Source organism: Enterovirga rhinocerotis (assembly GCF_004363955.1).
Lineage (GTDB): Bacteria > Pseudomonadota > Alphaproteobacteria > Rhizobiales > Beijerinckiaceae > Enterovirga > Enterovirga rhinocerotis.
In genome coordinates, this window is sequence record NZ_SNZR01000018.1 from 1 (window position 1) to 115,343 (window position 115,343).

Annotated in this window: 99 protein-coding genes, 2 tRNA genes and 2 riboswitches (1 of these 103 running past the window's edge); of the genes, 56 read left to right on the forward strand and 45 right to left on the reverse strand. The window is 68.8% G+C overall.

What is annotated here, in order from left to right:
* Positions 1–3: 3 nt before the first annotated feature.
* From EV668_RS23060 to EV668_RS23075, 4 genes are all read left to right on the forward strand, one after another.
* The gene (locus tag EV668_RS23060) at positions 4–156 is read left to right on the forward strand and encodes a TonB family protein (protein ID WP_342636850.1); all 153 of its coding nucleotides are present in this window, start codon (positions 4–6) and stop codon (positions 154–156) included.
* Between the two features lie 687 nt (positions 157–843).
* Positions 844–1,851, forward strand: coding sequence for a SphA family protein (locus EV668_RS23065; protein WP_133774674.1), 1,008 nt, complete (start codon positions 844–846; stop codon positions 1,849–1,851).
* Between the two features lie 147 nt (positions 1,852–1,998).
* Complete coding sequence (locus tag EV668_RS23070) at positions 1,999–3,813, forward strand: arylsulfatase (RefSeq protein ID WP_208111616.1); 1,815 nt, start codon at positions 1,999–2,001, stop codon at positions 3,811–3,813.
* A gap of 66 nt (positions 3,814–3,879) precedes the next feature.
* Positions 3,880–4,884 (forward strand): HAD family hydrolase, encoded by a 1,005-nt coding sequence (locus EV668_RS23075; RefSeq protein WP_133774676.1) that lies wholly within the window; start codon positions 3,880–3,882, stop codon positions 4,882–4,884.
* Positions 4,885–5,145: 261 nt separating this feature from the next.
* On the opposite strand, the gene EV668_RS23080 is transcribed toward EV668_RS23075, so the two are convergent.
* The 7 genes from EV668_RS23080 to EV668_RS23110 all read right to left on the reverse strand — a co-directional run bounded on the left by EV668_RS23080 (position 5,146) and on the right by EV668_RS23110 (position 10,222).
* A tRNA-Lys gene (locus tag EV668_RS23080) sits at positions 5,146–5,222 on the reverse strand.
* Positions 5,223–5,312: 90 nt separating this feature from the next.
* Positions 5,313–6,449, reverse strand: a complete 1,137-nt coding sequence (gene tgt / locus EV668_RS23085) for a tRNA guanosine(34) transglycosylase Tgt (RefSeq protein ID WP_133774678.1) — start codon at positions 6,447–6,449, stop codon at positions 5,313–5,315.
* Entirely contained in the window at positions 6,446–7,528 is a 1,083-nt protein-coding gene (gene queA, locus EV668_RS23090) for a tRNA preQ1(34) S-adenosylmethionine ribosyltransferase-isomerase QueA (RefSeq protein WP_133774680.1), read from the reverse strand. Before queA ends, tgt begins: the two co-directional genes overlap by 4 nt.
* A gap of 174 nt (positions 7,529–7,702) precedes the next feature.
* Positions 7,703–8,167, reverse strand: a complete 465-nt coding sequence (locus EV668_RS23095) for a peptidylprolyl isomerase (protein ID WP_133774682.1) — start codon at positions 8,165–8,167, stop codon at positions 7,703–7,705.
* Positions 8,168–8,209: 42 nt separating this feature from the next.
* A complete protein-coding gene (locus EV668_RS23100; RefSeq protein WP_133774684.1) occupies positions 8,210–8,773 on the reverse strand; it encodes a peptidylprolyl isomerase in 564 nt (187 codons plus the stop codon).
* Positions 8,774–8,815: 42 nt separating this feature from the next.
* Complete coding sequence (coaD, locus tag EV668_RS23105; protein ID WP_133774685.1) at positions 8,816–9,337, reverse strand: pantetheine-phosphate adenylyltransferase; 522 nt, start codon at positions 9,335–9,337, stop codon at positions 8,816–8,818.
* A gap of 90 nt (positions 9,338–9,427) precedes the next feature.
* Positions 9,428–10,222: a MetQ/NlpA family ABC transporter substrate-binding protein gene (locus EV668_RS23110; protein ID WP_245513386.1), complete on the reverse strand. Its 795-nt coding sequence runs from the start codon at positions 10,220–10,222 to the stop codon at positions 9,428–9,430.
* Positions 10,223–10,593: 371 nt separating this feature from the next.
* On the opposite strand from EV668_RS23110, the gene EV668_RS23115 reads away from it, so the two are divergent.
* Complete coding sequence (locus tag EV668_RS23115) at positions 10,594–12,207, forward strand: ABC transporter substrate-binding protein (protein WP_133774687.1); 1,614 nt, start codon at positions 10,594–10,596, stop codon at positions 12,205–12,207.
* A gap of 11 nt (positions 12,208–12,218) precedes the next feature.
* Positions 12,219–13,634, forward strand: a complete 1,416-nt coding sequence (locus EV668_RS23120) for an amidase (protein ID WP_133774689.1) — start codon at positions 12,219–12,221, stop codon at positions 13,632–13,634.
* Positions 13,635–13,792: 158 nt separating this feature from the next.
* Here EV668_RS23120 and gyrA read toward each other — a convergent pair whose 3' ends face one another.
* Entirely contained in the window at positions 13,793–16,558 is a 2,766-nt protein-coding gene (gyrA, locus tag EV668_RS23125; RefSeq protein ID WP_133774691.1) for a DNA gyrase subunit A, read from the reverse strand.
* Positions 16,559–16,884: 326 nt separating this feature from the next.
* On the opposite strand from gyrA, the gene EV668_RS23130 reads away from it, so the two are divergent.
* Positions 16,885–17,835 (forward strand): histone deacetylase family protein, encoded by a 951-nt coding sequence (locus tag EV668_RS23130; protein ID WP_133774693.1) that lies wholly within the window; start codon positions 16,885–16,887, stop codon positions 17,833–17,835.
* A gap of 89 nt (positions 17,836–17,924) precedes the next feature.
* On the opposite strand, the gene greA is transcribed toward EV668_RS23130, so the two are convergent.
* Positions 17,925–18,404, reverse strand: coding sequence for a transcription elongation factor GreA (greA, locus tag EV668_RS23135; protein ID WP_133774695.1), 480 nt, complete (start codon positions 18,402–18,404; stop codon positions 17,925–17,927).
* 197 nt (positions 18,405–18,601) lie between these two features.
* On the opposite strand from greA, the gene EV668_RS23140 reads away from it, so the two are divergent.
* Both EV668_RS23140 and EV668_RS23145 read left to right on the forward strand, forming a co-directional pair.
* Positions 18,602–18,835 (forward strand): hypothetical protein, encoded by a 234-nt coding sequence (locus EV668_RS23140; protein WP_133774697.1) that lies wholly within the window; start codon positions 18,602–18,604, stop codon positions 18,833–18,835.
* A 20-nt stretch (positions 18,836–18,855) separates the two neighbouring features.
* Positions 18,856–19,353 carry a peptide deformylase gene (locus tag EV668_RS23145; protein ID WP_133774699.1) on the forward strand — a complete coding sequence of 166 codons (498 nt, stop codon included), beginning with the start codon at positions 18,856–18,858 and terminating at the stop codon, positions 19,351–19,353.
* Positions 19,354–19,361: 8 nt separating this feature from the next.
* Here EV668_RS23145 and EV668_RS23150 read toward each other — a convergent pair whose 3' ends face one another.
* From EV668_RS23150 to EV668_RS23175, 6 genes are all read right to left on the reverse strand, one after another.
* Complete coding sequence (locus EV668_RS23150; protein WP_133774701.1) at positions 19,362–19,760, reverse strand: hypothetical protein; 399 nt, start codon at positions 19,758–19,760, stop codon at positions 19,362–19,364.
* A gap of 95 nt (positions 19,761–19,855) precedes the next feature.
* Positions 19,856–20,626, reverse strand: a complete 771-nt coding sequence (locus EV668_RS23155; RefSeq protein WP_133774703.1) for a GGDEF domain-containing protein — start codon at positions 20,624–20,626, stop codon at positions 19,856–19,858.
* A gap of 520 nt (positions 20,627–21,146) precedes the next feature.
* Entirely contained in the window at positions 21,147–22,256 is a 1,110-nt protein-coding gene (locus EV668_RS23160; protein ID WP_245513387.1) for an alpha-hydroxy acid oxidase, read from the reverse strand.
* Between the two features lie 14 nt (positions 22,257–22,270).
* Positions 22,271–22,951, reverse strand: coding sequence for a Fe2+-dependent dioxygenase (locus EV668_RS23165; RefSeq protein WP_133774707.1), 681 nt, complete (start codon positions 22,949–22,951; stop codon positions 22,271–22,273).
* A 73-nt stretch (positions 22,952–23,024) separates the two neighbouring features.
* Complete coding sequence (locus EV668_RS23170) at positions 23,025–25,151, reverse strand: TonB-dependent receptor (protein WP_245513388.1); 2,127 nt, start codon at positions 25,149–25,151, stop codon at positions 23,025–23,027.
* An 845-nt stretch (positions 25,152–25,996) separates the two neighbouring features.
* Positions 25,997–26,073, reverse strand: a tRNA-His gene (locus EV668_RS23175).
* A gap of 169 nt (positions 26,074–26,242) precedes the next feature.
* Between EV668_RS23175 and EV668_RS23180 the strand changes: the two genes are divergently transcribed.
* The gene (locus EV668_RS23180) at positions 26,243–27,322 is read left to right on the forward strand and encodes a tartrate dehydrogenase (protein WP_133774709.1); all 1,080 of its coding nucleotides are present in this window, start codon (positions 26,243–26,245) and stop codon (positions 27,320–27,322) included.
* A gap of 145 nt (positions 27,323–27,467) precedes the next feature.
* Here the strand turns inward: EV668_RS23180 and EV668_RS23185 are convergent, their stop codons facing one another.
* A complete protein-coding gene (locus tag EV668_RS23185; RefSeq protein ID WP_133774711.1) occupies positions 27,468–28,049 on the reverse strand; it encodes a CarD family transcriptional regulator in 582 nt (193 codons plus the stop codon).
* 353 nt (positions 28,050–28,402) lie between these two features.
* Here EV668_RS23185 and EV668_RS23190 point away from each other — a divergent pair, with 353 nt between their 5' ends.
* Positions 28,403–29,620, forward strand: coding sequence for an acyl-CoA dehydrogenase (locus tag EV668_RS23190; RefSeq protein WP_133774713.1), 1,218 nt, complete (start codon positions 28,403–28,405; stop codon positions 29,618–29,620).
* A 49-nt stretch (positions 29,621–29,669) separates the two neighbouring features.
* Positions 29,670–30,521 carry an SDR family NAD(P)-dependent oxidoreductase gene (locus tag EV668_RS23195; RefSeq protein WP_133774715.1) on the forward strand — a complete coding sequence of 284 codons (852 nt, stop codon included), beginning with the start codon at positions 29,670–29,672 and terminating at the stop codon, positions 30,519–30,521.
* 23 nt (positions 30,522–30,544) lie between these two features.
* Here EV668_RS23195 and EV668_RS23200 read toward each other — a convergent pair whose 3' ends face one another.
* The gene (locus EV668_RS23200; RefSeq protein ID WP_133774717.1) at positions 30,545–31,891 is read right to left on the reverse strand and encodes a GGDEF domain-containing protein; all 1,347 of its coding nucleotides are present in this window, start codon (positions 31,889–31,891) and stop codon (positions 30,545–30,547) included.
* A 143-nt stretch (positions 31,892–32,034) separates the two neighbouring features.
* Here EV668_RS23200 and EV668_RS23205 point away from each other — a divergent pair, with 143 nt between their 5' ends.
* Positions 32,035–32,502, forward strand: coding sequence for a CVNH domain-containing protein (locus EV668_RS23205; RefSeq protein WP_166652608.1), 468 nt, complete (start codon positions 32,035–32,037; stop codon positions 32,500–32,502).
* 24 nt (positions 32,503–32,526) lie between these two features.
* On the opposite strand, the gene EV668_RS23210 is transcribed toward EV668_RS23205, so the two are convergent.
* On the reverse strand, positions 32,527–33,609 hold the full coding sequence (locus tag EV668_RS23210; RefSeq protein ID WP_133774721.1) for a toll/interleukin-1 receptor domain-containing protein: 1,083 nt from the start codon (positions 33,607–33,609) through the stop codon (positions 32,527–32,529).
* A gap of 272 nt (positions 33,610–33,881) precedes the next feature.
* On the opposite strand from EV668_RS23210, the gene EV668_RS23215 reads away from it, so the two are divergent.
* On the forward strand, positions 33,882–34,805 hold the full coding sequence (locus EV668_RS23215) for a ketopantoate reductase family protein (RefSeq protein WP_133774723.1): 924 nt from the start codon (positions 33,882–33,884) through the stop codon (positions 34,803–34,805).
* A gap of 127 nt (positions 34,806–34,932) precedes the next feature.
* Positions 34,933–35,961, forward strand: a complete 1,029-nt coding sequence (locus EV668_RS23220) for a hypothetical protein (RefSeq protein ID WP_133774725.1) — start codon at positions 34,933–34,935, stop codon at positions 35,959–35,961.
* Positions 35,962–36,023: 62 nt separating this feature from the next.
* Here EV668_RS23220 and EV668_RS23225 read toward each other — a convergent pair whose 3' ends face one another.
* From EV668_RS23225 to EV668_RS23235, 3 genes are all read right to left on the reverse strand, one after another.
* Complete coding sequence (locus tag EV668_RS23225) at positions 36,024–37,316, reverse strand: D-amino acid dehydrogenase (RefSeq protein WP_133775046.1); 1,293 nt, start codon at positions 37,314–37,316, stop codon at positions 36,024–36,026.
* Positions 37,317–37,418: 102 nt separating this feature from the next.
* A riboswitch (glycine riboswitch) is annotated at positions 37,419–37,516 on the reverse strand.
* A 3-nt stretch (positions 37,517–37,519) separates the two neighbouring features.
* Positions 37,520–37,617: riboswitch (glycine riboswitch) on the reverse strand.
* A gap of 88 nt (positions 37,618–37,705) precedes the next feature.
* Positions 37,706–39,328, reverse strand: coding sequence for a GMC family oxidoreductase (locus EV668_RS23230; protein WP_133774727.1), 1,623 nt, complete (start codon positions 39,326–39,328; stop codon positions 37,706–37,708).
* Positions 39,329–39,439: 111 nt separating this feature from the next.
* Entirely contained in the window at positions 39,440–40,159 is a 720-nt protein-coding gene (locus tag EV668_RS23235) for a nitroreductase (RefSeq protein WP_133774729.1), read from the reverse strand.
* 354 nt (positions 40,160–40,513) lie between these two features.
* Between EV668_RS23235 and EV668_RS23240 the strand changes: the two genes are divergently transcribed.
* Together EV668_RS23240 and EV668_RS23245 are read left to right on the forward strand one after the other, a co-directional pair.
* Positions 40,514–41,413: an HpcH/HpaI aldolase/citrate lyase family protein gene (locus tag EV668_RS23240; RefSeq protein WP_133774731.1), complete on the forward strand. Its 900-nt coding sequence runs from the start codon at positions 40,514–40,516 to the stop codon at positions 41,411–41,413.
* A gap of 246 nt (positions 41,414–41,659) precedes the next feature.
* Positions 41,660–42,538 (forward strand): HpcH/HpaI aldolase/citrate lyase family protein, encoded by an 879-nt coding sequence (locus EV668_RS23245; RefSeq protein ID WP_133774733.1) that lies wholly within the window; start codon positions 41,660–41,662, stop codon positions 42,536–42,538.
* Positions 42,539–42,613: 75 nt separating this feature from the next.
* Here the strand turns inward: EV668_RS23245 and EV668_RS23250 are convergent, their stop codons facing one another.
* From EV668_RS23250 to EV668_RS23280, 7 genes are all read right to left on the reverse strand, one after another.
* Positions 42,614–42,841 (reverse strand): transcriptional regulator, encoded by a 228-nt coding sequence (locus EV668_RS23250; protein ID WP_133774735.1) that lies wholly within the window; start codon positions 42,839–42,841, stop codon positions 42,614–42,616.
* Between the two features lie 98 nt (positions 42,842–42,939).
* On the reverse strand, positions 42,940–43,146 hold the full coding sequence (locus tag EV668_RS23255; protein WP_133774737.1) for a cold-shock protein: 207 nt from the start codon (positions 43,144–43,146) through the stop codon (positions 42,940–42,942).
* A 547-nt stretch (positions 43,147–43,693) separates the two neighbouring features.
* Positions 43,694–44,740 (reverse strand): SDR family oxidoreductase, encoded by a 1,047-nt coding sequence (locus EV668_RS23260; protein WP_133774739.1) that lies wholly within the window; start codon positions 44,738–44,740, stop codon positions 43,694–43,696.
* A gap of 6 nt (positions 44,741–44,746) precedes the next feature.
* Complete coding sequence (locus EV668_RS23265; protein WP_133774741.1) at positions 44,747–45,679, reverse strand: SMP-30/gluconolactonase/LRE family protein; 933 nt, start codon at positions 45,677–45,679, stop codon at positions 44,747–44,749.
* Positions 45,680–45,752: 73 nt separating this feature from the next.
* The gene (locus EV668_RS23270; protein WP_133774743.1) at positions 45,753–46,112 is read right to left on the reverse strand and encodes an AtuA-related protein; all 360 of its coding nucleotides are present in this window, start codon (positions 46,110–46,112) and stop codon (positions 45,753–45,755) included.
* A gap of 5 nt (positions 46,113–46,117) precedes the next feature.
* Positions 46,118–47,470, reverse strand: coding sequence for an acyclic terpene utilization AtuA family protein (locus tag EV668_RS23275; RefSeq protein WP_133774745.1), 1,353 nt, complete (start codon positions 47,468–47,470; stop codon positions 46,118–46,120).
* Between the two features lie 91 nt (positions 47,471–47,561).
* The gene (locus tag EV668_RS23280; protein ID WP_133774747.1) at positions 47,562–48,539 is read right to left on the reverse strand and encodes a Bug family tripartite tricarboxylate transporter substrate binding protein; all 978 of its coding nucleotides are present in this window, start codon (positions 48,537–48,539) and stop codon (positions 47,562–47,564) included.
* Between the two features lie 184 nt (positions 48,540–48,723).
* On the opposite strand from EV668_RS23280, the gene EV668_RS23285 reads away from it, so the two are divergent.
* The 18 genes from EV668_RS23285 (at position 48,724) to EV668_RS23370 (ending at position 69,492) form a co-directional block, all read left to right on the forward strand.
* Positions 48,724–49,896 (forward strand): ABC transporter substrate-binding protein, encoded by a 1,173-nt coding sequence (locus EV668_RS23285; protein ID WP_208111617.1) that lies wholly within the window; start codon positions 48,724–48,726, stop codon positions 49,894–49,896.
* Between the two features lie 154 nt (positions 49,897–50,050).
* A complete protein-coding gene (locus EV668_RS23290; RefSeq protein WP_133774749.1) occupies positions 50,051–50,911 on the forward strand; it encodes a branched-chain amino acid ABC transporter permease in 861 nt (286 codons plus the stop codon).
* On the forward strand, positions 50,908–51,918 hold the full coding sequence (locus EV668_RS23295; protein WP_133774751.1) for a branched-chain amino acid ABC transporter permease: 1,011 nt from the start codon (positions 50,908–50,910) through the stop codon (positions 51,916–51,918). Before EV668_RS23290 ends, EV668_RS23295 begins: the two co-directional genes overlap by 4 nt.
* Positions 51,915–52,670, forward strand: coding sequence for an ABC transporter ATP-binding protein (locus EV668_RS23300; RefSeq protein ID WP_133774753.1), 756 nt, complete (start codon positions 51,915–51,917; stop codon positions 52,668–52,670). The genes EV668_RS23295 and EV668_RS23300 overlap by 4 nt, the downstream gene beginning before the upstream one ends.
* A 2-nt stretch (positions 52,671–52,672) precedes the next feature.
* Positions 52,673–53,419, forward strand: coding sequence for an ABC transporter ATP-binding protein (locus tag EV668_RS23305; RefSeq protein ID WP_208111618.1), 747 nt, complete (start codon positions 52,673–52,675; stop codon positions 53,417–53,419).
* Entirely contained in the window at positions 53,416–54,276 is an 861-nt protein-coding gene (locus tag EV668_RS23310) for an IclR family transcriptional regulator (protein ID WP_133774756.1), read from the forward strand. Before EV668_RS23305 ends, EV668_RS23310 begins: the two co-directional genes overlap by 4 nt.
* Entirely contained in the window at positions 54,273–55,409 is a 1,137-nt protein-coding gene (locus EV668_RS23315) for a thiolase family protein (protein WP_133774758.1), read from the forward strand. Before EV668_RS23310 ends, EV668_RS23315 begins: the two co-directional genes overlap by 4 nt.
* The gene (locus tag EV668_RS23320) at positions 55,406–55,768 is read left to right on the forward strand and encodes a Zn-ribbon domain-containing OB-fold protein (protein ID WP_133774760.1); all 363 of its coding nucleotides are present in this window, start codon (positions 55,406–55,408) and stop codon (positions 55,766–55,768) included. The genes EV668_RS23315 and EV668_RS23320 overlap by 4 nt, the downstream gene beginning before the upstream one ends.
* Positions 55,765–57,852: an acetate--CoA ligase family protein gene (locus EV668_RS23325; protein WP_133774762.1), complete on the forward strand. Its 2,088-nt coding sequence runs from the start codon at positions 55,765–55,767 to the stop codon at positions 57,850–57,852. The genes EV668_RS23320 and EV668_RS23325 overlap by 4 nt, the downstream gene beginning before the upstream one ends.
* 78 nt (positions 57,853–57,930) lie before the next feature.
* On the forward strand, positions 57,931–59,643 hold the full coding sequence (locus EV668_RS23330) for an ABC transporter ATP-binding protein (protein ID WP_133774764.1): 1,713 nt from the start codon (positions 57,931–57,933) through the stop codon (positions 59,641–59,643).
* Between the two features lie 152 nt (positions 59,644–59,795).
* Positions 59,796–62,177 (forward strand): TonB-dependent siderophore receptor, encoded by a 2,382-nt coding sequence (locus EV668_RS23335; protein WP_133774766.1) that lies wholly within the window; start codon positions 59,796–59,798, stop codon positions 62,175–62,177.
* Positions 62,174–62,974 carry an ABC transporter ATP-binding protein gene (locus tag EV668_RS23340; RefSeq protein WP_245513391.1) on the forward strand — a complete coding sequence of 267 codons (801 nt, stop codon included), beginning with the start codon at positions 62,174–62,176 and terminating at the stop codon, positions 62,972–62,974. Before EV668_RS23335 ends, EV668_RS23340 begins: the two co-directional genes overlap by 4 nt.
* Entirely contained in the window at positions 62,971–63,840 is an 870-nt protein-coding gene (locus EV668_RS23345) for an ABC transporter substrate-binding protein (protein WP_133774770.1), read from the forward strand. The genes EV668_RS23340 and EV668_RS23345 overlap by 4 nt, the downstream gene beginning before the upstream one ends.
* Positions 63,837–65,828: a Fe(3+)-hydroxamate ABC transporter permease FhuB gene (gene fhuB, locus EV668_RS23350; protein ID WP_133774772.1), complete on the forward strand. Its 1,992-nt coding sequence runs from the start codon at positions 63,837–63,839 to the stop codon at positions 65,826–65,828. Before EV668_RS23345 ends, fhuB begins: the two co-directional genes overlap by 4 nt.
* Before the next feature lie 3 nt (positions 65,829–65,831).
* Entirely contained in the window at positions 65,832–66,581 is a 750-nt protein-coding gene (locus EV668_RS23355) for a siderophore-interacting protein (protein ID WP_133774774.1), read from the forward strand.
* A 72-nt stretch (positions 66,582–66,653) separates the two neighbouring features.
* The gene (gene metB, locus EV668_RS23360; protein WP_133774776.1) at positions 66,654–67,811 is read left to right on the forward strand and encodes a cystathionine gamma-synthase; all 1,158 of its coding nucleotides are present in this window, start codon (positions 66,654–66,656) and stop codon (positions 67,809–67,811) included.
* Between the two features lie 59 nt (positions 67,812–67,870).
* Positions 67,871–68,773: a PhzF family phenazine biosynthesis protein gene (locus tag EV668_RS23365; protein WP_133774778.1), complete on the forward strand. Its 903-nt coding sequence runs from the start codon at positions 67,871–67,873 to the stop codon at positions 68,771–68,773.
* Positions 68,770–69,492: an NUDIX hydrolase gene (locus tag EV668_RS23370; protein WP_133774780.1), complete on the forward strand. Its 723-nt coding sequence runs from the start codon at positions 68,770–68,772 to the stop codon at positions 69,490–69,492. Before EV668_RS23365 ends, EV668_RS23370 begins: the two co-directional genes overlap by 4 nt.
* Here the strand turns inward: EV668_RS23370 and EV668_RS23375 are convergent.
* On the reverse strand, positions 69,480–69,776 hold the full coding sequence (locus tag EV668_RS23375; protein WP_133774783.1) for a hypothetical protein: 297 nt from the start codon (positions 69,774–69,776) through the stop codon (positions 69,480–69,482). The two genes, EV668_RS23370 and EV668_RS23375, sit on opposite strands and share 13 nt — an antisense overlap.
* A 395-nt stretch (positions 69,777–70,171) precedes the next feature.
* Here EV668_RS23375 and EV668_RS23380 point away from each other — a divergent pair, with 395 nt between their 5' ends.
* The gene (locus EV668_RS23380) at positions 70,172–70,846 is read left to right on the forward strand and encodes a GntR family transcriptional regulator (RefSeq protein ID WP_133774785.1); all 675 of its coding nucleotides are present in this window, start codon (positions 70,172–70,174) and stop codon (positions 70,844–70,846) included.
* A 9-nt stretch (positions 70,847–70,855) separates the two neighbouring features.
* Here the strand turns inward: EV668_RS23380 and EV668_RS23385 are convergent, their stop codons facing one another.
* Positions 70,856–71,968 carry a DNA topoisomerase IB gene (locus EV668_RS23385; RefSeq protein WP_133774787.1) on the reverse strand — a complete coding sequence of 371 codons (1,113 nt, stop codon included), beginning with the start codon at positions 71,966–71,968 and terminating at the stop codon, positions 70,856–70,858.
* A gap of 192 nt (positions 71,969–72,160) precedes the next feature.
* Between EV668_RS23385 and EV668_RS23390 the strand changes: the two genes are divergently transcribed.
* Together EV668_RS23390 and gabD are read left to right on the forward strand one after the other, a co-directional pair.
* Positions 72,161–72,556, forward strand: coding sequence for a hypothetical protein (locus EV668_RS23390; protein WP_133774789.1), 396 nt, complete (start codon positions 72,161–72,163; stop codon positions 72,554–72,556).
* 74 nt (positions 72,557–72,630) lie between these two features.
* Positions 72,631–74,112 carry an NADP-dependent succinate-semialdehyde dehydrogenase gene (gene gabD / locus EV668_RS23395; RefSeq protein WP_133774790.1) on the forward strand — a complete coding sequence of 494 codons (1,482 nt, stop codon included), beginning with the start codon at positions 72,631–72,633 and terminating at the stop codon, positions 74,110–74,112.
* Between the two features lie 30 nt (positions 74,113–74,142).
* On the opposite strand, the gene EV668_RS23400 is transcribed toward gabD, so the two are convergent.
* From EV668_RS23400 to EV668_RS23420, 5 genes are all read right to left on the reverse strand, one after another.
* Positions 74,143–74,469, reverse strand: coding sequence for a hypothetical protein (locus tag EV668_RS23400; RefSeq protein ID WP_133774792.1), 327 nt, complete (start codon positions 74,467–74,469; stop codon positions 74,143–74,145).
* A 10-nt stretch (positions 74,470–74,479) separates the two neighbouring features.
* Positions 74,480–76,342, reverse strand: coding sequence for a hypothetical protein (locus EV668_RS23405; RefSeq protein WP_133774794.1), 1,863 nt, complete (start codon positions 76,340–76,342; stop codon positions 74,480–74,482).
* Positions 76,343–76,484: 142 nt separating this feature from the next.
* A complete protein-coding gene (locus EV668_RS23410; protein ID WP_133774796.1) occupies positions 76,485–78,119 on the reverse strand; it encodes a porin in 1,635 nt (544 codons plus the stop codon).
* Between the two features lie 460 nt (positions 78,120–78,579).
* Positions 78,580–80,121, reverse strand: coding sequence for an acetolactate synthase large subunit (locus EV668_RS23415; RefSeq protein ID WP_133775050.1), 1,542 nt, complete (start codon positions 80,119–80,121; stop codon positions 78,580–78,582).
* A 59-nt stretch (positions 80,122–80,180) separates the two neighbouring features.
* On the reverse strand, positions 80,181–80,990 hold the full coding sequence (locus EV668_RS23420) for an exodeoxyribonuclease III (protein ID WP_133774798.1): 810 nt from the start codon (positions 80,988–80,990) through the stop codon (positions 80,181–80,183).
* 146 nt (positions 80,991–81,136) lie between these two features.
* On the opposite strand from EV668_RS23420, the gene EV668_RS23425 reads away from it, so the two are divergent.
* Positions 81,137–82,474 (forward strand): serine hydrolase domain-containing protein, encoded by a 1,338-nt coding sequence (locus EV668_RS23425; RefSeq protein ID WP_245513392.1) that lies wholly within the window; start codon positions 81,137–81,139, stop codon positions 82,472–82,474.
* A gap of 86 nt (positions 82,475–82,560) precedes the next feature.
* Positions 82,561–82,827 (forward strand): hypothetical protein, encoded by a 267-nt coding sequence (locus tag EV668_RS23430; protein ID WP_245513393.1) that lies wholly within the window; start codon positions 82,561–82,563, stop codon positions 82,825–82,827.
* Positions 82,828–83,061: 234 nt separating this feature from the next.
* Here EV668_RS23430 and EV668_RS23435 read toward each other — a convergent pair whose 3' ends face one another.
* Positions 83,062–83,631: a GNAT family N-acetyltransferase gene (locus EV668_RS23435; protein WP_133774802.1), complete on the reverse strand. Its 570-nt coding sequence runs from the start codon at positions 83,629–83,631 to the stop codon at positions 83,062–83,064.
* Between the two features lie 228 nt (positions 83,632–83,859).
* Positions 83,860–85,020 (reverse strand): type III PLP-dependent enzyme, encoded by a 1,161-nt coding sequence (locus EV668_RS23440; protein WP_133774804.1) that lies wholly within the window; start codon positions 85,018–85,020, stop codon positions 83,860–83,862.
* 672 nt (positions 85,021–85,692) lie between these two features.
* Between EV668_RS23440 and EV668_RS23445 the strand changes: the two genes are divergently transcribed.
* Both EV668_RS23445 and EV668_RS23450 read left to right on the forward strand, forming a co-directional pair.
* The gene (locus EV668_RS23445) at positions 85,693–87,252 is read left to right on the forward strand and encodes an OpgD/OpgG family glucan biosynthesis protein (protein WP_133774806.1); all 1,560 of its coding nucleotides are present in this window, start codon (positions 85,693–85,695) and stop codon (positions 87,250–87,252) included.
* A complete protein-coding gene (locus EV668_RS23450) occupies positions 87,249–87,725 on the forward strand; it encodes a GNAT family N-acetyltransferase (protein WP_245513395.1) in 477 nt (158 codons plus the stop codon). Before EV668_RS23445 ends, EV668_RS23450 begins: the two co-directional genes overlap by 4 nt.
* Positions 87,726–87,806: 81 nt before the next feature.
* On the opposite strand, the gene rplS is transcribed toward EV668_RS23450, so the two are convergent.
* Entirely contained in the window at positions 87,807–88,208 is a 402-nt protein-coding gene (rplS, locus tag EV668_RS23455) for a 50S ribosomal protein L19 (protein WP_133774810.1), read from the reverse strand.
* 321 nt (positions 88,209–88,529) lie between these two features.
* Between rplS and EV668_RS23460 the strand changes: the two genes are divergently transcribed.
* The 7 genes from EV668_RS23460 to EV668_RS23490 all read left to right on the forward strand — a co-directional run bounded on the left by EV668_RS23460 (position 88,530) and on the right by EV668_RS23490 (position 94,921).
* Entirely contained in the window at positions 88,530–90,080 is a 1,551-nt protein-coding gene (locus EV668_RS23460; protein WP_425359655.1) for an ABC transporter substrate-binding protein, read from the forward strand.
* Between the two features lie 201 nt (positions 90,081–90,281).
* Positions 90,282–91,262: an ABC transporter permease gene (locus EV668_RS23465; protein WP_133774814.1), complete on the forward strand. Its 981-nt coding sequence runs from the start codon at positions 90,282–90,284 to the stop codon at positions 91,260–91,262.
* Entirely contained in the window at positions 91,259–92,218 is a 960-nt protein-coding gene (locus EV668_RS23470) for an ABC transporter permease (RefSeq protein ID WP_245513397.1), read from the forward strand. The genes EV668_RS23465 and EV668_RS23470 overlap by 4 nt, the downstream gene beginning before the upstream one ends.
* Positions 92,219–92,266: 48 nt before the next feature.
* A complete protein-coding gene (locus EV668_RS23475) occupies positions 92,267–92,494 on the forward strand; it encodes an antitoxin (RefSeq protein ID WP_133774816.1) in 228 nt (75 codons plus the stop codon).
* Positions 92,494–92,904: a type II toxin-antitoxin system VapC family toxin gene (locus EV668_RS23480; protein WP_133774818.1), complete on the forward strand. Its 411-nt coding sequence runs from the start codon at positions 92,494–92,496 to the stop codon at positions 92,902–92,904. The genes EV668_RS23475 and EV668_RS23480 overlap by 1 nt, the downstream gene beginning before the upstream one ends.
* The gene (locus EV668_RS23485) at positions 92,901–93,929 is read left to right on the forward strand and encodes an ABC transporter ATP-binding protein (RefSeq protein ID WP_133774820.1); all 1,029 of its coding nucleotides are present in this window, start codon (positions 92,901–92,903) and stop codon (positions 93,927–93,929) included. Before EV668_RS23480 ends, EV668_RS23485 begins: the two co-directional genes overlap by 4 nt.
* Complete coding sequence (locus EV668_RS23490) at positions 93,926–94,921, forward strand: ABC transporter ATP-binding protein (protein ID WP_166652609.1); 996 nt, start codon at positions 93,926–93,928, stop codon at positions 94,919–94,921. Before EV668_RS23485 ends, EV668_RS23490 begins: the two co-directional genes overlap by 4 nt.
* Positions 94,922–95,250: 329 nt before the next feature.
* On the opposite strand, the gene EV668_RS23495 is transcribed toward EV668_RS23490, so the two are convergent.
* From EV668_RS23495 to EV668_RS23515, 5 genes are all read right to left on the reverse strand, one after another.
* Entirely contained in the window at positions 95,251–95,712 is a 462-nt protein-coding gene (locus tag EV668_RS23495; RefSeq protein ID WP_133774823.1) for a tRNA (cytidine(34)-2'-O)-methyltransferase, read from the reverse strand.
* 7 nt (positions 95,713–95,719) lie between these two features.
* Positions 95,720–96,160, reverse strand: a complete 441-nt coding sequence (locus EV668_RS23500; protein ID WP_133774825.1) for a hypothetical protein — start codon at positions 96,158–96,160, stop codon at positions 95,720–95,722.
* A complete protein-coding gene (locus EV668_RS23505; RefSeq protein WP_133774827.1) occupies positions 96,157–96,627 on the reverse strand; it encodes a DUF4112 domain-containing protein in 471 nt (156 codons plus the stop codon). Before EV668_RS23505 ends, EV668_RS23500 begins: the two co-directional genes overlap by 4 nt.
* 118 nt (positions 96,628–96,745) lie before the next feature.
* Entirely contained in the window at positions 96,746–98,968 is a 2,223-nt protein-coding gene (gene pbpC / locus EV668_RS23510) for a penicillin-binding protein 1C (RefSeq protein WP_133774828.1), read from the reverse strand.
* An 89-nt stretch (positions 98,969–99,057) separates the two neighbouring features.
* Complete coding sequence (locus EV668_RS23515) at positions 99,058–104,328, reverse strand: alpha-2-macroglobulin family protein (RefSeq protein ID WP_133774830.1); 5,271 nt, start codon at positions 104,326–104,328, stop codon at positions 99,058–99,060.
* Positions 104,329–104,533: 205 nt separating this feature from the next.
* Between EV668_RS23515 and EV668_RS23520 the strand changes: the two genes are divergently transcribed.
* The 4 genes from EV668_RS23520 (at position 104,534) to EV668_RS23535 (ending at position 108,721) form a co-directional block, all read left to right on the forward strand.
* Entirely contained in the window at positions 104,534–105,034 is a 501-nt protein-coding gene (locus tag EV668_RS23520; RefSeq protein ID WP_166652610.1) for a SixA phosphatase family protein, read from the forward strand.
* Positions 105,027–106,145: a hypothetical protein gene (locus EV668_RS23525; RefSeq protein ID WP_166652611.1), complete on the forward strand. Its 1,119-nt coding sequence runs from the start codon at positions 105,027–105,029 to the stop codon at positions 106,143–106,145. Before EV668_RS23520 ends, EV668_RS23525 begins: the two co-directional genes overlap by 8 nt.
* 85 nt (positions 106,146–106,230) lie before the next feature.
* Positions 106,231–107,670, forward strand: coding sequence for a YcjX family GTP-binding protein (locus tag EV668_RS23530; protein ID WP_245513432.1), 1,440 nt, complete (start codon positions 106,231–106,233; stop codon positions 107,668–107,670).
* 10 nt (positions 107,671–107,680) lie between these two features.
* The gene (locus EV668_RS23535; protein ID WP_133774837.1) at positions 107,681–108,721 is read left to right on the forward strand and encodes a YcjF family protein; all 1,041 of its coding nucleotides are present in this window, start codon (positions 107,681–107,683) and stop codon (positions 108,719–108,721) included.
* 34 nt (positions 108,722–108,755) lie between these two features.
* Here EV668_RS23535 and EV668_RS23540 read toward each other — a convergent pair whose 3' ends face one another.
* Positions 108,756–109,046, reverse strand: a complete 291-nt coding sequence (locus EV668_RS23540) for a CCDC90 family protein (protein ID WP_245513434.1) — start codon at positions 109,044–109,046, stop codon at positions 108,756–108,758.
* A 246-nt stretch (positions 109,047–109,292) separates the two neighbouring features.
* Here EV668_RS23540 and EV668_RS23545 point away from each other — a divergent pair, with 246 nt between their 5' ends.
* From EV668_RS23545 to EV668_RS23555, 3 genes are read left to right on the forward strand one after another with little or no spacing between them, the layout of a single operon-like run.
* The gene (locus EV668_RS23545; protein ID WP_133774841.1) at positions 109,293–110,621 is read left to right on the forward strand and encodes a flagellar hook protein FlgE; all 1,329 of its coding nucleotides are present in this window, start codon (positions 109,293–109,295) and stop codon (positions 110,619–110,621) included.
* A gap of 25 nt (positions 110,622–110,646) precedes the next feature.
* The gene (gene flgK / locus EV668_RS23550) at positions 110,647–112,476 is read left to right on the forward strand and encodes a flagellar hook-associated protein FlgK (RefSeq protein ID WP_133774843.1); all 1,830 of its coding nucleotides are present in this window, start codon (positions 110,647–110,649) and stop codon (positions 112,474–112,476) included.
* A complete protein-coding gene (locus EV668_RS23555) occupies positions 112,473–113,972 on the forward strand; it encodes a flagellin (RefSeq protein WP_133774845.1) in 1,500 nt (499 codons plus the stop codon). Before flgK ends, EV668_RS23555 begins: the two co-directional genes overlap by 4 nt.
* Before the next feature lie 12 nt (positions 113,973–113,984).
* Here the strand turns inward: EV668_RS23555 and EV668_RS23560 are convergent, their stop codons facing one another.
* Positions 113,985–115,343, reverse strand: the 3' portion of a protein-coding gene (locus tag EV668_RS23560; protein ID WP_133774847.1) for an AMP-binding protein. The gene runs 162 nt beyond the window's last position; the window shows 1,359 of its 1,521 coding nt (coding positions 163–1,521); its start codon lies beyond the right edge, outside the window — the gene reads right to left on this strand; its stop codon occupies positions 113,985–113,987.

The following is a 115,343-nucleotide window of genomic DNA, read 5'->3' on the forward strand; positions in this document are numbered from 1 at the left end:
GTCCTGTCCGCGCGCCTCATCGGCTCCTCCGGAGATCCCCGCCTCGATGCCGAGGCCGCCTCCCTGCCGAGACGCGCAAGCCCCGTCCCCCCGCCACCCGCCGGCATCGGAGGAGGAACCGTCGCCCTCACCGTCCCCATCCGGTTCAACAGGTAGAAACGGGCCTATGCCGATCCCTGAAGGCCATGAGGCTGCCGGCAGGCGGACGAACATGCTTGTCTTCGATCACGAGTGCCGCGGCCCGGGGCTTCGGATCACGGCGTCAGGCAGGAAGAGCTTTCTCGTCCAATGGAGCGATCCTGCCACCGAGCGGAAGGTCCGGGAGCCCCTGGGGGCATGGGATCTGTCACGATAGAGCAAGCTCGCTCGCCGGAGCGGACGCGGCTGGCTGCGAGGCAGACCTCGTAGACACGTCTTGGACAAAGAGCCGCGACGCCGGACGGCCTCCACATCCACATTGAAGCGAGAGCGTCCGCATCCTCGCACGGCGTGTCCACGCACAGACCTGCCCCCGATCGGTCGCATGGAGGCTGATCGAAACGCCGGCATGCTTCGGTCGCCGTATCGATCGACGTTTTAGGTCCTTGGAGGCTCGCGCGAGGTCACCGAGGCGGGTCACCAGCAGCGCCAGCAGGCGGGGCCACGGCTCCCAGCAGCAATGCCGGTGCGGTCGCGAGGCCGATGACCCGCGCGATTTCGCCCATGGGGATGTCGCGCATGACGACTTCCTCGGCGCGATCCCGTCGCCGGCGCCGCCCGAAACCGGACCATCGGGCAGAGTCGACTTGGCAGAACTACTATCATCTGCGAGGATGCTTGAAAATATGGTCTTCCGAGGAGGCCATGACACGCTCAGCGAAGATAATCGCAACAATTTTATTGGCGTTGCCGACGCTGAGCGCGGTGCCTGCTGCTGCGACAGAGGGCGGCGGCAGCCTTTATGTCCCCGGCATTCACGGTCCCATGGCGGGCTTCGTGCCGCCGCCGGCCTTCTATTTGGCCAACAACGTTTTCTACTACTCGGGCGACTTCTCTGCGGGCCGCCGCACGCAGATTGGCGGCGCTCTCGTCGCTGACGTGAAGGCGAACATCGCCCTCAACTTCATCACGCCGACCTGGATCACGCCGGTCGAGGTCTTCGGAGGCAATCTGGGATTCGCCGTCTCCGTCCCGTTCGGGTCCCCACGTGTACAGGCGGGAGCTCTTATCGCTGCTCCTCGACTTGGAAGGACGGCCGCCTTCCAGGCGGACGACAACGTGTTCAACGTGGGCGATCCCGTCGTGTCGAGCCTGATCGGTTGGCACGCGGGCAATCTTCACTGGTCGCTGACCGGCTCGGTCAGCATTCCTTCCGGATCTTATCGAGACGGCGCTCTCTCAAACGTGTCGTTCAATCGGCCGATCGGCGACCTCACCGCCGCCGTGACATGGCTCGATCCCTCTCTCGGCCTCGACGTCTCCGGAGCCGTGGGCTTCGAGGTCAATGGCAGGAACGCCGCGACGGATTACCGGTCCGGGAACGCGGTTCACTTCGATCTGGCCATCACGAAGTCGCTGACGAAAGAGCTGTCGCTCGGTGTGATTGCTGGCCATTACGAACAAGTCTCGGCCGACCGGGGATCGCCCCTGCTCGGCCAATTCAAGGGGCGGACCACGGCCGTCGGGGGCACGCTGAACTACAGCTTCAAGATCGGGGAGACGCCCGTTTCAACGGGCATTCGGATCCTGCGCGAGGTGGAGGTCCGTAATCGTCCGCAGGGCACCATGGGGTTCCTGACGATTTCCTTTCCCCTCGGCGGCCCATTGGCGCCCGCCGCGGCTTCAGGTCGAGCGGTGGCCGCGGCCTACTGAGTGGAGGGGGGCGTGGATCAACCGCCGTCCCCCTCGACCCCAAACGACGGCCGGCATGGCCGGTCCACGCCGGAATGGCGGCACAGCCGATGGACGCCTGGACCAGCCATCCCGGGTCTCGCCGCATCTTGAGGGAGGACGTCAGCCATGGCGGATCACAACGGGCGCGATCACGACGGCATCGAACGCGCGGACGAAACGCGCCTCAGCCGCCGGCACATGCTCCTGGCCGGCACGACGCTGGCTGCAGGCGGTTTGTCCGCCACGGCCGTTGCCGCACAGGCACCGGCACCGGCAGCCCAGCCTCAGCCAATGCCCTCTGCCACCGGCCCCAAGCCCAACATCCTCGTGATCTTCGGAGACGACATCGGCATCGCCAACATCAGCGCCTATTCGAACGGCCTGATGGGGTACGAGACACCGAACATCGACCGGATCGCCCGCGAAGGCCTCAAGTTCCAGCACTATTACGGCGAGCAGTCCTGCACGGCGGGGCGATCCGCCTTCCTGACCGGTCAGCACATCATCCGTACGGGGTTGAGCAAGGTCGGCTTCCCTGGCGCCCCGATGGGCATGAGCCAGCTCGACCCCTCGATCGGCGGGCTCCTTAAGAACCTCGGCTACGCGACCGGGCAGTTCGGCAAGAACCATGTCGGGGACCGCAATGAGTCGCTGCCGACGGTCAACGGCTTCGACGAGTTCTTCGGCAACCTCTACCACCTCAATGCGGAGGAAGAGCCCGAGCATCCGGACTATCCCAAGGACCCGGCCTACCGGGCCAAGTTCGGCCCCCGCGGCGTGCTGCGCTGCCGGGCGAGCGAGCGCGACGATCCAACCGTCGATCCGCGCTTCGGCAGGATCGGACTGCAGACGATCGAGGATACCGGCGCGCTGACGAAGAAGCGCATGGAGACGATCGACGACGAGACCTCGGCCGCCGCGATCGATTACATGGGGCGGCAGGCCCGCGCGGGACGGCCGTTCTTCTGCTGGTACAATTCGACCCGCATGCACTTGCGCACGCACGTTCGGGCCGAGCATCGCGGCCGCTACAAGCATGGCGATAGCGAATATGTCGACGGCATGCAGGAGCACGACGACACGATCGGCACCTTGCTGAAAGCGCTCGACGATCTCGGCATCGCGGGGAACACCATCGTCGTCTACACGACCGATAACGGTCCGCACATGAACACCTGGCCCGATGCCGCCATGACGTGGTTCCGTTCGGAGAAGAACACGAACTGGGAGGGGGCCTTCCGCGTCCCCTGCATGGTGCGCTGGCCGAGTGTCATCCAGCCCGGCACGGTCACCAACGAGCTGATGAGTCATAACGATTGGATACCGACGCTCTGCGCGGTCGCCGGCGAGCCGGATATCGTCGGCAAGCTGAAGCAGGGCTACACGGCGAACGGCAAGACCTACAAAGTCCATCTCGACGGCTACGACCAGTCGCAGTTCCTGCGCGGGGTGCGCGGCAGCGCGGCCAACAACAACGGTGCCAAGAGCAGCCGCGCCAAGTTCTTCTACGGGGACGACGACGGATTGCTCGTCGGCCTGCGGCAGGGCGACTACAAGTTCGTGTTCTCCGAGCAGCGGCGGCAGGGGACGATGGAGGTCTGGGCCGAGCCCTTCACGACGCTCCGAATGCAGAAGGTGTTCAACCTGATGCAGGATCCGTTCGAACGCGCCGACATCACGTCCAACACCTATTGGGACTGGTTCGTGGCCCGCGCTGGCATCGTCTACGGAATGATGGACGACGTCTTCGAATTCGTGGCCTCCTTCAAGGAGTTCCCGCCACGCTCGTTCCCGCCGAGCTTCAACCCGGCCAACGTGCTGGAAGGCACCCTCGACGCGATCAAGCAGAGGCGGGAACTTGCCCGCAGCGTCGATCCCGAGCGCATACGCGGTACGCTGAACCGGATGGTCGAAGAACACCTGAATCGCCGGACACCGTAGCGAGCCGCGCCCGCCGAGCCGGAGGCGCGCGTCGGATGAGAGGAACGCCGTCAGGGAGGCTCCGTCATGCATCCGTTGACCCGACGTGCCGCGCTGGCTGTCTCCGCTGCGCCGCTTCTCCTCGCCTCCATCCGGGCCTCGGCCCAATCGGACCCGCTGCCGTCGTGGCACGATGGTGCGGTCAAGCAGGCGATCGTGAGTTTCGTGTCTCGCGTCGCGCGCGAAGGCGGGACGGATTTCGTCCCGCCCGCCGAGCGGATAGCGGTCTTTGACAACGACGGCACGCTCTGGGCCGAACAGCCGCTCTATTTTCAGTTTGCCTTCGCGCTCGACCAGGTAAGGACACTCGCTCCTCAGAATCCGGAATGGAGCGGGAGGCCGCCCATCAAGGCCGTCCTCGACGGCGACCTCGCCGCGTTGGCCGCCTCGGGCGAGCGAGGCGCGGCCGAGATCTTGACCGCCACTCACGCCGGCATGACGACGGACGCCTTCGCGGCTTCCGTCGCCGGCTGGCTCGCCTCGGCCCGCCACCCCCGTTTCGGCCGACCCTACGAGAGGCTCGTCTACCAGCCGCAGCTGGAGCTTCTCAATTTCCTCAGATCCAACGGCTTCAAGACGTTCATCGTGTCGGGCGGAGGCGTCGAGTTCATCCGCGTCTGGGCCGAGAAGGCTTATGGCATCCCGCCCGAGCAGGTCGTCGGCTCATCGGGCTCGGTCCGGTTCAGGCAGGCCGGAAACGGCGCGCCGGAACTCGTCAAGGAGCCCAAGGTCGAGTTCGTGGATGATGGGCCCGGCAAGCCGGTCGGCATCAACCGCTTCATCGGCCGGCGCCCCATCCTGGCCTTTGGCAACTCGGACGGCGACCTCGACATGCTGCAATGGACCGCCGCTGGACCCGGCGCCCGCTTCGCCGCGATCCTGCACCATACGGACGCGGAGCGGGAATGGGCCTACGATCGCCAATCGCATATCGGCCGGCTCGACAAGGCTCTCGACGAGGCCTCCGCCAAGGGCTGGACGGTCGTCGACATGAAGCGCGACTGGCGAAGCGTCTTCCCGTCGGAACCTTGACGCAGCGACGATGGCGTTCATCGACCTCTGCTCCTGGTTCGTCCCGCTCGTCGCCGTCTGATGGCCGTCCTTGCGGGCCGCTACGTCGAAACGCTCGACCGCAGCCTTGATCGTGATCAGGGCAGACATCGCAGCCTTCGAAATCGCCGGTCGTTTCCGAGGTGCAATCGCCGCACCGAACCGAATGTGCTTCTGCGGGGTCCGCAAGGTTCAAAGCGCCCTAGCGGCCCGTATAAATCAGAGCCAAGCACTTGAAATCGTTGGTGAGCGCGCTGGGACTCGAACCCAGGACCTACTGATTAAAAGTCAGTTGCTCTAACCAGCTGAGCTACGCGCCCTCGGGGGTCGGAATAAGGGCTCGGCGGGCGAGGGTCAAACCCCTTCGTCGCGATGATCGCGCTTTCCGTCCCGGTGCGGCGGCGGGGGCGTTACGGGCGGGTGGGCGCGCCGGCCTCGCCGCGGGCCCAGCCTTCGCGGATCTCAGCGAGATGGTCCTCGAGGCGGCCATCCCTGATCGCGGCCCGCAGACCCGCCATCAGGTCCTGGTAATAGGCGAGGTTGCTCCAGGTCAGCAGCATCATGCCGAGAATCTCGCCCGAGCGGACGAGATGGTGGAGATAGGCGCGCGAGTAATCCCGGCTGGCGGCACAGGAGGAGGCCTCGTCGAGCGGGCGGATGTCCTCGGCGAAGCGGGCGTTCTTGAGGTTCACGCGGCCGTGGCGCGTATAGGCCATGCCGTGGCGCCCGGCCCGGGTCGGCATCACGCAGTCGAACATGTCGATGCCGCGCCGGACGGCCTGGGCGATGTCGTCGGGCGTGCCGACGCCCATCAGGTAACGCGGCTTCGCCGTCGGGAGATGCGGCTCCACCGTCTCGATCATGCGCAGCATGTCGGCCTGGGGCTCGCCGACCGCGAGACCGCCGACCGCATAGCCGCCGAGATCGAGCGAGACGAGGTCCTTGGCGCTTTCCACGCGCAGCGCCTCGTCCGTCCCGCCCTGGACGATGCCGAACAGCGCCCGGCCCGGCTGGCTGCCGAAGGCGGTCCGGCAGCGCTCCGCCCAGCGCAGCGAGAGCCGCATCGCCTTCTCGACCTCCTCGCGCGGGGCCGGCAGGCGGACGCATTCGTCGAGCTGCATCTGGATGTCGGCGCCGAGCAGCGTCTGGATCTCGATCGAGCGCTCGGGCGTCATCTCGTGACGCGAGCCGTCGATATGGGACTGGAAGACGACGCCCGTCTCGCTGAGCTTGCGGAGCCCCGCGAGCGACATGACCTGGAAGCCGCCGGAATCGGTCAGGATCGGCCCGTCCCAGCGCATCATCCGGTGCAGCCCGCCGAGGCGCGCGACGCGCTCCGCTCCGGGCCGCAGCATCAGGTGATACGTATTGCCGAGGACGATGTCGGCGCCGAGCGCCTTGACCTGCTCGGGATACATCGCCTTCACGGTGCCCGCCGTCCCGACCGGCATGAAGGCCGGCGTGCGGATCTCGCCGCGAGGCGTCGTGATGGCGCCCGTCCGCGCGGCGCCGTCGCGGGCATGGACCGTGAAGCCGAAGGAACTCATGCCGGGGCGCGCTCCAGAAGGCAGGCATCGCCGTAGGAATAGAAGCGATAGCCCTGCGCGATCGCCTCCGCATAGGCGGCGCGCATCCGGTCGAGGCCGGCGAAGGCGCTGACCAGCATGAACAGGGTCGAGCGCGGCAGGTGGAAATTGGTCATGAGCACGTCGACCGCGCGGAAGCGGTAGCCGGGCGTGATGAAGATCGAGGTCTCGTCCGAGAACGCCCGGATCGTGCCGTCTGGATCGGCCGCGCTTTCGAGGAGGCGGAGCGACGTCGTGCCGATGGCGACGACCCGCCCTCCCCTCGCCCGCGTCTCGTTCAGCGCAGCGGCGGTCTCGGCGGAAACCGTGCCCCATTCCGGATGCATCCGGTGATCGGTCGTGTCGTCCGCGGAGACCGGCAGGAAGGTTCCGGCCCCGACATGGAGCGTGACGCGATGCTGCGCGATGCCGCGCTCGGCCAGGCCCGCCAGCATCCCGGCCGAGAGGTGGAGGCCCGCCGTCGGCGCGGCCACGGCACCGGCTTCCGCGGCATAGACCGTCTGGTAATCGACGAGGTCGCGCTCGTCGGCGGGGCGCTTGCCCGCGATATAGGGCGGCAGGGGCATCTCGCCGTGGGCGGCGATGGCCTCGTCGAGCGCAGGCCCCTGGAAAGCGAAGCGAAGGCGCACCTCGCCGCCCTCCCCTCGCGCCTCGACCTCGGCATCGAGGCTCGCGAGGAGGCAGGCCGTGCTTTCGCGCTCGTCGCCGAAGCGGATCCGATCGCCGGGCGCGAGCTTCTTCGCCGGCCGGGCGAAGGCGAGCCAGGTGTCGGGGGCGAGCCTGCGGTGGAGCATGATCTCGACCCGCGCCGCATTCTCACCGCGGATCCGGAGCCCCCGCAGGCGCGCCGGGATCACGCGGGTATCGTTGAGCACGAGCGCGTCGCCCGCGCGCAGAAGGCCCGGCAGGTCGGCGATGGTTCGATGCCCGAGCGCGCCCGCGGGCGGCACGACGAGCAGCCGCGCCGCCTCGCGCGGCACCGCCGGCCGGAGCGCGATCCGGTCCTCGGGAAGGTCGAAATCGAAAAGGTCGACGCGCAAACTCAGCGCTCCGATACCCTTCTCCCTGGCGGGAGAAGGTGGCCCTTGCATCAACAAAGGTCGGATGAGGGGTAGAAACTCGACGTCGACGGATGTGCTTCACCCCTCATCCGTCAGCGCTTCGCGCTGCCACCTTCTCCCGCAAGGGGAGAAGGACGCAGCGCCGGAAGCTTCTTACGCGTCGGCCGCGATGCGGGCCTTCACGATGCGGTCGGGGTTGGAGACCGGCTCGCCGCGGGCGAACTTGTCGACGTTCTCCATGCCCTCCGTCACCTCGCCCCAGACCGTGTATTGCCGGTCGAGGAAGCTCGCATCGCCGAAGACGATGAAGAACTGCGAGTTGGCCGAGTTCGGGTTCGAGCTGCGGGCCATCGAGCAGACGCCGCGCTGATGCGAATGGGCGCTGAACTCGGCCGGGAGGTTCGGATATTTCGAGCCGCCCGTGCCGGTGCCGGTCGGATCGCCGCCCTGGGCCATGAAGCCGTCGATGACGCGGTGGAACACGACGCCGTCGTAGAAGCCCTCGCGGGCCAGCGTCTTGATGCGCTCGACATGCTTCGGCGCGAGATCGGGCCGCAGCGCGATCGTGACGTTGCCCTTCGACGTCTCGAGGACCAGTGTGTTTTCGGGATCTGCCATCTCAATTCTCCTTGAACGTCGCGTCAAACGTCACGTCGAACGTCACTTGGCGTCCGCTGCGAGCTGCATGCGGACGATCTTGTCGGGCTGGGCGACGGTGCCGTTGCGCCCCTTGTCGCCCTTCTTGATCTTGTCGACGACATCCATCCCCGACGTGACCTCGCCGATGAGGGTGTACTGGCCGTCGAGGAAGCTCGCATCGCCGAAGACGATGAAGAACTGCGAATTCGCCGAGTTCGGCGAGGAGGAGCGGGCCATCCCCACGGTGCCGCGCTGGAAGCTCGCCTTCTTCGTGAACTCGCTCGGGATGTCGGGCAGGTCCGATCCGCCCGTGCCGTTGCCCTTCGGGTCGCCCGTCTGGGCCATGAAGCCGTCGATGACGCGGTGGAAGACGAGGCCGTCATAGAACTTGCGGCGAACGAGCGTCTTGATCTGCGCGGCGTGTTTCGGAGCGAGGTCGGACCGGAGCCGGATCGTGACGCGGCCGTCCTTGGTGTCGAGATAGACCGTGTTCTCGGGATCGGCCTTGCCCTGAGCCAGCGCCGGAAGCGCGCCGGCGGAGGCCATGGCGGCGAGGATGGTCCGGCGGGTCGCCTGTCCTGTCATGCGGTGATCCTTTGATCCTGGGAGAGCCGAGGAGCGGAGCGCTCAGCCCTTCTTCGAGAAGCGCGCCTCGAGCCGCCCGGCGACGGAGCGAGGCACGAAGGGCTTCACGTCCCCGCCCATCTGCGCCACCTGACGCACGAGCGTGGCGGTGATGGGGCGGGTCGCGGGCGAAGCCGGGACGAAGATCGTTGCGATGTCGGGCGCCATGGTCTCGTTCATGGCCGCCATCTGCATCTCGTAATCGAGATCGGTGCCGTCGCGCAGGCCCCGGATGATGCTGGAACAGCCGAGCCGCCGCGCCGCCTCGATGACGAGATCGCCGAAATGGACGACCTCCAGCACGACGCCCGCCTCCTCGGCGATCGGCCCGACGACCTCGCGGATCATGTCGGCGCGATCCTCGGCCGGGAAGACCGGCGTCTTGGAGGAATGGACCCCGATCGCGACGACGAGGCGGTCCGCCAGGGCGCAGGCGCGCCGGCAGACGTCGAGATGGCCGTTCGTCAGCGGATCGAAGGAGCCGCTATAGAGGATGGAGCGCCGTGGCGGCGTCTTCGAGCTCATCCGCGCGGCTTACGCGAGCGCATCCGCCGCCGCAACTCGCGACGGCGGATGACCAGGCTCCGACGATGGGGCGGTGGCGCAGGCCGCCTGTCACCAGGCCGGGATGAAGGCCGGCAGCTTGGTCTCGATGAAGGCCCGGGTCTCGGGCGTCTTGAACTCCTTGATGAAGGCGTGGAGCTTCGGATTGTCCTTCCGGTCCGGCCGGGTGACGAACCGGAACACGAACTTCTCGTCCGTCGTCAGATCGGCGACGAGGGCCGATTTCGGATCGCCGCCGCCCAGGACCAGGCTGGTGAAGTTCACCGAGGCGAGCCCGACATCGTCGAGCGAGCGATAGATCTGCCCGGATTCGAGCTCGACGATCTTCAGCTTCCTCGGATTCTCGACGATGTCCTGGGCGGTGACGGCGATGCCCTTGCCGGGCGTCAGCTTCACGAGGCCCGCCTTCTCGAGGAGGATGAGGCCGCGGGCCCCGTTCACGGGGTCGTTGGGGATCGAGACGGTCTCGCCGCTCTTCACGTCCTCGACCTTCTTGTACTTCTTCGAGAACAGCCCGACCGGCCCGATGATGCCGCCGGGCGCGGCGGGCACGAGGTTCGAGCCGCGCGCCTTGTTCTGCTGCTCCAGGAACGTGACGTGCTGGAAGAAGTTCGCGTCGAGATCGCCCGCGGCGACGGCCGAGTTCGGCGTGACCCAATCGGAAAACTCGACGAGCGTGACCTCGATGCCCTTCGCCTTGGCACGGACGGCCACCTGCTCCAGCAGAAGCGCCACGGGGCCGGCGGTCACGCCGATCGTCAACGGCGCATCGGCCCGGGCGACCGACGCGCCGCCGATCATGATCACCCCCGCCAGAAGTCCGGCCAGGGCCTTGAACATCGTCATCGTCCGCTCTCCACGCTTTTCGAAATGCCGCCCACGGCCAACGCCGCCGACGCCCCACCGAAGAGAGTACGAACTTCTTGTATTTGCAAATAGTTTTTAAGATCATATCCAAGCACTTGCGTAGAACGAATATGCCTTATTTCTTATAATTTCGATCTATATTTTTTGAACTCAAAAATTATGAAAACATATCATCTCCGAAACAGCCACTTCGCAGGGCTAATTCTGCGGCCGACAGAGACCGAAGGGGACATCATGCTTCGGCCCCTGATCGGCGAGGGCCGATTATGGGTACAGATCGCAGCCGGTCTCCGGGAATGGCCCGCAACTTGCGGACGGAGGGTGCCACCGCAACCGATCACGAGGTCCTGATGCCCCGTTCGTTCGTCTTTGCCAGCATCGCCGCCATCGCGGCGGCGGCCGTTCCGCTCGCCACCGCTGCACCTGCACATGCTCAAACCCTGCGCATCGCCATGACCGCGACGGACATCCCGACCACGACGGGGATGCCCAATAACGGCTTCGAAGGGATGCGCTTCCTGGGCTATCCGATCTTCGAGGGCCTGATCCTCTGGGACCTGACGAAAACCGACGCGCTCGCGGGGCTCAAGGCGGGGCTCGCCGAGAGCTGGACTCAGTCACCGGACGACAAGAAGACCTGGATCTTCAAGCTCCGGCCGAACGTCGCCTTCCACGACGGCACGCCCTTCAACGCCGATGCCGTGATCTGGAACCTCGACCGCTACTTCAAGACCGACAGCCCGCAATTCGAGGCGCCGGGCTCCGGCATCACGCGGGCCCGCGTCCCCATCATGGCGGGCTACAAGAAGATCGACGACATGACCGTCTCGATGACGACGACGGTGCCAGCCTCGTACTTCCCCTACATGGTGGTCTACGTGCTCTTCACCTCGCCCGCCTCGTTCGAGAAGGCGGGCAACGACTGGGGCAAGGTCGCGACGCTGCCCGCCGCCGGAACCGGACCGTTCAAGATCACCAAGGTGACACCGCGCGAGGTCGTCGAACTCGCGCGCAACGATGCCTATTGGGACGCCTCTCGGAAGCCCAAGGTCGCGGGCGTGCGGCTGCTGCCGATCCCCGACGCGAACTCCCGGATCGCCGCGCTGCGGTCCGGCCAGGTGGACTGGATCGAAGTGCCGCCGCCGGACGGCATCCCCTCGCTGAAATCGGCCGGCTTCACGATCACGACGGGCTCGTACCCGCATGTCTGGCCGTGGATCTACAATATCGGCGCGACCAACAGCCCGCTGAAGGACGTCAAGGTCCGGCAGGCGCTCAATTACTGCGTCGACCGCGCCGGCCTCGTCGAGATGCTGAACGGCGTGGCCGAGCCTTCCGTCGGCTGGCTGAAGGCGTCCGATCCGCATTTCGGCGCGCCGAAGAACCGCTACACGTTCGACCCCGCGAAGGGGAAGGCGCTTCTCGCGGAGGCCGGCTACACGGCCGCGAAGCCTCTCTCCTTCAAGGTGATGGTCTCGACCTCGGGCTCGGGCCAGATGCTGCCCCTGCCCATGAACGAGTTCGTCCAGTCCAACCTGAAGGAAGCCTGCGGCGTGAATGTCGAGGTGAACGCGGTCGAATGGCAGGTCCTGCTGACGGCCGCCCGGGCGACGCCGGACGCCCCGACCCTCGCGGGGGCGAGCGCGCTCAACGTCAGTTCGCCGTCCTCCGATATCGGCGTGATGGCGCGGTACTTCGCGAAATCGAGCTTCTCGCCGAACGGCTTCAACTTCCCGCAATGGGCCGACGATCAGTTCGAGGCGTCGCTCAAGACCCTCGCCGAGGCGACCGACCCGAAGGAGATCACGGCAGCGACGAAGGCGGTGCACGAAAGGCTGGTCGACAATCCGCCCTGGCTCTACATCGTCCATGACCTCAACCCGCGCGCGATGTCGGGGAAAGTGAAGGGATTCGTCTCGCCCCAATCCTGGTTCGTGGATCTCACCACCGTCAGCCTGCAGTGAAAGCCCGCATCATGAACGACATTGGCCCCATCACCACGGACCCCGCTCTCCTGCCGGCCCATACGTTGGCTCGCGAGATCGCCGCGCGGCGGATCTCGCCCGTCGACGTCGTCGATGCGCATCTCAAGCGCATCGAGGCGTACGATTCGAAGCTGCACGCCTTCACCGAGGTCTATGCCGCCGATGCGCGACTGGCGGCGGAAGGCGCCGACAAGGCGATCCGCTCCGGCCACGCCGTCGGGCCGCTTCACGGCGTCCCGGTCGCGCTGAAGGACCTGATCGATCTCGAGGGACGCATCACGATGGGCGGCTCGGCCGCCAACAGGACCCGGCGCTCGACCGTCACCGCGACGATCGTCCGGCGCATGATCGCGCAGGGGATGATCATGCTCGGCAAGACCCACACGGTCGAGTTCGCCTTCGGCGGCTGGGGCACGAACCAGCATCTGGGGGCGCCCTGGAACCCGTGGGACCTCGCGGTGCAGCGCACCCCCGGCGGCTCGTCCAACGGATCGGGTGTCGCGGTGGCCGCGCATCTGTCTCCCTGGGCCATCGGCACCGATACCGGCGGCTCGGTCCGCCTGCCCTCCTCCTTCTGCGGCCTGACGGGCCTCAAGGTGACGGTCGGACGCGTCAGCACCTACGGCATCATCCCGCTGAGCTCGACGCTCGACACGCCCGGCCCGATGGCCCGCTCGGTCGAGGATGCGGCGCTGCTGTACAACGTGCTGTCAGGACCGGACCCGCTCGATCCGACCACGCGCGGCATTGCGCCGGTCGACCCGCTTCCGACGATGCGCCGCGGCGTGCGGGGTCTCAGGCTGGCGCGGATGCCAGCCGCCGAGCGGGAGGGCTGCTCCGCGGAGATGCTGGCGGCCTACGACCGCTCGCTGGAGACGCTGGCCGAGCTCGGCGCGGAGATCGTCGACGTCAAGCTGCCCTTTGCCTTCTACGATCTGGTGGAGATTTCGGGCGTCCTCCAGTCGGAGGCCTATTTCTTCAACAGGGCGCTGGCGGAGGATCCGGCCAGCCAGCTCGGCGACGCCGTCCGGGCGCGTTTGCTGGGAGGAGCGAAGCTCACGGCCCACGACTATCTCGAGACGAACAAGCTTCGCGCACGGCTGAAGCGCGAGTTCGACCAGGCCATGGAGGGGATCGACGCGATCCTCACTCCGACCACCGAGACGGCCGCCATTCCGATCGCCGAGGTGGATGAAGGCAAGATGCCGTCGCGCTTCACGCGCTTCGGCAACCTGCTCGACCTGTGCGCCCTCTCTCTGCCGAACGGGCACGGCGAGGGCGGCCTGCCGCTCTCCCTCCAGATCGCCTGCCGCGGCTACGACGAGGCGACGGCTCTGCGCATCGGCTGGGCCTTCCAGGACGCGACCGACTGGCACAAGGCCCGCCCCTCCGGGCTCGGCCTCTGAGCGACCGCACAGCGCATCCTCGCCTCTGCCTCACGGGCGAGGCGGGGATGCTTCGGATCGTTTCCGCATGTTTGGAGGAGCGCCATCGGCGCTCCTCGGCATGACGCCCTTGGCGGGCGCCACCAGCGCGATGCCGAGACGCCGCCAGCGGGAGGAGCCTATTCCTCCGCCGCCTCGGCCACGCCCTCGCCGTCATCCTCGCCGGCTTCGCCCTCGCCTTCGAGATGCTCGACCGAGACGACCTTGTCGCCGTTGCTGGTGACGAAGACCGTGACGCCCTGCGTCGCGCGGCCGACGACCCGGATGCCGTCCACGGGAACGCGGATCAGCTGGCCGCCATCGGTGACGAGCATGATCTGGTCCTCGTCCTCGACGGCGAAGGAGGCGACGAGGCGTCCGTTGCGCTCGGTCGTCGCCATCGCGACGATGCCTTTGCCGCCCCGGCCCGTCGTCCGATACTCGTAGGACGAGGTCCGCTTGCCGAAACCGCGCTCGGAGAGCGTCAGCACGAACTGCTCGGCCGCACTCATCTCCGAGTAGCGCTCCTGCGGCAGGGCTCCGGCTTCGGCGCCGGCATCCTCGTCCGGCTCGACGGGCTGATCCTCGGCCTCGTCGGCCTGGCCCTCGACCGCGCGGCGCATCCTGAGATAGCTCGCGCGCTCCTCCGGCGTCGCCTCCATGTGGCGCAGAATCGCCATCGAGATGACGGTGTCGCCCTTCGCGAGGCTGATGCCGCGCACGCCGGTCGAATCGCGGCCCTTGAAGACGCGGACCTCCGGCACCGCGAAGCGGATGCACTGGCCGGCGGCCGTCGTGAGCAGGACGTCGTCGAGTTCGGAGCAGGTGGCGACGCCGACGATATGCCCGCCCTCGTCGAGCTTCATGGCGATCTTGCCGTTGCGGTTCACCTGCACGAAATCGGACAGCTTGTTCCGCCGCACCCCGCCGCTATCGGTCGCGAACATGACGTCCAGCGTCTCCCAGGACGTCTCGTCCTCGGGCAGCGGCATGATGGTGGTGATGCGCTCGTTCGCTTCGAGCGGCAGCATGTTGACGAGCGCCTTGCCGCGGGCATTCGGCGCCGCGAGCGGCAGGCGCCAGACCTTTTCCTTGTAGACCTGGCCGCGCGAGGAGAAGAACAGGATGGGGGTGTGGGTGTTGGCCACGAAGAGCCGCGTGACGAAGTCCTCGTCGCGCGTCTGCATGCCCGAACGCCCCTTCCCGCCCCTGCGCTGGGCGCGATAGGTCGAGAGCGGCACGCGCTTGATGTAGCCGGCATGGGACACGGTGATGACCATGTCCTCGCGCTGGATCAGGTCCTCGTCGTCGACGTCCGACGCCCAGTCGAGGATGGCGGTCTTGCGCGGCGTGGCGAACTGCGCGGAAATCGCCGTGAGCTCGTCCTTGATGATCCCCTGGATGCGCGCCCGCGAGCGCAGGATCTCCAAGTACTCCGAGATTTCGGCCGCGAGCTTCTGCAGCTCGTCACCGATCTCGTCCCGGCCGAGGGCCGTGAGGCGCGCGAGGCGCAGTTCGAGGATGGCGCGGGCCTGAATGTCCGACAGCCGGTAGGTGTTGTCGGCCGAGACCCGGTGACGGGGATCGTCGACCAGCGCGATGAGCGGAGCGATGTCGGCGGCCGGCCAGTCGCGCTCCATCAGCCATTCGCGCGCCGTGTTCGGATCGGGCGCGGTGCGGATGAGGCGGATGACCTCGTCGATATTGGCGACGGCGATGGCGAGGCCGCACAGGACGTGGGCGCGGTCGCGCGCCTTGCCGAGCAGGAACTTGGTGCGCCGGCTGACGACCTCCTCGCGGAACTCGACGAAGACGCGGATCAGGTCGCGCAGCGTCATCGTCTCGGGCCGGCCCCCGTTCAGCGCCACCATGTTGGCGGGGAACGAGGTCTGCATCGGCGTGAAGCGGTAGAGCTGGTTCAGGACGACGTCGGCCATCGCGTCGCGCTTCAGCTCGATCACGATGCGCATGCCGTCGCGGTCGGACTCGTCGCGCATCGCGGCGATGCCCTCGATCCGCTTCTCCTTCACGAGCTCCGAGATCTTCTCGATCAGCGTGACCTTGTTCACCTGATAGGGGATCTCGTTGACGATGATCGCCTCGCGGTCGCGGATCGTCTCCGACGTCGTCTTGGCGCGCATGATGATCGAGCCGCGCCCGGTCTCGTAGGCCGAACGGATGCCGGCCCGGCCGAGGATGAGGCCGGAGGTCGGGAAATCGGGCCCCTTCACGATCTCCATCAGCTCCTCGAGCGTGATGGCCGGATTGTCGATGAGGGCGATGCAGGCCTCGATCACCTCGCCGAGATTGTGCGGCGGGATGTTGGTCGCCATGCCGACCGCGATGCCGCCCGCCCCGTTGACGAGAAGGTTCGGATACTTGGCCGGAAGTACGGTCGGCTCGCGCTGGCTGCCGTCGTAGTTCGGCTGAAAATTGACCGTCTCCTTATCGATATCGTCAAGGAGCGGGATGGCAGCCTTGGTCAGCCGGCTTTCGGTGTACCGGTAGGCTGCGGGAGGATCGCCATCGACGGACCCGAAATTGCCCTGCCCGTCGATGAGCATGAGGCGCATCGAAAAGTCCTGGGCCATGCGGACCAGGGCGTCGTAGATCGATTGATCGCCGTGCGGATGGTACTTACCGATGACATCGCCGACCACGCGGGCGCATTTGACGTAAGGGCGATCCGGATTGTGGTTGTTCTCGCTCATCGAGAACAGGATGCGGCGGTGCACGGGCTTGAGCCCGTCGCGCGCATCCGGCAGCGCCCGGCTCACGATCACGCTCATCGCGTAATCGAGATACGAGCGCTTCATCTCGTCGACGATCGAGATCGGCTTGATGTCGGAAGGGTCGGTCGGGCCGGCCGGGGGTTCGTCCGGCGGCAGGTCGTCGTTATCGGCCAAGGAAAATCACCAGAGAAAGCGTTGCCGGGCTTCTAGCCGATTCCGGCCTGCAACCCAAACGCGGGGATGGGGATGATTCGCGCCGGGCGGGAGACCGAAAGGCCTGCGGCCCGAACGCGTTGGATCGCGACGGCGGCGAGCGCGGCCGGGAGCGGGCTTGCCAGGGACGCCGCCCGGGTGTGTTGTCCCCACCAGACTTGAAACACACCAACTCCAATCCTCGATCCGAACGTCCCGCGGCCTCCGCTCCGATCCTCCTTCCGAGGCGGATGGAAACCGGCGCGGATGCCGGAGCGCGGGGATTGTCAGGGCCGACCGCCGCTCCGATGACCACCATCCTGTACCAGCATTCCTCCTCGCTGCAGCACGAGATGCCTCCGGGCCATCCGGAGCGGCCAGACCGCATCCGGGCGATCCATCACGCTCTGTCGACGGAGGATTTCGCCGATCTCGACCGACAGGCAGCCCCCGAGGCGTCGCTCGAGGCACTCACCCTCGCCCATCCGGCGGAATGGGTCGATGCGATCGTGGCGTCCGCTCCGGCGGCCGGGATGATGCAGGTCGATGCGGACACGATCATGTCGCCGGGCACGCTGGAAGCCGCGCGGCGCGGCGTCGGTGGCGCCATGGCGGCGGTCGACGCCGTCTTCGCGAAGGAGGCCGACAACGCCTTCGTCGCGACGCGGCCGCCCGGCCATCACGCCGAGAAGACCCAGGCCATGGGCTTCTGCTTCTTCAACACCGCCGCCATCGCCGCACGGCACGCCCAGCGCCGTCACGGGGCCGAGCGCGTCGCGATCATGGATTTCGACGTCCATCACGGCAACGGCACCCAGGACATCTTCTGGGACGATGCCAGCGTGCTCTATGCCTCCACCCACGAGATGCCGCTCTATCCGGGCACCGGCCATCTCTCGGAACGCGGCGTGCACGACACGATCGTCAATGCGCCCCTGCCGGCGGATTCGGACGGCGCGGCCTTCCGGGCCGCCATGGAGGCGCGCATCCTGCCCCGGATCGACGCGTTCAAGCCCGACCTGATCGTGATCTCGGCCGGTTTCGACGCCCATGACCGCGACCCGCTGTCGAGTCTCCGCCTACTGGAGCCGGATTTCGCCTGGGCGACGGCTCGGCTGATGGACCTCGCCGACCGCCATGCCGCCGGCCGGCTGATCTCCGTGCTCGAGGGCGGCTACGACCTGCGCGGCCTCTCGAGCTCCGTCGCGGCCCATGTCGCGACGCTGATGGGGCGGAACGCGCTCGCCGCAACGGCCTGAGCGCCGCTGCAGCCGCCATCGGCATCCCTCGAGTTGTCGCGGGTGCTTGCCGTCACCGGAAAGCCGGTTCCACGGCTCCGCAACACGCTCTACGCGATCGCGACGATCTCGACCTCGCCGCCGGCGACCGTCGCCACATCTCCGACCTTTCGGCCGAACAGGGCGCGGGCCAGGGGAGAGACGTACGAGACCGATCCGCGCTTCGCATCGGCCTCGTCCTCGCCGACGATGCGGAAGGTCTGCCGGCGTCCGTCGTCGCGGTCGAAGGTCACGCGGCTGCCGAAGCCGACCACCTCGCTCGTCGCGGGCGGGCCGACTAGCGTCGCACTGGCACGGCGCGCCGTGTAGTAGCGCAGATCGCGGGCCGCGAGCGCCATGGCGGTCTTGTCGACCTGCACGTCGCCTGCGGTGCGGGCCGCCGCATAGGCCGCGCGGGCCGCCGCCAAGGCGGCCTCGAGTTCGGCCAGCCCCTCGGGCGTAACGAGGTTCTGGTGCGGGGAGATCGGCCGGTCCGGCACATGCGCCGCGGCTGCCTCGAGATCCTCCTCGCGCGTGAACGCGACGCTCATCCGCTCCTCCCCGGCGCCAAACGATCCGCGCCGCCATTCCCGCCTGCCCGCATCGGACGGCGGATGTTATCCGCTCGCTAACGCCCGATGGGCGATGGTGAATCATGCCCGCTCCGCGCAAATCCCGCCAGTCCAGGCCATCGTCACCCCGCGGACCGGCGCCACGCGCCCCCGGCCTCGCGTCGCGGCTCCCGTCCTTGTCCCGGCCCGGCCTGGCCCTTTTCGCCGGACGCAGCCTCGTCGCGCTCGCCTGCATCGGCTGCCTGACCGCGGTGGCGACCTGGCATGCCGGAGGTCTCGTCCGGAGCGGCGAGATCGACCGCATGCTGCGGATGGGAGCCCACGCCCCGCCGCCGCCGGTCGACACCAAGCCGCGAGGCAAGCTCGACAAGGGCCGGCTGAACGCCCTCGCCGCGACCGCCGGCCGCTGAGGCCGCTGCCCGCGCAGACCATGGCCGTCCGCCCGCTCCTCCTGTTCCCGGATGCCCGCCTGCGCCAGCCGGCAGCGCCTGTCGTCTCGTTCGACCCGGACCTCGCGGCGCTCGCGGCCGATCTCCGCGACACGCTGGCATCGGTCTCCGCCATCGGCCTCACCGCACCCCATATCGGCGAGCCGTGGCGCGTCGCCGTCATCCGGATGGAACCGGGCGATCCCGTGCGGACCTACGTCAATCCGTCCGTCTCGTGGTCGTCCGACGAGACGCAGACACATGACGAGGGCAGCGTGAGCATGCCGGGCATGAGGGAGCGGATCGAACGCCCCGCCCGCCTGCATCTGCGCTATCGGGACCTGGCCGGAACGCCCTGCGAAGAGGAGGCGTCGGGCTTCGCGGCGGCCGTCATCCAGCACGAGATCGACCAGCTCGACGGCATCTTCTGGATCGATCGCCTGTCGAGGCTCAAGCGCGACCGGCTCGTGAAGCGCTTCGGCAAGCAGCAGCGGGTCTGACCGCAGCCCTATCGTCGCTCCGCCATCCGGGACAGGCAACTCGCGATCAGGGGCTCGCAGATGCCGTTGTCGTTCCGGATGACCAGCGTCGTCGCGCCCGTATAATTCAGTTCGGCCACTCGCCCGTCCTCCATCCGGAAGATGGCCGTGCAGTTCTTCTTGTTCGACATGTTGATCGATCCGACGGGAAGCGACACGCTGATGCCGGGGCTGCCCGCATCGAGATCGTAGGTATAGATTCTCGTCCTCGGGCTCACGACCTCCATCTTGGCCGGGAGGCCGGCGCACATCTTGAGGTCCGTATCCTTCAGACCGATCAATCGGGTCCTGGCCTGCTCGGGTGCGGTCGAGCAGGAAGCGAGTGCGCCGGACAATGCGCCCGTGACGGCGATGACCCATCGTGTCATGCGGATAGGGAATTCTCCAAGGATCGGAGGCAGCAGACTACGTCACGGTGCCCCGGAGGCCTAATGCCCCGCGCTGGACATGCGCGGTTCCGCCCCTATCGCGGCGGAGCAGGCAGGACGTCGAACCCGACCTCGATCTGTCCGTCCCGCCTGGACAGGACATGGCACTGCTTGGACAGGCCATCGGCCTCGATCTGAAGCTTGAAGGCATCCGGGATGCCGGCCGTGCTCGCGACGGTCAGCGTCGCACCGACATCCGACAGCCACCGGACGGTGCAGTCGATCGTCGATCGCCCGGCATTGAACGTGATGTGGCCGCCTTTGAGGACGCGCCGCGCCGCGACCGGGGCCGGTGTCGCCGGATCGTGGAACAGGCAGCGATCGCCCCCCTCCGCCTTCGCCCGCGAGAGAGCTGCCGCGGCTCGTGCGAGCAGCGCGTCCCCTCCCCCTGCGCCCGGATCGAACACCGCGCCGCCGACGCTCGCGGTGATCGTCACCGAGATATCCGCAACGGGGATCGGCCTGTGCGCGATGGCCTCCCGAAGGCGCTTGGCGGCCTCCTGCGCGCCCCTCTGCCCGGCATGCGGAAGGATGACGGCGAGGGTCTGAGCGTCCATTTGACCGAGAAGATCGGATGACCGCAGGCGCGTGGCGAGCGTCTCCGCGCAGGCTCTCAGGATCTCCTCGCCCGACGCCTCGCCGAGACGGTCCCGGACCCTGGCGAAATCGTCGACGCCGACGGCGAGAACCGTCAAGGCGTTCTGATGGCGCCGGGCGAGACTGATCTGGCGCTCGACCTCCTCTCGCAGGTCGTCGCCCGACAGCAGGCTCGCTCGACCTTCGGGGGGCGGATCCTGCATCGGCATCAGCGGCGCGCCTTTCCTTCCATCGGCCGAAACGGTCGCGGCGCCTGCGCTAATCCTCGGCGCCGCATGCGTTCTCGAACGTCACATAACACGCGCGCGGTCGCCGGCCGCTCTCCCCGCGGAGAACCGTCCGGTGCCGCGCACATCTCAGCGGGCCGGGCGCTGCCCGCTCGAACCTCCCGCCGGGCGGCGATCGTCCCGAACCTGCTCGGCCGAGGTACAATGGGTCCGCGGCGGACAGGGCGGACGGGCGCAGCGAACCTGCCGTGTCACGCATTGGACAGCGGCCGGACCGGTGGGCGTGGCATCGGCCGGCGACGCGGAGACGCCGGCAAGAAGTGCGATGCTCAGCACCAGAGGCGATTGTCGAAACATGGCGGGAGCCCTGAACGACGCGATCCGCGAAAGCAAGCGTCTGGCTTCACCCGACCCCATGGCTCCGCGAGAGGCAGAGGCAGAGGCGGTTGTCGGATCGCCCGCTGGGACCGGAGAGCAGGGCTGCGGCGTTCGGCAGCATGTCCTAATCGGCGTGCGAGACCCTGTCGGCACGGATGGCGGCGAGGTCCCGGCACCCCGTCAGCGCCATCGTCATCTCGAGTTCGGCGCGGATGATCCGCAGGACATGGGCGACGCCGACGGCACCCGCGGCGGCCAGACCGAACATGAAGGCCCGGCCGATCAGGACGGCGCTCGCGCCGAGGGCGAGCGCCTTGAAGACGTCGCTGCCCCGGCGGATGCCGCCATCGAGGACGAGAGGCACCCGGCCGTCGACGGCGGCCGCGATCGCCGGCAGGGCCGAGATCGTGGCCGGCTGCGTGTCGAGCGTCCGGCCGCCATGATTCGAGACGACGATGCCGTCGACGCCGCAATCGAGGGCGGCTCGGGCGTCTTCCTCGGTCATGACGCCTTTGACGAGAATCGGAAGCGAGGTCCATTCCCTCAGCCGGACGATGTCGGCCCAGGTCGGTGCGGCGGCCATGAGCGGCCCGCCGAGGAGCATCTGGTCTCCCGGCGGCGGCGACGGGGCGGGACGCCTCATGCCGCGCAGGTTCACCGCCTCCAGCCCCGGCGGCATGGCGAAGCCCGCCCGCTGCTCCCGGTTGCGCAGACCGCCCACCGGCGCATCGACGGTGACGACCAGCGCCCGATAGCCGGCGGCCTCCGCCCGCGCCACCAGCGCCCGGGTGAAGTCTCGATCCGGCTGGATGTAGAGCTGGAACCAGAGCGGAGCCGTCGCCCTTTGCGCGATGGTCTCCAGAGCGACGCCGGCCTGGGTGCTGACGACCATCCCAGTCTGCAGCGCCGATGCCGCGGCGACCGTCGCGAGTTCCCCGTCCGGATGGGCGAGCGCCTGATAGGCGACCGGCGCGAGCAGGATCGGCGAGACGAAGGACTGGCCGAAGAGGTCGAGCCGCGTGTTCCCTCCCGTCAGGTCCTGCAGCACGCGGCTGCGCAGGCGGAGGCGCTGGAACGCGGCGCAATTCTCGCGCAGCGTCACTTCGTCGGCGGCCCCTGCGAACAGATAGGCCCAGGCCGCCTCATCGACGCGGTCCCGGGCCAGGTCCTCGTAATCGGCGACCGATCCCACCCAGGGCGGGATCTGCCCGAGCTTCGGATGGAGCGTGCCCAAGGGGCGCTCCCGCCTCAGGTGTCGCTCCATTCCCGGAGCAGGTTGTGGTAGATTCCCGTGAGCTTCGACACGGTGGCGTGATTGTCGGGAACGCCCGCGAGGCTCTGGATCGTGTCGTCGAGCTCGAGCAGGATGGCGCGCCGGCTGTCTTCGCGGACGAGGCTCTGAATCCAGAAGAACGAGCCGATGCGCGCGCCTCGGGTCACGGGCTTCACCTGATGAAGCGTGCGGGCCGAATAGAGCACCATGTGCCCGGCCGGCAGCTTGAACTGATGACGGGCGAACTCGCCCTGGATCTCCAATTCGCCGCCTTCGTAATCGGCGGGATCGGTCAGGAACAGGGTCGCGGACAGGTCTCCGCGGATCCGCACCGAGGTTCCCGGAACGCCGAAGATGGCGTTGTCGATATGGTCGCCATAGGTGCCCTTGTCGGCATGGCGGTTGAAGCGCGGCGGCATCACGCGCATCGGCAGGGCCGCCGCGACGAACCGGCTGACACCCGCGAGCCGCTCGAGCAGGAAGGACCCGATCTGCTGCCCCACCGGGTCGTCCGGCGGCAGCTGCTGGTTGTCCTTCACGCGGGCGGCGATATGGCCGGCCGTATCGCGTCCGTCCTGCCAGGATGCCTTCTCCAGCATCTCCCGGCACTGGCGCGCCTCGTCGGGCGTCAGGACGTTCGGAATTTCGACCAGCATGGTCCGCTCCTGAAGATGTCCCGGCCGCGGAACGGCCGGGACAAGGTCGTCTCTTTCGTTCGTCGACCGACGATCAGAACCGGAAGCTGGTGCTGATCCGGTAGGTGCGCGAGAGGCCGAGCTGCGCGCGGCTACCGTTCCAGTTGGACGACATGGCGTATTTCTCGTCGAAGAGATTGTCGACGTTCAGCCGGATATGGACGTCCTTCTGGACCTCGTAGGACGCCATCACGTTCGCGAGGAAGTAATCCGGCAGCTTGCCGAACCGGCCGTTCGGAATGATGCGAAGCGCATCGTCCGGCCGTCCGAGCCAGGATTCGCCGACATACTGCACGCCGCCGCCGATCGTGACGTTGTAGGGCAGGCGGTAGGTCGTCCAGAGATTGGCCGTGAACTCGGGCGTGAAGGCCAGCGAATCCCCGCTCGTGCGGACGAAGGGATCGTTCCCGTAATCGCCCGGATTCGCGTTGTAGCGCACGCGGTCGAGATAGGCGCTGTGCCTGCGCTCGCTGTGGATCCAGGACAATCCGCCGAAGACCTTCCAATCCTCCGTGACCTGACCGGCGACGCCGAGTTCGAGGCCCTGGACGATCTGCTCGCCGTAGCCCTTCAGCCCGACCGGACCGCCGATCGAATCGGCGCCGCTGATGGCGACCCGCTTCTCGGTGCGGAAGAGCGCGGCCGTCGTCGTCAGGCGCTTGTCGAAGAAGTCCCACTTGGCGCCGATCTCGTAGTTGATCGCGCGGACGGGATCGGCTCCCTGGATGAAGCCCGGGAAGGCGTTCTCGCCGGTTCGCGAGATATCCGGGTTCGAGAGGTAGGATCCGGGCGGCAGATGCGAGACGCCGAAGCTGGCGTAGAGCGTGCCTTCCTCGACGGGCTTGTAGACCACCCCGACCTTGCCGCTGACGGTGAAGTCGGATTCCTTGTACCCGCTGATGCCCGTCGGCAGCCCCGTGACCAGGCTGTGGCTGCCGATCTTGACGTCGTAGTGCTCCCCGCGGATGCCGCCGACGAGCTGCCACTGCCGGTTCAGCGTGATCGTGTCGTACAGGTAGGCCGCAACCGTGTTGATGCGAACCGAATTATCCTCGGTCGGATTGAACGGCGCCGCGAAGCCGCGATCGGGATTCGGACCGAAGACCCACGTCGCGCCCGGATTGGACGAGCCAAACCGGTTCGCCTTCGACTCCTCGTTCGTGATGTCGATGCCGGTCGAGAGGTTGTGCTTCAGGCCCCAGGTATGGAACTCGGCCGACAGGTTCGTCAGGTTCGAGATCGTCGTCGTGTTACGATCGTAGAACCACGTCTGGGTCGGCACCATCTGCGTCGCAGCGGTATAGCCCGTCGGCGCGGTGAAGCGGGACTTGCGGTCGACATGCGACCAGGTCGTCTGGTTGCTGAGCGTGACGCCCTTGGCGATGTCGTACTCGACCCGGCCCATCGCGGTATCGCTATCGGCGTCGTCGAAGTCCGTGCGCAACCCATAATAGGCATTGCGCTTGGCGCGCCCTGCGACCGGATCGAAGTTGATCATGCCCGGGATGCTTGCGCCCGGCACGCCCCAATCGGGCCGATCGCGGCGGCGCTGCATCTCGTAGGACAGATAGACCCGCAGGTCGGTGCCGAGGCCGAAGGCGAGCGAGGGCGCGAGGCCGGCCGGACGCGTCTCCGCCAGATCGCGGCCGGAGACGGGGCTCGATTCCAGAACGCCGTTGAGGCGGAAGGCCACGCCGGGCGCGATCGTCTGGTTCACGTCGAACGTGCCCCGCGTCTGCATCCCGGACCGGCGGTCCGAAGCGCCGAGGGTGACGTCGCCGGCGACGAAGTTCTCGAGGGTCGGGAGCTTCGTGACGATGTTCACGTAGCCGCCCGGGCCGCCGCGGCCGTTATCGGCGGAGGGCCCCTTGATCACCTCGACGCGGTCGACATTGAACATGTCGCGCCGGAACACGCCGTTCGAGCGGGTGCCGTCGACATACACGCTGCCGCTCGAATCGAAGCCGCGGATCTGGAAGTTGTCGGTTCCGGTGCCGAAGCCGTTCTCGCCCGCGTTGAAGCTGATGCCGGGCGTGTTGCGCAGGACCTCGGTGAGGTCGCGGGCGCCCTGCTCGCGGATGATGGCCTGCGGGATGACCGTCACCGTCTGAGGCGTGTTGAGCAGCGGCGAGGTCTGCTTCGGCGAGGACAGCGTGGGCACGCTGTAGGCGTTACGCCCGCCGGGGGCATCGGGAGACAGCCCGAGACCCGAGGGGAGCGTTGCGCTCGGCGAAACCTGGGCGGCGGGCACCGGAACGGCGCGGGGCGTCGAAGCCCGGCGCACGGGCGCCTGGCGGGGAGCCGCCTGCGGCCGCGAGGTGGCCTGACGCGCGGGCGCCTGCCTTACCGCGGGGGGCGAAACCTCGATGGCCGGAAGCCGAGGCGCCTCACCGGCTTGTTGCGCCCAAGCAGAGGCGGACGCCATCATTCCCGATACGGCAAATCCAGCCGACAACGCGGACAGTGCCGTCGTAGATCGAAGGTTGATCCTAAGCCCCGCAAACATAATCAGTGCCCCCTTTGGCTTTTTCACGCGATATCGCCGCGTGGCTGGCATAGTTCGTGGTGTAGCTGGTTAATGCGCTGACTAACCGTATGCAACCGTTTGCGAACAAGATTATGCCACAAAATAGCCATTACGAATTAGAATTATTATAAGCTGACGTCTTCTGCTTAGCCGCGGAAATCCTGAAAGACCTCTTCAGAGACCATGGTTCCGCCGGCACCGCCTCGGCCGGTCGGACACAGCAACCATCCGTTTCGGAGCCCCGCCCCGTGAGCCAAAAGGCTGCGCGCCCCAGATCGGCTCACCGCCTCGCGACGCGCGATTCGGACATGGGAACTGTCGGAGCGCTGGCTGGCGGCTTCAGCGAGACGCTCGGGTCGTCGCTCGCCTCGGATGCCTGGCCCGCCGACGGCCATCGACGTCAAAGCGTCCGGTCATCGACCGGTCACGGATCCGACACAGGGAATGGTGCAAATCGTCCCGACGAGATCGGGGAGGAATGGTACCGCCACCCCGGCTCGAACGGGGGACCTCTAGATCCACAATCTAGCGCTCTAACCAACTGAGCTATGGCGGCACAAATGGACGTCCGCGCCCGAACCTTTCGGCCGGCGCGTCCGAACTCGCTGCCGTGTATCGCCCCCGCGCGCCGAAAACAAGGCCGATGGTGCAGGAGACCATTCGCCGCCGCGCGGTTGACCGCAGGCTCGCAATCCCCGATGCCCCGGCGGGCATGGGAGGTTCATATGGCCGCTGGAAAAAAGAGTTACCGCATCGCCGTGATTCCGGGCGATGGAATCGGCAAGGAAGTGGTGCCGGAGGGCGTGCGCGTCCTTGAGGCGGCGGCGAAACGCCACGGCATCGACCTCACACTCGACTGGTTCGATTTCTCGTCCTGGGAATATTACGAGAAGCACGGCCGCATGATGCCGGAGGACTGGAAGGACCAGATCAGCAAGCACGACGCCATCTTCTTCGGCGCTGTCGGCCGACCGGACAAGATCGCCGACCACGTCTCGCTCTGGGGCTCGCTTCTGCTTTTCCGGCGTGAATTCGATCAGTACATCAACCTGCGGCCCGTGCGCCTGATGCCGGGTGTCCAGTGCCCGCTCGTCGGCAGGAAGCCGGGCGACATCGACTTCTGGGTCGTCCGCGAGAACACCGAGGGCGAGTATTCCTCGATCGGCGGGCGTGCCTTCCCGGGCACGGAGCGCGAATTCGTGCTGCAGGAATCGGTCTTCACGCGCGTCGGCTGCGACCGGGTGATCGATTTTGCCTTCAAGCTCGCGCAGAGCCGGCCGAAGAAGCACCTCACGGCCGCCACCAAGTCGAACGGCATCTCGATCTCGATGCCCTATTGGGACGAGCGCGTCGAGGCGATGGCCGCGAAGTTCCCCGACGTGAAGTGGGACAAGTACCACATCGACATCCTGACGGCGCATTTCGTGCTGCACCCGGATTGGTTCGACGTCGTGGTGGCCTCGAACCTCTTCGGCGACATCCTGTCGGATCTCGGCCCCGCCTGCACGGGCACGATCGGCATCGCGCCGTCCGGAAACATCAATCCCCCGGGCGACTTCCCCTCGGTCTTCGAGCCCGTCCATGGCTCGGCGCCCGACATCATGGGGCAGGGAATCGCGAATCCCATCGGGCAGATCTGGTCGGGCGCCATGATGCTGGAGCATCTCGGCGAGGCCGAGGCGGCGAAGGACATCGTCGACGCGATCGAGCGCACCATGGCCGAGCGGACCCTCCGCACGCGCGACCTCGGCGGCAATGCCGATACCGAGACCTGCGGGAAGGAAGTCGCAGCGGCGCTCGGTTAGAGCGCCGTGGGATGGCGCGTCCCCGACGCGCCGTCCCGCCCAACGAAAAGCCCGGCGCGAGGCCGGGCTTTTTTGTGTCGCGTGTTCCGCGCTCGCTACCCGCCTCGCAAGGCCGGGTGAGCGCGGGGCCGGATCGGTTCCGCCCTCAGGCGGCCTCGTCCTGGACGTCCTCGTCATCGGACGACGCCTCGGCTTCGGCGCCCTTGCGCTTCGGCGCCTTGGCGAGGCTCGCCTGGATGAGCTTGGTCGCCTCGGTGTCGGTGATCTTGTTGACGTGGGCGAGCTCGCGCATGACGCGGTCGAGCGCGGCCTCGTAGAGCTGGCGCTCGCTGTAGGACTGCTCGGGCTGCGAATCGGCGCGGTGCAGGTCGCGGACGACCTCGGCGACAGCGATCAGGTCGCCCGAATTGATCTTCGCCTCGTATTCCTGGGCGCGCCGGGACCACATCGTGCGCTTGATGCGGGCGCGGCCGGTCAGGACCTCGAGCGCCTTCTGCATGGCGTCCGGCTCGGCGAGCTTGCGCAGGCCGACGCTGGCAGCTTTCGCGGTCGGGACGCGCAGGACCATCTTGTCCTTCTCGAAGGACACCACGAAGAGTTCGAGCTTGAAGCCGGCGATTTCCTGCTCCTCGATCGCGGTGATGCGACCGACGCCGTGGGCCGGGTAGACAACCGCTTCGCCGACCTTGTAACCCACGCGGTGAGCCGTCTTCTTCGGGGTGGTCATCAGGACGCCTTCCTACCGTCGTCCGCCATCGGCGGACGGCTGTTGACGAGATGTCGGTCGGGAGCCCATACCCGTCGCGAAACACCGAGAGCGAGCGGGCAACTCGCCTCCCCTCGCAGACGCGAGCGACGAGGCCGCCCCACTCGCCCGACAGGGCAAGATCGAAAGGCGGCTCGGAATGCTGGACGTCCGGGTCGGGGCTCGATCGCGCCAGATCGAGCAGGGTCTTTGGAGTACCACACTATTGGTTGAAAATCAAAGGGTTTCGACCCTCCATCGGCCGCGCGGCCCGGCACTGTGACTGCCGAACATGGTTAACGAGGTGGCGGGACGACCCGTCGGGAGATTGGGCGATGAGTGACGCAGCGCAGAACACCGTGACCGGCAAGTCCGCCCAATCCTTCGTCTGGGAGGACCCCTTCCTGCTCGAGGATCAGCTCACCGACGACGAGCGCATGATCCGCGACACGGCCCGCGCCTATGCTCAGGAGAAGCTCCTGCCCCGCGCGGTGGACGCCTATGCCAACGAGACCACGGACCGCTCGATCTTCAATGAGATGGGCGAGCTCGGCCTCCTCGGCGTGACGCTGCCCGAGGATTACGGTTGTGCCGGCGCGGGCTACGTCTCCTACGGCCTCGTCGCACGCGAGGTGGAGCGGATCGACAGCGGCTACCGCTCGATGATGAGCGTGCAATCGTCGCTCGTGATGTATCCGATCCATGCCTATGGGAACGAGGCCCAGCGGCGGAAATACTTGCCGAAGCTTGCATCAGGCGAATGGGTGGGCTGCTTCGGCCTCACGGAGCCCGATGCCGGGTCCGATCCCGGCGGCATGAAGACCCGGGCCGAGAAGATCGACGGCGGCTATCGCCTCACCGGCGCGAAGACGTGGATCTCGAACGCGCCGATCGCCGACGTCTTCGTCGTGTGGGCGAAGTCGGCCGCGCATGGCGACCAGATCCGGGGCTTCGTGCTGGAAAAGGGCATGAAGGGCCTCTCCGCCCCGAAGATCGCCGGAAAGCTGTCGCTGCGCGCCTCGATCACCGGCGAGATCGTGATGGACGGGGTCGAGGTGAGCGAGGATCATCTCCTGCCGAACGTCTCCGGCCTCAAGGGACCCTTCGGTTGCCTCAACCGGGCGCGCTACGGCATCTCCTGGGGCGCGCTCGGCGCGGCCGAGGATTGCTGGCACCGCGCGCGCCAGTACACGCTCGACCGCAAGCAGTTCGGACGTCCCCTCGCCCAGACGCAGCTCGTTCAGAAGAAGCTCGCCGACATGATGACCGAGATCACGCTCGGGCTTCAGGGGTCGCTCCGCGTCGGCCGCCTCTTCGACGAGGGCAAGATGGCCCCCGACATGATCTCGATCGTCAAGCGCAACAATTGCGGCAAGGCGCTCGCCATCGCCCGCGAGGCGCGCGACATGCTCGGCGGCAACGGCATCATGGGCGAGTTCCACATCATGCGCCACGCCCAGAACCTCGAGACGGTCAACACCTACGAAGGCACCCACGATGTGCACGCCCTGATCCTCGGACGGGCCATCACCGGGCTGCAAGCCTTCTATTGAGCGGCGGCGGAGGGTAGGACGACCGCGGCAACCTGAAAGGATGCGCGCAGTGCCCCACCCTGCCCTCGTTCCCGGAGCCGTCGCCGTCGTGACCGGCGGCGCCTCCGGCATCGGCCTTGCGGCGGCCGAATCCTTCGCGCGTCTCGGCCTCGCCGTGTGCATCGCGGATCTCGGCGGGGACAGGCTCGCCTCGGCCCGGGAGACGGTCGCAGCCGCCTCGACCGCCGGCCCCGACGCCGTGATGGCAAGCACAGTGGACGTGAGCCGGCCCGAGGACCTCGTCCGGCTCGAACGGGAGGTGCGCGAGCGCTTCGGCGGCACCGACGTCCTGATGAACAATGCCGGGATCCAGCTTCCGAGCGCCGTCTCCGGCCCGGCGGAGGCCTGGGACGCCATCCTCGGTGTGAACCTTCTGGGCGTCGTGCGCGGAACCCAGACCTTCCTGCCCGGCATGCGGGAGCGGGGCCGCCCCGGCCTGATCGTCAATACCGGCTCGAAACAGGGCATCACCACCCCGCCCGGCAATCCGGCCTACAACGTCTCGAAAGCCGGCGTGAAGGTCTTCACCGAGGCGCTCGCGCATGAGCTGCGGCAGGATCCGCAAGGCCGGATCGGCGCCCATCTCCTGATTCCGGGCTTCGTGTTCACGTCCCTCACGGCGAGAGGGCGGACCGAGAAGCCGGCCGGGGCCTGGACCCCGGAGGAGACCGTCGCCTTCATGCTGGAACGCCTGGCCGCCGGGGACTTCTACATTCTCTGCCCCGACAACGACGTTCCTCGCGCGCTCGACGAGCGCCGGATCCTCTGGGCCGCGGGCGACATCGCCGAGAACCGCCCTGCCCTCTCGCGCTGGCACCCGGACTACGCCGAGGCCTTCGCGGATTTCGTCAGCGAGGCGTAGGGCGGATCACGGCCGCGGGCGCCTCAGGCCGCCAGGACGACACGGTCGCGCCCCTCCTTCTTCGCCCGGTAGAGGGCATCGTCGGCAGCCTTGATCAGGTATTCGAAATCCGGGTGGCCGGCATAGGCCGCGACCCCGATCGAGACCGTGACCGACAGGGTGCGGCCGATATTCAGCGGGATCGTGTGATCCAGGAACTGCCGGCGCAAGCGGTCGCAGATCGCGGCGGCCTGTGCCGCACTCCGCTCGCCGAGAACGAGCAGGAACTCCTCCCCGCCATAGCGAAAGACGAAGTCGCTGCTGCGGACGTTGTTCATCACGAGATCGGCGACGTGGCCGAGCACGACATCCCCGATCTGGTGCCCGTATTCGTCGTTGATCCGCTTGAAATGGTCCACGTCGAGCATCGCGACGCTGAGCGGCAGCCCCTCCGCCTTGGCAATCGCCATCTCGCGGCTCAGGACCGAGGGAAGGAAGCGGCGGTTGAGCGCCCGCGTGAGCGGATCGCGGGCCGCCTCCACCGCCGCGGCGTCCTGGAAGAGCGTTCCGATCAGGTATTTGATCTCCTCGACGCGCCGCTGCAATTCGGCGACGGCGTCGAGCTGGTTGCTCCGCCCCGGCAGACCGGGCAGCACCACCTCGTCGACCTGCCTTAGCACCTCCGCCAGGTCCGAGAGCGACGAGGCGTTCTGAAAGAGGATCGGCGCCCGGTGGCGGACCCACAGGCCGAAGGCCGAACCCGACAGGCTCGGCGGGTTGTCGCTCGGAGCCTTGGAGAGCAGGCCGAACAGGACCTCGTGGCTCCACTCCATGAGGGCGGCGCGCTGGGTCTCGCGCTCGAGATTGATGTCCTGCCCGAGCGAGAACAGGCGCAGCGCCTCGTCGGCCTCCGCCCCGCGCTTGGTATCCGAGACATAGGCCTCCGTGACGAGACGCATCGCATAATCGACGAGTTCGTCGAGGAGGATCAGCGTCTCCGCCGTAATCGCGCCGCTCAGCCCGAGTTCGCCGACCTTCCGCCCGATCGCCGATTTCAGGAGCGTCGCACCCTCCAGCACGAGGTGGCTCGGCAGCTTGATCCGCGCGTGGATCTGCCCGATCTGCACTTGGCGCGCGTCGAACGCGTCGAGATCGCCCGAGGGGTCGGTCCTCACAAGATCGAGCAGCCATCGGCGCAGGGAATGGCTCAGCCTCTTCTGGACGGCCGAATGGGTCAGGAAGCCTGACGCCTCCTGATGACTGAGAAACGTGTTGTAGAACAAGCCGACGAACTGATCGACATTGTCGTCGACGATTTTGACGATGAGGTCTCGGCAATGATGTCTTGTCTCGACCGGTTCGAACCGAGAAAATGAACGATTGACACCCATCAAGAACTCCGGCGCCTCGATCCGTTAGCGATATGTCGGATCGGCTCAGCGAGCGATACGCCGATTCGATATGATGGAGACGATCGGCGCACCGGCCGCGACGGTTCGTCCGGGTCGATCGCGGATCGCACGGAGCCGTCATGATGCCTCGTCTGTCGTTTGCCGCAGCCGCCTTGGGGCTGGCCTGCCTCGCCGCCGGTTCCGCCTCCGCGCAGGGCGTTCCCCCCGGCAGCTATCTCGCATCCTGCCGCGAGGCCCGCGATGTCGCCGGCTGGCTGCGGGCATCCTGCCGGGACCGCGCCGGACGCTGGGTCGAGGCGACGATCGCGACCTCCTGGTGCGCAGCCGGCAACGACATCGCGAACGAAGACGGGCGACTTGTCTGCAAGACGCGTTCATCCGGCTTCGGCGGCCCGGCTGCTCCCGGCGGCGAAAGGCCGCCCTCCGGCTCCTACATGCAGAGTTGCCGGGACGTGCGCATGGTCGCGGGCTGGCTGAAGGCGACCTGCAGGGACATGAAAGGACGCTGGGTCGAGGCGACGGTCGCGGCGTCATGGTGCACGGCCGGGCGCGACATCGCCAATATCGACGGCCGCCTCACCTGCCGTTGACCGCGCGGTGTGACGCCGACGCTCTCAGCCGCAGATCTCCAGGCGCTCCGTGTATTTCATGTCCCAGAGGCACGAATAGGGAAGGTCGGCCTTGCAGATCGTGACCCGGGAATTGGGGCTCTCGCAGTCGCAATCCTTGTCCTGGACGGTCCAGCGCGGGTTCCGGAAGCCGCCGTTATGGACGATCGTGTGGCAGAGGTTCTTCGCCATGGCGCGAACGTCGTTCTTCGCCTTGTCGCAGGCCTGGATGGGCGTCATGCCGCCGGACGTGTCGCCGACGCCGCGCAGCATCTGGTTGGCGACGGCCGGCCCTTCCTTCCAGACCTCACTCGTCTCGGTGCGGCAGGTCAGCAGGATGTCCCGGACACGCTGGACATAGGCGCCGTTGGGATAGGCGAGGAGGTAGGACTGGAAGGCCGAGCGCGTCTTCTCGGCCATCGCCTTGTCCCACAGGGCCTGTTCGGAGGGCGAGATCGGCGGCGGAGCCGCGGGCGGTGCCGGCTGGGCCGGGGCCGGCGCGGCAGGACCCGGCGAGGAGGGCTGGCTCGTCGCCGTGCGCTGCCCGATCAAGGTGGGCCCCCACATGGCCGCGAGGCCGATGAGGAGGGCTCCGAACAGAGTCGAGGCGATGGCGAGCCCACGCTTCGGCCCGGTCGCAGGCGGCGCGGCAGGCGGATCGGGCCGCCGCTGCGGCGCATCCATCCGCGGCACGGGCTCGTTCCGGGAGACCGCGCCGACGGCGTTCAGGAAGCCCAGCCATCTCGGATCGGAGCGGTCGCCCTGCCAATCGACGAGATTGGCGGCCTGGATCATCATGAAGCCGAGCGGCGGCTCGACCTCGTCGATCTTGACCGGCACGAGGATGCCCCGGTTCTTGCCGACCAGCGCCTCCTCCTTGACCCAAGGCGCGCCGACCGAGGCCTTCGACCAGACGGCGACGACGACCTTGGCGGCATAGAGCTCCTGATGGATCGAGCGATCCCATTCGGAGCCGGCGGCGATGCCGTGGTCCCACCAGACGACGAAGCCTTCCGCCCGCAGGGCCTCGACGAGGCGCATCACGCGGCCGGCATCTTCCTTCTTGTAGGAGATGAAGACGTCCGTCATCGCCGCCCCGCCTGCTCGCTCGCCCTAAGCCGTTGTGATCGCATGCTGTTGTCTTGGATCCGGTCCCGCGCGGCCTGCTGTAGCATCCATACCGGCCGCGACAAGGGCGGCCGGCTCCACCGTCCTGTTGCCCAAACCATGTTGCGGGGCGATGGCTCCATCGTTTCGCGAGGCCTTTGCGTCGGGCTCCGGCGGGGATATCCGGCGCTCTGCGGGCGCCATCCGCGGATCATGCCGCGGGTCCTGCGACCATCGCACACGGGGAGGAACACATGCGGATTCTGGTGGTGGGGGCCGGTTCGACCGGCGGGTATTTCGGAGGCCGCCTCGCGGAAGCCGGCCGTGACGTGACCTTCCTCGTGCGGCCGGGACGCGCGGCCCAGCTCGCGAAGACGGGGCTCGTCATCCGCAGCCCGCATGGCGACGCGACCCTCGCGCCGAAGCTCGTCGAGGCCGATGGGATCGACGCGCCCTACGACCTCGTCCTCCTGACGGTGAAGGCCTTCGGGCTCGAGGGAGCGCTGCGCGACATCGCACCTGCGATCGGGCCGGACACGATGATCATGCCGGTCCTCAACGGGATGCGCCATGTCGATGCGATCGGGGCGCTCTACGGCGGGGCGCTGATCGGCGGCGTCTGCAAGGTCGCCGCGACGCTCGATCCCGAAGGACGCATCGTCCAGCTCGCGACCTTCCAGGAACTCGCCTATGGCGAACTCGACGGCTCGGCGTCGGACCGCACGAAGAGGCTCGACGAAACGATGCAGGGCGCGGGCTTCTCCGCGCGTCTCTCGCCGGCGATCGCCCGCGAGATGTGGGAGAAATGGACCCTCCTCGCGACGCTCGGCGGCATCTGCTGCCTGATGCGCGGCACGGTCGGCGACATCGAGGCGGCCTCGGGCGGGCGCGACTTCGTGCTGCGCTTCCTCGGCGAGGTCGTGACGATCGTCGAGACCGACGGCGTCGCGCCGAGCGCCGCGTATCTCGACACGATCACGAAGCAGCTCACGCAGAAGGGCTCGCCCATGGCCTCGTCCATGTATCGCGACCTGACCTCGGGCCTGCCGGTCGAGGCCGACCAGATCCTGGGCGATCTCGAGGCGCGCGCGAAGCGCCACGGCATCGACAGCCCGCTCGTCTCGGCCGCCTATACGAACCTGCGCGTCTACTCGGATCGCCTCGCGAAGGGCGCATGAGCGCCGGGTCGCGCCTCGTCGCGGCCCTAAAACCGTCCCATCCGATGCGCTTAAGGCGCGTCGGAATGACAGGAGACGGGATTTGCGGGCATCGATGGGTTGGGTCCTCGCGGGAGCCGCATGGCTCTTGGCATCGGTCACGTCGCCGGCGGCGCTGGCATCGGACCTGCGCTCCGTCCTGAGCGTCGTGCCTGCCCCGATGCTGGCCAGCCGAAGCGGGTTGATCGCCGGCTCCATCGACCTGCGCGCCCTCTCCGCGACGGGCGAGAGCGCGCGGGAGCGGCTCGTCCCCATCGTCACCTCCGATACGGTGCAGGCCTTTTTCTGGAAGGACGGCGCCGATTGGCGCTCGAAATCGGGCGTCGCAGCCTCGGACCTGTCCGGCTTCCTCGTCTTCGGCGACGCGCCCTCCACGGTGACGCTCTGGCGCTTCGCCGCGCCGGGCAAGGCCGCCGCGCTTCTCCGCAGCCTCGCGGGCAAGGGCTTCACGCGCAACGACGACGGCACGCTGAGCAACGGCGAGCCCTTCAAGATCGACCCGGCCCGGCGAGACCCGGCGGACCCGTTCCTCGGGCCGCTCGGCCGGGCCTCGACCTTCGGCGCGGCCGGCGGCGGCGTCGTCCAATCCGCGAGCCCGAAGATCGTCTCGTATCTTCAGCAGCCCGAGCCGGGGGCGTCGCTGGCCGACGAGCCGCCGGTTGCCGCCGCACTGACCGGATTGGAGGCTGCCGCCGGTTCGGCCCGCATCCCCCAAGCTGTCCTTCTCGGCGAGGCCGCCCTCGTCGCGGCGCCGAAGGGGAGCCAGGCCGAGGGCGGCGTCCCTCCGGTCCGGGCGATCGTCATCGCCGATATCGAGGAGCGTGAGGCCGAACGGCGGGGCGCGGTCGTCGCGCTCGGTTATGCGGATTGCGAGGCCGCTCGGATGGCATCGAAGGCCTTCGCCGATGCCTGGAGCACGGCACCCGACAGGAGCGGGAAGCCCGGCGCGGAGCGGACCGGAGCCGAGGCGGCCACCCGCGTCGTGCCGAGCAACGGCGCCTGCGCGGCCGTCATCACCCTCGCCAAACCCGTGGCCGGGCAGCAGGGGAACGCCGTCTACCGCTACATCGTCCAAGCCCTGATGCAGCGCGACTTCCGGGCGCTCCAGGGACGATAGACGCCGCCGATCGGGCGCTGCCCTCCTTCAGGAGAGCCGCGCCCGCCCTGCGGTCCCCTGTCTCAGGCCGCGCGCCGTGCCGCGGATTGCCCGACCGGCATCGCCGCCTGGACCGAGGCGGCCGCCATCTCCGCCGTCGCGGCGCAGAGCGTCCAGCCGAGATGGCCGTGGCCGGTATTGTAGAAGATGCCGGGACGCTTGCCGGGACCGACGCGGGGTAGCATGTCCGGCATCATCGGGCGCAGGCCGCTCCAGGCGATGACGCGGTCGGTCTGGATCTCCGGGAACTGCTCGCGCGTCCAGCGGATCAGCGGCTCGATCCGGTCGTGCCGGATGTCGCGGTTGTAGCCGTTGAACTCGGCCGTCCCCGCGACGCGGAAGCGGTCCCGGCCGAGCCGGCTCGAGACGATCTTCGTCGCATCGTCCAGGATCGAGACGTAGGGCGCCGCCTCCTGGCTGCGGTCGCTGTAGAGCTGGACCGTGATGGAATAGCCCTTCACCGGATAGATGTTGACGCGGTCGCCGAGGGAGGCCGCGATCCTGCGGCTCTCCCCGCCCGCGCAGACGACGACGCCGTCGACATGCACCGGCTCCCAATGGTGGAGATCCGCCTCACCGTCGTCGTGGCCGACGGGCAGCCAGCGGATCTCGTAGCCGCCGGTGCGGCCGGGCTCGATCGCCTCGATGGACGAATCGTAGCGGAACCGGACCCCGCGCCGGGCGCAGGCTTCCGCGAGGCCGCGGGTGAATTTGTGGATGTCGCCGGTGGAATCCGAGGCCGTGAAGAAACCGCCGTAATAATCGCCCTTGAGCGTCGGCTCGATGCGCCGGATATCCTCCGGCGTCAGCGTCTCCCGCTCGAGGCCACCCTCCTTGTAGAGGGCATTCACCTTCGTCGCCTGATCGAAGGAGGCCTTGTCGCGATAGAAGTGCAGGATGCCGCGGCGCTCGAGGTCGAAGTCGATCCCCTCGACCTCGGCCATCCGCACCATGTGCTCCCGCGACGCCAGGGCGAGGCGGACCGTCTCGACCGTCTTCTCGCGATACTTGCCGATATTGGCGACGAACTCGGCCATCCAGGAATATTTGTGCCAGCTCGGCGCCGGGTTCACGAGGAGCGGCGCATCGCGCCGCATCATCCATTTGAGGCCTTTCAGCACCGTGCCGACGCTGTTCCAGACCTCGGCGTTGGAGGCCGAGAGCTGCCCGCCATTGGCGAAGGAGGTCTCCATCCCGGCATAGCGGTTGCGATCGAAGACGGTGACGGCATAGCCGCGCTCGGCGAGCGCGTAGGCCGTGGTGACGCCGGTGACACCGGCCCCGATCACGGCGATGTGGGGAACGTCCTTGGACATGCCGGAGACGGACATGGCGCTCGAGGAAGTGGCGTTTGAAGACATCGGAGGTGCTCCTGCACAGGTTGCGCCAACGAACCGAAAGCTCGGTTCAAGCGCCCCATCTGTCCCGGTACCTGAGAGCTTCTCCGGCCTCCCGAGGGCGGCCGAAATCCCCTTCGGTGGGCGGCCCCAAGCGTCGGTGCCGCCTCTCTCCAGATCGTCCTGACGATGCGGTTTCTGTGCCTGAGAGTTTCCGGGGCGGTTGCTCCGTCGGCGCCGGGCAGGCCGAAGCCCGCCCGATCTCTCCCGCATCATCGTATCGGACGGGACCGAGCCTTACCCGAGTTGGGCCTCAACGGCAATTGCTGCATCGCAGCATCGGCAGCACTTTCGGGGCTGTGCGGCCGTCATGCCGCCCGCGCCGCCCCTCCCCCTTTCGCCGCCGCAAGGATCATGTCGGAGGCCTTCTCCGCAATCATGATGGTCGGTGCGTTGGTGTTGCCGGTGGAGAGGTAAGGCATCACCGAGGCGTCGACGACGCGCAACCCTTCGACGCCCCGCACCCGAAGCTCCGGGTCGACCACCGCGCGATCGTCGACCCCCATCTTGCAGGTGCCAACGGGGTGGTAGAGCGTCGTGCCGTCCCGGCGGGCGAAGCCTTCGAGATCCGCCTCGTCCGTGACCTCCCGCCCCGGCGACTTCTCGTGGACGAGATAGGGCGCGAGGCTCGGCTGGGCGAAGATGCGGCGCGCCATCTCGAACCCCGCCAGCATGACCCGCAGGTCGTCGCGGTCGGTCAGATAGCCGTAGCGGATCTTCGCCTTCGCCCGCGGATCGGCGCTGTCGATCAGGACGGTCCCGCGACTGCGTGGACGGGTCGGGCAGACGGCGATCGTCACGCCCGGCTCCTTCTCGACGATCAGCGCCTTGCCGGTCACGTAGCTCGCGGGGGTGAAGAGGAGCTGGAGGTCCGGGCTCGCGAGCCCCTCGCGGCTGCGGGTGAAGATCATGGCCGCGGTGACGCCGAAGGTCAGCGCGCCGTTGCCGAAGAGGCCGTACTTCACGATCTCCTGCAGCAGCGGCAGCCCGCGGACATATTGGTTGATGGTCTTGAGGTCGCGCAGTTCCGCGACGAGCCGCATCACGTAGTGATCGGACAGGTTGCGCCCGACGCCGGACAGCGCGACGCGCGTCTCGATGCCGATGTTGGACAGGTGCTCCGGATCGCCGATCCCCGACAGTTGCAGCACCTGGGGCGAGCCGAAGGCGCCGGCCGAAAGGATCACCTCGCGCCGTGCCCGCACCTCCCGCTCCGCCCCGCCCCGCAGGATGCGGACGCCCGCGCACCGGCCCTCTTCGAGGATCAGCGAGGCGACGGTCGCCTCCGTCATGATCTCGACGTTCCGACGGGAGGCTGCGCTGCCGAGGAAGGTGCGGTAGGTGGAGCCCCGGAAGCGGCCGATCCGCGTCATCTGCGAATAGCCGACGCCCTCCTGCTCCGCGCCGTTATAGTCGGGGTTGAAGGGGAAGCCGGCTTCCTGCGCCGCCTTCACGAAGAGATGCGTCACCGGCAGGATGGTGCGGTAATCCTCGACCTTCAGCGGTCCGCCCTGCCCGCGAACCTGCGGGTCGCCGCCCTGGACGTAATGTTCCGAGCGCCGGAAGAGAGGCAGCACGTCCTCGAAGCTCCAGCCGCGGCAGCCGAGCTGCGCCCAGCCGTCGTAATCGGCCGGGTTGCCGCGGACATAGAGCATGCCGTTGATCGAGCTCGACCCGCCGAGCACCTTGCCGCGCGGCGAGTGGATGGCGCGGTTGCCGGAGCTCTCCTCGGGCTCGGAGGCGTAGAGCCAGTTGTAGCGCGGATGATAGAGCAGGTGCCCGACGCCGGCCGGGATATGCACGAAGGGGGTGTGATCCTTCGGTCCCGCCTCGATCAGCGCGACCGTATGGCCGGCCGCCGCCAGCCGCGCCGCCACGACGCATCCGGCCGATCCGGCCCCGGCGACAACGAAGTCGAACTCCACGCGCATCCTCCTGCGGGCCTTCGATCAGCCCTGCCGGCAAAGTCACACGATCGGTCGGAGCGTCAATCGCTTTCCAGCGCGTCCAGGGGCCGCGCCGGGCCCGCGGGACGGGCGCGCTCAGGCATCGTGAAAGGCCGTGAACCCGTCCACCGGCTCGCGCTCCGATTCGAGCGCATTCGTCGGCTCCCCGAGATCGGCCCAGCCGAGCGCCATGCCGCAGATCACCATTTCCTCGGCGGGGATGGCGAGGTGGCGCGTGACGATCGCGGGATAGCTCGCGATCGCGGCCTGCGCGCAGGTATCGAGCCCGTGCCCGCGCGCGGCGATCATCAGGCTCTGCAGGAACATCCCGTAATCGAGCCACGACCCCTGTTCGAGATCGCGGTCGATCGTGAAGATCAGGCCGACGGGCGCGCCGAAGAAGACGTAGTTCCTGGCCCGCTGCCGATGCCCGGCCTCCTTGTCGCCCCGCGCGACGCCGGCGAGGCGATAGAGTTCCCAGCCGACCTTGCGGCGCCGGTCGAGATAGGGCGATCGCCAGTTGCGCGGGTAATATTCGTATTCCCGCTGCTCTGGAGCGCCGCTGTCGAAGACGGCGAACAGGTCATCCTTCAGGCGCTGGAGGGCCGCGCCCGTCACGACATGCGACTTCCAGGGCTGAACGTTGCTTCCGCTCGGCGCGCGGCTCGCCAAGGCGAGGAGGTGACGGACCGTCTCCATGGGCACGGGATCGGGCAGGAAGCCGCGGATGCTGCGCCGGGTCGTGATGGCGCCATCCACCGCTTCGGCCCCGACCGCGCTCCGGTCGCGACGCTCCGCTCTCCAACGATCCGCCATGTCACCTCCCGTGCCCCCGCGGCCCTCGACCGTCGGGATGTCGATCATCGAAGCGGTGTCGCGCCGGGCGCCCCTGCATCCGCCGAAGAACGGCAGCGTGCGAAAACCGGCCCGCGATCCGCGGAGGTCACGATGGCCGCGCTGCAGGGGGCACCGTCGGCGCTTGCGCCCGATTGTCTGATTGTCCTACGGACGGCGAGACGCGATCGCAACCGTCCCTCGGGCTCTCCGCCGCGGCGGAGAGCCCCGCCAGGCCGAGCTCGGCGGGCGCGACGTCATGATCGAACGGCCCGGCAAGCGACAGGCCGACACAGAAACGACCCCGGCCTCGGCGCCAGGCGGCGGAGTGAAACGATGACCCTGCACGGCAAGACCGCAATCCGCACCTTCCTCTTCGCGCCCGGCAACCATGCCCGCCGGGTCGAAAAGGCCCTGACGCTCGGAGCGGATGCCGTCATCCTCGACCTCGAGGACGCGTGCCCGGTCGCCGAGAAGATCGCGACGCGTCCCGTCGTCGTCGAGGCGCTGCAGGGCCCGCGCCGCTGCCGCGGCTTCGTGCGGGTGAACCCCCTTTCGACCACCTTCGGCTACGGCGACCTCGTCGCGGTGGTGCGCAAGGGCGTCGACGGCATCGTCCTGCCGAAGGTCGAGACGGCGGACGAGCTGCGCACCGGCGAATGGCTTCTCACCCAGCTCGAACGCGAGAACGGCCTCGCCGAAGGCTCGATCGACCTCATGCCCATCGTCGAGACAGGCAAGGGCCTGCGCAACCTCGATTCCATCGCCCAGGCCGCGACCCGCGTGCGCCGGCTCGCCTTCGGTGCGGGCGACTTCACGCTCGACATGAACCTCACCTGGACCCGCGACGAGGCCGAGCTCCTGCCCTTCCGGAGCGCCTTCACGGTCGCCTCCCGCGCGGCCGGGCTCGAGGCCCCGATCGACACGGTCTGGGTGCGCGTCCAGGACAAGGAGGGGTTCGAGGCCTCGGCCAGGCACGTGCGGGCCCTCGGCTTCCAGGGCAAGATGTGCATCTATCCGGATCAGATCCCGGTCGCGAACGCGGCCTTCAGCCCGAGCCCGGAGCAGATCGCCTGGGCCGAGCGCGTGGTGGCGGCCTTCGAGGCCGCCGAGGCCTCGGGCTCCGCCGCGATCCAGCTGGACGGACAGTTTCTCGACTACCCGATCGTGTACCAGGCCGAGCGCGTGCTCGCCTCGGCCGACAGCTTCGGCCTGCGGCAGAAGGCGGCCAGCTGAGGTCCGCCTCGTCCAGGGACGGAGCCCACGGCTCCGTCTTCGGCAAATTCACCGAAATTTCTCGCGATCGTCTTCGACAAGCCGAAAGACTTTAGCCGCTAGCTCTTCCGCATCGCGACGATGAAGCGCCCCCCTCCCCCGTTCAGGACATCGGCTCCGGACGGGACGGTGCTGCTCGTCGGCGAAAGACCCGGGGCACCCTGCCCACGGGGCCCGTAGAGGCGGAACTGATGGCGGTTAAGACGGATGACTGACCCGAGACTGAGGCGCTCGCTGCTGATCGTGCCGGGGAACCGGCCCGGCCGCGTCCTGGTGGCCATGACGCTGCCCGCCGATTCCTTCATCTTCGATCTCGAAGGCTCGGTACCGCTGGTGGAGAAGGCGCAGGCCCGCGATACGATCGCGGAGGCGCTCCGGTCCGCGAGCCCGGGTGGCCGCGAGTTCTGCGTGCGGCTCAACCCGATCGGCACGCCGGATATCGAGCACGACCTCAACGCGCTCCCGCTCGGCCGCGTCGATTCGCTGATGCTGCCGAAGGTCGAACGCGCCTCGGACCTCGTCGCCTTCGAACGTCGCCTCGACGAACTCGAACTGGCTGCGGGCCGCACGACGCCGATCGACCTCGTCGTCGGCCTCGAGACGCCGCGGGGGATCCTGGGCGCTCTCGCGATCGCAGAGGCGGGGCGGCGGGTGTCCGCCCTCGTCTTCGGCTCGGGTGCCTATGCCCAGGCGACCGGCAGCGCGACGACGGCCGCGGCGCTTGTATGGCCGCGCTCCGTCACGGTCGCCGCAGCCAGCGCGGCCGGGCTCCAGCCGATCGATGCCGATGCCGGTGCGGGGGACGATGCGGAAGCCTCGCGGCGGGATGCGGCCCTCATGCGCGATCTCGGCTTCGTCGGCCGGGTGGTCGCGCGGACGAACGACATCTCGTCCGCGAACGAGATCTTCGCGCCCGATCCCGATCAGATCGCCTGGGCGCGGCGGATCGCCGAGGCGCACAGGGACGCGGAGAGCAGAGGCCTCGCGGCGGTCTCGATCGATGGCAGCCTCGTCGCCGTCGACACCCTCGTCACGGCCGAGCGGACGCTGCGCAGGGCCGCACTGATCGCGGCGCGCTCGGGCTAGGTGCGGCCATCGCCATGACGGCAGCGGCCCTCACCCGGTGCCGTCGGGCGGTCCGTGCGCTGCGACGTCCAGATGTCACCTGGACTTGCGCACCTTCGGCTTCGGCTTCTCGGATTCCGATGCCAGGCGAGCGGCCTCGTCGCGGGCCAGCCGGAGGCGCTTCAACCGTTCCGTATTCGCATCGCGCGCCAGGATCTCCGCATCGTGCGCGGCTTTGGCTTCGGCGGCTCTGGTGGCCTGCGCCTCCACCTTCTGAAAACGAGCCTCGGCCCGAGCGATCTTAGCGTCCTTGTCTCCGGTCATTGCCGCGTCCCTCAGCCAGCGCATTCGAACTTCTCATGAGGACCGCCCCTGCCCGTGGGGAAGGGGCGGCCATCGCATGGCGATCGGCCGCCCGGTGATTACGCGGACTGGATGTTGCCGACCGCGATCTTCCCACGACCGTCAGGCTGCGTGTCGAACGAGACCTTCTGGCCCTCCACGAGGCCGTGCATTCCGGCGCGCTCCAGAGCGGTCGCATGGACGAACACGTCCTTGCCGCCGTCGTCCGGGGCAATGAAGCCAAAGCCCTTGGTGTCGTTGTAGAATTTCACTGTTCCTGTCGTCATGGTCATCATCTTTCAAGTTAAGCACACGTCATCATTGGCGCACAGGCTGCGCGCCCTGACCATGCGTTCGATAATTTGGGAGAGAATTCTGAACGTTCGCCCGGATCAACCAGGACAACGGCCCGATTGTCCGGCCAAAGTCGATGGCGTTACGTAGAGCAGCTGGGAGGCAAAGGCAAGGTGCCCTGAAACCAGAGGCTGTCCGACGGAAATTCTCGGTGCCCCGGACGGCCCGTCAGGCGCGGTCGGCACAGCCATACGCGACAGAGACGAACCTTATTTCACGGCAGCGACAGCACGCTCCAGCCTCGATACTCTGTAGGATGTCGATCGAGGGAGGCCGGATGCCAGTAATCTGGTAGTGAAAGCTTTGCGCCCGCCGTCCTGTTCGAATTCCACAACCTGAATGACAGCGGTTAGACCGGGTGAACTCGGCCGGCCTCTCCTCGAGCGAACGGCCCTCGCTCGCCACCGGCACGCGGTGAAGCTCCCGGCACGGGTCGAGAACGCGCGGTCGATGGACGGCCCGGACAGGGGCTGAGCGACGTCAGGGAATGACCCTGAGGGCGCGCAGTTCGCGCATCTGCCGGATCAGCATCTCTTCGTCGTCCACGACCTCGTGAAAGCCGAAGCGGCGGATCTTGGTGGTCTCGGAGATCGAATCGTAATCGGCATGCCACTGAAAATCGCCGAAGGCCCAGGAGACGGTCTCGGCAAAGCTGCGGCGCCTCAGGCCGTATCGCTCGACCATGCCGTCCCACAGGGCGGCCTTGTCCGCCATCTGGACGGCAAGCCGGATGGTCTGGACCGGCCCGCATTCCATCTCGAAGGCCTCGGCGATCTTCGGCCACATCTGCTCCCAGCGGAAAAGACCGCCATTGGTGACGTTGAAGATCTCGCCGGCGCAACGCGGCTCCGTCGCGGCCCAGACGGCTGCCCGCGCCAGGAGATCCGTATCGACCGTCTGCTGGAGCGCCCGATAGCCACCCGGCGTGCCGGGAAAGCGCAACGGAAGGCCGAGTTCCTTCGAGATCGCCGCATAGACCGCGAGGACCGAGGTCATGTTCATCGGGGAGTTCGAGGCGTAGCCGTAGATCGTGCGCGGGCGCAGCGCCGACCAGGTCCAGCGGGCCGTCGGCGCGCGCGAGCGGAGGTAATCCTCCTGATCGTAGTAGAAATTCGGCGGCATGTGGCGCGGATCGGTCTCGCGCGCAGGGGTCTTGTAGGGGCCGAGATGGGTGCCGTAGGCCTTGGTGCCCTGCATGAGGCTCACATGCTGCAGGCCGGGCGAGGCGCGTTCCACCACCTCGACGGCATTGACCAACATGGCGAGGTTCGGAGCCACCTCCTCGGCGAAGGTCGGTTTCGCGAGATAGGCGACGTAGAAGATGTGGGTAATATCCCGCAGCTCGCCGAGCACGCGCTCGACCGCGTCGCGGTCGAGGAGATCGCAGGAATGCCAGGTCGCCCCCGCCGCATCGTCCGGCTTGCGGCGCGAGACCGCATGGACCGTCCAGTCCGGCTGCGTCGCGAGGTGGCGGACGATGCCGTAGCCCGCGACGCCGAGGCCGCCGACGACAAGAGCGTGTTTCATCGCGCCCTACCGGTTCAGATGGTGGAGGCCGAGGCCCGGCGTATCCCATGGCATCGAGACGAGCCGGCCGGTCGAGGAGAGCGTGATATAGGCCGTCCTGAGGTCCGGCCCGCCGAAGCAGATATTCGTCACCCAGCGCTCGGGCATCGGCACCTGCCGGTATGAGCCGTCCGCCGGGTTCACGATCGTGACGCCGCCGTTGACGAGCGTCGCGACGCAGACGTTGCCCTCCGCATCCGTCGCGATGGAATCGAAGCGGTTATAGCCGCCGAGGCCGAGGACGAGCCGCCCGCCATGCGGCGAGGGGAAGGGCTGCTTCCTGATCTCGCCCGGACCGGTCAGGTCGAAGGCCCAGAGACGCGCGGTCTCGGTTTCGGCCACGTAGAGCGTGCCGCCATCCGGCGAGAGCGAGCAGCCGTTCGGGGTGAAGATCGGGAAGACGACCTCGCGGATCAGGCTGCCATCGGCTTTGGCATAGTAGACCGCACCCCGATCCTGATCGCGCTCGCGGACCTTGCCGAGATCGGTGAAATAGAAGCCGCCGAGCCCGTCGAAGACGAGATCGTTCGGGCCATTGAGCCGACGCCCGTCGCAGTCGCGATACAGCGTCTCGACCTTGCCCGTCGCGAGATCGACCGCCTCGATCCGGCCGCCCGAGTAATCCTCGGCCTGCCCGATCGGACGATAGCCGGAGGCATCACCCGGCTGCGTCCACCTGAAGCCGCCGTTGTTGCAGATATAGGCGCGCCCGTCGGGACCGATCTGGGCTCCGTTCGGCCCTCCCCCGAGTTCGGCGACGTAGGAGACCGCCCCGTCCGGACCGATCCGCGTCAGGGTCCCCCGTCCGATCTCGACGAGGAGGACCGAGCCGTCGGGCATGGCGACCGGCCCTTCCGGAAACATCAGGCCGGAGGCAATTTCGGTCAGGGCTGGGGCCATGGGAAGGTCCTTCTTCGGTCCTCATGCCGAGGCGCCGCGCACGGCGCGGCCTCGGCATGAGGAGGTTGGGGGATCACGCGGCCTCGGACCGCCAGTTGCGCAGGAGGTTGGCGAGCCGGTCGGGAACCTCGAGTTCGAAGGCGAGCACCGCCGCCGACAGGGCCTTGCCGTAATTGTCGAGGCTGAGGGAGCGCGAGACGCCGCCGCCGAGCGCTCCCTCGGCGACGAAGTTCAGGACGCCGAGCTTGTCGACCTCGTAGCGCGTGACCGTCCCCGTCACCATGCCGGCGTAGAAGGCCTTGAAGGCGTCCGCCGTCAGTTGCTCCTTGAGGATCGGATAGAGGTCCGGCTCGTAGGCGATGACGGTGATGTTCGACGTGTTGCCCTTGTCGCCGGAACGGACATGGGCCAGGTGCTGCAGTGGGATGCGCATCGGGCTCAGCTCTCGTAGAAGGTGATGGTCGGCTTGACCGCTTCGCGCGGCACGAGCGACGACCAGACGCCGATCACCTCGCGCGCCCGGTCCTGGTGCGGCACGCGCTTGCCGGTCATGCCAACGCCGGAGACCGCCATCCCGTCGATCTCGCGGCCGACCTTGTTCGCCTCCTCGCGCGTCTTGCAGCGGGCCGCGACCCGCACGGCGATCTCGTAGGGCTCGGGCTGCTGCGCCGGCGAGACGCCGCCATGGATGGCATTGAGGCCGACGAAGTCGACGCGCATGTCCTCGGCCTTCAGCCCGACGATCCGGAAGCGCTCCTCGAGGATCGTCTTCGCGAGTTGGGCCCGCCGCAGCGCGCCGGGTCCGGCATAGAAGAACATGTCCTCCCCGATGAAGCCCTCCTGGCAGGCGATGGAGACCTTCAGCGTCGGCGTGCGCGGCTTGCCGGAGATGTTCGAGATGCGCACCCGGTCATGCCCGATCTCCTCGATATCGGTGGTGGTGAAGTCCACCACGACATCCGGGGTGATGTAGTTCGCCGGGTCGTGCACCTCGTAGAAGAGCTGTTCCTTGACCGTGCGCAGGTTGATCGCGCCGCCCGTGCCGCGCACCTTGGTGATGACGGCCGAGCCGTCGCTCTCGACTTCCGCAATGGGGAAGGCGAGATCCCAGGGATCGGGCACGTCCTTGAAGCCGGGATCGCAGAAATAGCCGCCCGTGACCTGCGCCCCGCATTCGAGCACATGGCCGATGCCGCTGCCGTGCCCGACGCGCGCATGGTCCAGCGCGTCCCAGCCGAACTCCTTCATCATCGGCGCCATGAAGATCGACGGATCGGCGACGCGTCCGGTGACGACGATATCGGCCCCCTCGTTGAGCGCCTGCACGATGGGCTCGGCGCCCATATAGGCCTCGGCCGAGACGATGCTGCCGGCCAGCGCGGAACTCGGCCGCCCGTCCTCCATGAGCGTGTCGGTGATGTCGAGGACCCGGTCGGTGATGAGCGAGCCCGACACGGCCGCGACCTTCATGCCCTTCGGCGCCCCGAACTCGCGCAGCCAATGCACGATCCGCTGGGCCGCGCCCTCGGGATTGATCCAGCCCTGGTTCGAGATGATCTTGGTGCCGCGCCGCAGGCAGCCCGGCAGCACCCGCTGCATCCGGTCGTCGAGATAGGTGTCGTAGCCGGGGAAGGAGGGGTCGCGCCGCTTTCTCACCTGCGCCGCCGAGATCGTCGCCTCGGCCATCGTCTCGAAACAGAGATAGTCGAGATCGCCTTCCTCCGCGTTCAGCCGCGCAGGCTCCAGACGATCCCCCCACCAGGCGGAACCCGATCCGATCCGCAAACTCATCTTGCCTCGCTCCTCACCGACGTCATGCAACGCACTCCCTGCGCGGCCGTCCTCCCGGGCACCGAACGGCCCCGAGAACGGCAGCGCTTCATCAATCGATCTTCAGGCCCATCCTCGCGACGACCTCGGGCCAGCGCTCGACCTCGCGCCGAACCACCGCGCCGAACTCGTCCGGGCTCATCCCCCCGGGGATCGCGCCGATCTCGAGAAGCCGCGCCCTGACGGCGGGCTCGGCGAGGATCTCCGCGATGGTCCGCTGCAGCTTGTCGACGACCGGTCTCGGCGTCCCGGCGGGCGCGAAGAGACCGAACCACGCATTGACCTCGTAGCCGGGAATGCCGGCCTCCTCCATCGTGGGGACGTCCGGCAGGCTCGGATAGCGCTGCTTGGTCGTGACCGCGAGCGCCTTCACGCTGCCCGCCTTCACATGCGCGATGGCGGAGGGCAGGTTGTCGAAGCCCAGCTTGATATGGCCGCCGATCAGGTCGTTCAGCATCGGGGCGCCGCCGCGATACGGCACATGGTTCAGCTTGATCTCGGCCAGCATCTTCAGAAGCTCGCCCGACATGTGCGGCGAGCCGCCGGTCGAGGTCGATCCGAAATCGATGGCGCCGGGCGTCTCCCGGGCGGCCTTGATCAGTCCGGCGACATCGGAGACCCCGAGCGAGGGATGCGCCATCATCACGTTCGGCGTCGCGCCGACCATGGTGATCGGCGCGAAATCCTTGACCGCGTCGTAGGGCATGGACTTGAACATGCTGCTGTTGATGCCGTGCGTGTTCACGGTGCCCATGAGAAGCGTGTACCCGTCCGCATCCGACTGGGCGACACCCTGGGACCCGAGATTTCCGCTCGCTCCCGGCCGATTCTCGACGATGAAGCGCCGTCCCAGCTTCCGGTCCAGCCCCTCCGCGACGATCCGGGCCAGGATGTCGGTGGTGCCTCCGGCGGGAAACGGCACGACGATCTTGACGGTCCGCTCCGGATAATCGGCTCGCGCCGCGCCCGTCCCGAGCCACAGGGCCGCGAAGGCGGCCGTCGCAGCCGAGAGGACTCTCCATCGTTTCATCGCGCTGCCCTCCCCCAATCCAATTCCGTTTAGCGGAACGAATTGCGCTAGATCCCGCGTTTCCTCGTGCAGAGGCTCTGCCGGCGTTTCTGCACCCGAAACATTCTTGACAAGGTTCCAGGGAGAACGCAACCATTTGCGCCGACGAGAGACCCTAGAAGGTCCGGTCCGGAGGAGACGCATCGTGACGTCACTGTCTTTGCCGCGCGCGGTATCCGCTGCGCTGTTCTCAGTTCTGCTTGGCGGAACGAGTTTTGCTCAGGAGCCGATCAAGATCGGGTGGCTGTCCTCCCTGACCGGGCCGCTGTCCTCGGCCGCCATCGCCGAGAACCAGGGCGTCCAGTTTGCCGTCGACGAGATCAACAAGGCGGGCGGCATCAACGGCCGCAAGATCGAGCTCCTGACGCGCGACACCGCCGGCGAGCCGACCAAGGCGGTGAACCTCGCGCAGCAGCTCGTCTTCTCGGACAAGGTGCATGTCGTGATCGGCCCGGTGAATTCGGGCGAGTCGCTCGCGACCGTGCCGATCCTGGCCAAGGCCGGGATCCCGAACATCGTGATCGGCGCGCTCGAAGGGCTGATCGACGAGAAGAAATTCCCCTACGCCTTCCGTGCCATCAACACGAACACGCAATGGATCGCGGGCGCCAACAACTATGCGCTCGACGTCCTCAAGAAGAAGAAGGTCGCGGTCATCGGCGACACGTCCGGCTACGGCACCGCCAGCGCCAAGACGGCCACCGAACTCCTGGAGAAGGCCGGCATCAAGCCCGTCTATTCGGTGCTGATCGATCCCAACAAGACCGACGTCTCCGACGAGATGAACAAGGCCAAGACCGCCGGCGCCGACGTCGTCATGCCCTGGACCGCCGCGACCGGTCTCATGGCGCGCATCCTCAACACCCGCGGCAACATGGGCTGGGACGTGCCCGTCGTCGGCCACCCGGCCGTGATGGCGCTGCCGATCAAGGCGCTGCTGAACAAGCCGGAATACTGGGAGAACACCTTCGCCGCGGGCTACCAGTCCACGACCTATGTCGACGGCAAGCTGCCCGAGCGGACGCAGAAGCTGGTCGACGCGCTGAAGCCCGCGCTCGGCGGCAAGATCGACTTCACCTTCTGGTGGGTCGCGCTCGGCTACGATTGCGTGAAGATCATCGAGCATGTCGTCAAGACGACCGGCGGCCTCGAACCCGCGAAGTTCAAGGCGACACTCGAAGCGACCAAGGACTTCCCCGGAATCTATGCCAGCTACACCTGGACACCCCAGGATCATAACGGCTTCCCGGACAGGAACATCGTCGTCAACAGCGCCAACAGCTTCAAGGACGGCAGCTACGACAAGGCTCCTCACTAACGGCACGAGCCGACGCCACGTCCTCCTCCCGTCTGGGGAGAAGGGCAGCGCGACGCGGTGACGGATGGGCGGTTCGCCGCCGCGATCCGTCACCCATACCCCTCATCCGGCCTTCTCCCGCAAGCGGGGAAGGGATCGGTCGGAGCGTCTCCCGATGTTAGCCGTCATCGTCTCAGGCCTCGCAATCGGGGCCGTCTATGCCGCGGCCGCGCTGGCCTACAATGTGATGTTCTCGACCTCGAAGGTCCTGAGCGTCACGACCGGGCATCTGTTCATGCTCGGCAGCGTGTTCGGTGCCTGGTTCATCGGCACCTTGGGCTGGCCGATCCCCCTCGGCCTTCTCGGCGCCATCGCCGTCGGCGCGGCGTTCGGCTGGCTGACGGAGATCGTCGCCGTCCGCCGCGTCCTCGCGCGGTCCGACGAGCATCTCTGGCTTCTCTCGACGCTGGCGCTCGCGACGATGGGCCAGCAGGCCGTGGGCCTCTGGTGGGGGACCGAGCCGCGCCCCTTCCCGCGCCTGATCGAACAGGATTTCGCCTCCGGCCTCGCCGACCAGAAATACTGGCTGCCGATCGGCCTCGTGCTCGTCCTGGCGCTCGGGCTCGAGCTGTTCTACCGCGGCACCCTCTGGGGCAAGCTGTTCCAGGCGACCTCGGAGGACGCCTTCGCCGCCCGCGCCCGGGGCATCGCGACCGACCGGGTGCGCTCCTTCTCCTACCTTCTCGCCGGCGCGCTCGGCGGGCTTGCAGGGTTCGCGGCCGGCCAGCTCACCTTCGCCTTCTTCGCGCTCGGGCTGCAGCTGACGCTGTTCGGCTTCATCGCACTCGCCGTCGGCGGGCTCGGCAGCAATCTCGGCGCGCTCGTGGGCGGCACGGCGCTCGGGCTCCTGTCCTCGGTGGCCAGCTACTTCTTCGGCGGCGAGTTCCAGCACACGATCGCGGTCGGGCTGCTGATGGTCGTCCTTCTCGTCAAGCCGGAAGGTCTCTTCGGCGCCAAGCGGGTGCGCCCGGTATGAGCACGAACGCCCGCAACCTCGCCCTCGCGGCGGCCGGCGCGCTCGCGCTCCTGACGCTGCCCTATTGGGCGAAGGACCTCTACTGGCTGCATCTGGCGACGCTCATCGGCGCGTACTGGATCCTGATCGCCGGGCTGAACCTCGTCACCGGCTATGCCGGGCAGCTCTCGATCGGCCATGTCGGCCTTCTCGCCGTCGGAGCCTACGGCTTCGCGATCCTCGCCGGCACGCATGGGCTCGACCCGTTCCTGTCGCTGCTCCTCTGCGGCGCTCTCGGCGGCATCGCGGGCCTGCTTCTCGGCCTGCCCTCGCTGCGCCTCCCCGGCTTCTACTTCGCGATGGCGACGATGGCCTTCGCGCTCATCGTGACCGAACTCTCCCTCGCGCTCGGAGGGCTGACGGGCGGCGGCACCGGGCTCAGCGTGCCGGGCTTCCCGAGCCCGATGAACAGCCCCTGGGGCTATTACTGGCTCGTCCTCGCCGTCGCGGCCGGCGTCACCTGGCTGACCTGGAACGTCGCGCGCTTCATGTGGGGCCGTGCGCTCATCGCCATCCGCGACAGCGAGGTCGCGGCGGCCTCGGCCGGGATCGGGCTGTTCCGGCTGAAGCTCACCGTGTTCGTGTTCTCGGGCATCACGGCCGGCATCGGCGGCGGATTGTTCGCCTCGCTGCAGAGCTACATCACGCCGGACACCTTCGTCTTCGAGATCGGGCTGTTCTTCTTCGTCTGCATCATCATCGGCGGGCGCGGCACCATTCTCGGCCCCTTCATCGGAACCGTGATCCTGACGGCATTGCCGGAGATCGTCGCCCCGCTCGCGAAGCTCGGCGCCTTCTTCTACGGCCTGATGCTGCTGATCGTGGTGCTCCTCATCCCCGAGGGCGTCGGCCGGCTCGTCGAGGTGCTGATCCGGCGCTTCCGGGGAGAGCCCCACCGCAGCCACGAGGTGAAGCCGGACCTGCCGCGTCTCGCCTCCGTTCTCGCGCGCAAGGAGGACGCGGCGTGAGCGCGTTGGAAGCCGTCTCCGTCACGAAGCGCTTCGGCGGGCTCGTCGCGCTCAGCGACGTGTCGCTGGACCTGCGACCGGGCGAGGTCCACGGCCTGATCGGCCCGAACGGCAGCGGCAAGACCACGCTGCTGAACATGCTGTCGGGCTATTACAGGCCCGATGGCGGCCGCACCTCGCTCGACGGCGAGGAACTCGATGCCCTCAGCGTGCAGCGGCGCGCCCGTCTCGGCATCGCCCGCACCTTCCAGAAGCCGCGGCTCCTGCCGGCGCTGTCGGTGCTCGACAACGCCATGCTCGGCTGCTGGCGCGACACGCGGGCGGGCTTCGTCGAGACCGCCTTTGCGCTGCCGCGCGCCCGCCGCGAGGAGAAGGCGTTCCGCGACCGTGCGATCGAGCTCGTGCACGGCGTCGGGCTCGGCCATGCGCTCACGCGCTCCGCCGGCCTCCTGGAACATGCCGAGCAGCGCTTTCTCGAGATCGCCCGCGCGCTCGCCGCCCGGCCTCGGTTCCTGCTCCTCGACGAGCCGGCCGGGGGCCTGACGGGCGCCGAGATCGAGCATCTCGGCCGCATCGTCGGGACGGTCCGCGAGAGCGGCATCGGCGTCCTGCTCGTCGAGCACCATACCGACTTCGTCTTCCGCATCTGCGGCCGGGTCACGACCCTCGACCGCGGACGTCTCATCAAGCACGGCACGCCCGACGAGGTCCGACGCGACCCCGAGGTCGTGCGCGTCTATCTCGGAGCCTGACCGTGACGGCCCGCGAGCGCTCCGGCGACATCCTTCTCCAGGTCGAGGACCTCCACGTCGCCTATGGCACGGCGCATGTGGTCCACGGCGTCAGCTTCACCGTCCGCGCGGGGGAGTTCGTGGTCATGCTCGGCCGGAACGGGGCCGGCAAGACGACGATCCTGCAGGCCATCTCCGGCCTGATCCCGAAGCGGGCGGGACGCGTCGGCTTCGCCGGCGACGACATCTCGCGCGCCTCGGCCCGCGATATCGTCCAGGCCGGGCTGATCCAGGTGCTGGAAGGCCACCGCGTCTTCACCAGCCTCTCGGTCGAGGACAACCTCCTGATCGGAGCCGCCGCCCGGTCCCGAACCGATCTCAAGGCGACGATCGAGGAGATCTACGAGGAATTCCCCGAGATCGCCGACAAGCGCCACCAGCAGGCCTCGCGCCTGTCCGGCGGACAGCAGCAGATCCTGGCGGTGGCGCAGGGTATCGTCGCCGACCCTCGCCTCCTGATGCTGGACGAGCCGTCGGGCGGGCTCGCACCGATCGTCGTCGATCGCATCCTCTCCTTCGCGGCGAAGCTCGCGCGGAGCGGCGTCGCGGTCCTCCTCGTCGAGCAGCTCGTCGAGAAGGCGCTCAAACATGCCGATTACGGCTACCTGCTCGAAACCGGCGCCATCGGCGGCGAGGGCTGGGCGGCCGATCTCGGCGACAGCGACCTGATCCGCCGCATCTATCTCGGCGGACACGAGGCGGCGCCGTGAGGAGCGCGGCCGAGATCGGCAGTTCCGCGCGGCCGCAGGACGCGCCCGCCGCATCGGCCGCTCCGGCGAAACCGGAGGTCGGCAACGCGGTCAGCAAGGTCTGCGCCGTGATGCGGACGATCGGTGCGCGCTCGCCGCAGCGCCTCTCGGAGATCGCGGCCTCGACGGGGCTGAACAAGGTCACGGCGCTTCGCATCCTCGAAACGCTCATCGCCGAGGGCTTCGTCGAACGCACGACCGGCACCAGGCCCGGCTATGCCCGCGGACGCGAATTCCTGACGCTCCTCGCGAGCGGAAGCCGCTCGCCGGACCTGCGCGAATTGGCGAAGCCCAGCCTCGTACGCCTCGCGGACCTCTCGGAGGACACGGCGCTCCTGTCGATCCGCAGCGGGATCGAATCCGTCTGCATCGACCGCCAGATCGGCACCTTCCCGATCCGCGCGAGCTATCTCGATCTCGGCAGCCGCCGCCCGCTCGGGGTGGGAGCGGGCGCGATGGCGCTCCTCGCCTGGCTGCCCGAGCGGGAGATCGACGCGATCCTCACCGCGAACGCGCCGCGCTTCTCGCCCTATCCCCGCCTGTCGCCCGGCTTCATCCGCGAGGAGATCGCGGTCTCGCGCGAGCAGGGCTACGTCTTCCTGCTCGACCGGGTGATCGACAAGATGGGCGCCATCGGCGTGCCCCTGCGCGATGCGCGGGACCAGATCATCGGCTCGCTCAGCATCGCGGCCCTCAGCGAGCGGCTGCTCGCGCGGCGGGAACAGCTTCGGGACGCGCTGCTGCGCGAGCAGGACCTGATCCGCCGCGAGCTGACCACGGGTCATGTCGCCATCATCGACGAAAGGGCCAGCGGATGAGCCTCGTCACGGGTGCCCACGCCACGCGTTTCGGACGGCACGAGGGCCGCACGACGCTGGACCTGATGAGCGAGGCGGCGACGGCCGCGCTCGCCGATGCCGGTTCCGGGCGCAAGGAGATCGACGGTCTCGTCTGCGGCTACTCGACGACGCAGCCCCACCTCATGCTCGCGACCGTCTTCGCCGAGCATTTCGGCCTGAAACCGAGCTACGCCCATACGATCCAGATGGGCGGCGCGACGGGGCTCGGCATGGTGATGCTGGCTCACCGGCTCGTGGAATCCGGGGCCGCGCGGCGCATCCTGGTCGTCGCCGGCGAGAACCGCCTCACCGGCCAGTCCCGCGACAGCGCGATCCAGACCCTCGCCCAGGTCGGCCACCCGGTCTACGAGGTGCCCCTCGGCCCGACCATCCCGGCCTATTACGGCCTCGTCGCCTCGCGCTACCTCCACGAGACCGGTGCCACCGAGGCCGATTGCGCCGAACTCGCGGTGCTGATGCGCGCCAACGCCGCCCGCCATCCCGGCTCCCACATCCGCGAGCCGGTGAGCGTCGACCAGGTCCTCGCCTCGAAGCCCATCGCGGCGCCGCTCAAGCTGATGGATTGCTGCCCCGTCTCGGACGGAGGCGCCGCCTTCGTCGTCGAGCGCGAGGATCGCGGCCGGGACGGAGTCAGGATCCGAGGCGTCGCCCAGATGCATCCGCACCAGCATGTCAGCGCCGCGACCTCCCTCGGGCATTTCGGCATCGGCGATTGCGGGCGACGCGCGCTCGACGAGGCCGGACTCTCCCTCGCCGAGATCGACTATGCCGGCATCTACGACAGCTTCACCGTCACGCTCGCGATCCTGCTCGAGGAACTCGGCCTCGCCCCGCGCGGGCAGGCGGGGCGCCTCGCCCGCGAGGGGCATTTCGCACCCGACGGGCCGATGCCGCTCAACACCCATGGCGGCCTCCTCGCCTACGGCCATTGCGGCGTCGCCGGCGCGATGGCCCATCTTGCCGAGACGTTCCGGCAGATGACCGGCCGCGCCGGAGAGCGGCAGATCGCCCGGCCCCGCGCGGCCCTGCTGCATGCCGATGGCGGCGTCCTCTCCTCGCATGTCAGCGTCGTTCTGGAGGGTCGGGCATGACCGGGATCGTCGACTGGACCCGCGGAGGCAGGGCGCTGGCCTATCAGCGCTGCGGCGGCTGCGGCACGATCCGCTACTTCCGCCGCGACTTCTGCCCCGCCTGCGGCTCGGAGACGAGCGAGACGCTCGCGGCCTCCGGCAACGGCACCGTCTACGCCGTCACCACGGTCTCGCGCGCCCCATCTCCCGAGTGGAAGGCGCTCGCGCCCTACGGGATCGCCCTCGTCGACGCGCAAGAGGGGTTCCGCTTCATGGCCCATGCCGCCGAGGGCCTCGCCATCGGCGATGCCGTCACGACGACGTTCCGGGATGTCGGCGACGCCGTGATCCCGCTTGTCCAGCCCGCCGAGCCCTCATGACCTCCGACCTGCGCGCCGCTCTCGACCCCTCCTCCATCGCCATCATCGGCGCCTCGGAGAACCCCAACAAGATCGGCGGGCGGCCGATCGACTATCTCAAGCGCTTCGGCTTCCGGGGCGAGGTCTATCCGGTCAATCCGAAGCGCACCGAGGTGCAGGGCCTGCGCTCGGTGCCCCGCCTCGCTGATCTCGACGCCGCCCCGGAGATGGCCGTCGTCGCGGTGCCGGGCGACGACGCGATCCGCGCCCTCGACGAATGCGGCGAGATGGGCGTCAAGGTCGCCGTGCTGATGAGCTCGGGCTTCGGCGAGATGGACCCGGTCGGCGGCAAGGCGAAGGAGCGCATGATGACGGAGCGCGCCCGCGCCCGGGGCATGCGCATCGTCGGGCCGAACACGCAGGGGCTGGCGAATTTCGGCACGGGCGCCATCGCGAGCTTCTCCTCGATGTTCATCGAGGTCGAGCCGAAGGACGGCCCGGTCGGCATCGTCAGCCAGAGCGGCGCGATGAGCGTCGTGCCCTGGGGGCTGCTGCGCGCGCGCGGCATCGGCGTGCGCCACGCCCATGCGACCGGGAACGATGCCGACGTCACGGCCTGCGAACTCGCCATGGCGGTCGCGGCCGATCCGGGGGTCGAGCTGCTGCTGCTCTATCTGGAGAGCATCCGCGATCCCCATCACCTCGCGGAGGCCGCGCGCATCGCCCGGAAGCGGGGCGTGCCGATCGTCGCGCTGAAATCGGGCCGGACCGGTGCCGGCCAGAGCGCCGCCAAGTCCCATACCGGCGCCCTCGCCAACGAGGACCGGGTCGTCTCGGCCTTCCTCGAGCAGCACGGCATCTGGCGGGCGGAGGACAATGCCGGCCTCGTCGAGGCGGCGGAACTCTACCTGAAGGGCTCGCGCCCGTCCGGACGGCGGATCGTCGTCGTCAGCAATTCGGGCGCGACCTGCGTCATGGGCGCCGATGCCGCCGTGGCCCACGACCTCTCCCTCGCGCCGCTCTCAGACGGGACGCAGGCGAAACTCCGCGCCATCCTGCCGGCCTTCGCCGCGACCGCGAACCCGATCGACATCACGGCCGCCCTGCTGACCAATTCCTCGCTCTTCGGCCAGATCCTGCCGGTGGTCGCCGAGGACCCGGCGGCCGACGCCGTCTTCGTCGGCATTCCCGTCTCCGGGCGCGCCTACGACGTCGAGGCCTTCGCGCGCGACACCGCGCGTTTCGCGCAGGAGACCGGCAAGCCGGTGGTGCTCGCTGCGCCGCAGCGGCTCGTCGCCGACGCCTTCGAGGCGAAGGGCATTCCGGTCTTCACCGGCGAAAGCGCCGCGATGCGCGTGCTGCACCAGTTCATCGCCCACCACGAGCTGATCGCGCGCGCCGCCGCGCGGGACGAGAAGCAGGAGCCGATCGACCCTCCGGCGGGCGAGTCCCGGCTGCTGGACGAGGCCGAGAGCCTCGCCCGGCTGGCGGCGGCAGGTGTGCCCGTGGTCCCGCACCGCCTCTGCCGCAGCGCCGAGGAGGCGGTCGAGGCCGCGCGCGCCTTCGGCGGCCCAGTCGCGGTCAAGGGCTGCTCCTCGGGCATCGCGCACAAGACCGAACTCGGCCTCGTCCATCTCGGGCTCGCCGACGAGGCGGCGGTCGCCGCCGCCTTCGCGGCCTGCGAGGCGGCCATCGCCGCGGCGGAGGCGCCCTTCGCCGGCGTGCTCGTCGCGCCCATGACGAAGGGACGGCGCGAACTCGTGCTCGGCGCCCATCGCGACCCCGTCTTCGGCCCCGTGATCCTCGTCGGCGACGGCGGCCGCTATGTGGAGGCGATGCCGGACGTGCGGCTGCTGCTCCCGCCCTTCACCCGCGAGGACGTGCGCGCCGCGCTCGGCAGCCTGCGCCTCGCGCCGCTGCTCGACGGCGTCCGCGGAGAGCCGCCGCTGGCCCTCGACCCCTATCTCGACGCGGCCGCGGCGATCGGCCGCCTCATGAGCGAGCCCGGCAGCCGGATCGACAGCATCGACGTCAACCCCATCCTCGTCGGAGCGCGCTCGGAGGATTGCGTCGCCCTCGACGCGGTAGTGGTCGAGCGGGACTGAGCCGCCGGGCCGGCGCGGCATCCCAGCCCGGCGGCTGGGGCGGTTGTCTTATGAGCAGGCCGGTGCCATCGGGCGCGGATGATCCGCGCCTTCCTGGCCTATTATCGCCCGCATCGACGGCTGCTCGCGCTCGATTTCGGCTGCGCGGTCGCGTCCGGCCTGCTCGAACTCGCCTTCCCGCTGGCCGTCAAAGCCTATGTCGACCGCCTGCTGCCCTCGGCGGACTGGCTCCTGATCGGCGCCGCCGGGGCCGGCCTGCTGCTCGTCTACGTGTTCAATGCCGGCCTCATGTCGATCGTGACCTATTGGGGCCACGTGCTCGGCATCCGGATCGAGACCGAGATGCGCCGCAAGGCCTTCGACCACCTGCAACTGCTCTCGTTCCGCTTCTACGACGGCCAGAAGACCGGCCATCTCGTCGCCCGCGTCACCAAGGACCTCGAGGAGATCGGCGAGGTCGCCCATCACGGCCCCGAGGACCTCCTCATCGCGGTCATGACGCTGATCGGCGCCTTCGTCCTGATGCTCTACGTGCATCCGCCGCTCGCCCTCGTCGCGGCGCTGGTCCTGCCCGTCGCGACCTATGTCGTCGCGCGCTACGGCGGCGCGATGACGCGGAACTGGCAGCAGCAATATAGCCGCGTCGGCGCCTTCAACGCCCGGCTGGAAGAGGCGATCGGCGGCATCCGCGTCGTCAAGGCCTTCGCCAACGAGGACCACGAGCGGAGCCTCTTCGCCCGGGACAACGAGCGCTACCGCGACACGAAGCTCGCCGCCTACCGGCTGATGGCGGCCGCGCTCTCGATCAACTATCTCGGCATGCGCATCGTCCAGATCGTCGTGATGCTGGCGGGCGCAGCCTTCGTCGTGCGCGGCGACCTGACCGCCGGCGGCTTCGTCGGCTTCCTCCTCCTCGTCAACGTGCTCTATCGGCCGCTCGAGAAGATCGGCGCGGTGGTCGAGACCTATCCGCGCGGCATCGCCGGGTTCCGCCGCTACCAGGACCTCCTCGCGATCCGCCCCGACCTCACCGACCGCCCCGGCGCGAGGCCTGCCCCTGCCCTGCGCGGCGACATCCGCTACGAGGGCGTGTCCTTCGGCTATCGCGACGACCGGCCGGTCCTGAAGGGCATCGACCTCGCCATCGCCGCGGGGGAGACGGTCGCCTTCGTCGGCCCCTCGGGCGTCGGCAAGACGACGCTGCTGTCCCTCCTGCCGCGCTTCTACGACGTCGGCGAGGGGCGCATCACGATCGACGGGACCGACATCCGCGACATGACGCTCGCCTCCCTGCGGGGCCAGATCGGCATCGTCCAGCAGGACGTGTTCCTGTTCGCCGGCACGATCCGCGAGAACATCGCCTATGGCCGGCTCGGCGCCGCCGAGGAGGAGATCGTCGAGGCGGCCCGCCGGGCCAAGCTCGACGGCGTCATCGCCGACATGCCGGAAGGGCTCGACACGCTCATCGGCGAGCGTGGCGTGAAGCTGTCGGGCGGCCAGAAGCAGCGCCTCGCCATCGCGCGCATCTTCCTGAAGGACCCGCCGGTCCTGATCCTCGACGAGGCGACCTCCTCGCTCGACACCGAGACCGAGCGGGCGATCCAGGCATCCCTCGCCGACCTCTCCCGCGGCCGCACGACGCTCGTCATCGCCCACCGCCTGGCCACCATCCGCAACGCCGACCGGATCGTCGTCGTCACCTCCGACGGGATCGCCGAACAGGGAACGCACGAGACGCTCCTCGAGCGGCAAGGACCCTATCGCGCGCTCATCGAGGCACAGTACGGATAGGGACAATCAAGGCCGAACACTTACGCGGAAACGGCCATCAATTGATTAGACCAATTCTAATATAATACACAGGCAGTCGTTGTGTCTTTTTCATCATAGGCCGACAAGACGAATCCGGCCTAAATCTCGCCCCAAAGCAATGGGGGCTGACCATGGCTCGATCGACTCCAAACCATCGCCCGTCGCGCGCGTCCCGCATCGTCCTGCATCTCTGTCTCCTGCAATTCGGGACGGCTCTCGGCACCTGCTTCGCCGGAGCGGCGCTCGCGCAGAGCACCCTGCCGCCGGTCGATATCGAACCGCCCGCCCAGCGCCGCGCGGCGCCCGTCGCCCGCCCGGCGCCAGCCGCCCGCGCCGCCGCGGCCCCGCGCCGCCAGGCCGCCCGCCGGGCGAGCCCCGCACGCGCCGTCCCCCGCCAAGCCGCCGCCCCGGCACCGGCGTCGACAGCCGCCCCGCTCGAGCGCGGCGACGGCCCGGTGCCGGGCTTTGTGGCGAGCCGCACGACCAGCGGCACCAAGACGGATACGCCGCTGATGGAGACGCCGCAGGCGGTGACGGTCATCAGCGCCGATCAGATCAACACGCAGAAGGCACGCTCCATCAGCGAAGCGATCCGTTACGCTCCGGGCGTCAAGAGCGAACCTTTCGGCAACGACACCCGAAACGACTGGTTCAACCTGCGCGGCTTCCAAGCCGAGCAGCGCGGCCTCTACCTCGACAATCTTCAACTCTTCTCCACGGCCTTCGCGACGTTCAAGCTCGAACCTTTCGGGATGGAGCGCATCGAGGTTCTGCGTGGTCCGTCGGCCGTCCTTTATGGCGGCGGCAATCCCGGCGGCCTCATCAACGCAATCAGCAAAAAGCCTCTTTCGACGCCCTCGAACTATGTCGAGACCGGAGTCGACAACTTTGGCCGTGTGTACGGCGCCTTCGACTTCACCGGCCCGGTCCGCCCTCAGGACTGGAAAATCGGCGACGGTGAGTTCTACTATCGCATGGTTGGGCTCGCGGGCGCGGGCGGCACGCAAACCGCGCACACTTCCAACGACCGCTACTACATCGCCCCATCGTTCACGTGGAAGCCGAACGAGGGCACGACCTTGACGGTGCTCGGCTCCTTCACCCAAGACTATACCAATGGCCAGAACTTCCTGCCTTACAAGGGCTCTGTAATCCCGGCCGAATTCGGCAAGATTCCAACCCGCACCTTCACAAGCGATCGCGGCCTCGACCGCTTCAACCGCACGCAGGCCTTTCTCGGCTACGAGCTCGAGCACAAGTTCGACGACATCTTCACCTTCCGCCAGAATGTTCGTTACAGCTATCTCGATATCGACTTCCGCACCGTCTACGGCTTCGGCGCCAACCCAGCAGGCGACCTCACGCGCATCAACTTCGAAACCCGCCCGCGGGTGAACATGTTCAACGTCGACAACAACGTTGAGGCGAAATTCAACACAGGGCTCCTCAGCCACACGACGCTGCTTGGCCTCGATTATCGGCGATATAATCTGGCCGACAATCAAGGAACGATATTCCCTGGCACGCCCTTTAATCTGATAACAGGGATCGGTCTACCTAACCCTCGGGTCCCCAAAACCAATCGTTACATCAGCGGGCGCTACGTTCAGGACCAGCTCGGCGTCTATCTGCAGGATCAGATCAAGTTCGATCGCTTCACGCTCGTGCTGAGCGGACGCTACGACATGGTCGATACCGACTCGAAAGACTTTCTTACACCCGTCAATAGCGTGAAGGGCCAGGAAGGACGCTTCAGCGGGCGCGCGGGACTTATCTACACCTCCGAATGGGGCATCGCTCCCTATGTGTCCTACTCGAACAGCTTCAATCCGCAGGTTGGTGTATACAACCCGGACGCGAGGCGCGGCGTCGATCTGGGTAACAGGCTGCCGCTCCGCTCGGAAAAGGGCGAACAATACGAAGCGGGCGTGAAGTGGCAGCCGCAGGGCTTCAACGGCCACATCGGTATCGCCGCATTCGACCTTCGGCGCCAGAACGCGGTCACGACGGGCTTCCCCCTGATCGCGAGCCAGGCCGGCGAAGTTCGGTCCAAGGGCATCGAGTTCGAAGTTGTCGCCAACCCTTTTCCCGGCCTGAACATCGTCGGCAGCTACACAACGTTCGATATCGAGGTCACCAGGGACGAGTTGAAGCCGGAGACAGTCGGCCGCGTGCCCGTTCGCACGCCGCAGCAATTCGGTGGCATCTTCTTCGATTATACCTTCCAAGATGGCCCGCTCGCTGGCTTTGGATTTGGTGGCGGCGTGCGATACGTCGGTAGATCCTACGCCACGGAGACAAACTATAACGCAGTCAACTTGCTCGAAGGCGCCCGTGTCCCTGCCTACACGCTAGGCGACGCCCAGGTCCATTACGAGCGAAACGGCTGGCGCTTCGCGGTCAACATGACGAACATCACGGACGAGAAATATGTCGGCGGCTGCGCTGACTTGACGAGCTGCTATTATGGAGAGCGGCGGCGCGTCACCGGCAGCATCAGCTATCGGTGGTGAGCCGGGCCTCCGGCCCTGGGCCGGCACAGGGCGGGTTTCTGACGCGCGAGGTCGGCTTCTCGGTCGAGGGCCGGCCTCTTCTGTCCGGCATCTCGCTGGACCTCGCGCCCGGCCGCTTCGTCGGGCTGATCGGCCATAACGGCTCCGGCAAGAGCACGCTGCTGAAGATCCTGGCGCGCCAGCAGGAGGCGGGGTCGGGCGAGGCCAAGTTCGGCGGGCAGCCCCTGACCGCCTGGCCCGCGCGCGGCTTCGCCTGCGAGATCGCCTATCTGCCGCAGACGCTGCCGGCGGCGACCGGCCTCACCGTGCGCGAACTCGCCTCCTTCGGCCGCTATCCCTGGCGCGGGCCTTTCGGGCGCCTGACGGAGCAGGATCGGGCCATCGTCGAGGAGGCGATGGGACGCTGCCGCGTCGAGCCCTTCGCCGAACGCATTGTCGACACGCTCTCGGGCGGCGAGCGCCAGCGCGCCTGGCTCGCCATGCTGGTCGCGCAGGATGCCGGCTTCCTCCTCCTCGACGAGCCGGTCTCGGCCCTCGATCTCGCCCAGCAGGTCGAGGTCCTCGGGCTGCTGCGAAACCTCGCTGAGGGCGGCAAGGGCGTCGTCGCCGTGCTGCACGACATCAACATGGCGGCCCGGTTCTGCCATGAGATCGTGGCGCTCCGCGCAGGCCGGGTGATCCGGCGCGGACGGCCAGACGAGATCATGGACGGCGAGGCGCTCGAAGCGATCTACGGCCTGCCGATGCAGGTCATGACCCAGCCGGGGGCCGGGCATCCGGTCGCCCTGCCGCGATGAGGCGGCGCGCGCTGCTCGCCGGGCTCGGGGCGTTCGCGGCCGGTCGCGCCGGCGCGGCAAGCGGCAGCGACATCCCCTCGCGCCTCGTCGCGCTGGAATGGAGCATCGTCTCGATGCTCCTCTCCCTCGGCGTCGCTCCGGTCGGGATGCCGGAGATCCGCGCCTATACTCGCTGGGTGGGCGAGCCGCCGGTGCCGCCGGGCACGGCCGATATCGGCGTCAAGACGGAGCCCAATCTCGAAGCCGTCGCGGCCTTGCGGCCCGACCTGATCCTGACGAGCCCGCTGAACCGGCTCCTCGAGCCGAAGCTCACGGCCATCGCGCCCATCCGCGAGGTGCCGATCTATACCGAGGCCGGCATGCCCCTTCACCTCGCGACCGAGCAACTCCGCGAGTTCGGGGCTCTTCTCGGCCGGGGCGCGGAGGCGGGCCGCGTCATCGCCTCGGCGGAGGCTGCGTTCGAGGCGGTCCGAAGCGCCGTGCGGAGCGAGGCGGGCCGTCCGATCCTGCTGCTCTCCTTCCTCGATGCGCAGCATGTGCGGATCTTCGGCCGGAGCAGCCTCTTCGGCAACGTGCTCGAGCGTGTCGGCCTTTCGAACGGCTGGGACAGGGCGGTCAATCTCTGGGGCTTCGTCATCGTCGGCCTCGCCGAGCTCGCGCCGCTGCGCGAGGCACGGCTGCTGGTGCTCGAGCCGATCCCGCCCGGCATTCTCGAGCAGATGTCGGCGCGCAGCCTCTGGGCGAACCTGCCGGCCGTGCGGGCGGGGCGCAGCGCGACCATCCCCGCGGCCTGGCATTACGGCGACCTCACGGCGGCCCGGCGTTTCGCCTCCTTCCTGCCGAAGGCCCTCGGGAGCGCGGCATGACGTCGGAGGCGCACCGCCTGTCGCTCGCCGCCATCCTCGGCGGGATCGCCCTCCTGGCGCTCGCACTCGCGGCGTGGCGGCTCGCGGTGCTGATGCCGCCCGGCCGCTGGTGGGAAGCGGCCCTGCACCCGAATCTCGACGATCCGCGCGATCTCGTCTTCGCCTTCTCGGCGCTGCCGCGCCTCGCCACCGCCGCGCTCTGCGGCGCCGCCCTCGGCCTCGGCGGGGCGCTGCTGCAGCACGCGCTCGCCAATCCCCTCGCCTCGCCGACAACGCTCGGGGTCGAGAGCGGAGGCCAGCTCGCGCTCACGATCGCCGTGATCTTCGCGCCCGCGCTCGCCGGCGACGGGCGCGGTCTCGTCGCCCTTCTCGGCGGCGGCGCGGCGCTCGGCGCCGTCTTCCTCTGCGCGCGGGCGAGCGGCCTGTCCTCGATCTCCGTCGTCCTCGCCGGCTTCGTCGTCGCGCTGTTCTGCACCTCGCTCTCGGCCTGCCTGAAGCTCCTGAACGAGGAATATGCGACCGTGCTCTTCCTCTGGGGCGGGGGCTCGCTCGAACAGGCCGATTGGTCGGTGCCCGAAGGTCTCGCCTGGCGCCTTGCCGCCATCGGCGGGCTGACGCTGCTGGCACTGCGCCCGCTATCGATCCTGACCCTCGCCGACGACAGCGCCCGCGCGCTCGGCGCCCCGGTCGCCGCGACCCGCCTCGCCGCGCTCGTCCTCGCCCTGCTCCTCACCTCGATCGTCGTCGGCGCGGTCGGCACGATCGGCTTCGTCGGCCTCGCGGCGCCGCAGATCGCGCGGCTCGCCGGGGCGCGGCTCTTCGTGCAGCGGGCGCCGCTCTCGGCGCTGGTCGGCGCGGCGCTCCTGGTCGCGGTCGATTGCGGTCTCGCGCTGGTCCTCAGCGGGGAGGATGCGGTCAGCGTGCCGACGGGCGCGGCGACGGCGCTCCTCGGCGCGCCGCTCCTCGTCTGGCTCCTGCCGCGCCTCCGCCTCGCCGCCGCGCCCACGGCGCCGATCCCGCTGGCCGTGCGGCCCGGCGGACGACCGGTGATCATCCTGACTTTCCTCGCCGCCCTCCTCGGCCTGGCTGTCGTCATCGCGCTGGCCGTCGGCCGCGACGCGGGTGGAATGACCCTCGCGAGCCTGCCGGAACTCGCCGCGTTCGCGCCCTGGCGCGTCCCGCGGACGCTCGTCGCGGCGACGGCGGGCGCCATGCTGGCGGTCACAGGCCTCCTGCTCCAGCGCATGACGGGCAACCCGCTGGCGAGCCCGGAGGTCCTGGGCATCGGCGCCGGCGTCGCCTTCGGGATCGCGCTGGGACTGACCGCTTTCCCGACGGCCGGCGCAGCCGGGCTGCTCCTCGTCGGCGCGGCGGGCGCCGCCGGCGCGACGGCGATCCTGATCGCCTTCGGCGCGCGCTCGCGCTTCCAGCCCGAACACATCCTCCTCGCCGGCATCGCGCTGACGAGCCTCCTCGACGTCTTCGTCCTCGCCTTCTTCGCGCGCGGGGACCTGCGCACCGCGCAGCTTCTCGGCTTCATCTCGGGCTCGACCTACCGCGCCGGCTGGAGCGAGGCCTGGACCGGCCTTGCCGCAGCCGCCCTTCTCGTACCCTGTGCCCTCCTGCTCTCGCGGATCCTCGACCTCCTCCCCCTCGGCGACCCGACGGCCCGCGCGCTTGGCCTGCCCCTCGCCCGGACCCGCCTCGCGCTGACCGGCCTCGTCGCGATGCTGACCGCGGCCGGTATCCTCCTTGCGGGGCCGCTGAGCTTCGTCGGCCTGATGGGCCCGCATCTGGCTCGCTTCCTCGGGCTCCGGCGCGCCTTCGGCGCGGTCATCGGCGCGGCTCTCATCGGCGCGCTGGTGATGGTGACGGCGGATTGGATCGCGCGGATCGCGATCTTCCCGCGCCAGCTTCCCGCCGGGCTCGTGGCGGCCCTGATCGGGTTGCCCTATCTCCTGCGGCATCTGGGCCGCAGGGCGGGCTGAGCCATGACACAGGACAGCGGCGCCTCGGAGCGCACTCAACCCGAGGAGCATCGCGTCGTCGTCCTCGATACCATCGAGGTCACGCCGCTCGTCCGCCGGCTCGTGTTCGGCGGGGAGCGTCTCGGCGCCGCGTTCACGACGCCCGACGGCGCGCACGCCCCGTATCTCAAGCTCGTCCTCGGTGCTGCCGAGACGCCGATCATCCGCACCTATTCGATCCGCCATCTCGATGCCGCGCGGGACGAAATGCAGGTCGATTTCGTGCTGCATGCCGAGGAGGGACCGGGCTCGGCCTTCGGCCGTTCGGCCCGGCGCGGCGCGACGGCGCGGCTTCGCGGACCCGGCCACCTCGCCGTCGCCCGGTGCTCCGACCATCGCCTCTTCGCGGATCATTGCGGCCTGCCCGCCCTCGCCCACCTCCTGGAGCATCTCCCTCCTGAAGCGAGGGGCACGGCCGCGATCGAGGTGCCGGACGCGTCAGAGATCCAGACGCTGCGCGCCCCCGGCGGCGTCGCGATCACCTGGCTCCTTCGCCCTCCGGGCGCACCGAGCGCCCTCGCGGACCGCTTCGCCTCCTCGCCGGCGGAGCCCGATGCCCGAGACCTGCTCGTCTGGGCCGGTGCCGAAGCCGCCATCGCCCGCCGCGTGAGGGCGAGCGCCCGGACGCGGTGGCAGGTGCCCCCGCAACGCTGCCAGGTGCTCAACTACTGGCGCCACGGGCGGGCCGAAGGCACGTTCAGCTTCGTCGCCTGACGACCAGCGCCGAGAGTTGAACTCCCCCGGCACATGCGCCAAACCACGTCTCCTCAGACAGCAATGGCGACCATGACGACGAACAGGAATCCGGAGACGATTGCGGTAACAAACGGCATCGCGAGCGATACCGCCTTCGGCGCCGTCACCCCGCCGCTCTACCTGTCGACCAACTACACCTTCGACGGATTCGAGGGGAAGCGCCGCTTCGATTATTCGCGCACCGACAATCCGACGCGGGCCCTGCTGGCGGAGACGCTCGCCAAGCTCGAAGGCGGCGCTGGCGCGGTGGTGGTCTCGTCCGGCATGGCGGCGATCGACCTCGTCCTGTCGCAGCTCGGCTCCGACGACACCATCATCGTGCCGCACGATTGCTACGGCGGCACCCGGCGCCTTCTCGCCGAGCGCGATGCCCGCGGGCATCTGAAGGCGCTATTCGTGGACCAGGGCGACGAGGCGGCGCTCGACGCGGCCTTCGCCGAGAGGCCCGCGCTGATCCTGGTCGAAAGCCCCAGCAACCCCCTCATGCGCATCGTCGATCTCGCCGGGATCTCGCGTCGGGCCAAGGCGGTCGGCGCCAAGATGGCGGTGGATTCCACCTTCCTGTCCCCTGCCCTGCAGCAGCCGATCGCGCACGGGGCCGATTTCGTCATCCACTCCACCACGAAGTACCTGAACGGCCATTCGGACGTCGTCGGCGGCGCGGTGATCGCCAAGGACGCAGCCGATGTGGAGGCCCTGGCGGCCTGGGCGAACATCGTCGGCACGACCGGCTCGCCCTTCGATGCGCACCTGACCTTGCGCGGCGTGCGGACGCTGTTCCCGCGGGTCGAACGTCAACAAGCCTCGGCGCAGGTCATCGCGGAATTCCTGGCGCAGCATCCGGCGGTCGCGGCCGTGCATTATCCCGGCCTTCCCTCCCATCCCGGCCATGCGCTGGCGCGGGCCCAGCAGAAGGGCTTCGGCGCGATGCTGAGCTTCGAGCTCCGCGGCGGCGCCGAGGCGGTGCGGCGGGTCGTGGAGGCCGTGCGGATCTTCAACCTCGCCGAGTCGCTCGGCGGGATCGAAAGCCTCGTCGCCCATCCGCCCACGATGACGCATGCGGCGATGACGCCCGAGGAGCGTCGGGTGGCAGGGATCGGCGAAGGCCTGATCCGCGTGTCGGTCGGGCTCGAGGCCGCGACCGACCTCGTCGCCGATCTCGACGAGGCGCTTCGAACGCTCGGCTGACGGCACGACGGGCAGCCGGTCCGCCCCCTTCGATCGACATCGCGCCTTCGGGAGTTCCCATGCGCCGCTACGCCGTTCTCGACGTCTTCACCGACACTCCGCTCGACGGAAACCCGCTGGCGGTCGTGCTCGACGCCGAAGGCCTCGACCCCGCCCGGATGCAGGCGATCGCCCGCGAGTTCAATCTGTCGGAGACGGTCTTCGTCCTGCCGCCCGAGGATCCGCGCCATCGCGCGCGCCTGCGCATCTTCACCCCGGCCCGCGAACTCCCCTTCGCAGGACATCCGACGGTCGGGACGGCGGTCCTGCTCGCGCTGAAGCAGCAGAGCCCGGCCGACGCGGTCGCCTTCGGACTCGAGGAGGAGATCGGCACCGTGCCCTGCGTGGTCGCGGCACGGAGCGATCGGCTCGGCCAGGCCCGCTTCCGGCTGCCGGTCCTGCCCGGCATCGACGGCGACGGCCCCGACGAGGTCGCCGCGGCCTGGGGGCTCGGGCTCGATCCGGCGGAGATCGGCTTCGACCGCCATGTGCCGACGCGCTATTCGGCCGGAAACTCCTTCGCCTTCCTGCCGCTCGCCTCGCGCGAGGCCGTGGCGCGCGCCAATCCCGTCGGCGAGGCCTTCGCCACGGCCTTCGGCGACGAGAACCGGCGGGCCGCCGTCTTCGTCTATAGCCGCGAGACGGTGGGAGACGGCCGCCAGTTCCATGCGCGGATGTTCGGCCAGGGCCTCGGGGTGAGCGAGGATCCCGCGACCGGCTCGGCCGTCGCCGCCTTCGCGGGGGTTCTGATGCAATGCGAGCCGCTCGGGGACGGCGAGCATTCCTTCGTCATCGAGCAGGGCTTCGAGATGGGCCGGCCGAGCCTGATCGAGCTTCAGATGACGATCCGGGACGGCGCCCTCGCATCGGCCGAGATCGGCGGCTCGGCGGTCGTCGTCGCCGAGGGCAGGCTCGCGGCGTGAGCCGCCTCGTCCGGACCGGCGGGGTCGAGGCGCGTCTCGCCGCGCATCGCTGGATCTGGGCCGAGGACAACGCGGCCACCATCGCAGCCCACTGGCGGGAACGTGTCGAGGCGCGCCCCGCCCTCTTCAACGGGCGCGTGCTGATGCTGGCGGCGCTGTGCGTCGAGGAGGACACGGCGACAGCCCGCTTCTTCGAGACCGATTATGCCAATCTCATCGCCTGGCTCGATCTCGGCCGTCCCGGCGAGCCGGCCTGGAACGGGTTCGGAATGGGCGCGCTGCTCGCGAACGACGGCGGCTATCTCCTCGGCCGCATGGCGCCGCACACCGCCAATGCGGGACAGCTCTACTTTCCCTGCGGCACGCCCGACCGCGACGATGTGGCGGCGGACGGGACGGTCGATCTCGCCGGCAGCATCCGCCGCGAGATCATCGAAGAGACCGGCCTTCAGCCGGGCGATTACGAGGTCGATCCCGGCTGGCTCGTGGTCGAGGAGCACGGCCTCGTGGCCTTCATGCAGACGGTCCGGCTGCCCTGGTCCGCCGCCGAGGCAAGGCGGCGGGTCATGCGGTTTCTGACCACCGAAACGAAGCCTGAACTCGCCGGTATCGAGATCGTCTCGGGTCCGGAGGGGATCGAGGCTGCCGCGACACCCTCGATCATGCCGGTCTTTCTGCGCGACGCCTTCGCCCGGCGCCGCGAGGATCAGACCTGGTAGCCGTAATTGCGCTTGGTCGCGATGAGGATCGAACGGGCCTGCACCTGGCGCCCGGCCTGGCAGGCCTGCTCTGCCTGCTGCGTATCGGCCGTCGCCCGGCCATACACGTCGCGCTTGAGGTTGCCGGAATCGACATCGCGCCGCAGCAGATCCTGGAAATCGGCGATCAGGGCGGCGCAATCCGGCCCGGCTGCCGGAAGGCTGGCCTGCGGGGCGCTGCCCTGCGTGCAGGCGCCGAGCGCGAGGAAGAGCGGAGCGGACAGGGCGGCGGCGACCCGTTTCATGACTTCTGACCCGAGGATGATGAGATGCCCGTCTGTGTGACGAGCCTCGCGGGCCGTCAATCGCTGCCGGGCCGGCAGCGCAGCGAGACGTACGCTTTCCGGAGAAGTGATGCACGGCCTCATCACTGCCCCGGCGGATTGACAGGACAGACACCCATTGTCAGCTTGCCTGACAAGGGCGGCCGGGCATCTCCATCGAGGGGGGCTCAGGACCGACCGGTGCAACGGAGGATGACGTCCTTGAGCCCAGGCGCGCAGGGAGCGGCGGGAGTTGCGGAACCGCCGAAGCTTCGTCAGATCACTTCCAATGTGAATATCGGCGGCACGGCCCTTGCGCCGTGCTCCATCCCGCAGCGAAGTGAGACGACCGTGATGCAGCGTGAGCTGAAACGACCATGAAGATCAGCGACGCCTCCATGCGCGTGGCGCCCGTGGCCGCGCCGATCCGCAGCCAGGTGGTGGAAACGTTGCGGACCGCCATCACGAGCGGCCGTTTCGCGCCGGGCCAGCGCCTCGTCGAGAAGGACCTCTGCGACCTCCTGGGCGTCAGCCGTCCGTCCGTGCGCGAGGCGCTGAGGGAACTCGAGAGCGAGGGGCTCATCCACACGATCCCCAATCGCGGACCCCTCGTATCCCGCCTGACGGCGCGCGAGGCGGCCAGCATCTACGAGGTTCGAGCGATGCTCGAAGCCCTCGCAGCCAAGCTCTGTGCGGAACGGGCCAGCCAGGAGCAGATCGACGATCTGTCGAAGACGGTCGACGAACTCGAGGCCGCCTCCCGTTCCGGCGACGTCGAGCAGGTCCTCGTCGCGAAGCGCGCCTTCTACGATGCGTTACTCGCCGGCTCGCAGAACGTGATGATCCCGTCGATGCTGCGCACGATGAACGCGCGCATCACCCAGCTTCGGCGCGTCTCGCTGTCGAGCGTCGAGCGGCTGCCGGAGACGATCGTCGAAATCCGCGCCGTGGTGAAAGCCATCGCCGAACGCAAGCCCGACGCCGCGTTCCAGGCGTCCCTGTATCATATCGAGCAGGCTTCGCGCGTCGCGACGGCGAAGCTGGCCGACTGACCGCGCTGGTCAAGCCGCCTGGGCGGCCTTCTTCAGGGTCGCCTTCAGGTCCCGGCTGAGCCGGCCTTCGAGCAGGCTCAGCACCGCCGCCTCCTCCGGCCGCAGATCCCCGAGATCGTCGCGGAGTTCGGCCTCGACCTTCTTCTTCACCTCCAGGAGCATCTCGCCCTGGAGGTAGGAGTGGACGAGTTCGGGGTGGACGTAGCATTTGCGGCAGATGGTCGGCGTGTTGCCCAGCCGCGACGCCACGCTTTCGATGGCCTCGCGCAGGTTCCGTTTCGCGCGGGCATCCGAGTCGAAGCTCTCGAATTCGGCCAGCGCCATGGCCGCAAGGACGGTGCCCGCCCAGGTCCGGAAATCCTTCGCCGTGATGTCGCGGCCGGTGATCTCGCGGAGGTAGTCGTTCACGTCGGCCGAGGTCACGTCGCGGCGCTCGCCGTCATCGTCGAGATACTGGAAAAGCTCCTGCCCCGGCAGTTCCTGGCAGTCGCGGACGATGCGCGCGATCCGGCGGTCGCGGATGCTGAGGTCCCATTCCTTCCCGCTCTTGCCCTTGAAGCGGAAGCGGAGTTCCCGTCCCTCGACCGAGACGTGGCGATTCTTGAGGGTGGTCAGGCCGAAGCTTTTGTTCGCCTTGGCATAATCGTCGTTCCCGACCCGGATCAGCGTCGCCTCGAGGAGCGAGACGACCGTCGCGAGAACCTTCTGCCGCGTCATGCCGCGCTGCTTCATGTGCTCGGCGACGGTCTTGCGGATGTCGGGCAGCGAGCGCGCGAATTCGAGCATGTGGTCGAACTTCGCGCCTTCCCGGATCTCGCGGAACTTCGGGTGATAGCGATATTGCTTGCGCCCGCGCGCATCGCGCCCCGTCGCCTGGATGTGGCCGTTGGCCTTCGGGCAGATCCAGACCTCGCGATAGGCAGGCGGCACGGCGAGGCGGCGGATGCGCTGGAGCATCGTGTCGTCCCTGATCGCGCGACCCGCCGCATCGCGGTAGACGAACCCCTTGCCCGCGCGCCGGCGCGTGATTCCGGGTTTCTCGTCAGACACATAGGTCAGGCCCGCCGAACTCGCGGCATCGCGCGGATCGACGACGTTCTCGATGTCCTTCTGCGGTGGCATGACGCTCTACGCCCCCCGGCGAAAGCGACTCAAACACCGAAGAAGGCCCGAGGTTCCGGCCACCCGCGCTCACCCGATGCGCGTTTGTTAACCCCGATCTCAAAGATCGCCGATCGCAGAACACCGTCAAGGGCTTGGCAATCGGAACCGGGCAGGATGCATCGTCGGCTCGGGGCCGCGGGACATCGATCAATGAGGACGCTGCTCGTTTCGGCCGCAGTCGCGGCCGCCTTCCTGGTTCAGGCCATGCTGGCCGCCTCTCCGGCCCTCGCCGATGCGCCGCCAGCGGGGTATCGCGGCCATGCTCGTCCCGCACCGGCCTATCATCGGCCCTCCCGGCTTGGCCACGCCCCGGTCCGCCGCCACCATCGGCGCTACGCCGCATCCGGCCGCGGCTATGCGATCGGGCCGTCTTACGGCGGGCTGCCGCCCTTCTATCCCGGCGAGGGCGCGGCTGCGTCGCATCTGCAGGGCGCGCCGGTCATGATGACGCTCTACCGCGAGGCCTATATCGGCCGGGGCCTGATCTACAACACGCCGCCCCAGACGAGCGCGCCGCGCGGGCCTGTCCTGAGCGTGAGGTACTGACCGAACTTGCCCGTGAGGGGCGCGATCCCGGCCGCCTCGTGCTATAGCGCTCCCCGACACAGGGAGTGACGGCAATGACCTACATGGATGTGAAGTCGGGGACGAGGGCGCTCAAAGACCCCGCCCTCCTGCGCCAGCAATGCTATATCGACGGCGCCTGGGCGGATGCGGATTCCGGCGCCACCATCGCCGTGACGAACCCCGCGACCGGCGAGACCGTCGCGACGGTTCCGAAGGCGGGCACCGCCGAGACTCGCCGCGCCATCGAAGCGGCCCAGAAGGCGCTTCCGGCCTGGCGCGCCAAGACCGCCAAGGAGCGTTCCACGATCCTGCGCAAGTGGTTCGACCTCATGATGGCGAACCAGGACGACCTCGCCGCCATCATGACGGCCGAACAGGGCAAGCCGCTCGCCGAGGCCAAGGGCGAGATCGCCTACGCAGCCTCGTTCATCGAGTGGTTCGCCGAAGAGGGCAAGCGCATCTATGGCGACGTGATCCCGGCCCACGGGGCGGACAAGCGCATCGTCGTCATCAAGCAGCCGATCGGCGTCTGCGCCGCGATCACGCCGTGGAACTTCCCGGCCGCCATGATCACGCGCAAGGCCGGCCCTGCCCTCGCCGCCGGCTGCACGATGGTGCTGAAGCCCGCGAGCCAGACGCCGCTCTCGGCGCTCGCTCTCTGTGAACTCGCCGAACGGGCGGGCGTGCCGAAGGGCGTCTTCTCCTGCGTGACGGGCGCAGCCGGCGAGATCGGCGGCGAGATGACCTCGAACGCGATCGTGAAGAAGGTCACCTTCACGGGCTCGACCGAGATCGGCAAGAAGCTCCTCGAGCAATGCGCCGCGACCGTGAAGAAGACCTCGATGGAGCTCGGCGGCAACGCCCCCTTCATCGTCTTCGACGACGCCGACCTCGAACCCGCGGTGCGCGGGGCGATCGCCTCCAAGTACCGCAATGCCGGCCAGACCTGCGTCTGCGCCAACCGCATCCTCGTCCAGGACGGCATCTATGACCGCTTCGTCGAGAAGCTGGCCGAGGCCGTCAAGCAGATGAAGGTCGGCGACGGCTTCAAGGAGGGCACCGTCATCGGGCCGCTGATCGACGACAAGGCGGTGCTGAAGGTCGAGGAGCACATCACGGACGCCGTCTCGAAGGGCGCCCGGGTCGTCGTCGGCGGCAAGCGCGGCGATCTCGGCCATTCGTTCTTCGAGCCGACGATCCTCGCCGACACGACGCCCGACATGAAGATCTTCCACGAGGAGACCTTCGGCCCCGTCGCCCCGATCTTCCGCTTCAAGACGGACGACGAGGCGATCCGGCTCGCCAACGACACCGAGTTCGGCCTCGCGTCATACTTCTACAGCCGCGACATCGGACGCGTCTGGCGCGTGGCGGAAGCACTCGAGAGCGGGATCGTCGGCATCAACGAGGGCATCATCTCGACCGAGGTCGCGCCGTTCGGCGGGGTCAAGGAGAGCGGTCTCGGCCGCGAGGGCTCCCACTACGGCATCGATGACTTCATCGAGATCAAGTACCTCTGCATGGGCAATATCTGAGGCACGCGGCGAGGCGGCGAGACCGCCTCGTCAGCTCGGATTCACGGAGACGGGAGGAGGCAGCTCCTCCCGTTTTCGCGAGCGAAGGACGCGGCGCGGGAGCAGGCCCGCGACGACCCCGGCGGCATAGGCCCAGGCGATCGCCGCAGCGATGTCGAACCACAGGCCCGCCCGGCCGGGCACGAGATTCAGGACCGAGACGAGGGCAGCCGCGATGAGCGCGAGCCCCATGCCGATCCGCACCGGAAGCGTGGCGCTGGGAAGCCCGGCGCCGGCGCCGAACACGGCCGAGAAACCCAGCCCGAGGACGGCCGCAACCGCGAGAGCCGGCCAGAGATGGCCCAGAAGAACGGTCACGCCTCTCTCCTCATAGCGGCGTCACGATGAATTCGGTGCGCCCCTGCGCGCCTGCCGAGCCTGCGGCCACGGGAGCGACCACGCCCTCGACCGTGAACCGCGCGGTCGCGCCCCGCTCCGAGAGCGCCGTGACGAGCGCCCCGGCCCGGCCGGCCGCCAGATCGCGCGCCGCCTCGGAGCCCGCGGGCGCCGCGATATGGTGCACGACGCGGATCCCGACCCGCCCGCAGCGCCGCACGATCTCCGCGGCAGCCTCGAGCGCCGGGGTGGCTCCGGCCTCGGGCGCGGCTTCCCCTGGCGCGAACCGCACCGGATTGCGCCGCGCCACATCGCTCAGGAGATCGCCGCACAGATGCGCGTCGACCGCGTCCAGCCTCTGGACGGGTTCGAGTTCGACGCCAGCCCGCCATCCCGGCGGAACCATGGCCGGAACCGAGCGCCGGATCCGCGCCGCCAGCTGGGGATACAGCACCTGTCCCGTAAGGCGCAGATTGCTGTCGGCGAGCGCGACTTCGCCTTCGGCGAAATCGGACAAGGTTTCGAGGGCCGCGCGCGCCACCTCCTTGAACCCGTCCGGCGCCCCATCGGCGGTCACGAGCGAATCGACGACCTTCTCTCCGGGGAACCGCGTTCCGATCAGGCCGAGGATCGCGGCGCGATCACCGTCGCTGGTCAGGTAGCCGCCGAGTTCGACGCGCCCCTCGACCCGCCGGGCCCGGAAAACGAACGGAGATGCCGGCACTACCGCGACCGACAGCATCGGCGCCCCGAGGGCATGCGGAAGGGTCTCCCGCACTCGCCGCTCGATGGCGGCAACGCCGTTCCGGGCGACGGTCTCGCCGCTGAGGCTGAAGCGGCGCTCCGCCAGTTGCGCCTCGCCGCGCTGAACCTGGGACAGGGCCTCGAAGGCCGCACGCGCGCTCGCCAGGAAGTCGATCGACCGGTCGAGACCTCGCGCCGTCTGCATGGAATCACGCACGGGGAGGCTCGGCAGCATCGTCGCGGCGAGCCTCGTCACCTCCAGCCGGAGCGCCTCCGAGGGGATGAGCCCTCCGAGGGCAAGACCGCCGCCGTCACGCCGTGCCGTCCAGACGAAGGGGGTGATGCGTGGTGGCCGGATGTCGTGCTCCGCCCCCGAGAACCCTTTCGGAACGTTCCGCAACGCGAGCATGACCGCGTTGTAGGAGGCAGGATCTTCGGGGCTCGCATTCGCCTGGAGGGTCCGGCCACTGAGCGTGCCTTCGGCGAGCGACAGCGGCGCCAGGGTCGCGAGAAGGAAACGCGCGGCCTCCGCGAAGCCGTCGGGCGCACCCGCCGCAAGCCGCAGGCGGTCCTCGACCTGATCGGCCGGGACGTATCGTGCGGCCTGCTCCACCAGCGCCGCCCGAAGCTTCGCATCCGGAACGGCTCCGTCGAGGACGATGCCCGTATCGGAGCGCCGGACCGCGAACGGAAAGGGCGAAAGCGTCACGTAGCCGGTGGCTTCCGACCGGACGAGGCGGACGGCGGGAATGGCGCCCGTCCGCGCCTCGGTCTCGCCGCGAAGCCCGTCCGGCAATTCGGTGTCGGTGACGATGCGAACATCGCGGCCATCGACGGCGAAGCGTGCGCCGGATCGGGCCAACGGCGAATCGGGCTCGTGCTTGGCGAGCCGCGCGGCCTCGCGGCGGATGTTGATCTCGATGGCGGGGCTGATGCGCATGGCAGCGACCGCCGCCAGCAGGGCGAGCGCCGGCAGGCCCAGCGCCCAGCCGGCCGGGCGGCGCTTCGATGCCCGGCGCTGCTGCCCGGCCTCGCCTTCGGTGTCGAGCGGGGTCGCCTGCCCTGCCCCGTCCCGGCTGCCGATCGGCTCCGGTTCCTCGCCTCGATCCACGTTCCGTTACGCTCCGCATCTCGCAAATCGGAGTGAGCCAGACGAACGGGACGTCTTTGAGGCAGGCCGTCGCCGGGCCTCCAAAAACGAAAAAACCCCGGCCTTGCGGCCGGGGCTCTCGTCACTCGAGTGGATCGAGCGATCAGAAGTCGCGCTGAACGCGCATCCGGACCGACCAGGTGTCGTCCGACTTCGCGGTCTTCGGCGGCATGCCGGCGGCGATCAGCTGACCGTTGGTACCGGCCGTCAGGTCGGCAACGCGGCCGCCCTTCAGATCGACGCGGGTGTAGACCGCCTCGAGGCCGATATCGAGGTCGCGGACCGGCGACCAGATCAGGTTCGCACCGACCACCGACACGCTGTAGTCGCGGAGGCGGGAGTCATACGAGGAGTCGAGACCGAAGCGGCTCGAGTTCGGCAGGCTGGCAACGACAGCCCGCGAACCGGCGCCGAAGCTGACTTCGGCATACGAGCCGAAGAAGGCCGACCGCCACTGAGGCGCCCAGTAGTGAAGGAACGCACCGGTGACCGACCAGGATTCCGTCAGCTTCTGCTTGCCATCGAGACCGATGAAGGAGTCGACCGTCGAGACCGGGAAGCGGCCGCTATAGGTGACCGCCATCAGCTCCGAGCCGGCGAACCGAGCCGGCTGGCCGGTGTAGGACAGCGCGCCTTCCGAATACGCGGCCTGCAGCCAGAGCACGTCGCCCTGGGCGAGCTGCGGCAGGTTGATCTTCAGACCACCCTGAACGGCCCAGCCGATCTCGTCCTTGACCTTGCTCGGGGCGCCCTGCGCCAGGAACAGATCGGTCGTCGAAGCCGCACCCGGAGCCGTCGTGGTGCTCATGAGGCGACCACCGCTGAGCTGGTGCATGGCAGCCGACACCTGCGCGGCGCCCCACGGAGCGTCGTAGCGAACCGCCGCCACGAAATCCGGAACCGACGAGCGCTGGATCACGTCGTAGTTGGCGTAGCGGACGACGCCGCCGGGACCGACATACGGGGTGGCCTGCGTGGCGACACCGAAGTTGGTGAAGCTGGGGCCGGCCGTGGTCAGGCCACCGAGGGAGTCAGAGAAGCGCGGCTGACGACGAGCGATCGGGTCTTCCATCGAGATCGTGGCCGACCAGCCGCCACCGAACGTCGCCGTGTAGGCGAGGAGGTTCGTGCTGGCGACGTCCGAGCCCGACGTGGCGCCGAAATGCTCGAGGTCGTGGGCGTAGAAGTCGAAGAACGACGCGGCGCGACCGGCGGTGAAGCCGAGGTACTGGATGAAGGCCTTATCCAGGTACATCGTCGTGTTGGCGCGACCGAACGTATCCATGCCGAGGGCCGGATAGGACTGGCCGAAGCGCTGCGACGTGCCCGAGGTCAGGTAGCCACCCGACGAGTAGGCCGCGATCACGCGGATGAACGTGCGCAGGGTGCCGAGATCGGTCTTGGTGCGCGCGTCGAAGTTCAGGAACGCCAGCGTCTGGAAGCCGGAATTGTCGTCACCGACGAGGCCGCGCTGGGCGCCGTAGATGTTCGATTCCGCGCGGCTGGACATGTACTGGTAGCTGAACCGGGCACGACCGCTGACGCGAAGGCAGGTATCGGTGCCGGGAAGAGCGAAAAAGCCGTTGAGGTTGCGGTTGGCCGCACGCTCGGCGGTGTAGCAGGCCTGAACGTACTCGACCGGCGCGACGGCGCGTGCCGGAAGATCGGCAGCCATAGCCCCAGGAATGACGCAGATGCCTGCGGCAGACCCGAGGAGAAGGCTCTTCACGAGCTTCATGTTGATCTCCAGAGTTAGAACCTCGGGCTTCGGTTTCGCCTCACGCCCGCTCTCAGGCTTTCGGCTTGTTCCTTGACCCCCGACTTCGACCCCGGCCCCGCTTTGCAGATTGCCGCGATCGAAGCGCTTCAGAGTTGCCCCTGTCGCAAAGTCACCATGATTGAGGCGCGGGGCTCGATCAACTGCGATCGCCTTATTTCGGAGGCAGTTCGAAGGCTTTCCAAAAAGCTGTTGCAGAACGGCAACGAAACGCTGGAAGGCCTCTTGAGCTCGACTCTAACTGACTGACCTTGCTTAACAAAGTCATACTCGTCGCACTGTGGCCGCGGTGCACTGGAGAAAGGTCGGCGCCCGTTTTCGCGGCCACAATCTCCTCATCCGATCGCCACAATTTCGCACCCAGACGGGCGATCGGCCAGGAGCCCGAGGGTGTCCTGGCACACGCTTTTATCGTTGTATTTCAGAGTAGAGCCTCGATCAGGAAAGGTCCGCGCCGGCCCAGCCCGATGCGCATCCCGGACACGAAGGCGTCAAGATCGGCGGCCTGGAGCGCCTCGACACCGAAGCCGCGCGCGAGACTGACCCAGTCGATGGCCGGATTGTCGAGCGACAGCATGTCGAGGGCCTTGCGCCCGGGATTCGCGCCGACGCCGGCGAGCTCGCCGCGCAGAATCGCGTAGGAGCGATTCGCGAAGATCACCGTGAGGACGTCGAGATTCTCGCGGGCCTGCGTCCAGAGCGCCTGGGCCGTGTAGAGCCCGCTGCCGTCGGCCTGGAGGTTGACGACTTTCCGATCCGGACAGGCCACCGCGGCGCCGGTCGCCATGGGGATGCCGAGCCCGATCGAGCCGCCGGTGAGCGCCAGCCAATCATGCGGGCGCGCGGCGTGGGTGGGCGGGAAGAAGGACCGCCCGGTCGTCACGGCCTCGTCGCAGACGATCGCGTTTTCGGGAAGCAGCGCCGCGACCGTCTGCGCGATGGTCGCGCTGTCGATCGCGCCGCGCGTCGGCACGTCCGGCCGCGCGATGGCCGGCCGCGCCGGAGCCGGCCCGGCCTTCACCGCCTCGGCGAGCTGGCGCAGGGCATCGATCTGGTCGGCCTCGGGAGGCGCGAGGACGGTGATCGTGCAATCGGGCGGCGTCAGAAGCGACGGCTTGCCGGGATAGGCGAAGAAGCCGACGGGGAGCGTCGTTCCGATGACGACGAGATGCTTCAGCCCCTTCAGCACGGCGATGGCGGCATCGACCGGATACGGCAACCGCTCGATCGGCACGCGCCCGGCCCCGCGCTCTATTCTGGCATTCGACGTCTGGGCCATCATCTTTGCCCCGGTCTTCGCACAGATGCGCTCGGCGAGGCCGAGCCCTTCCTCGCGAAGCGTCCTGTCGCCCAGGAAGAGGAGCGTCGGCTCTCCGGACATCAGCGCCTCGACGGCAACCTTCATCCGGTCGGGATCGGCCTTTTCGCGCTCCGGCACCGCGGGAACCGTCGCGACCGCGCCGCCCTCCCCCCAGGCCGTGTCGGCGGGCAGGATCAGCGTCGCGACGCCGCCCGGCGCCGTCCGGGCCGCGGCGATGGCTTCCGCGCCGTCCTGAGCCACGCGGCGGGAATCGGGCGAGGTCCGGACCCAGGCCGAGACGGGCCGCGCGATCCCCTCGATGTCGCTCGTCAGCGGGGCGTCGTATTGCAGGTGATAGGTCGCGTGATCGCCGACGATGTTCACGATCGGCGTGCGCGACCGCCGGGCGTTGTGGAGATTGGCGAGGCCGTTCCCGAGGCCGGGGCCGCAATGGAGCAGGGTCGAGGCCGGCTTCTCGGCCATCCGGCCGTAGCCGTCGGCCGCGCCCGTCGCGCCGCCCTCGAAGAGGCAAAGGACGCAGCGCATGCCGTCGACGCGATCGAGCGCCGCGACGAAGTGCATCTCGGACGTGCCGGGATTGGTGAAGGCGACCTCGACCCCTCCCCCGACGAGGGTCCGCACCAGGCTCTCCGCGCCGTTCATGGTATCGTGACCCTCGTTTGCGCGTGACATGGCCGTTCCCGTGATGAGTTGCGGAGAGGTCAGAGTTCCAGCGAAGCCGTCACCGGAACATGGTCGGATGGCCGCGTCCAGCTGCGGGTCGCGGCGTGGACATCGACCGATCGGAGGGTTCCGGCGAGGTCGGACGACAGCCAGGCATGATCGAGACGGCGCCCCTTGTTGGCGATCGCCCAATTGGGGGAACGGTAGCTCCACCACGTGTAGATCTTGGTCGGCTCGGGCGTGAGGCGGCGCGCCCCATCGATCCAGCCGCCCTCCTCCCGCAGCGTCTCCAGGGTCTCGATCTCGATCGGCGTGTGGCTGACGACATCCAGCAACTGCTTGTGCGACCAGACGTCGTGCTCCAGCGGAGCGACGTTGAGATCCCCGACCAGGATCGCGGGACGCGCCTCGCGCGTCCGGCCCCAGCGCCGCATCTCGTCGAGAAACTGCAGCTTGTGCGCGAATTTCGGATTGATCTCCGGATCGGGCAGATCCCCGCCGGCCGGCACATAGAAGTTATGGACGACGAAGCCGGCCGCCTTTCCCGCCTCGGGACCGAGCGTCACCGCGATATGGCGGGCATCGCTCCGCTCGCACCAGGCCTGCGGGTCGACCGAGGCGAAGGGGAAGCGCGACAGGATCGCGACGCCGTTATAGCCCTTCTGTCCGACCTGGGCGATGTGGGGGTAGCCGAAGGCGCGCAGCCCTTCGAGCGGAAAGCAATTGTCGGGGCACTTCGTCTCCTGCAGGCACAGGATGTCGGGGCCGATCTCGTCGAGCGCGCGGCCCACCTGATCGAGGCGCAGCCGCACCGAGTTGATATTCCAGGTCGTGATCTTGAGGTGCACGTCGAAGGTCCAAGGGTGGAATGGCCGATCCTTGTGGACCGGGCGGCGCCCGCTGCTAATCTGGCCGGAACGGCGAAGATGCGTCCGGTTACAGCAAGCGGGAGGTGACGATGCAAGGCGTCGAGGCGAGATGCAGGCGCGCGCCTGTGTATTGGGCCGCAGCGATCGGCCTGGCCGTGTCCGTCGTGGCGGGACCGGCGGCGGCGCAGAGCCCGGAGGGAGCCCGCAAGGCCCGGCCGGCGACAGGCCAGGTCCTCGCCCCGGCAAAGCCCGAGGAGGTCGGCCTGTCGAGCGAGCGGCTCGGCAAGATCAAGGCCTATTTCGAGGGCGAGGTGGCGGCGAAGCGCCTGCCCGGCGCCGTCGTCATGATCGCGCGGCAGGGCCGCCTCGCCTATGCCGAGAGCATCGGCGCGCGCGATCCCGGCGCCGGAGACAAACTCGCGGCGGACGCGATCTTCCGCATCTATTCGATGACGAAGCCCCTCGCCTCCGTCGCAGCCATGATCCTCGTCGAGGACGGCAAGATCCAGCTCACGGACCCGGTCTCGAAGTTCCTGCCGGAGTTCCGCGACCTCAAGGTCAGCGTTCCCCGCGGCAACGCGCTGGGCGAGCAGACCTATGCCCTGGTGCCGGCCGAACGCCAGCCGACCGTCCAGGACCTGCTGCGTCACACGGCGGGCCTCGCCTATGGCGAGATCACGACCAATACGCTGGTCCGCAGCGCCTACCAGAAGGCGGGGCTGTACCGGGCGGATTTCGACTACAACACGACGGAGCTCACGCCCGAGGCGTTCACCGCGGCGATCGCGGCGGCGCCGCTCGCCTACGAGCCCGGCACCGTCTGGCAGTACAGCCTCTCGGTCGACGTGCTCGGCCGCGTCGTCGAGAAGGCGTCCGGGCAGCGGCTCGGCGCCTTCCTCGAGGAGCGGCTCTTCAAGCCGCTCGGCATGCGCGAGACGAGCTTCTCCGTCGCCTCCGACAAGCTCGGACGGGTCGCGAAGCCGTTCCCGTCCGATCCGACAACCGGCGCGCCGAACAAGCTGATCGAGGGCGGCGAGCCCAAGAACGATTCCGGCGGCGCGGGCGCCTATTCGACCGCGGCGGACTATCTGCGCTTCGCCCAGGCCATGCTCGACGGCGGCCGCCTCGGCGATAACCGCGTCCTCAGCCGCACGACGGTCGAACTGATGACGGCCGACCATCTCGGCACCCGCATCAGGCCGGTCGCGACGCCGGGCGACCTCCTCATGGGCGTGCCGGGCTACACCTTCGGTCTCGGCTTCATGGTGCGTCAGGAGGCGGGCCTCGCCGGCGTGCCGGGCTCGAAAGGCGAGTTCATGTGGGCGGGCTATGCCGGCACGTTCTTCTGGGTCGACCCGAAGGAGGATCTCGCGGTCGTCCTGATGACGCAGGCACCCGGCCCGAGCCGCGCCTTCTACCGCCGGGAGATCAAGCAACTCGTCTATCAGGCCATCGTCGACTGAGCGCGGCGCCGCCCGGAACCAACGCGCGGCGCAAGCTTTGCTGTGGCCTGGCGGGTAGCGCCGCCGGGTCGGAGCAGGTGATCGCGATGGCGAGACGGAAACGGACTGCGATGGGGCTTTGGTTCGACATGGCGAGCCTCGGCGTCGAGGCGAGCCAGGTCATTTCGCTCCGCCTCGCCCGCATTGCGGCAGGCGGCGCGAAAGGCGAGAGCGAGAGCCGGCGTATGGTCGAGGAGAAGGTCGCCGCGGCCTCCCGAGCCGGGATGACGCTCGCCACCGGCGGCTCGCCGGAAGCGGTCATCCGGCAGCTCCGCCGCAAGGTCCGCGCGAATCGCCGCCGGCTGTCGTCCTAGGACGCCGGGGGCAGCTCCGGCCCTGCGGCGGCACTACGGGGAGCGCCACAGCTTCGGGAGCGGACCCCAATATGCTCCGCCCGGCCGGCAATCATGCTGTAGCGCAGACAGCCGTCCGAGCACCACCATTCGACGAGCGCAGCCGCCCGGAGGCGATCGGGTCGCCGCCGGACTGATCAGGCGCGAGGATGCTGGCTCGCAGCCGGGATCTCCGGCCGCGAGAGGTGAGTGGGATCACGCCGCCCGAAGGCGTCGCGCGTCCTCGTTGGCCGCCTGCTGCAGGAGCGCGGCGAAATCGGGCAGGGGAGCCCGGCGGCCCGTGGCCGAGACGAAGCCGCGAGCGCCGGCGAGGGCTCCCTGCGCCAGTTCGAGGCCGAGGAAGCGCGCGACATCGACCGGACCCGGCATCCAGAGGCCCGCCACCGCCTCACGGCCGAAGCCGAAGCGCCGGTAATAGGCCTCGTCGCCGACCAGGATCACGGCCCGATGGCCGGCATCGGCGGCGCGGCCGAGCGCCTCGCGGATGAGCTTGCCGCCGATCCCGGCGCCCTGAAGCTCCGGCGAGACGGCGACCGGGCCGAGCAGCACGGCCGCACGGCCGGGTCCGGCGGCGACGTCCCACAGGCGGATCGTGCCGACCAGCTCGTCGTTCCGGGTCGCGGCCAGGGCGAGACCCTCGGCCGGAAGCCGCCCCTCGCGCAGGCGCTCGGAGGTCTTCGCGAGGCGGCTCTCGCCGAAACAGCGATCGAGCAGCGCCTCGCGCGCCGGGATGTCGAGCGGGGATTCGTGGCGAATATCGAACATAGGCCGTGCTCCTCACGGGAGAGACAGCCCTCGCACCTGCCGCAGCAGGCCGTCCGGGACGAAGGGGTTGGGGATCGACCTTCCCGCACGACGGGAGGGCCAGGGATCGTCGTCCACCGACGGCGTCCTGCGAGACGGCCGAGTGTCGCCGGCCGCCTCAATGAGGACGAAGGGGATGGAGCGAGGTCCCCGGGCCAGGCCCGGGGAGTTTGGCGGCGCCTTGCGCCGTCAGATCACGACGGTCGCGAGCGGCGGCAGGCCGTTGAAGGCGACGGCCGAGTAGGTCGTCGTATAAGCGCCCGTGCCCTCGATGAGGACGCGGTCCCCGATCTCGAGCGAGACCGGCAGCCAATACGGCGTCTTCTCGTACATCACGTCGGCCGAATCGCAGGTCGGGCCGGCGAGGACGCAAGGGACCTTGCGCTCACCGTCGTGCTCCGTGCGGATGTCGTAGCGGATCGACTCGTCCATCGTCTCGGCGAGACCGCCGAACTTGCCGATGTCGAGATAGACCCAGCGCACCTCGTCTTCGGCCTTGCTCTTCTGGGAGACGAGCACGACCTCGGATTCGATGACGCCCGCATTGCCGACCATGCCGCGGCCCGGCTCGATGATCGTCTCGGGGAGACGGTTGCCGAAGTGCTTCGAGAGCGCCCGGAAGATGGCGTTGCCATAGGCACCGACAGCCGGAACGTCCTTCAGGTACTTCGTCGGGAAACCGCCGCCGAGATTGACCATCTTCAGGAAGATGCCGCGCTCGGCCAGTTCGCGGAAGATCCACGAGCTGGAGGCCAGCGCGCTGTCCCAGGCTCCGACATTGCCCTGCTGAGAGCCGACATGGAAGGAGACGCCGTAGGCCTCGAGCCCGAGGCGGTGGGCATGCTCCAGCACGTCGATCGCCATGGCGGGCTCGCAGCCGAACTTGCGCGACAGCGGCCATTCGGCCCCGGCTCCGTCGCACAGGATGCGGCAGAACACGCGCACGTCCTCGGCACCGGTCTCGGCCTTGGCACGGGCGATCTTCTCGACCTCGACCTCGCAATCGACCGCGAAGAGGCGCACGCCGAGCTCGAGAGCCCGCGCGATGTCGCGCTCCTTCTTGATCGTGTTGCCGAACGAGATGCGATCGGCCGTCGCGCCAGCGGCGAGCGCCATCCGGATCTCGGCCACGGAGGCCGTGTCGAAGCACGAGCCGAGGCCCGCCAGGAGCGAGAGCACCTTCGGCTCGGGATTCGCCTTGACCGCATAGAACACGCGAGTGTCCGGCAGGGCGCGGGCGAACTTGGCATAGTTGTCGCGGATCACGTCGAGGTCGACGACGAGGACAGGACCGTCCTCGACGCCAGCGGCTCGTCGGTCACGCAGGAAATCACGAATGCGCTCGGTCATCGGCGCCATCCCCAAAGGTCCAAATCGAGGCGCGACGCCGCTCAGCGGTCGTCTGTCCTCGGGTTGAATTCAGGCGGTTGTCCGCCCGGCGTCTTCGGAATCGCCGACCTGTACCGAACCGTGCTGTGGAGACACGGAATCGAAACCGACCGTCGAACCGACGATGCTGCCTTCGTTTGGATGGGAGATTCCCGTCCGCACGCTTGGCAATGAAAAACAAGCCTCTTCGGTGCGCACCTGTGGAGGGTGCGCGAGACCAAAAAAGCCCGTCCGTCGTTGCTTCAAGCTACGTCCCCCGTGGAGAGCGGGGTTCGCCGGTTTAACCCTCCGGCTGCCGGTTGTTGTCGGGGCCCGGTGAAACCATCTCTGGTCCACCTGGAGCGCCGGCCGAAGGGATCCACCCCTGTCGACCATCGTTCCTTAGGCCCCTGGCGGCTGTCCGGCCTCTTGTCCGGATGCCCACCAACCGGCACGCGGCCACAGGCACGTGCGAAATTGGGCAAGGCGGATATAGGGACGGTCGCCCTGCGTCGCAAGACCTATTTCACCCCGTCGCGGCAATTCTCGATCGACCAGGCCCGGCGTTGCCGAAAGGTTGCACCGGCCGCCGAGCGACGTCACATAGCGCGCAGTCCCCGCCTTCGCGGGAGACCGTCCCGGGCACTGGCAACCATGATTCCGCTCACACGCCGACACGCCGTCGGATCGCTGCTGTCCCTTGCCGCCCTCGGCCCGGCCGCCTCGCTCGCGCAACAGCCGGCTCCCCAGGCTCAGCCCGGAACATCCTCGTTCCGATTCGAGGAGGTCGTCCGGCGCGCCCGCGAACTCGCGGCCCTTCCCTTCGACGCGGCGGTGCCTCCCCTCCCCGAGCCCCTCGCGACGCTCGATCCCGAAGCCTATCGCGGCATCCGCTTCCGCCCGGATCGTGCCTTCCTCGCGCAAGGCGGAAGCCGCTTTCGCGTCCAGCTCTTCCATCTGGGACCGCTCTATCCGCGTCCGGTCACGGTCAACCTCATCCGCGACGGCGTGCCGAGCCCCATCCCCTATCAGACCCAGCTCTTCGATTTCGGATCCACCAAGATCGAACGACCGCTGCCGGTCAATCTCGGCTTCGCCGGCCTGCGGATCCACTACCCGCTGAACAATCCGACGGTCTTCGACGAATTGCTGTCCTTCCTCGGGGCGAGCTATTTCCGCTTCCTCGGGCGTCAGCAGCGCTATGGCCTCTCGGGCCGGGGGCTCGCCGTTGGCGTCGGCGGCCGCGAGCAGGAGGAGTTTCCGTTCTTCCGGGAATTCTGGATCGAGACGCCGGCCCCGGGCGCCGACAGGCTGACCGTCTTCGCTCTCCTCGACGGAGCGGCCGTGGCGGGCGCGTATCGGTTCGACGTCTACCCGTCCGTCGAGACCGAGATCGAGATCGCCGCCACGCTCTTCCCGCGCCGCCCGATCGGATCGATCGGGCTGGCACCGCTGACCTCGATGTTCTTCAGCGGCGAGAACGATCCCCGGCCGGGGGTCGACTTCCCGCTCGAGCAGCACGATTCGGACGGGCTTCTCGTCCAGTCCGGATCGGGCGAGTGGATCTGGCGCCCCCTGCGCAATCCGCCGGATACGCGGGTATCGGGATTTCAGGACAAGGATCCGCGCGGCTTCGGCCTGATGCAGCGCGACCGCCGCTTCGAGAGCTATCAGGCCCTCGATGCCGGCTACGAGCGGCGCCCCTCCTATTGGGTGCGGCCGCTCGGCCCCTGGGGCGAAGGCCGGATCGAACTCGTCGAAATCGCATCGCAAGGCGAGCCGCAGAACAACATCGTCGCCTACTGGACGCCGAGCCGCCCGATCGAAGCCGGACGGGAGACGAGCTTCGCGTACCGCATCAAGGCACTCGGGGGAGCCGCGCCGATCCATCCGGGCGGGCGGGTGGTGAACACCTTCTCGAAGCCGATCCCCCAGGCCGGGACTGCGGGCGGACGACGTTTCATGATCGATTTCGCCGGCGGCGACCTCGGTTTCTACCTCCAGGATCCCAGCCTCGTGCAGCCCGTCGCGAGCGCCTCGCAGGACACCCGGATCGTCTCCGCCTCGCTGGCGCGCAACGAGCATGTGAACGGCTTCCGGGTGATGCTCGACGTCCGTGCCGAGCCCGGCCGGAGAGCGGACCTCCGCGTGTTCCTGAAAGCCGAAGGCCGGGTGCTGAGCGAGACCTGGGCCTATCCATGGATACCCGCGTGACGGCGATACCGATCCGCGCGGCCGAGCCGGCCGACATCGACGCCCTGCTTCGGATCGAGGAGGCGGTGTTCCCGGGCGACCGGCTGACCCGACGGAACTTCCGCCACGCCGTCCGCTCTCCCTCGCTCCTGGCGCTTGTGGCGGGTACGCCGGGAGACGTTCGCGGCTACGTCTTCGTGGAGACACGGCGCGGATCGCGCGCCGCCCGCCTCTCGTCCCTCGCGGTCGCACCCGATGCCGGGCGGGCGGGGCTGGGCCGGCGCCTCGTTCTGGCCGCCGAACAGGGCGCCCGCGACCGGGGCTGCGATCTGATCAGGCTCGAAGTCCGGGCCGACAATGCCGGCGCCATCGCGCTCTACGAGCGGGCGGGGTACCGGCGGGCGGGGGCCGAGGCCGATTATTACGACGACGGCGAGACGGCTCTGCGCTTCGAGAAGACGCTGCCGGCGGATGCGGTGGCCGATACGCGGTGACACGCGCCGGCCCTCGCGGCGCGGCTCAAACGAAAACGGCCGGGAAGACCCGGCCGTCGTGCATTCTGGCTGTTGCGCCGATTACTCGGCCGCGGCCGGGGCCTTCGCGCCCGAGGCCTTGGCGGGCCGGCGGTCGGCGCGCTCGGCGATACGGGCCGACTTCCCGCGACGGTCGCGGAGGTAATAGAGCTTGGCGCGGCGGACCTTGCCGCGACGCACGACCTTGATCGAGTCGATCAGGGGCGAATAGATCGGGAAGACGCGCTCGACGCCCTCGCCGTAGGAGATCTTGCGGACGGTGAAGCTCTCGTTGATGCCGCCGCCGGACCGGGCGATGCAGACGCCCTCGTAGGCCTGAACGCGGACGCGCTCGCCTTCCTTGACCTTGACGTTCACGATGACCGTGTCGCCGGGCTCGAAATCGGGGATCGTCTTGTCGAGCTTGGCAACCTGCTCGCGCTCGAGCTCTTCGATGATGTTCATGAACCAGACTCCGGCAGCACGGGAGAGGGACGCGCCCGACCCGCGAGGATTTCGCCATCCTGTTGTGAATTGCCGGCGCCTATAGCGCCTCGCCGGGCGCGTGTCGAGACCGTCGTGCTCGCGGCCTCCGGCGTGTCGGCGTCACCCTACCGCTAAGGGCGTATCCGCCCGGGCTGGACGTTGCTGCGACTTTGTCTAGTTTTACGGCACGGGCTGTCGCGGCCTGCAATTTGCAAGAACGCCAAGCGTTCCCGGAGGGAGTTCGACCCCATGACGCTCAAGGGCCTTACGATCAAGGGGGCCGCTTTCGGCCTCGCCGCCATGCTCGCCGTGCTGGCGCAGCCTGCTTCGGCCGTGACGCTGCGCTACGCCAACCAGGGCGACCTCAAATCCCTCGATCCCTATACCCTCAACGAGACCACGACGATCGCCCATCACGGCCATGTCTTCGAGGGCCTGACCAAGCGCGACAAGAACCTGTCGATCATCCCCGGCCTCGCCGAGCGCTGGGAACTCGTCGAGCCGACCCGGTGGCGCTTCCATCTGCGCCGGAACGTCAAGTTCTCCGACGGCACGCCGTTCAACGCAGACGACGTGATCTTCTCCGCCGAGCGCGTCCGCGCGCCGGGCTCGAACTTCGCCACGCGCGTACCGGCCGACGTCAAGGTCGAGAAGGTGGACGACTACACGGTCGACTTCGTCACCCCTCAGCCGAACCCGATCCTCTTCTACCAGTGGGACAGCTGGTACATCATGTCGAAGTCCTGGGCGGAGAAGAACAACTCCGTCGCACCGACGCCTGCCGCCGCCACGACCCCGACCTTCGCCTCGCTGAACGCGATGGGCACCGGCCCCTACACGATCGAGAGCCACCAGCCCGGCGTGAAGACGGTCTTCAAACGGAACCCGTCCTACTGGGGCAAGATCGACGGCAATATCGACGAGATCGTCTTCACGCCCATCGCCAACGACTCGACCCGGGTCTCCGCGCTCCTCTCCGGAGAGGTAGACGTCATCGAGCCCGTGCCGCTCCAGGACATCAACCGCGTCAACGCCTCCCAGAACGCGACCGTCCTCACCGGTCCAGAGGTCCGGGTGATCTTCCTCGGCATGGATCAGGTCCGCGACGAGCTCCTGAACTCGAACGTCAAGGGCAAGAACCCCTTCAAGGACAAGCGCGTGCGCGAGGCCTTCTTCAAGGCGATCGACGTCGAGGTGATCAAGTCGCGCGTCATGCGCAATCTCTCGAGCCCGACCGCGATCATGGTCGGACGCGAGTTCTTCGACCTCGCCAAGGACTTCACGCGCGAGAAGCCCGACCCGGAAGCGGCGAAGAAGCTTCTCGCCGAAGCGGGCTACCCGAACGGCTTCGAGGTCGGGATGAACTGCCCCTCCGACCGCTACGTCAATGACGGCGACATCTGCCGCGCCGTGATCGGCATGCTCGCCCGCGTCGGCGTGAAGGTGAACCCGATCATCGAGCCGAAGGCGCAGTATTTCGCCAAGGTCCTGAAATCGGGTGGCTACAACACGTCGTTCTACCTTCTGGGCTGGACCGTGGGCTCCGGCGACAGCCACAACGTCCTCTACGAGATCATGGGCTGCCGGAACGACCCGAAGACCTCGCGCGGCGACACCAATCTCGGCGGCTACTGCAACCCGAAGCTCGATGCGCTCACCGACAAGGTCCTCGTCGAGACCGACAAGGCCAAGCGGGACCAGATGATCAAGGAAGCCTTCCAGATCGGCATCGACGATTACGGCTACATCCCGATCCACCAGCAGCCGCTGGTCTGGGGCACCTCGAAGAAGGTCAAGCTGCCCCAGCGCGCCGACAACCAGGTGCGGCTGGAATGGGCGACGAAGGAGTAGCCTCAGGCCGCGGCGAAGCCGCCCCATGCTGCCGACACGCATATCCTTCTCCCCTTGCGGGAGAAGGTGGCCCTGCGAAGCAGGGTCGGATGAGGGGTGGAAACTCCGCGTGAACGCAGACGGCCTTCCCCTCATCCGTCAGCACTTCGTGCTGCCACCTTCTCCCGCAAGGGGAGAAGGGAGCGTCGGTGCGGACGCGGCATGATCGCCTTCCTGATCCGCCGCATCATCCAGGCCGTCGGCGTCTTTCTCGCCGTCGGCCTCATCGCCTTCTCGATGTTCCGCTTCGTCGGCGATCCCGTGAACCAGATCGTCTCCCTCGACACGCCCTACGAGGAACGGGTGAAGGTGCGTGCCTCGCTCGGGCTCGACGATCCGCTGCCGGTCCAGATCCTGCGTTATCTCGGCCGGGCCGTGCAGGGCGATTTCGGCATCTCCTACCAGTTCCGCCAGCCGGTCTCCGCCATCCTCGCGGAGCGCGCGCCGGCGACGCTCGAGCTCGCGCTCTGCGCCACGATCTTCGCGCTCGGCTTCGGCATCCTGCTCGGCGTGATCTCGGCCCTGACGCGGGGGTCGGCCCTCGCCAAGACGCTCGACGCCGTCTCGCTGATCGGCATCTCCCTGCCGACCTTCCTCATCGGAATCCTGCTCATCTACGTCTTTTCCGAGAAGCTCCAATGGCTTCCGTCCTTCGGCCGGGGCGACGTCGTGCGGATCGGCGGCTGGTCGACCGGCTTCCTGACCGCCTCGGGCCTCAGGGCGCTGGTCCTCCCCTCGATCACGCTCGGCCTGTTCCAGCTGACGCTCGTGATGCGGCTCGTGCGCTCGGAGATGCTGGAGGTGCTGCGGACCGAATATATCCGCTTCGCGCGGGCGCGCGGCCTCAAGAACCGCGCCGTCTATTTCGGCCACGCGCTCAAGAACACGCTGATCCCGGTCATCACCATCGCCGGGCTCCAGCTCGGCTCGGTCATCGCCTTCGCCATCATCACCGAGACCGTCTTCCAATGGCCGGGGATGGGCTTCCTGTTCCTTCAGGCCGTGCAGAACGTCGATATCCCCATCATGGCGGCCTATCTGCTGCTGGTGGCGGCGATCTTCGTCGCCATCAACCTCGTCGTCGACATCCTCTATTCGGTGGTCGATCCTCGGCTCCAGGTCGCGACGGGGAAGGCATCGTGAGCGGCGGCGCAGCAGCGGAGCCGGTCTCCGGCACCGCCCCGCCGGCCGGCTGGCTGGCCCGCGCGCTCGATTCCGACATCTGGGCGAGCTTCAAGGCCTCCAAGGTCGCGATGGTGGCGGCCGTCGTGACATTCATCCTCGTCACGCTTGCCGTCTTCGCGCCGCTGATCTCTCCGCAAGACCCCTTCGACCCGGCCCAGCTCGATCTCCTCAATGCGCGCCTGCCGCCGCTCTGGCTGCCGGAGGGGCAATGGCCGTTCCTCCTCGGCACGGACGACCAGGGCCGCGACATCCTCTCCGCCATCCTCTACGGCCTGCGCGTCTCGCTCGCGGTCGGCCTCCTCGGCGTCGTCTTCGCCGCGACGCTGGGGATCGCGGCCGGCCTCGTCGCCGGCTATGCCGGCGGCGCGCTCGACGCGGTCATCATGCGGATCGCGGACGTCCAGCTCACCTTCCCGGCCATCCTGATCGCGCTCCTCATCGACGGGATGGTGAAGAGCGTGATGGGCGCCCAGCTGACGACCACCATCATCCTCGCCGTCCTCGTCGTCTCGATCGGCCTGTCCTTCTGGGTGCAGTATGCCCGCACCGTGCGCGGCTCCGTGCTCGTCGAGCGCAACAAGGACTATGTCCAGGCCGGGCGCCTGATCGGGCTGTCCTCGCCGACCATCATGGTCCGCCACGTCCTGCCGAACGTGATCGGCCCCGTCTTCGCCATCGCGACGATCAACGTCGCCCTCGCCGTCATCACCGAGGCGACGCTGTCCTTCCTCGGCTCGGGCATGCCCGACACCCAGCCCTCGCTCGGCACGCTGATCCGGATCGGCAACCGCTACCTCTTCTCCGGCGAATGGTGGATCGCCGCCTTCCCCGGCGCGACGCTCGTGATCCTCGTCCTCGCCATCAACCTCCTCGGCGACTGGCTGAGGGACGCGCTGAACCCGAGGCTACAGTGACAACCATCCTGGCTACGTATATACCCAGCCGTATATACGGAGAGATAGATGACTACGGGCAAGGTTTTCATGTCGGGGAACAGTCAGGCCGTTCGGCTCCCGAAGGAATTCCGCGTCGATGCAGACGAGGTGGAGCTCAGTCGCGACGGCGAGAAGATCGTCATGACCCCTAAGACGAAACCCTATGGTCAGCGATTGATCGAGGCATTGGACGAGTTGTCCGATCTCATCGAGCTTCCGCCGGATCTGCCTCAGCAGCATCGCGACGGCCTGTGATGTCGGCTCGATACATGCTCGACACGGACATCTGCATCCGCTTCCGATCCCGTCGATCGGAGACGGTGCTGAACCGCGTCGGCGCCCTTCAGGCAGGCGAGGCGTCGATGTCCGTCATCACCTATGGCGAGTTGCTCCTCGGCGTCGAGAAAGCCCCCGACCCCCGCAGGGCGGCCACGGTTCTGGGGACGCTGACGAACCTGATCGCCGTCGAGCCGATGTCGCGCGGCGCGGGGAAGCATTACGCCGTCATTCGCGCGGATCTCGAACGACGGGGCGAAGTGATCGGCGCGAACGATCTGTGGATTGCCGCCCATGCCCGCAGCCTCGGCCTGACCCTCGTCACGAACAACGAGCGCGAATTCCGGCGCGTGCCGGGCCTGTCCGTCGAGAACTGGGCCACCGCATGATCGCACCCGCCCCGTCCGCCCCCGTCCTCGAGGTCCGGGACCTCACCGTCGAGTTCCACACGCGGCGCGGCGTTCTGACGGCGCTCGACCGGATTTCCTTCTCGATCGGGCGCGGCGAGGTGCTGGGGGTGGTGGGCGAGTCCGGCGCGGGGAAATCCGTGACGGGCTCGGCTGTGATCGGACTGATCGACCCGCCCGGCAAGATCGCGGGCGGCGAGGTGCGCCTGTCCGACAAGCGGATCGACGACCTCGCCCCGGAGGCCATGCGCCGCATCCGCGGCAAGCGCATCGGCATGATCTTCCAGGATCCGCTGACGAGCCTCAACCCGCTCTACACCGTCGGCGAGCAGCTCATCGAGACGATCCGGACCCACACGGACCTCTCGGCCGCGGGGGCACGCAAGCGCGCCATCGCCCTCCTCGAGGAGGTCGGCATCCCGGCGGCCGAGCGCCGCATCGACGGCTATCCGCATCATTTCTCCGGCGGCATGCGCCAGCGCGTCGTGATCGCCCTCGCCCTGTGCGCCGATCCCGAATTCGTGATCGCGGACGAGCCGACGACCGCACTCGACGTGTCCGTCCAGGCGCAGATCATCACGGTGCTGAAGCGGATGTGCGCCGATCACGGCACCGCCGTCATGCTCGTGACCCACGATATGGGCGTCATCGCCGAGACCGCCGACCGCGTCGCGGTGATGTATGCCGGCCGCATCATCGAGGTCGGCCCGGTGGCCGAGGTCGTAAGCCGGCCGCTCCATCCCTATGCCCAGGGCCTCATGGGCGCGATCCCGACCCTGGCCGACACGGCTGAGCGCCTGGCGTCGATCCCGGGCTCCATGCCGCGCCTCTCGGCCATCCCGCCCGGATGTCCCTTCAATCCGCGCTGCGCCAAGGCCTTCTCGCCCTGCACCACGATCCGCCCGGAACTCAAGGAACCGGAGATCGGCGCACCCGCGAGCCTCGGCCACAAGGCGGCCTGCCATCTCTACGATCCGGCCTATGCCGACGAGCGGAGCGCCGCATGAGCGCCGCAGCGATCCGTCCGCTCGTGGAGGTTCGCGACCTCCGCCGCGTCTTCGACGTCTCGAAACCCTGGCTGAACCGCGTCATCGAGCGCGAGCCGAAGCAGTTCCTGACCGCCGTCTCGGATATCAGCCTCGACATCGCGCGGGGCGAGACCTTCGCGCTCGTCGGGGAATCGGGCTCGGGCAAGTCGACCGTCGCGCGGATGGTGGTGGGCCTCCTGCCGCCCTCGGCCGGCTCGGTGAGGATCGACGGCATCGACATGCAGGGGCGGGCCTCGGAGGCCGAGCGTCAGAAGCTGCGCCGACGCATCCAGATGATCTTCCAGGATCCCTATGCCAGCCTCAATCCGCGCTGGCGGGTGGACCGGATCGTCGCGGAGCCCATCCAGGCCTTCGGGCTTCTCGACGGCAAGGCCGCGATCCGGGCCCGCGTCGGCGAGCTTCTGACCTTCGTCGGCCTGCATCCCGATGACGGCCGGAAGTATCCGCATCAGTTCTCCGGCGGCCAGCGCCAGCGCATCGCCATCGCGCGCGCCCTCGCTTCCGATTCCGAATTCATCGTCTGCGACGAGCCGACCTCCGCCCTCGACGTCTCGGTCCAGGCCCAGATCCTGAACCTGATGCGGGACCTCCAGGACCGGCTGGGCCTGACCTTCCTGTTCATCTCGCACAACCTCGCCGTCGTCCGGCACATGGCGACGCGGATCGGGGTCATGTATCTCGGCCGGATCGTCGAGGTGGCGGAGAGCAAGGCGCTCTTCGCCGCGCCCCGCCATCCCTATACGCGGATGCTGCTCGATGCGGTGCCGGACCTCGCCCATATCGGCCGGCGGCGCGAGCCCGTGCGCGGCGAGATCCCGAACCCGATCAACCCGCCGACGGGCTGCCATTTCAACCCGCGCTGCCCGCATGCGAACGACCGCTGCCGCAGCGAACTCCCGCTGCTGCTCGACGGCGTCGCCTGCCACGCGGTGCACGAAGGGCGGATCTGAGCGCCTTTCCCTGAGAACCTGGCCGGAAGCTCCTTCGCTGACGAAGCCATGGCTCCTGGACCCTCCGAGGTGAGGACAGGGGACACCAACCCTCCCCTGGATGGGGAGGGTCGGACCGGAGGTCCGGGGTGGGGTGACGCGCGGCTTCCGCTACGAAGACGGCAACGGTGGGGAGAGGTGGGTTTCACCCCACCCCGCCGGCTTCGCCGTCGACCCTCACCCTCCAGGGGAGGGTTCGGGAGCCGTGATCAATGCGTGGACCCTGATTCCTATCTCCGACCAGACCGTCAGCATGACGCAGGGAGGGAGTTCCACCTCCGGTCAGACTCTCACGATCCCGGCCTTGTCTGCCGCAGCGCCTCGCCGAGGATCATCGCGGCCGTCACGGCGACGTTGAGCGAGCGCAGCCCCTCCCGCATCGGCACCAGCACGCGGGCGTCGGCAGCCTCCTGAACGTGGTCGGGAACGCCGGCTGATTCCCGGCCGACCATCACGATGTCGGTCGGCCGATAGGCGAGATCCAGATAGGAGGTCGCGGCCCGCGTCGTGGCGAGGACCAGCCGCCGCCCTGCCTGCCGCCGCCCCTCCTCGAACGTCGCGAAGCTGACGTGGCGGACGAGGTCGAGATGGGCGAGATAGTCCAGCCCGGCCCGGCGCAGGTTGCGATCCGAGGCGTCGAAGCCCGCCGGCTCGATCAGATCGACCGCCACGTCGAGGCAGGCGGCCATCCGCATCATCGTGCCGGCATTCTGGGGAATGTCGGGCTGGTAGAGCGCGAGCCGCAGCGCCATGCCGCGCTCAGCGCGGCGGCGCGGGGGGCGGGAAGGAGCCGGGCGCTCCCGGCGCGGGCCGCGGCCCGGGCTGCGGGCCGACGCTGTACTGCCCGGGCTCGAGATCGATCACGCCGCCCGGCCCGTATCCGGCCGATCCCGGATGAGGCTGCGGCATGGGCATCGTGCCCCGGCGCGCCTGGCCGAGCAGCCGGTCGAAGGCCCACGGCACCGCGAGGATCAGGAGCGAGGTGACGCCCCAGACGACCAGCACGCCCGCGGTCGAGAAATCGCGCAGGAACCGGAAGAACTTGAAGATGCTCTCGACCGTCTCCGGATTGGCGGAAAACCAATCGGCGTTGCGCATGAAGATGCCCAGCACGAGATCGAAGAACCCATAGGCCAGGGCGCAGATCAGCGACCAGAACGCGACGCCGACCCAGCCGAAGGTCCAGAGAAGTCGCCTCATCGCCGCCGCCCCATAACCTCGAACTCGGCATCGACGATGTCGGGGCGCGCTCCGTGCCCCTCGCGATCGAGATGCTCGCGCAGGATGCGCATGTTGCGGCGGTTGGCCTTGAACATGACGTCGGCCGCGTCGCCGACGAGCGGGACGATCCCGATCGCCGCGTCGAAGGCGAGGTTGGCGACCATCCGCGCGATGGCGCGGCGCGGGAGGCCGAGCCGGCGGGCCTCGAAGATCAGATAGGCCGACAGGCCGGTCGTGATCATGTCGCCGATGCCCGGCACGAGCCCGATGACGCCATCGAGGCCGAACCGGATCTTCGTCCCCGGGACCACGAAGGCGTTGTCGAGCAGGCGCGACAAGGCATCGAGCCGCGCGATGGTATCGGCACGGTTCTTCGACAGACCCGGAATGGGACCCGCACGGCCGGCACGGCCGAACGACGAACCCATGGCGAAGCTGTAAGCCATCTGACCTGCGACCTCACGCGGAGCAAAAACGAACAGGCGTGATGTGGCCCCGGTCGAACACGCGCGCAAGACTCGGTGACAGATTCAAGACTCGGTGACGGATTATTGACGGCCCGGCTCACTCGATCCGGACCACCACCGAATCCGTCGCCCCCCTCGCATCCATCACCGAGACGCGTGCGAAGCCGGCACCGTCCGGCATCCACGATGATTGCCGGCGCGGATCGGGATCGCCGAGCGGCTGGCCGTTGACGAGCCAGATCATGGGCGGCACGCCGCCGGACGCCTTCAGCGCCAGCGCCATCTCGGGACCGGCCGAGCGCGAGGCTCCGAGATCGACCCGCGAGCCTTCCAGCGGGAAGGCGATGCGCAGAGGCGCCTGGACCGTCGCCGCGATCGTCTTCGGCACGTCCTGCCGGATATGGCGCAACGGCGGCGGCAGGGTTCCCGTCGTCGCGACGAGCACGCCCGGCGGCTTCGGCACCGGCTCCGGCTCCTCGCCGAGCCGCGAATAGGCATCGAACAGGATCGGCGCCGCGGCGACGCGGCCGACGAGCCCCGGCACCGAGCCGCCATCCGCGCGCCCGAGCCACACCCCGACCGTCACCTTGCGGTCGAAACCGATCGCCCAGGCGTCGCGATAGCCGTAGGAGGTGCCGGTCTTGAAGGCGATCCGGCCGCTGGCGGCGTTCTCGGGCGGCGGGGCCCCGCGGAGGATGTCGGCGACGTACCAGGCGGGAACGGGATCGGTGATGCGGCCCTCGCCGGTCGCCACTTTCGCATCCGGCTCGAGACGGGTGACGAGCGGGGGCGTCAGGCCGCCGCGGGCGAAGCCGACATAGAGCCGCGTCAGGTCGAGGAGGCTGACGCCGAGGCCGCCGAGCCCCGTCGCGAGGCCAGGCGCGGCCTCGGCAGGCAGAAGGATCGACGCCCCGCCCTGGCGCAGGCGCGCGATGAACCGCGCCGGCCCGACGGCGCTCAGGAGTTCCACGGCCGGCACGTTCAGCGACATCTGCAGCGCGTGCCGCGCCGTCACGGTGCCCTGGAAGGTGAGGTCGAAATTCTCGGGGCCGTAGGCGCCGTAGCGGGAGGGCCGGTCGTCGACGAGCGTCTCCGGATGGGCGATGCCGCTCTCGAAGGCGAGGCCGTAGACGAAGGGCTTCAGCGCCGAGCCGGGTGAGCGGTAGGCGGCCGTCATGTCGATCGCGCCCCGCCGCTCGGTCGAGAGCTTGGCCGGGCTGCCGATCCGGGCGCGGACCTCGCCGGTCTCGTTATCGATCACGACGATGGCGCCGGAGACCTGGTCGCCGAAGCGCCCGATCCGCTCTGCCAGCAGGGTCTCCAGAGCCACCTGCCGGCGGCGGTCGATCGTCAGGCGATGAACGGCGAGATCCGGCCGCTCCGCTACCGCCTTCTCGGCCGCGTGGGCGGCATGCATCGGGAAGCCGCGGCGGATCGACGGGACGCGCTCGGCCCGCGCCTCCTCGACCTCCGCGCGGGTGAGCGCGCCGCCGGCGAGGAGCCGGTCGAGCACCCGGTCCCGCGCGCGGCGCGCCGTCTGCGCCGAGCGGTCGGGCCGCCGTGCCTCCGGCGATTGCGGCAGCGCGACCAGCAGCGCCGCTTCCGCCACCGAAAGGCGTTTCGGCTCCTTGCCGAAATAGGAGAGCGAGGCGGCGCGCACGCCTTCGAGCGTGCCGCCATAGGGCGCGAGGCGCAGATAGAGGTCGAGCAGTTCGCCCTTCGAGAAGCGGCGCTCGAGCTCGACCGCGCGGATCGCCTGCCGGAGCTTGGCGGCGAGGCTGCGCTCGGCGCGGGGCTCGAGCAGCCGCGCGACCTGCATCGTCAGGGTCGAAGCGCCCGAGACGACGCGGCCATTCCAGACGAGTTGCCAGCCCGCACGCGCCACCGCGAGCGCATCGAGGCCGCGATGGCTGTCGAAGCGCTTGTCCTCATAGGCCTTCAGCATGGCGAGGAAGCGCGGATCGACATCCTCGCGCGACACCGGCAGCCGCCAGCGCCCTTCCGGCGTCGCGAAGGCCCGCAGCAGGAGGCCGTGACGGTCGAGCACCACGGTCGAGCGCTGCTCGGCCTCGGTGAGGTCGAGGGGGGGCATGGACGCGGCGACACGCCAGAGGGCGAAGGAGCCTGCGCCCGCCACCAGCACGGCCGCGACGCCTACCGCGATCGCGAAGCGGAGCCACCGGCGCCTCCCCTCGCCCCGCGGGGCGGCGGGGTGGGGGGACGTCGACGTGGCGCCCTCACCCTCCCCTGGAGGGGGAAGGTCGGACCGAAGGTCCGGGGTGGGGTGATGCGCGCGATGCGCCACGATGACCTCGTCCATGCTTCACGGCGGGTTTCACCCCTCCCCCCGCCGGCTTCGCCGGCGACCCTCCCCCCTCCAGGGGAGGGTCGAGGAGCGTCGGCCGCGCCCTAGCGCGGCGTGACCTCGATCGCGCCGAAGGCGGTGCGGCCGAAGCGGTCGGGGCGGTACATGTCCTCGACGCTCGCGGCCGGGTGCACGTAGCGGCCCGGCGCGACCGCGCGGACCGTATAGGCCACCGTCCAGGTCGCCTTCTGGTTCGGGCTGCGGTCGAAGGCGGCCACGAAGCGGTCGTCGCGGTACTCCTCGCTGACGGGGTTCACATCCGTCTTCAGCCAGTCGAGCGCGGCGACCGAGCCGGAATCCACCAGCTTCGGATTGTCGATCTCGAGCCCCGCGGGCAGGAGGTCGACCAAGAGGACGCGGGCATAGAGCGCGCGCGGCTCGGTGACCTTCAGCACCGTCACAAGCCGATCGCCCTGCCGGACCTTGCCCGCATCGACCTTCGTTCCGTCGAGCTTGTAGTAGCTGCGCTCGATGGAATAGCCGCGCGAGGCCTCCGGCTCCGGCCCGACCGGATTGCCGGAGACCGAGACAACGAGTTCGGCCGAAGCGGTGCCGGCATTGCCGATCCGCACCGGCCCCTGATCGAGGGTCCGCGAACGATAGGTCCGGAACAGCGAGCCCTTGACCGGCTCGCCGTTCACCGTCGGCTGGATGGCCCCCGTGTCGCGCGAGAGAGCCTCCGCGGCGAGGACCATCCAGGCCTGTTCCTGGGTCGAGGTGTAGCCGCGGCTGCCGCGCTCCTCGGTCACGGCGCGCGTCACCGGCAGCAGCGCGTCGCGGCTCGAACCCGTCTCGGATGCGAGCGCGATCAGCCCCGCGCCGTCGCGCAGCCGGGTGCCGTAATCCGACCGTCCCGACGCGCCATCGCGCACCGAGGTCAGAAGCTGGACCGCCGAGGCGAAGGTGCGCTGGGCCCGCTCGCGGTCGCCGATCAGGCCGAGCGCGGCCGCGATCTGGGCGCGGGCGAGCGGCGTCTTGAACTCGGTGAGCTTGGTGTCGGCCATGTAGCGCAGGTCGCCCGCGACCGGGCGGCCGTTGCGGGCGAGGACGTAGGCCGCATAGGCGATATCGTCCCCGCGCGCGCCGATCTCGCTCGTATTGGCGACGAAGTTCTTCAGCCGGTCGAGGACGAGCGTGAAGGCCGTCTGCGGCACCGCGAATTTCTGCTCGCGGGCCCGCGTCAGGAAGTCGGCGACATAGGCATCGAGCCACATGTCCTCGCTCGAGGAAACGTTCCAGAGCCCGAAGGCGCCGTTCGAATCCTGTCGCGTCAGGACACGCTCGATCGCGCCCTTGACGCGCTCGTCGAGCGCGCCGTCGAGGCCGAGTTGTTCGAGGCTCGCGAGCCGGTTCGCATAGAGCAGCGGCAGGGCGCGGCTGACGACCTGCTCGGTGCAGCCATAGGGATAGCGGTCGAGCGCGACGAGGAGCCCCGGCACGTCGAGCGCCGCGAGCGGCGACAGGGCGACGGAGACCGTCCCCGTGCCGGGCACGAGATCGGCGATGAGGTCCGACGAGAGCACGGCGGTTCCGCCCGCCTCGAGCGGCCGCACCGTGCGGCGCACGAGCGAGCCCGTGCCCGGTTGGATGCGGAGCCTGAAGCTCTGGTCGAGATCGACCGACTGGCCGCGCAGACGCACGGTCAGGACGGCATCGCCCATGCCGGCGGCGGCGATCGGGATCGTGACGTCCCCCTTCTGCCCCTGCGCGAGCCGGATGGTCTTCTTCAGCGCGTCCGCCTCGACGAGGATCGGGCCGGCGACGTCGAGCTCGACCGAGTAATCACCGGCGGCCGCCTCGACATTGTCGAGGTCGAGCCGGAGGCGCGAACGGTCGCCGATATTGAGGAAGCGCGGCAGCGTGCCCGTGACCACGATCGGATCACGCACGATGACGTCCTTCTCGGCCGAGCCGACGCGGCTCTTGGTCCAGGCCGCGACCGCGATCCGGACCGTGCCGTTGAAGGCGGGGATCTCGAAATCGACCTTGGCGGTGCCGTCCGGGCCGACCTTGACCACGCCCGAATAGCGCACCAGCGGCTCCTGGGTCGGCGGGATGCCGTTGAGGCCGCCCCCGTTCTCGTCGCCGCCCGAGCGGACGGCGCCGACCGTGCCCTGCATCCCGTCGATCAGGTAGCCGTAGAGGTCGCGCATCTCGACCCCCAGCGCCTTCTGGCCGAAGAAGAACCCGGCCGGATCGGGCGTCGCGTAGCGCGTCAGGTTGAGGATGCCGACATCGACGGCCGAGATCGTCACATAGGCCTCGTCGCCTGCCTGGAGGCCGGCGAGCCTCACCGGCACGGACAGCGTCTGGCGCGGACGCATCGTGTCGGGCACGTCCACCGAGACGTTCAGCGTGCGCTCCGCGCGGTCGATCGCGAACCAGGCGAGGCCGAGCGCGCGGCCGGGCATGCGCTTCGCCGCCTGGTCGAGCGGCCGGAAGGCCGTCGCGACGAGATAGGCGCCGGCGCCCCATTCGGCCTTGACGAGGATCGAGACCGTGGTGCCGGAGGCAGGCAGGTCGACCTCCCGCGTCTCCTGCACGCCGTCGGTCATGATCGCGAGGGTGACGCGGCCCGCGAAGCGCGGCTTGATCGTCGCCTGGATCGACTCGCCCGAGCGATACGAATTCTTGTCGAGCGTGACCTCGAGGAGATCCGGCGTGTCGGCCGTCTGCTCGCCCGAATAGCCCACCGTGAAGGTGATGGAGGTCCGCGCCGAGCCGATCCCGTCCGCGGCGACGTCGAGCCGGTAGGTGCCCCAGCCGACCGGCGCCGCGATCTTGCCGGCGCTGTCGGCGGCGAGGTCGATCCGGCCATCCGCGACGCGGCGCGCCGACTTCACCGGCTCGTAGCCCCAGCGGCCATCCGAGTTGAACCACTGGTAGCTGCGCTGGATGCGGTAGAGCGACCAGCCGACATTCGGACGCGCGAGGCGCGTGCCGTCGGGGTCGGCGAGGACGACGTCGAAGGAGGCCGTGCCGCCATCCGAGAGGTCGCTGCCGAAATTCTTCTTCACGCCGATGACCGGGCCGTCCGGCAGGATCGGCAGCGTCACGCTGCGCTCGATCGCACGGCCGCCGGGCTCGGAGACGCGGAGGGTGATCTTCGCCTCGGTCGGCTTCGAGGCGACGACCGCCTGGATCGGCGCCGTCACCGTGACCTTGCCGTTCCGGTCGGTCTCGACCGTCTCCTCGAGTTCGACCGTCGAGGATTCGACGGATTCGTCCGAAAGGCCGACCTCGAACCCGTCGAGCCCCTTGATGCCGGAGGTCCCGGCCGCCTGCACGACGACCTCGCCGCCGACCTCCAGCCCCGAACCCGGCGCGCCGTAGAGGTAGCGCGCCGCGACATCGATCTGCGCCGGCTCGCCCGCGCGCAGAGCCTTCGTCTTCGGCGTCAGCGACAGGTCGAGGCGCTCGGCGACGTAATCCTCGACGAGGAAGGTGACTTCGCCGACCGGCTTGCCCTTGGGGTCGAGATAGGCCTGCGCGCGCCAGGTGCCGCGCTGGGCGCCGTTGAGCAGCGCGACGCTCCAGGCGCGGCCGCCGAGACCGGCATCGGCCACCTGCTCGCGCTTGTACTCGACGCCGTCGGGGCGGCGCATCACGAGGGTCATCGGCGGGCCGGAGGCGGCGATGCCACGCCCGTCGCGCAGGAGCGCCGTCAGATTCACGGTCTCGCCGGAGCGGTAGACGCCCCGCTCCGTATAGACGAAGGCCTCCATGCCGCTCGTCACGGCCCGGCCCTTCACGCCGCGATCCGACAGATCGAAGGGCGCGCCGCCCATGTCGAGGAAGCCGTAGTCGAAATTCGCGCCCTGCCCCGTCATGCCGAGGCCCGCGCCCGCCGTCGCGACGATGAGACCTGGCGCGAGGCCGCCCTCGCCGCGGGCGAGGCCCGGATCGAACTGCGCGCGGCCCGAGGCGTCGGTGCGCTTCGTGGCCAGGACCTCGTTGTTGCGCGCGACGAGCCGCAATTCGACATCGCCGATCGGAGCGCCGGTCGCGAGCGAACGGACGGAGACGCCGATCCCGTCGGCGCCCTTCATGGCGGTGAGGCCGAGATCGGAGACGACGAACCACTGCGTCGAGCGCTGGGTCGAATCGTATTCGTCCTCGTCCCCGTTCGACGACGCGTCGGCCGTGCCGGCCGCAGCCGCGGTCATCACGTAGATGCCGGGCTCCATGGCCGGGATCGCCTTCGACACCGGGAAGGCCGTGACGACGTCGCGGTTGAGCTCGTTCGCCGTCGAGAGCCGGCCGGACCAGACCTTGAAGCCCTTCTCGCGCGCGATCCTGAGCGTCTGGTAGCGGGAGAGCTGGCCGAGGAAGTCCTCGGCGCGGAGCGTCGGCAGAAGGTTGCGATCGCCGATCCGGTAGACGTCGACCATCACCTCCTTGGTGTTGACCGAGACGACCGGGATGCCCTCCTGGCCGGTCTTCGGCAGGACGTAGTTGCGGCCCGTGAAGCGGGCCTGCGGGGAGCGGTCGCGGACATAGATGTCGTAATCGGCCGATTTCAGCAGCGTCTCGCCGACCGCCGAGGGCAGCCCCTGGCGCAGGACGACGGCGTATTTCTCGCCGTGCTTCAGCCCGTCGACGCAGAGTTCCTGGCCTTCGGTCGTGACGGCGGCATTGGCCGCGCCGGAGACCGCGACGAAGGGTGTGAAGTCGACCCGCCCGCCGGCCAGGGCCTCCGAGAACTGGAAGCAGACGCGCGGCGCGGCGCTGTCGGAATCGACCTTGTAGTCGGTGATGCGGAAGCCGTGCTTTTCCCGGATCTCCTCATAGGTGGAGCGAATGGAGGCGACGTCGGCCAGTTGCAGGCTCGCGCGATAGGCGTCGAGCGAGGAGCGCCACGTCTGGCGGATCGCGTAGAAGTCGCCGACCAGGGCGAGATAGGCCGCCTCGTCCGCACGGCTCGTCGCGCGCTGATAGGCCATGTAGGCGGCGACCGTCCCGCGGTCCTGGAGCGTGTAGCGCTCGCCGTAGGTGGAGGCCTGGGACTGCACCTGCTTGGCGGCGCGGGCATAGCCGCCCCAGCTCATCGCCGCCTTCGGGTCCGCGATGATCGCGGCCGTGAACAGCGCGAGAGCCCGTCGCGCGTCGCCGCGGGAGAGGGCCGCATCGCCCTCAAGCCGCGCTTGCGAGGCGTTGGCGGCCGGCCGCACGTCGCTGCGCCGGAACGTATCCTCCAGACGGATGCCGTCGCTCGCGAGATTGTCGCGCACGAAGCTCTTCTGAGCGAAGGCCGCGGTCGAGCCGACGGCGAGCGCGGCCAGGACGACGAGGGCGCGAAACAGTGAGGCGATCATGGCGAATCCCGGACGTCGAGCCGAAATCGGGTACGAGTCGCCCAAGGGTATCAGCGGAGAGCGTGTCGGCAACTTGGCTGTTTGGTTTCCGCCTCGTTTCAAGGCATCTCTTTCGGCAGCCTGCTCCGAAATGCCGCGGGAAACCGCGTCACGACCGACACCGTTCCCTGGCATCGGGCTCCTTCCTCACAGCCTGGACGAACCGATGAAACGCCTTATCCTCCTGCGCCACGCCAAGGCCGTCCCCCATGGCACGATGCCGGATTTCGACCGCGTCCTGGCGGAGCGCGGCCAGACCGACATGGCGCTGATCGCCGGCTGGCTGGCGGCGTCGAAGCACAAGCCGGAACTGGCGCTCGTCTCGCCCTCGGCGCGCACGCGGGAGACCTGGGCCCTTGCCGGCCTGCCCGAGGTGCCGGTGACCTACGAGCCGGCGATCTACGAGGCGGAGGCGGAGACGCTGGCCGAGATCGCCCGCAAGATCCCCGACGAGATCTCCTGCGCGGTCATGGTCGGCCATAATCCGAGCTTCGCGGATTTCGCCCTCGCGCTGCGCGGGGCGCGGGATGCCCTGGACCACCTGCCGACCGCCGGAATCGTCGTCGCGAAATGGCGCATCGACCATTGGAGCGATCTCGAGCCGGCCAAGGGCAAGCTGAAGCGGTTCGTCGCGCCGGCGAACCTTCGCGAGGACGATGGTGATTGACCTTGCGGCCGCCCTGGCGGCGAGCCTGCTCCATCTGGGCCTCGTCGGGCGGCCGAGCCTGCCTCAGCCGATCATCCCCGTGGCTCTCACGAGCCGCGGCCCCATCGCTGCGGCGGTCTACCGGCCCGAGGACCGATCCGTTTCGACTTGGCGGGACGGGACGAGGCGGACGCTCGAGCCGGCGCCGCTCGCGCTCGCCGCCGCCGCCCTCGATCTCGGCCGGCCGATCGTCTCCCGCTGCGTGAAGCTGAACAATCCCTGGTGCATCAAGCGCGCCCGCTGGGCCGGCGAGATCGGCGCCGACGAGGAGGGCCATACCGCCTTCGCCTCCACGGAAGCCGGGGCCGATGCCGCAGCGACCCTGCTGCGCACCTATTACGTCTCGCTCGGCCGGAAATCGGCGCTCGACATCGTGCGGCGCTGGGCGCCGGCCGAATGCAAGATCGGCATCGGCGGTCTGCCGGTCGCCCTGGCCGTGAGCGGCCTCTCCAACACGCTGCGGGCGCGGTACCTCGCCGGCCGCGCGGGCGGTGGTCCGGTCTCCGTCTCGCGCGGCCCCGGCGGCGGCGTCCGCGTCAAGGCTCCGCGCGGGGGCCGTATCCGCGTCTCGGTCGTGCCCATGCACAAGATGCCGGATCTGCGCGCGCCGAGCCTCATCCCCGGCCAGGGTGAGGCGGCACGGCCCGCCGGACGCGCTCCCCGCGCCGAGGCCGGCCGGCGCGCGAAACAGGCTCCGGCTGCGAAACGAGCCGAGGCGCGGCGCGCTCCCGCGCCCCGGACGCGCACGGCCGCGGCCATCCCCGCCCCGACCGCCGTCGGCTGCGGCACGGAGGAAGGCCGGATCCAGAACTATGCCGGCGCCATCGCGCGGGCTCTCGGCGTGCAGCCGGGCAGCGACCTAAGGCTGTTCGACGACGGCGGCAAGCCGACGGTGAACCTCCTGCCGGTGATGATCGCGATGTCGGCGATCGAACTCGGCTATCTCCATGCCGGCCCCGAACTCGCCGAAGGCGCGATCGAGCGCCTGCGGCGGCGTCTCGTCGACGAGGACGCGAAGGAGGCGGCGGCGCGCGACGAAGCGGCGCTTCGCACGGACCCTGCCGCGCCGTGACGGGTTCCCGCCGTTGCACGCAGGCCGCCGGAGCACCATACCTTATCCGGTCCCGATCCCCCTCCCGGTGTGACGATTGTCCTTCCTGACCGATCTCGTCGGCGGCGCCGCCTCAGCCGCCCATTCCCTCCGATCGGCGGGACAGGACCTGTTCCAGCCGGCGCTCCGGCTTGGCGTCACCGGGCTGTCGCGTTCGGGGAAGACGGTCTTCACGACAGCGCTCGTCCATCATCTCATCCGCCATTCGCCTCTGCCGGCCTTCACGCCGGCCGCCGAGGGCCGCATCCGCCGCGCCCGGCTCGCGCCTCAGCCCGACGACGACGTGCCGCGCTTCCCGGTCGAGCAGCATCTCGCCCGCATCGTGGACGACCGGGCCTGGCCGGCCTCGACCAACCGCATCGCCCAATTGCGGCTCGACATCGACTTCGAGCGCAAGGCCGGCTGGCGCAGCGGGCCGTCGAACCTCACCCTCGACATCGTCGATTATCCCGGCGAATGGCTGCTCGACCTCGCCCTCCTCGACCAGAGCTATGCGGAGTGGTCGCGGGAGACGATCGCGGCGAGCCGGCGGCCCACGCGCACCCGACTGGCGGCCCCGTGGCTCGCGGCTCTCGCGGCGAACGATCCGGCCGGACCCGCCGACGAGGACGGCGCGGCCCGCCTTGCCGAGAGCTTCAGGGCCTATCTCCTGGCCCTCCGCGCCCAGCCCGAAGCCGTGGTCACGACGCCGCCCGGCCGCTTCCTCATGCCGGGCGATCTCGCCGGCTCGCCGGCCCTCACCTTCGCGCCGCTCGATCTCGCGCAGGACGGGCCACCGGGCTCCGGCACGCTCGCCGCGCTGATGGAGCGGCGCTACGAATCCTACAAATCGCGGGTCGTCGGTCCCTTCTTCCGCGACCATTTCCAGCGCATCGAACGCCAGATCGTCCTCGTCGACGTGCTCTCCGCCATCGATGCGGGCCCCGAGGCCCTCGCCGAACTCGAGACAGCGCTCGACCGGGTGCTGCTCGCCTTCAATGCGGGGCGGAACGGCTTCTTCTCGCGGCTCTTCTCGCCGCGCGCCGACCGAGTCCTGTTCGCCGCGACCAAGGCCGACCACATCCACCATACGAGCCACGACCGGCTGGAGCGGATGCTGCGCCTTCTCGTCTCGCGCGCGGTCCGGCGGACGGAGGCGGCGGGGGCGAAGGTCGGCAGCGTCGCCCTCGCCTCGGTCCGGGCGACGCGCGAGACGACGGTGCTCGAGGGCCGCACGACGCTCCGCGCCGTTGCCGGCACGCCGGAGGCCGGAGAGCGGATCGGGGACGAGATCTTCGACGGCGAGGCCGAGGCCGCCATCTTTCCCGGCGAGCTGCCCGAGGATCCGGAGGCCGTCTTCCACGGCGAGGTCCAGCCCGGCTCGCTCCGCTTTCCGCGGTTCAGGCCGCCCCTCGTCCGCGCGGACGCCGCCGGCCGGGCCGGCCTCCTGCCTCATATCCGGCTCGACCGGGCTCTCGACTTCCTGATCGGCGACCGCCTCTCGTGACGAACGCAGCATGACCAACCGTCCCCGCGCCTTCCGGCTCGACGCGCCGGGCACCGTCACCGTCACGCCCGAGACTCCGAGTGCGACGCAGGAGGCCGCGCGCGTCCTCGTCACGCAGGAGCCGATGGACGCGATCGAAGCGGCGGACGGGGTTCCGGTCCTGCCCCCGCCCCGCCGGCAATCGCGCTGGGGCACCCTGTTCTTCGCGGCCTTGTCGGGCCTCGTCAGCCTCGGGATCGGCGTCGCGATCCACAAGCTCGTCGTCGATCTGTTCCAGACCTCGCCTTGGCTCGGCTGGCTGGCCGTCGTCTTCACCGCCCTCGCCTGCCTCTCGCTCGCGGTGATCGCGCTCCGCGAGATCGGCGGCGTCCTGCGCGAGCGCAAGATCGAGGAGTTGCGCCGAAGGGCGCAGGACGCCCTCGCCCTGCGCGACGGCGAGGCGGCAAAATCCGTCGCCCGCGACCTCGCCAGGAGCCTCGACGGGCGCGTGCCGCGCGGCTCCGGCCCGAGCGTGGCCTCGGTCGAGGACGAGATCATGGAGGCGGACGACCGCCTCGCCCTCGCCGAGCGCACGCTCCTCGCCCCGCTCGACGAGGCGGCGACGCGGGCGGTCGCCGCCTCCGCGCGGCAGGTCTCGCTCGTCACCGCGATCAGCCCGCGCGCGCTGATCGACCTCGCCTTCGTCGTCTATGCCAATGCGCGTCTCCTGCGCCGCATCGCGCAGATCTATAGCGGCCGGCCGGGCTTCCTCGGCTTCCTGCGGCTCTTCCGGGCGGCCATCAACCACCTCGCCGTGACGGGCGGCGCCGCGATCGGCGACGGGATCGTGCAGCAGGTCCTCGGCCACAGCGTCGCGGCCCGCATCTCGGCGCGGCTCGGAGAGGGCGTGCTGAACGGGCTCATGACCGCCCGGTTCGGGCTCGCGGCCATCGAGGTCTGCCGCCCCCTCCCCTATATCCGCGAGACGCCGCCGAAACTCGCCGACGTCGCCGGGGATCTGCTCACGCGGGAGACGGGCGGAGAGGATGGCCGGCGGGCCGCACAAACGTAACGCGGGCACATCGAAGGCGTGGGGTGGTCGCGTGCTATCCCAGCAGAATCTTCGCGACCACTCCCAGCCCTGCGGCAAGCGCAGTGACGAAGCCGCAGATCATGACCACACCTTTGAGAATCTCGTGCTTGATCTCTGACCGAAGAGACGTCCGGGTATGAGCGATTTTGGCGCTCAGGCTCTCGATGTCAGCCTTGGTGGCGACTTCCGCCAAAATGAAGGTGCGGGCCGCAGTGGCATGAGCCTCGGCCTGCCGGCGCTCGACGCCGGCGTCCTCTAAGGCGCGAGCGTAACCGAGAGTATCGAACGCGTATGCGTGTCCCATCGCCAAGCCTATAGCACAGTTCCAGCAAGCTGAGATCAGCCTTCAAAAGCATCCTTAAGTTGTAGCTGAAGCGGCCGGGGGCAGGCAAATTCTGCCGGCCTGCCGGATCGTTCCGACCGGGCAGCGACGTCAGGTCGTCAGGACGGCGAGTGATTTCAACGCGTTAACCATGGCATAGCGGTTGCTCCTCCCTCGCCATTCGGTTTGGGCCCGCGCATCCTCGCGCCGGGCGGAGGGTTCTGCGTCATGGGTGTCCTGAATGCGATGCTGACGGCGGTCACCGGTCTCTCGGCGCAGTCCTATGCGCTCGAGAACATCTCGGGGAACATCGCCAATTCACAGACGGTCGGGTACAAGCGGGTCGATACCAGCTTCGTCGACATGATCCCCGAATCCTCGCAGCCGCGGCGCGAGAACGCAGGATCGGTCGCAGCCTATTCCCGGCTCACGAACACGCTGCAGGGCTCCCTCCAGACCACCGGCATCACCACGAACCTCGCCATCAACGGCGGCGGCTATTTCGTCGTGCGGGACAACAAGGGCTCCGCCAGCAACCCCACCTTCTCCGGTCAGGACCTCTATACCCGCCGCGGGGATTTCGGCCCCGATGCGAACGGCTATCTGGTCAACGGAGCCGGGAAATACCTGATCGGCTCGACTCCGGGCAAAACCGCCGGACCGATCCAGATCGACACGAAGCCGGTCCCGGCCAAGCTCACGAGTTCGATCGCCTACCAGGCCAATCTCCCCTCCTATCCCAAGACGACGGCTGCCGATCCGAGCGTCCCGGGCTCCGAACTTCTGAGTGCGACACTGGCGGGGAGCGCGACGATCTCGGCCAACGACCGGACAGCCTTCGAGGATCAGTCGATCCCGGGCGGCGAAGTCACCGTCTACGACGCGTCCGGGAGCCCCGTCGTGCTCCAGACGCGCTGGGCGAAGGTCGATTCCTCCGCCTCGGGCGGGACCGATACCTGGCAGCTCTATTACAAGGGCAACGAGACCGCGACAGGAACGGGCGCCGTCTACGCGCAGATCGGCAGCGGCTTCAGCTTCACGCCCGCGGGGACGCTGACCTCGGCGAACTCGGCCTCCATCGCCAATCTGTCCGTCAACGGCACGACGGTCGGCCCCGTGACCCTCGGCTTCGGGAGCGGTCAACTCACCCAATACGGCGATGCGAACGGCCTCGCCTCGAACGTCGACATCGACCAGAACGGATATGCCACCGGATCGCTGAGCTCGATCTCGGTGTCCTCGGAAGGCCAGATCGTCGGCAATTACTCGAACGGCCAGGTTTCGACGCTCGCCCAGGTCCAGGTCGCCCATTTCCAGGCCGACGACGCGCTGAAGCGCATGGACGGTGGCACCTATGCCCAGACCGTCGCCTCCGGATCGCCGTCCTACGGCCTGCAGGGTTCGAGCCTCACCTCGGGCTCGGTCGAAACCTCCAACACGGACATCGCCGAGGAATTCTCGAAGATGATCGTCACCCAGCAGGCCTATTCCGCCAATACCCGCGTGATCTCGACCGCGCAGCAGATGCTGCAGGACGTGATCAACGTCATCCGCTGACGATCGCGGATAGCGGTTCAAGCCGATGAGCATCGCCTCCGCCATCCAGTTGTCCCTCTCGGGATTACGGGCGACGCAGGCCGGCCTCGACATCGTCTCGCAGAACGTCGCGAATGCCGGCACGGTCGGCTATACGCGGCGCACCCTCGCGACCGAGGCGCTGGTCGCGGGCGGGCGGACGGTCGGCGTCGACGTCAAGGGTGCGAGCCGGACGCTCGACACGCTGGTTCAGCGCCAGCTCCGGCTCGAACAGGCGGGCGCGGCCTATGCCTCGACCCGGGCCTCTGTGCACACGACGCTCGATCGGGTCTTCGACAGGCCAGGCGGCGTCGGCTCCCTGCCGACGCTGCTCTCGACCTTCACCGGAAAGCTCGCCGCGCTCGCGAACAATCCCTCGTCCAGCGTCTCGCAATCGGAGATCCTCGCCGCCGCCTCCGACCTCGCCGGCTCGCTGAACGCGCTCTCCGACCAGGTCCAGGCCATGCGCCAGGATACGGAGGATGCGATCGGGGCAGCGGTTTCGAAGGCGGACGGCCTCCTGAAGCGCATCGCCGACCTCAACGGCCGCATCGTCGGCCACAACACCGCCGCGCTCCAGGACCAGCGCGACGCGCTCGTCGACCAGCTCTCGACCCTGATCGACGTCAAGGCGACAATCTCGGCGACCGGGGCCGTCTCCCTCTCGACCACGGGCGGCCTCACGCTGGTCAACGGCACTGTTGCGACGGGTCTCGGCTTCGAGGCGCATAATATCGGACCGGCAAGCCGATACGATTCCGATCCGGCGCTCCGCGGCGTCGGCACGATCACGGCGACCGACGCCACCGGCGCGAAACGTGACGTCATCGCCTCGGGGCTGATCCGGTCCGGCGAGATCGCGGCTCATCTCGACATCCGCGACACCGTGCTGGTCCAGGCCCAGACCCAGCTCGACGAGCTCGCGGCGGGCCTCGCCTCCGCCCTGTCCGACAAGACGATCGCCGGCACGGCCGCGACCTCCGGCGCGCAGAGCGGCTTCGATCTCGATCTCGGCGCGCTCCAGGCCGGCAACCGCATCACCGTCTCCGTCACCGATCCCGGAGGAGCGACGCGCAATCTCGTCTTCGCCCGCACCGACAGCGCGGCCGCGACGGCTGCGGCCGGCGAGGCCGGGTTGATCGGGATCGATTTCTCCGGCGGCTTCGCCTCGGTGGCGAGCCAGATCCAGACCGCGCTCGGCGGCGCCTACACGGTCTCGAACCCGTCGGGCTCGACCATCCGCCTCCTGAACAACGGGGCGACGTCCAGCGTCGATGCGGCCTCCGCCACCGCCACCGTGAGCGGCCTTTCGACGGGCGATCCCGAGCTTCCGCTCTTCGTCGATGGCCCGACGGGCGCCCTCTATACCGGCTCCTTCGAGGGCTCCTCGCAACTCGCGGGGCTCGCCGGCCGCATCGCGGTCAACCAGGCGGTCAAGAACGCGCCGTCCGCTCTCACCTCCTACGGCCCGAGCGTGCCGGCCGGGGATGCGACGCGTCCGCTCCTCCTCTTCGATCGCCTGACCAAGACCGAGCGCAGCTTCGCGGGCGCGGCGGGCATCGGCGGCTCCGCCTCGCCCTGGAGCGGCAGCGTCGTCGGCTTCGCCTCCGCCGTGATCGCGACCCAGGCCTCCGAGGCGAATTCCGCCGCCAATCTCGATGCCGGCCAGCAGGTCGTGCTGAACGCGATCCAGGGCCGCTATGCCGAGCAGGCGGGCGTCGATATCGACACCGAACTCACCCAGCTCATCCAGTTGCAGACCGCCTATGGCGCCAATGCCCGGCTCCTCACGGCCGCGCGCGAGATGATGGACACGCTGCTCAGGATCGCCGGATGAGCATCACCGCCTACGGCAGCGGCGCCCTCGCCGCCCGGCATGCGGAGACGAGCTTCCGCTCGCTCAAGACGAGCCTCGCCGATCTCCAGGCCCAGCTCACGACGGGCCAGAAGGCCTCGAGCCATGCCGAGCTCGGCGCCTCCGCGATCAAGAGCCTTTCCGGGCGGGCCACCCTCGCGACCCTCGAGGCCTACGCCACGAACGTGTCCGACGCGACCTTCCGCGTGAAGCTGATGGCGACCGGCATCGAGCAGATCGCCAGGATCGGCAGCAGCCTGACCGTCAGCCTGCCGACCTCCCTCAACGCGCCGCCGATCGGCCAGACGAGCGCCATCGCCTCGGCGGAGGACGGGCTGAAGCAGGTCATCGACATCCTCAATTCCGACATCGCCGGCCGGGCGCTGTTCGGCGGGCGCGACGCGAGCGGCGAGCCGGTCGAGGGCTACGATCTCATCCTGAACGGCGATGCCGGCCGGGCCGGCCTCAGGCAGATGATCGCCGAACGCAAGGAGGCCGATCTCGGGGCGGACGGCCTCGGCCGCCTCGTCATCCAGAACACGGCGAGCGGGATCCGCATCCAGGAGGAAGCCGCGGGGCTTCCCTTCGGCATGAAGATCGCGGCAGCGTCCGCGTCCGGATCGGGTCTCGCCGCGAGTAGTTCCGCCGGCCCGCCGCCGATCGCGGATTTCGCTGCCACCGCCCAGCCGGAGCCCGGCGGCACGATCGCGCTGACGCTCTCGCTGCCCGACGGCAGCACGACGACCGTGACGCTGAAGGCGCTGACGCAGCCCTCGACGGATGGCAGCCCGGGCTTCGTCATCGGCGCGACGCTCGCCGACACCCAGGCCAATCTGCGCGCGGCGCTGCGGGACGCCGTCGCGACGACCGCTTCGACCAGCCTCGCTTCCGCCTCGAGCCTCGCCGCCTCGACGGCCTTCTTCGCCGGCTCGCCCTCCCATCCTCCGATGCGCATTGCAGGGCCGCCCTACGCGACCGCGACGGCGATTGTGGCCGGCACAGCCTCCGATACCGTGATCTGGTACAAGGGCGACGACGGCGCGGGCTCGGCGCGCGAGACGGCGCCAGTGCGCACGGGCGACGGCACCTCGGTCGCGATCGGCGCGCGCGCCGACGAGCCCGCCTTTCGCAAGGTCCTCGCGGCTTTGGGCGCGCTGGCCGCCAACGCCTTCCCGGAAGGGGATGCGACAGCGACGGCGCGCTACGCGGCGCTGGCCGAACGCGTCTCGGGCTCGCTCGCGGACGATGCCGGGATCCGGGGCATCGCGACGGATTTCGCCATCGCGTCGAAGGACCTCGCATCGGCGACCGACAGGCTCGGCGCCGCCAAGGCGCAGGTCCGGGACATGCTGTCCGGGATCGAGGATGCCGATCCGAACGAGGTCGCGATGGCTCTGCTTGCCACCCAGACGCGCCTCCAGGCGAGCTATCAGGTGACGTCCGCGCTCTCGCGCCTCTCCCTCGTCGAGTTCATCTGACGACGGGCCTCCTCACCCGCCATGCTCCGCCTTGATGGCGGCCCGGTCCGGCACGCCAGACCCGATGAGCGGCATCGTGCCCACGAAGACGATGGATTTCGGCCGCTTGTAGCGGGCGATGCGCTCGCCGACGAAGGCGATGAGATCCTCCGCCGTCACCTCCGTTCCGAGCTTCGGCATGCAGACCGCGCGCACCGCCTCGCCCCAGCGCGGATCGGGCACGCCGAAGACGACCGCCTCGGCGATGGCGGGATGGGCGCGGAGCGCGCGCTCGACCTCGGCCGGATAGACGTTCTCCCCGCCCGTCTTGATCAGCTCCTTTGCCGGCGAGCGGCCGGCATAGACGAGATAGCCGGCCTCGTCGAAGCGGCCGAGATCGCCCGTGTGATGCCAGCCGCCGCGGAAGGTCCAGGCCGTCTCCTCGGGGAGGTTCCAATAGCCCTGGAAGACGAGCGGGCCGCGCACCGCGATCTCGCCCACCGTGCCGGGCGGCACCGGGCGATCGTCCTCGTCGAGGATGGCGAGGCGCGCGAGCGGCGTCGGCCGCCCGGCCGTTCCGGGACGCTCGCGATGTTTCGAGAAGGACACGTAGCCCGAGGTCTCCGACTGACCGTAACCCGACCAGAACGACGCGTTCGGGCAGGCGCCCTCGAACCGGGCGATCGTCTCGGGCGAATCGAGCCCCCACACGGCCTTGAGGCTCCCGAGGGGTGAGGACGCAGCCTCGGCCGCGTCGAGGATCTGGCCGAGGATCGGCGCGAATTCGCACATCACGCTCCCGCGCTCCTCCGCGACGAGGCGCGCGGCCTCCGCCGCATCGAAGCGGCGCATGATCACGCTCGTCCCGCCGGCCTGGGCCAAGGCGAGGGCGAGACCGAGCCCCGAGACGTGGAACAGCGGCAGGACGCCAAGCGCGACGTCATCCGGGCCGAGCTGCCAGGCGGCTGCGAGCTGCAGATTATGCGCGATCAGGTTTGCGTGGGTGAGCACGGCTCCGCGCGGCTTCCCCTCGACAGCGGCGGTGTGGATGATGACGAGCGGATCGTCGCTGCCCGGCTCGTCGCCGGGCTCGTCCGGCATCGGGCCTCCCTCGAGGAGGTCGGCGAACGGACGGTAGGGCTCGGCCGCCGCATCGAGGGCGAACCAGCCCTTCACGCCGGCCTGTGCCGCCTGGGCCGGGGCGAGAAGCGGCACGGATTCGCCGTCGGCGATCACGATGGCGGGCGCGACGTCGGCGACGATCGCCGCCACCTCCTCCGCTCCGAGACGCCAGTTGACCGGAACGAGAACGGCCCCGAGCCGCGCCGCAGCGTTGAGCACGTCGAGGAATTCCGGCCGGTTCTGGGACACGAGCGCGACCCGGTCCCCCCG

What these genes read in the sequence shown, in the direction of transcription:
- EV668_RS23215 (WP_133774723.1), top strand. Translation starts at nt 33,882, where the DNA reads ATGCGGATTCTGGTGGTGGGGGCCGGTTCGACCGGCGGGTATTTCGGA.
- EV668_RS23240 (WP_133774731.1), top strand. Translation starts at nt 40,514, where the DNA reads ATGACCCTGCACGGCAAGACCGCAATCCGCACCTTCCTCTTCGCGCCC.
- EV668_RS23180 (WP_133774709.1), top strand. Translation starts at nt 26,243, where the DNA reads ATGGCCGCTGGAAAAAAGAGTTACCGCATCGCCGTGATTCCGGGCGAT.
- EV668_RS23110 (WP_245513386.1), bottom strand. Translation starts at nt 10,222, where the DNA reads ATGACGATGTTCAAGGCCCTGGCCGGACTTCTGGCGGGGGTGATCATG.
- EV668_RS23165 (WP_133774707.1), bottom strand. Translation starts at nt 22,951, where the DNA reads ATGCTGGTCGAAATTCCGAACGTCCTGACGCCCGACGAGGCGCGCCAG.
- EV668_RS23485 (WP_133774820.1), top strand. Translation starts at nt 92,901, where the DNA reads ATGATCGCACCCGCCCCGTCCGCCCCCGTCCTCGAGGTCCGGGACCTC.
- EV668_RS23230 (WP_133774727.1), bottom strand. Translation starts at nt 39,328, where the DNA reads ATGCGCGTGGAGTTCGACTTCGTTGTCGCCGGGGCCGGATCGGCCGGA.
- EV668_RS23390 (WP_133774789.1), top strand. Translation starts at nt 72,161, where the DNA reads ATGAGGACGCTGCTCGTTTCGGCCGCAGTCGCGGCCGCCTTCCTGGTT.
- EV668_RS23430 (WP_245513393.1), top strand. Translation starts at nt 82,561, where the DNA reads ATGGCGAGACGGAAACGGACTGCGATGGGGCTTTGGTTCGACATGGCG.
- EV668_RS23490 (WP_166652609.1), top strand. Translation starts at nt 93,926, where the DNA reads ATGAGCGCCGCAGCGATCCGTCCGCTCGTGGAGGTTCGCGACCTCCGC.
- greA (WP_133774695.1), bottom strand. Translation starts at nt 18,404, where the DNA reads ATGAGCGTCGCGTTCACGCGCGAGGAGGATCTCGAGGCAGCCGCGGCG.
- EV668_RS23315 (WP_133774758.1), top strand. Translation starts at nt 54,273, where the DNA reads ATGAGCCTCGTCACGGGTGCCCACGCCACGCGTTTCGGACGGCACGAG.
- EV668_RS23415 (WP_133775050.1), bottom strand. Translation starts at nt 80,121, where the DNA reads ATGAACGGCGCGGAGAGCCTGGTGCGGACCCTCGTCGGGGGAGGGGTC.
- coaD (WP_133774685.1), bottom strand. Translation starts at nt 9,337, where the DNA reads ATGAGCTCGAAGACGCCGCCACGGCGCTCCATCCTCTATAGCGGCTCC.
- EV668_RS23190 (WP_133774713.1), top strand. Translation starts at nt 28,403, where the DNA reads ATGAGTGACGCAGCGCAGAACACCGTGACCGGCAAGTCCGCCCAATCC.
- tgt (WP_133774678.1), bottom strand. Translation starts at nt 6,449, where the DNA reads ATGAGTTCCTTCGGCTTCACGGTCCATGCCCGCGACGGCGCCGCGCGG.
- EV668_RS23075 (WP_133774676.1), top strand. Translation starts at nt 3,880, where the DNA reads ATGCATCCGTTGACCCGACGTGCCGCGCTGGCTGTCTCCGCTGCGCCG.
- EV668_RS23095 (WP_133774682.1), bottom strand. Translation starts at nt 8,167, where the DNA reads ATGGCAGATCCCGAAAACACACTGGTCCTCGAGACGTCGAAGGGCAAC.
- EV668_RS23295 (WP_133774751.1), top strand. Translation starts at nt 50,908, where the DNA reads ATGAGCACGAACGCCCGCAACCTCGCCCTCGCGGCGGCCGGCGCGCTC.
- EV668_RS23155 (WP_133774703.1), bottom strand. Translation starts at nt 20,626, where the DNA reads ATGCCGATGCAGGATCCGCCCCCCGAAGGTCGAGCGAGCCTGCTGTCG.
- EV668_RS23115 (WP_133774687.1), top strand. Translation starts at nt 10,594, where the DNA reads ATGCCCCGTTCGTTCGTCTTTGCCAGCATCGCCGCCATCGCGGCGGCG.
- EV668_RS23130 (WP_133774693.1), top strand. Translation starts at nt 16,885, where the DNA reads ATGACCACCATCCTGTACCAGCATTCCTCCTCGCTGCAGCACGAGATG.
- EV668_RS23265 (WP_133774741.1), bottom strand. Translation starts at nt 45,679, where the DNA reads ATGGCCCCAGCCCTGACCGAAATTGCCTCCGGCCTGATGTTTCCGGAA.
- EV668_RS23210 (WP_133774721.1), bottom strand. Translation starts at nt 33,609, where the DNA reads ATGACGGACGTCTTCATCTCCTACAAGAAGGAAGATGCCGGCCGCGTG.
- EV668_RS23150 (WP_133774701.1), bottom strand. Translation starts at nt 19,760, where the DNA reads ATGACACGATGGGTCATCGCCGTCACGGGCGCATTGTCCGGCGCACTC.
- EV668_RS23335 (WP_133774766.1), top strand. Translation starts at nt 59,796, where the DNA reads ATGGCTCGATCGACTCCAAACCATCGCCCGTCGCGCGCGTCCCGCATC.
- EV668_RS23445 (WP_133774806.1), top strand. Translation starts at nt 85,693, where the DNA reads ATGATTCCGCTCACACGCCGACACGCCGTCGGATCGCTGCTGTCCCTT.
- EV668_RS23070 (WP_208111616.1), top strand. Translation starts at nt 1,999, where the DNA reads ATGGCGGATCACAACGGGCGCGATCACGACGGCATCGAACGCGCGGAC.
- EV668_RS23520 (WP_166652610.1), top strand. Translation starts at nt 104,534, where the DNA reads ATGAAACGCCTTATCCTCCTGCGCCACGCCAAGGCCGTCCCCCATGGC.
- EV668_RS23555 (WP_133774845.1), top strand. Translation starts at nt 112,473, where the DNA reads ATGAGCATCACCGCCTACGGCAGCGGCGCCCTCGCCGCCCGGCATGCG.
- EV668_RS23250 (WP_133774735.1), bottom strand. Translation starts at nt 42,841, where the DNA reads ATGACCGGAGACAAGGACGCTAAGATCGCTCGGGCCGAGGCTCGTTTT.
- EV668_RS23275 (WP_133774745.1), bottom strand. Translation starts at nt 47,470, where the DNA reads ATGAGTTTGCGGATCGGATCGGGTTCCGCCTGGTGGGGGGATCGTCTG.
- metB (WP_133774776.1), top strand. Translation starts at nt 66,654, where the DNA reads ATGACGACGAACAGGAATCCGGAGACGATTGCGGTAACAAACGGCATC.
- EV668_RS23355 (WP_133774774.1), top strand. Translation starts at nt 65,832, where the DNA reads ATGACACAGGACAGCGGCGCCTCGGAGCGCACTCAACCCGAGGAGCAT.
- EV668_RS23535 (WP_133774837.1), top strand. Translation starts at nt 107,681, where the DNA reads ATGACCAACCGTCCCCGCGCCTTCCGGCTCGACGCGCCGGGCACCGTC.
- EV668_RS23410 (WP_133774796.1), bottom strand. Translation starts at nt 78,119, where the DNA reads ATGAAGCTCGTGAAGAGCCTTCTCCTCGGGTCTGCCGCAGGCATCTGC.
- EV668_RS23365 (WP_133774778.1), top strand. Translation starts at nt 67,871, where the DNA reads ATGCGCCGCTACGCCGTTCTCGACGTCTTCACCGACACTCCGCTCGAC.
- EV668_RS23435 (WP_133774802.1), bottom strand. Translation starts at nt 83,631, where the DNA reads ATGTTCGATATTCGCCACGAATCCCCGCTCGACATCCCGGCGCGCGAG.
- EV668_RS23505 (WP_133774827.1), bottom strand. Translation starts at nt 96,627, where the DNA reads ATGGCTTACAGCTTCGCCATGGGTTCGTCGTTCGGCCGTGCCGGCCGT.
- EV668_RS23065 (WP_133774674.1), top strand. Translation starts at nt 844, where the DNA reads ATGACACGCTCAGCGAAGATAATCGCAACAATTTTATTGGCGTTGCCG.
- EV668_RS23480 (WP_133774818.1), top strand. Translation starts at nt 92,494, where the DNA reads ATGTCGGCTCGATACATGCTCGACACGGACATCTGCATCCGCTTCCGA.
- EV668_RS23120 (WP_133774689.1), top strand. Translation starts at nt 12,219, where the DNA reads ATGAACGACATTGGCCCCATCACCACGGACCCCGCTCTCCTGCCGGCC.
- EV668_RS23460 (WP_425359655.1), top strand. Translation starts at nt 88,530, where the DNA reads ATGCTCGCCGTGCTGGCGCAGCCTGCTTCGGCCGTGACGCTGCGCTAC.
- EV668_RS23290 (WP_133774749.1), top strand. Translation starts at nt 50,051, where the DNA reads ATGTTAGCCGTCATCGTCTCAGGCCTCGCAATCGGGGCCGTCTATGCC.
- gabD (WP_133774790.1), top strand. Translation starts at nt 72,631, where the DNA reads ATGACCTACATGGATGTGAAGTCGGGGACGAGGGCGCTCAAAGACCCC.
- EV668_RS23255 (WP_133774737.1), bottom strand. Translation starts at nt 43,146, where the DNA reads ATGACGACAGGAACAGTGAAATTCTACAACGACACCAAGGGCTTTGGC.
- EV668_RS23270 (WP_133774743.1), bottom strand. Translation starts at nt 46,112, where the DNA reads ATGCGCATCCCACTGCAGCACCTGGCCCATGTCCGTTCCGGCGACAAG.
- fhuB (WP_133774772.1), top strand. Translation starts at nt 63,837, where the DNA reads ATGACGTCGGAGGCGCACCGCCTGTCGCTCGCCGCCATCCTCGGCGGG.
- EV668_RS23260 (WP_133774739.1), bottom strand. Translation starts at nt 44,740, where the DNA reads ATGAAACACGCTCTTGTCGTCGGCGGCCTCGGCGTCGCGGGCTACGGC.
- flgK (WP_133774843.1), top strand. Translation starts at nt 110,647, where the DNA reads ATGAGCATCGCCTCCGCCATCCAGTTGTCCCTCTCGGGATTACGGGCG.
- EV668_RS23545 (WP_133774841.1), top strand. Translation starts at nt 109,293, where the DNA reads ATGGGTGTCCTGAATGCGATGCTGACGGCGGTCACCGGTCTCTCGGCG.
- EV668_RS23280 (WP_133774747.1), bottom strand. Translation starts at nt 48,539, where the DNA reads ATGAAACGATGGAGAGTCCTCTCGGCTGCGACGGCCGCCTTCGCGGCC.
- EV668_RS23500 (WP_133774825.1), bottom strand. Translation starts at nt 96,160, where the DNA reads ATGAGGCGACTTCTCTGGACCTTCGGCTGGGTCGGCGTCGCGTTCTGG.
- EV668_RS23145 (WP_133774699.1), top strand. Translation starts at nt 18,856, where the DNA reads ATGGCCGTCCGCCCGCTCCTCCTGTTCCCGGATGCCCGCCTGCGCCAG.
- EV668_RS23375 (WP_133774783.1), bottom strand. Translation starts at nt 69,776, where the DNA reads ATGAAACGGGTCGCCGCCGCCCTGTCCGCTCCGCTCTTCCTCGCGCTC.
- EV668_RS23325 (WP_133774762.1), top strand. Translation starts at nt 55,765, where the DNA reads ATGACCTCCGACCTGCGCGCCGCTCTCGACCCCTCCTCCATCGCCATC.
- EV668_RS23540 (WP_245513434.1), bottom strand. Translation starts at nt 109,046, where the DNA reads ATGGGACACGCATACGCGTTCGATACTCTCGGTTACGCTCGCGCCTTA.
- EV668_RS23440 (WP_133774804.1), bottom strand. Translation starts at nt 85,020, where the DNA reads ATGACCGAGCGCATTCGTGATTTCCTGCGTGACCGACGAGCCGCTGGC.
- pbpC (WP_133774828.1), bottom strand. Translation starts at nt 98,968, where the DNA reads ATGGACGAGGTCATCGTGGCGCATCGCGCGCATCACCCCACCCCGGAC.
- EV668_RS23515 (WP_133774830.1), bottom strand. Translation starts at nt 104,328, where the DNA reads ATGATCGCCTCACTGTTTCGCGCCCTCGTCGTCCTGGCCGCGCTCGCC.
- EV668_RS23185 (WP_133774711.1), bottom strand. Translation starts at nt 28,049, where the DNA reads ATGACCACCCCGAAGAAGACGGCTCACCGCGTGGGTTACAAGGTCGGC.
- EV668_RS23320 (WP_133774760.1), top strand. Translation starts at nt 55,406, where the DNA reads ATGACCGGGATCGTCGACTGGACCCGCGGAGGCAGGGCGCTGGCCTAT.
- EV668_RS23235 (WP_133774729.1), bottom strand. Translation starts at nt 40,159, where the DNA reads ATGGCGGATCGTTGGAGAGCGGAGCGTCGCGACCGGAGCGCGGTCGGG.
- EV668_RS23475 (WP_133774816.1), top strand. Translation starts at nt 92,267, where the DNA reads ATGACTACGGGCAAGGTTTTCATGTCGGGGAACAGTCAGGCCGTTCGG.
- EV668_RS23245 (WP_133774733.1), top strand. Translation starts at nt 41,660, where the DNA reads ATGACTGACCCGAGACTGAGGCGCTCGCTGCTGATCGTGCCGGGGAAC.
- EV668_RS23465 (WP_133774814.1), top strand. Translation starts at nt 90,282, where the DNA reads ATGATCGCCTTCCTGATCCGCCGCATCATCCAGGCCGTCGGCGTCTTT.
- EV668_RS23495 (WP_133774823.1), bottom strand. Translation starts at nt 95,712, where the DNA reads ATGGCGCTGCGGCTCGCGCTCTACCAGCCCGACATTCCCCAGAATGCC.
- EV668_RS23200 (WP_133774717.1), bottom strand. Translation starts at nt 31,891, where the DNA reads ATGGGTGTCAATCGTTCATTTTCTCGGTTCGAACCGGTCGAGACAAGA.
- EV668_RS23225 (WP_133775046.1), bottom strand. Translation starts at nt 37,316, where the DNA reads ATGTCCAAGGACGTTCCCCACATCGCCGTGATCGGGGCCGGTGTCACC.
- EV668_RS23380 (WP_133774785.1), top strand. Translation starts at nt 70,172, where the DNA reads ATGAAGATCAGCGACGCCTCCATGCGCGTGGCGCCCGTGGCCGCGCCG.
- rplS (WP_133774810.1), bottom strand. Translation starts at nt 88,208, where the DNA reads ATGAACATCATCGAAGAGCTCGAGCGCGAGCAGGTTGCCAAGCTCGAC.
- EV668_RS23100 (WP_133774684.1), bottom strand. Translation starts at nt 8,773, where the DNA reads ATGACAGGACAGGCGACCCGCCGGACCATCCTCGCCGCCATGGCCTCC.
- EV668_RS23205 (WP_166652608.1), top strand. Translation starts at nt 32,035, where the DNA reads ATGCCTCGTCTGTCGTTTGCCGCAGCCGCCTTGGGGCTGGCCTGCCTC.
- EV668_RS23385 (WP_133774787.1), bottom strand. Translation starts at nt 71,968, where the DNA reads ATGCCACCGCAGAAGGACATCGAGAACGTCGTCGATCCGCGCGATGCC.
- EV668_RS23330 (WP_133774764.1), top strand. Translation starts at nt 57,931, where the DNA reads ATGATCCGCGCCTTCCTGGCCTATTATCGCCCGCATCGACGGCTGCTC.
- EV668_RS23345 (WP_133774770.1), top strand. Translation starts at nt 62,971, where the DNA reads ATGAGGCGGCGCGCGCTGCTCGCCGGGCTCGGGGCGTTCGCGGCCGGT.